Source organism: Reticulibacter mediterranei (assembly GCF_016587455.1).
Genome location: NZ_BNJK01000003.1, coordinates 113,704 through 229,046 on the forward strand (window position 1 = coordinate 113,704; position 115,343 = coordinate 229,046).

A 115,343-nucleotide genomic window follows, 5' to 3' on the forward strand; every position below is an offset into this window, starting at 1 on the left:
TTTTAGCGTAACTAATTATCTCTTTCAAGAGTAAATCCGTATTACGCTCAAATGTTTATAATACTAAGTATCTCTGCTTCTCGGTCACGATAAAACACTCTTTTCTAAAATTGCCGCCAGAGTGTCAAGAATAGATTATCTGAGAAGTGTTTCTGCAAAACTACGATCCCACCAATCTGCAAGCCTGGGGTATTTATGACAGACGGAGCAGCACCCGTCTTCTCTTGTCTTTCAGTACTGACTCCCCTGCTCTGGGTACTCGAAGCGCTGCACAACATGCCGGGGGGAGACACTGCATCACAAGAAACAAATCATATTGCCCCAGGTGAGTGATATGATCTGTCTCTCTAAAGGCTCCCTCTGGCTTCTTTCTCTCGTACTACTTTGTCTGTTTCTGGTGCTGCCAGATAGACAAAGCCTTCTCTGGGAAGATAGGTAAGCTATACGAATATGACTTATTCTCGTCATAGACTGCACAGTGATTTAACCTTCTAAAAGAAGGCACAATGAGGTCTCGCTCGTCCAATACGCTGCCATCTCGTTTCCGTGGGAAGCATGAACTACAAGTACGTTTCCATCTTCAAGTTTTAGCTTTTGACGCATCTTTTCTTCTCCAATGGACATCATCAATGATCTCGATGGTGTTTTCTCAATTCGCTTCTAAGAGGAATTGACGGCGTTGAAGAATTTGACGCATTAACGCGAACAGGAACCAGATTTCCAACTTCATTTTGATCCATCTGAGCAAGGTGTTCCTGGTTCTCCCATAACCCTTGGATTAGATGAAGGATGAAAATCTCATTATTTTCTTCCACGGCAGTTTCCAGACTCTTCGCAAGGAGGTTTGCCATAAACGACACAACCTGCCGCTTCTCCTTTTCTTGCGGATCTTGTGCCTCGCCTCTATTATGCCGCGCTGACCTAGTTGCTGGATCTTCGGTCAGACGTGGCTCCATCAGCAATCGCTGAATAGGTTCCAATATCTCTGTATCTTCCAGCGAAACGGTGTGAGACTCGATGATCAGAGATGACCGCTGCAACGATCCTATCGAACGATTCAGCAACAAAGATACCTGCCAGAATAGGAAAGATCCAGTAGAAACGTTTATTGCCCACTTGATTTCTGCCCAAAATTGGGGACTTGTGTTTGATTGGAAAACCAAATATCCTCGCCCGTCCGGCATCTCATCACGTTTATCTGCATAGAAAGCCGCAATATCTAATGTGTACCCCGGAATTTGGACGCCATACCCCATTCTGGTATCAGCCTGGCGGCGGCTTTGCATGGCTTCTGGACGAAACTCTCGGCGCTTATTGTCGCTGTTATATTTTGCCCTCAAAATGTAGAGCAAAAGCTGATCATGTTCCTCTTCTAAATTTTGATAGAGGTCGCGAAGCCATGCTGAAAAGATCTGCCGACCAGTTACAGCCAGAGCATCTGTTGTGGTTTCCTCCGTTTGCATCTCGACCGTATGAAGTGGAATGAGGCTTCCTATCTTGAGCAGAGTCCCTGAGATGACGATCTTTTGCTGATTACGCTCTATATCGACGTAAAACGTTATTGCTGGTTGCTTCTGCGTTTCAAAGCACAATGTAACTTTCCTTGGGTAATTCCAAAAGGCTGTCTCCTGTACGTATTTCATTCGCTTATCTCCTCTTATGCTATTTTGGAACCTGCCATGCTATAGACTGCACACAAATACAATGAACGACAACTGGTTTGCCATCAGCCATTGTCTGCGCTGCCAGATCAGCTTGGCGATCAGACTCTTTTGTACTTGTTTTTTACTACGATCAAACTCTTTTGGCGCGTGGTACGCAGGACTCGCAGACAAAGACTTTACCAATTTTTTATGATGATTCATCGCTATGGTTGAGAAATGACCCATAAAGTACTTGCAAGGATGGACAGAAGGACAAACAGGACCATGATCAGGACAGTGCGAACCTTCATGCAGGCAAAAGGTGCCACAGTTTGAAATACTGGCGAAGGAAAGTCTTCGAGAGGGAGAAGGTCCAAAAGTTTCTGATCACGTGGATCTTTTTCTTGCTTTTTCATAGGTAACTCACTTCATCGCTATTAACGGCCTCGCGCCAGCGACACTGGTTATTCCTGTAGAGGTCATGATCTGCGTTAGAACAACGTTCCACGGAGAAGCGCAACCAGCGAATCAATTTCGAGTTTGCTAGACAGTGGCAACATCCGATAATCTGTTCCTTTTCTAAGGTAAAAATGCGACCAAACATTTACGCAGCCAACGTTTGGTCGCATTTTTACCTGTGATACGGCACCCGTCCCCAGCTTCCATCGCTAATTGGCTCGATAATGCTTGAGTTGTTTCACATCTTCAGGGTCGTTATCAAAGGATATCGCCTGCTGTTCATCCCATACTTGTCTGTGAAGGTCCGTGAGTGGCCCATAGACAATGGGCGCAACGAACTCGCAGGCATCTACGAAACCGGTGAAGGTCTTACCCTTTTCATTCACTGCCTTTGTCACCGCGTGTTCTCGAACAGAAGGGCCGCCGTAGCCACCAGAGGTGTGGTAAAGCGCATACACAACACTATTGGCAAAGGCGGCATGTTTGAAGGCAGAAGCCTGGGGAAAATGTTCTTCCCCCCAGGCTCGCGCAGCTCTGAGCGTATCAGTTGTCATGCTAGTACCTCTGCTGGTTTTGCGCGTTTACCCACGCCTGCAATTGTGCAAAGCTCTGGAAGTTTCCCGGGATGGAGACTGGCTCATAATGATGGTTGGCTGGCAACCCCTGTCCCCAATACTCGCTTGCGGTAAGAATTTGAATAGCATCACAAGCAAAAGGGGGATACGCCAGGTAATAGGTCGTCTGGTTTTGGTTTTGCTGACTCATCGTTATTAATTCCTTTTTGAATAGCGTTCCTAACTGTTTATTGTCCAAGATCATTTGCGATCAAGAGAGCACTTGGACTTACTTCGCCTCAACAGGGATAGGAAACTCGAAGACGCTCCGCTCAAGGAAAAGCTTCACGCCTTCCTCGAATGAGATAACTGTTTCCTGGATGCCAGCAGCAGAATAGCCATAGGCGGCAGACCACTCTTCTCGCTTCACCCAACAGCGCTCTCCTTTGTGGAAGGCTGGGAAGATAAAGACAGTATCTTCTCCGTAGGTGCTTTGGTTAGCAGTGAATTGGAGGACAGAAGCTTCTCCGACCAACAGAGATCCCTCAACGGCCTCGTCATGTCCGGGATCGACAGCGCCGCGTGTTTGAAGAGTATGCCACTCCTCATACTTTACCATGTTTTCTTCCTTTCCAAGCAATCTATGCTGCTCTTGCTTCGATAAACGATCAAGAAGTTTTACAATGCTTTCATCGGTATCTGCACTTATCTTTCGCAAGCGCTTTAAAGTGTTTGTCCAGATCCTTGTTGTCTGGTATTCATTGTTTGTGTCCATGTAGTAAATTTACTACATGGACACAGAAATGTCAAGCGGTTTACCAACGAGTTTTGAAAAGCGCAAAAATCTGGGGTCAAAGAGAGTTCGAAGACCCCACGGTTCAAAATTGGGTATCCATTCTGCCGTGAGAGTACCAATTACCCGGTAATCGTGCATCACTGACCAGTCTTTCGTATGTCAGCGTGGAGAAGGATCGAGGAGCTGTTTCCATATTAGAAGATTGATCCAATCCTTTTTCAGGTGGGCCAGCCTGCATGGCTCTTTCACACTGTTGTAAGGCTGACCAGTTCCGCACAGCTTCGACTAGATGGGAGACGGTAATTGATGTTCCTTGAGTCGTGAGGAAAAGAGCGGCAAAGAGCGAGAGGGGAGCAGAACTCAACCACACCATCGCTCTTTTGGATAGGGTCGCGTCACAGAGGAGCGTCACCACTCAACATCTGTGAGTTCTCACACCTGCGCATAATGGGTACGATACCACCAGTCTGCACGGCTTTGTACACGCTGATGAAACGTCTCCAGGTCCTCGCCAGCATGGCGATTCACCCACTCTATCACTCCCCTGTAGGAGAGCCCATCACCTCTGGCAGCATCGTGCCAAGGACGTGGATCATCCCAATGCGGATCAACCTCTGGGATATATTCATAGAGCTGGTAAATCTCCAAAATCGCGATTGACTGAATGCGCTCACGCGCCTGCTGCGCTCTCTGCTCACGCAACCACTGACGCAAAACCGCTTTCCAATCCTGTCGTGCCATTGTTTTCCTCCATCGAAAAATATGCCACGGCGAACCGATCCCAGATCTGTGTCAATGGGTGCTCCCACGACACAGATCTGGGATCGTGCCATGGAAACAACCAGGCGTTCCTGTGAGGAACTGCTTATAGTATAACTTTGAGCGGGGCTCCCTTGCAAGTGGAGAAGAGAAAGAAGTTGCATTACAATGCATCTCATGCACAAAAACACCTTCTGAGCGAGGTCATTCTCTACTAACTTCAGAAATCCGACTCAACAGTGACAATACGCTCCATTTTGCCGTACGATTGTCGTCTTTCTGGCACGTTCTGGCGATGCCCACATTCGCCACGTCATTCCTTTTGTTCCGCAGAAGCAACGATAAGAGTCAGGCGCTAAGAAGAGAGTCAGCTCTCCCGAAATGATAGGCTGACTCTCTTCTTAGCGCCTGACAAGCCATTTTCTTTAGGAGGGAAACAATGTGGCAACAGTTTCTTCCAACTCTTGAAGGAGTGCTTGAACCGCAACCTTTTGTGGAGCATGTGGCACAATATACAGCTGATCTTTTACAGCTTGAACAAAAGCCGTATGAAACCACTTCTGCAATGCAATCTTCTGCGGAAGATCAGACACCTCTTTCAAGAGTTCATGCCAAGCCTCATCGCCTACGAGACGAACCTTCCGGCGCTGTTCTCGTGCACTCTGCAATTTATCAGGAACAATAATCCCCAACACTTCGAGGGTGTCATGCCCTATCCGCTCAAGATATGCTTCTTTTCGTTTCACCCAGGGACCTTTTTTTGCTCCTTCGGCTCCTGGCTCTGTGCATGCTTCAACCAGAGCTAGTACTTCTTCTCCGAAGTGTTCTCGAATGAGATCCCGGGTCTCGCTTCCCTGATCTTCGATGAGGTCGTGGAAAAGTGCCGCCACAACGACTGTTTCTGGGAATCCACAGGTCATCACCATACCAGCAACCTCCATCAGATGACTCAAATAGGGAATATCTGGCACGATGGAGGCTTTCCGTAGTTGTCCAGCATGTAATTGCGATGCCATCAAGAACCCTTTCTCTACTAAAGTGGTAGGATAAGGGGAAAATTGCTTTCTCATACTTCTCTGCTTTCTATTCTCATTCCTTTTTTTTCTCTCTCTTACATTGTCAGAGATTGTTCACCTTGTTCGCTTACGATACGTAATAATGCTGCTACGTCTACTATCATGCATCGTGGGGTTTTATGATAGATTGCTTGTCGCAAGTAACTGCTCAGGAATCGCAAACAAGCCTTGCTGCATGTAAAACTGGAGATCGGTGATCGTTGGAGTTATACGATACCGATCAAAGAGGATGGAGGACTCAAACTCGGCCCCCACCGTCATCGCCACATCTTCTGTGGCTACCTGATATCGACCGGCTTCCACTGACCAAGCGAGCGCCGCCAACGGTTGTTGCGATTAGATGAGCATCTTGGTTGTGCCTTTCATCTTGTAAAAAAGACACCGCCCCGCGCGCCGAGCTGTCTTTCAACTCCCCTGAACGGTGGCCAATCCATTCATCAAGCCAAAGTATAAGACGGAGAGCGTAAAAACTCGTCATGACGAGTGATGATTTCTCCTCATCGGGAGAGATGATTTCCAGCAAAGCACGCTTCTCATCATCAACTATTGCAATCGCCTGCTATTGATCCGCGACTGCAATGTTTCTAGTGACACTTCCTCTTCCTGGGCAGTATTGGTTTCGCTCATCTGCTCTTTCTCGTCAACGACTGATTGGAGTCCGAATACTGCAGCAACCTCTTCCCAAGAGGGGGCTGTATATTCTCTACCTTCCCAAGAGTAACTATTCCAGCACTCCCCAGTAATTCCATATTTATAAATGCCATTAGCATTCACGAAGCAGTAGGCATAGAGCTCCCGGTCTTTATATTCCGACCAGGCATAATACCAGTCTGGTTGCTCAACGAGGGCCAGGATATCACTGCTAGTACCTTTCCAACCATCAACTTCTTTCAAAATCTGCAACCCTCGTGGTTCCTCGATTTTCCACGAATAGCGCCTCCCGCCACCTGGGCCAGCATGCAGGAGGAACAACGCTTTCTCGCCGGGCATCAACGTCCCGGCTTCAATACCTGAGACTCCGCATTGCAACGGTTTCAGAGCCTCTGGAACAGCAATCTGAAATGTCTCCTCAAGAGAGAAGGCGAGATCCCCCGTAAAGAAATGTTGAACTCGTTTTTCTGAGGCAGAGAAGTCTTCTAGCCGCTCAGCAACTTGAAACGCATTCTGGATATCCTGGTGAAGGACCTCTTTGTATTGATATACAACCTCTACAATATCTGGCTTCTCGTCAGTTGCAATAAGTTGACAAAGTTCATCACGCTTCAACAGGTGGGTCGTACCAGATCTTGTGAGGACGCAATAATGAAGGCCATATCCCTTGTATGAACCTCCTGAGAGATACACCACCCACAGGGCCGTGAGACTCTCCACATGCCACAGCTCGTCGCTGCCGCCACCAAGACCACCAGCATCACCATAGGCATAGGAGCCTTCGGCGATCTTCGTGGCTTTTCCCCCTTTTAGTTTGGTATACCCGCTGGTTCCACGGGTATAGGTTCCTTCAGTGTTGATGTGTACAAGGATTCCTCCCTGCTCAGGTTTTAGCTGGGTCAGGAGAACGCCCCCACCTGGCACAACAGCATATCCGATGCTATCGGGACCAGCAGGTGGATTCCGCTTGTCCACATCTACAGGGACAAGTGTTCGCGCCCTCCCTTTCTTCCCAAGAGCAAAGGGGATCACTTGTAATTTACCAGTTCGGGCGTTTACCAGTTTCATATTTTTCACCTTTCTTTCACTTTTCTTCTGACAGATTATCGTTGAACATGTCTTAATGCTTGTAGGAGCGCATCTCCACTAGCAATGTTTTTTTCAATAGGTATTCCAGCTGCCATGACACGAGGAGCCTCATACCCTGAATAGGAACTCCGCCCATCATGGCTTAATAGCCAGAGAGGACGGTATCTTTTGAGGAGGATGCACAACCGCTCTGGATCGCGTAAATGCATATCCATTGCATCGCCCCAAAAGATGAGTCTCGCTCCTGGAGCGGGCTTTGCATACGCAAGAAACCCCTTGACAGAGCTGGTAAAGTCATGGACATAGGGCTGCGTCCATGCTTCCTTCCAGGGTAAATCCTCACAAAACTTTGATGGCTTGCGCTCAATAGTGTATTCTTTGTCGGGATGAGCCTCACTCCCGGCAAAGACTCTCACGACGCCCAAGGCACCAGCAATCAGCGATTTCATCTGATCAGCCAACCCCGCTCTCACTGAAGCACTTCCACTATCATCCACGATAAGGAAAATGTTGTCATGAGAGCACGGATAGGTGTATTTTGCCCTTAGAAGCGTGTGAGGCGCAAAGCGGGACTTTACGATCCTCCGTTGATCCCAATGCCGCTGACCGTTTTGTCGTCGCCATCGGTCAGGATGGTCAGCGAGTTGATACAGTACCTGGCGTATCGCCAGAAACATAGTGGACTCGCCTCGTACTTTCTCCAACTCGATGGGATCGGACATGCCATCACCTGCAAAAGAAACACCCTCTCCATTCTGCCCACTAGTTCCTACCTTCCCTTGAGGCTCCCCTCTCTCCTCTCTACTGCTTTCCACACTACCTTGCCCTCTTTGTTGTTTCATCCCATTGGCACCCTCATTTCCCACTCGACCATGTTCCTCTTCTCCACCGCTTTCCACACTACCTTGCCCTCTTTGTTGTTTCATCTCATTGGCACCCTCGTTTCCTACTTGATCACTTTGCTCCTCTCCACCATTCTGTCCACTCTGCTGCTGCCGCTGCTGCTCTCCATTTTGAGCAACTGAGGGGCTTCCCTCGATATCGGCAGCGGCTTCCTCCCCACCATGAACGGTCTCGTCGATAGAGAGAGACGCTTCAACAACTTCCTCGGCATGCCACTCCGAAGCAAAATTTTCCTCAGAGAAGGCATTTCGGAGGTGCGCCCATCTGGTGGCCCATCGCTGCCCCTGGCGTAACAGATCATCCTGAGTGACTTCTTCCTCCACGAGATCTTTGAGGTAGCGGCAGGACCGCCAATTGTCACCAGGATAGAGGCAAGTTTTTTGCCGTACGGGAGGCCATGTCAGCAAACTATTTTGTGCCTCCTGGAAGGTCGGAGCCTGCCAAAGGGCGGCCAAATCCTCCTGTACAGCAATACACCGCCATTCGCTCGGCCACCCCACTTGCACGGCGATTATTAGTTCGTGGGGAGAACTGGGATAAGAAGAGGACCCGCTAGTTTCTGTCTGTGGCTGCTTCTTTTTCCTGCTCATCGCCCGCTCGCATATTTGAATAGTCCAGCTAGCTCTGCCGTAGATTGCTTGAGCAGAGAGCGGTCCTGTGGGAAGGCAACGAGCCATTGCTCAACAACCGAACCTGCTACCTCGGCAGGAGCCACTAACAGGTCATTAGCGCATCGAATAAGTTCTGGAGTGCTGGGTACCTTGAGCGCTTTCTCTTTTTGCGCTCGAAGTTTATTTGCCAGGGAAATGAGCGTCCTGGCTTCCTGGAGCGGGAACGTAGGAATGTGCTTGAGCAGTAATGCACATTCCTGATCAGGATGCGGAAAGCCAAGATAGACGCGACGTGTTCGTCGCATCAGCGCATTGCTCAGTGTACGCTGGTCGTTTTTTGTGATAATGACCAGTAAGTTTGCCGGATCGCACGGCTGCGATCCGATGTGGGGATCATGGATTGCCTTATCCTGCAGGCAACCAAGCAGGAATGAATCCACTTCTGGAAGAGCTTTGTCGAACTCATCCAGAAGAAGGAGCGTTGGTCCATGCAGACTCTCCTGAAAAGCCTGCACAAGAATGCCAGAGCTAAATAAGTCCTGGGGAGATTTTGGAACATCCACTCCTGCCATCCCCTGTATGATTCGCAAGAAATGCAAATCATACAGGAGTTGCTCAGCACCCGCATTAGGCGTGAGCTGATAGCGCAAAAGCTTTGCTCCCAGCATCTTCGCCACACATTCGGCGAAGTAAGTTTTTCCTGCGCCAGGTTCTCCATCAAAGAGGAGAGTTGAGACCTGGGACGCATTTTCTTTGAGGTCCTGGAGAGCCAAATACCCTTGCAGGAATGGCTCTTGAGAAAGCGGCTCATAACCAGCCGCAATCAACTTTCGCCGGAACATCGCGTAATCATTATTTGTCTTCATGACGATGATACTCCTAAAAAACATCCTGCTACCACGATGGAAACGCCATACATTCCAGACAGGATGGGTGACCTTGCCCCACACGTTGTGCAACGAGATCTGGCGTGTCAGTCTTCAGGCACGTCTTTCGTAGCTAAGTCCATCACCCAAAGACCAGAGAGGAGCATTCTCTGGATTTTCTCCATCCGCAGAAGCAAAGCTCCTACGAACGGTCAGTGTGCTTCTGGCTAGCGCTATCCCGAACCTCTCCCCAACCGTCTGCTTGACGGGGACAGAGCAAGAGATAGGCTCCCTGCGCTAGCCGCACTAGACATTCTTAACGTTCATCACGTCTCCTCTCTTCAAATAATTATATACGTACTTATTTACTAATGTCAATATACTTTGACGGAATTTCTTGACTATCTAAATAAGTACGTATATAATTATTTTTATCAGGCAATTTTATTCAATCTTATAGGAGACTGTTATGTTTTCACATACCTTGCTGGCGCTCTTAGCCAATCTTCGTTGGCCTGAGCTTTCGTCACTATCCAATGAAGAGCTGAACGACCTGTTTGCTCAGGTTTGGTCAACTCTGAGACAACACCTTCCCACTCCAGAAGATCGTCTCCAAATTTTGGAAGCTGCCACAGATGTCGTGCTGTTTTCTGCCTTTCTCCAGGAGCGTGAACCTGCCGTCGCTCATTATGCTGCGGCGCTAAAATCGCTGCATATCTATGGACTTGAACGAATTTCTCTTGAGACCGCTGCCTATGGAAAGGTGCTTGCACAGGTCCGGCAAGCTGATACTCGTGAGACCATTACCTCTCTTCTTCAGCGACTCCCAGAGGTCCTGGAAAGGCGCCGGACACTGGGAAGACCAGCCAAAGGAAGCAACAAGCAAAGTATGCAGATTCGCAAAAGGCATCTTGACCTCAACGCTTCTCTTGTAGAGCGTGTTGAGGCGGCTTTCAAAAAAGAAGAGAAAGAACAACTGGAGGAGAATGCAGCATCTGGCAATTTTACCATTGCCACTGAGGAAGGACTCTTTCTCTGGTTATTGATCGGAACTGACGCTTAACCAAAGGAATATTGGACCTTCCGCGTTTTTGAGATGGAACTGAGGGAAGAATGCGATTTTGTGAAGATTAAAACACGGAAGATCTCTCTGCTATGCTTTTCTCTTCTAGAGGAAATCCGCTCGCACGAGTAACTACGATTTATGCCGTCATCTTTGCTGTATAGCACAAGTCAGAAGCGCCCTCAGCAGGCACTGTGGCGAGGGGCGAATTCTGGAGGCAAAAAGGCCCATCTACTGATAAAGTAGATAGGCTTGGATCTCATATCTAATCCCAAGCACACGAGGATTATGTGCATTCCAACAACTTACTCGTGGTGCTCGTGTACCCCTGCAAACTCTGCGATGACGCTTATATCTCGTACATTTTTTGCAACAATCTGTTCAGTAAGATCGTGCCATTTCCCTCCCTCTTCAAGGCCAGAAACGAGTTGATGATAGTACGATTTCCCAGTATTAGTAATAACCCCCAACATCAACGTCCCCTTGTGTTTATAATGGTAAATACCCATTTCCCCAAATTGCGTTTGCCACTCTTTCACAACCAAGGGAACCTCGTTGTTTGCGTAGAAACCATGCATAATTTCGTTTAATCGGCCCATCCTCCAGCTCCTTTCTTCTAGAGATGACATGCACCCTTTGGATATGTCTTTTTATCCAGGACAGATGGCATTTCTCTCGTTTTCTTCCTTTTCAAGGAAAAAAACTTATAGCTGGCTTTCTCCGAACATATCTACAAGTTTGTCGAACTTACTTTCATGAACATAGACTCCTGTACTGCTCCGTTCTCTTACTACAAACGTAAGTGTTTGATTAGCAATGGAACGCCTCCAATCTAATGGTACACCTGGAAGAGCATCTGTCTCAAAGTCCTCTACAAGTTGCTTAATCATCCCATCAGCCATCGGACCCATCTTTGTGGTCAAAAGAATATACCTGACATCTCCAATGACCATCACAATACAAGGTCGATCCTGCCTAGATGTTCCAAATTCGAAGGTGATTTGCGAAAATTTTTCGTCGGCCAGCAGTGTAATAGTTGAATTTGATGAACCTACAGCCCTCCCATTAGCAAGAAAATGCGCTCCATTTTCCAGTTCAATATGACCTTGTTCGGTTATCTGTTTCACCTGTTCTTTTGAGTCACCTGTCTTTGAATGTACTGAGACAAGACTTCCAGGCCGAAATTGATATAAATGTGCCATATTTTCCTTCCCTTTGTTTCTTCTAATAACACTCTATGTGATTCTAAGCCTTCACTGATCTCGACAAATCATGATTTATTTGCTAAAATTATACAAAATAATCATGAAGTTTGTCAATGTTTCTACTATATAATGAGCCGGTTACTCATATATGAAGGAGATATTCGTTAATGCAACCTTCCAATAGGCATCAGCCTTCACCAGCCTCTCTTCAAAAGCCTGGACGAATTTTCTCGCATTTGAAAGAGCTGTTGGATGCAAACGACTTGAGCATTCCGAGACTCGCTGGGCTCGTGGAGGAGGACGATCTACGTCCACTTTATGGCTTGCGCAACAATAGCAGCCGGTCGTTTGATTTTGATCTCCTCGCTCGGCTGTGCGCAATTTTCGATCAACTCGAATTAGCAGATCTGCTGGAGTATGTGCCAGAAGGAATCCAACCTTCTATCCACTACCAGAAACGCCCCATGCTCTCGAAACTGCCCCATCCTTACGGCGGCATCCGCTGTCTTCTTCTTGACCACCGGAACGGTTTGTCAGCAACCTCCTATTGTGAGCAAGTTGCCGACGAACTAGGTCTCCACTGGTCCACCCTTGCTAATCTTGCGACCTACCGTAGCAAGGCGGTGCGAACTTCCACGCTCGCTCAAATTTGCCAGTATATCGGCGGGGTTGCTCAACTCTATCAGTATGACCCCAGTTTTTCCTGGCCCTCAGAAGCAGAGCGGCAACCTTCACCGTAATTAAACCGATGGAAGCAAAATGCTACCCTCAACGCCTCTTTTACTAGATCAGGAATGCGTATGCTCGCCTAAATCACTCCTCATAGAACCTCTCCGTTGCTCTGTACCTGACCTGTCTCTTCACTGGTGAAACACAACCATGACTCAAGGAATTGGTGATTTTGTCGTACAATGACTGTTTCGAGAAGGCTGATCCAGCCTCTCGCAGTCGTTGAGAAAATCCGTGGCGAAGGGACACTGAGCCACACGACCAGCGAGATTTCCTTCAAACTCCAGTCAACCCATCAAGCTCTCTTTTCCTCCGGCAGGGAATCCATACGAGTGGTGCGCAGATCGATGATAATGGGGACACTACCAACCCCAAAGCTGGTCGCGATCCCCTCCTCCATTGTCGCCCCCACGATAGCCCACATTGAACGGGCATAGCTATCGATACGCACCAGAGCGAAGCGCACAAGAGGATAGAGGCGCTGGGTCGATAGCGAGACGATGGGGCGGTCCAAAAAGCAATAGTCCAGCGAAAGCTTCGAGTCTGGAAACTCCTGCGTCTCGGTCAGCATCTTGAAACTGTAGTGGGAGTGCTGGTGCTCTTTATCACGAGGGCCATTGTTTGTCGCCACGTAGCAGTAGGGGTCATCGGCATCAATGATCAGGACGACCTGACCAGAGACGCTCTTTTGTAAGGCCAGGTCCTTTATCTCCTGCTCTTTGCTGTTGCGGCAAGGCTCACTGCAATATTGCCCGTAGTATCCTATCGGGCGTCCCTCTGGCACTTGACGCCGGTCGAACACCTGCCTACATCCCGCGCACACCTCGCGACAGACAAGTGCCAGCCGCTCCTGCCTGATGCGCTCTGCCTCGGACTTCGTCACATGTGCTGCGACCACGAAGAGGCCCCCGCCTTCGACCCGCCTCCCGATCTCCAACACCTGGCAACACTCCTCTCGCCCACTCATAGTGCAACTATGTTTCCTGCGCGGAAGGCCAATGCTCGTCGAATGGTGCAGCGGATCACATTGCTCCTGTTCTTTCAGACTGCCGCAGGGTTCGATGGTATACGGCTCCAGCCGTACAAAAGCGTATCGCGAATCCGTCATTTGAATGCGTTCCTTTTTCCTGATGGCTTTTCGACATGTGTCATTGTTCGTCCATGCTCATGTTTCTGGGCCACTCTGTACTTCCCATCGTGTGTATTCAACAAGCTGCCTCGTCCACCCCTCGTTGATAGGAGGAGACGAGGTGCTGGCAGAATACAGGATACGACGGTTTCTTGATCTTGCTGGGAAACCGCCCATTCATCGCGCGAATAATAGCCCAGGCATATGCCTCTGCATGCCACCGCTTGTCATTGGGGTTCTCAATGAGGGTTGCATGCTCTTTCCCAAATTGGTACGCAAGATCAAGCAGGCTTTTTTGCTCCGGATCACACGCTGCCACGTCTTGTTCTGCTTGAAGCATCATGTGCAATCGTCGCGTCGCTATCTCATAGAGTGTTGCCGCTTCTTTTTGCTCACGCTCATTGAGGCTCGTGTTCAGAATATTTTTTGCCTCACTCGCCATTAACCGATAATCATAATGATCCCACGGAAGGTGAGGAGAAATTCTTGGACCATGTTCAAGCTCATCCCGCAAGCGTTGTAAGAGCGATTGCATAAAACTCCTCTTGGCCTCCTCATAAATGAAAGTTCTACAGAAGACACTTCTAGCTGATTCGCTACAGGGAAGGAGTGGAACCATTCCGTTTTTTCAGCACAATAAAACGAAGGGTTTCTCCAGGCCCCAGCTCCCATTCTCTGGCATCAAAGGCCATCTTCACATTGAGACCAGCACACAGGCACTTATAGACCGTGTTTGCCATTTGAGCCCACGAGACAACGATGAGTTTGCTCTCAAGCTCTGCCTCATAGTGGTTTCGTTCCTTGCTCCATCGGAAGACATATGCCGGAGCCACTTGCAATGACCATTCAGCGTGCACTTGCGCGAGAGCACCGCACTCATCTTCGTTCAAGATCATCTGATGACAAGCATGGCAGTGGCGAACAGAGACATTAAGCGCCTCCTCGTCACTTGCGAACACGGTAGAGATTCCTTTGCCATTCCATTCTTTACGCACACAATTCGCGTGTGAGGGAAAAACCCCGTAGAGATGCCCCTGAAAACGGAGAGCGATGACGGTATCATCAAAGAAGTGTTCAATTCTGTTGTTTTGCTCGCTAGTATCCATAAGAAAATATCTCCTCCTTTCATTGATCTGTATCAAACACATCACTGATGTATGAACTCGTCTGTAATCTGGTCCAAGCAGAGAGCATTACCTTTAGAAGAGGATGCTCGTAGTCGTATCTTGATGGTTGGCATCATGCTGGTGATCTCCTTTCAGTGGCGCATCTTTTGTGGGTGAGTGAGACAAGGGTGAGTTACTGGTAGCCAGGTTGCTCTAACGCTGGTTCTGATAAAAACGGAGGGGTCAACGTAAGACTGGGTGGACCCCGTGCATTTCATATTGCAGTACTTGACCCATATGCATGCATGAGGTATGCTCTTCCCATATGAGGGATACTTTCTGAAAGGTTGTAGAGTAATGACAGATCAACAGGACCAACAGTTTTTAGAGTTCTTTCGTCGAGTATTGAATAACCAGGATTTAGAGCTTCAACAAACCTTCCAAACGAAAAAAGGCATAGTTGGAATCCTCTCAGATGGAGAGGCAAGGGGTTTGCATGACGGAGAAGTCTATATCGGCATTCAACTCACAGATGGACGGTACTGGTCTCAACGCAATCCGGCGCAACCGGATCACCTGATTGATCTCCTTCAGGTGTGGGCAGGGTAGACGCGGTGATAAGAAAAAGCTCCCCAACTGGCGCGATTGCACCCTTTCTTTTTCTTTCGTGGTTTTCTTCGCTCTACGCTATTCTTCTCGTGCAAGTCGTGCATCAATACAGGCTGGACGGATGCACATGCCATTCTGTGTGGTATGGCAGAACTCACAGGTGATGAGCGGAGGGAAGAAGAGATAGGCCAGTTCCTAAAACATGAGTTAGGCTCCTTTCTATTCTGCCTTTCCTTTTTGGTTATTGAAACAATACCTTGATCAGCTCTCCAGCAAGGCTCTGCTCATCATGTGTGATCTGGAAAGCATGAGACTGTCCGGCAGAGTCAGTAAAGACTTTTACCAATCCGAGTTTCTCTGCTTCCTGCAAATATCCAAGGATCACCTTCTCGGATAGGTAGTAGCGCTGCGCCAAGTCAGTATTAATAGGAATGAGTTGATCTGGGAGACTCCAGAGTGCGGCTTCTTGAAGGAGGCGGTAGTTCTGCCAGCGTATGGCAAGCCACTCGATGATTGCCATACGCTGATTAACACGTTGCTCCCGGTTGTATTTGGCGAGCAGTTGCTCGCCAAAGGTTTGTTCCATGTTACCCCCTCCCTATTTCTGAAACCAGAATCTCGTGCCTGGCCCTGCTATTCAATACTGCTTGCAACTCTTCCTTACCCGGAGTGCGGTATTGCTCCTCATAGTATGTGCGAAGTAGCGTATAGAGGTCATTCCACCCTTCCTGGCTATCGCTCAAGCGAGCTGCGACTTCTGAAGCAATATCTCCTAAGCGATCCTCATCAAGCTCCCAATGCCATTCACCTGTGCTACGAAGGATTTCCGCAAGCTCATAGTCAAAGTAGTCTCTGGTAAGTTGAGCAAGTTTCTCGGAAGGAAGTTGCTGTAGTTCTGTTTTAGAAGGCCATTCATCATTCATCCAAACTGAGCGATATCCTACTGACCGTTCAAAGTCATTCATGCTATTTATCCTTGTCTTTTGTCAGGTGGAGATCTTGGCTTCGCCTCTCCAGATCGCTCGCGTAGTGAGCTGCTTTTCTGCAATTCCCGGTGTACATAAACAGCCCTATGCTGTTTTCGCTTTAAGTAGGAGGATGCAGTTTCTGACCGGTGGGGAGCCAATTTGTGCTAGATATAATCTAGATGTAATTAGGTAGCGCTTTCCATATGGAAACAGCGCGAGGCATAGGTACGAATTGGCTCTGGTGCCTTGCGCCAGTCAGGATAACTGATACAGGTATCGCACTGAGAACAACAGAAATCTACCTCATAGAGGAGATCCGGCTCAAGGTCTTCATTGTTTGCGACTGGTTTTCCTCCTTGCAGAGTATAGTCTGTCTGGTGCTTATCATAGAGTGAGAGGATGCCATTCTCGTGGGTACAAGTCGCCTTACGTTCTTCTCTTCTCCTGATGATCTCTGCGTCTAGCCTTCCTACAAGGACTCGTAAAGCTGTTGGATACGAGCGTTCTATATCCTCTATTGCCTGTTGTTTACCATGATCATATATCCCCATCAGATGCTTTTCATATTCGTTGGCAAGAAGGATGAAAGCTTTTACTCGGTCATGGGTGTAGATCTTTGGGATGGAACTAAACTCCAGCGCATAGTAAAATTGGTCAGTAGAGAGGGCTTGTGTGTCAACAGGTTGCTCCATGAATATTCCTCCTTTCAGTGATGCATCTCCTATGGGTAGAAAAGGAAAAGTTGCTGGTAGCGTGGTTCTTCTGACTCTGATGGAGGTGAAGGCGAGAGAATGGAACCATAAACGCCTGGTTCACGCCAACGAAAATGGGCGAGCCTGGATAGAGTGAACCAGGTATGGTGGAGGCGCTCCCGTTTCAGAGAAAGACACTTTTTGCAGTATAATTGCTGTCAGTGCTGCCTTCTGTTTGCTCACCAAGCGGATAGAGGATCGGTCAGCCGAGGGGACAACGGCACACGGAACAACCTCTTCTTTCAGCACTTTTTACCTGAAGATGCTCATAACGTTGTGCTGCTTTGCTCCTCCTCTGGTTGAGCTTCCTGCGTTTTCACTTCCTCAATCAGATCAGCAACCCCATCTTTCGCATAATTGTCAGGAAGGAAACCTATCTTGATGGTTTCTTCCAGAAAAAGCGCACCGCGAACCACGTCGCTAAAAATCATGCCACTTTCGGGATTTCGATGATCATCCACATCCGCAATATTCATCAACATGTAACTGATAGTATTCACCGCTTTTTGCAGCATTCGCGCTAGATCAGCAGCTCCAGAGGATTTTTCTGTCAGCATACCTGTGACATCTTGGGGAGGCACCATATCTTGGAGGGGAGCAATCTGTGTTCCCAGACTTCTTGCTACAGAAAAGATCTCTACTGGGTTGATAGACTTGATCTCTCCTTTATTATTTATTGCGTAGGTTATTTGCCAGGAAGTTGAGCAATGCTCCCGCTCTGTCACGCGTACATCGACAGCAATAGCGACATGCTCGTCTTGAAGATATCTTCCAAGCTCGCGAAGAAACACCTGTTCGTCAGAGGTGTCAACACGTATTTGAGGTATCCCAAGCCAGGGATGGAAACAACCTACCAAATTCCCCTCTCTGAATATTCGCAGTTTGTGCTTCTTACAGAAGGAGCGAAACGCTCCGTTATTTGTAACGGCGAAGGTGTTCGTATAAAACCAGCCCTGATCTTCTGACATAGGAGGTACTCCTTATATAAAAAGCTGGTTCTCCTGAGCTAACAAAGTACTCAGGAGAACCAGCCGTGACAACAGATTAAAAAAATCGAATTTACTGTCATAATGCTGCAATGTTAGAGGCTACTTAGCAGCTCCGGATCAGCCAGAAAATCGGTGGCGAGGGACAATCTCGATCAGTGAGTTTATAGCTTCTTCCATACAATTATCATCAGCGCATACAATGAGCTTCCAACTCAAGCGACTTCCACCGCTCTTCTAGATGCTCATAGACCAGTCGTTTCAACGTGAGATCGAAAACGCGTTGAGGGGTCGGACTCTCATCGTCTTCCAGGATCTCGTTGGGGTAAGATAAATTCCAGATATCTGGAATTACCTGCATAAGTGCCACATACTCTTGAAACTCGCCTGGTATCATTGCATTACTGATCGCATGACACACCTGTTGCTGAAGATCTTCATCGTCCTCGTAATCCTGGAGCGCCTCGACTCGCTCGCCCTCTGAGAGGCGGAGATACCAAAGTGCAGCCTGCTCGACCAAGCGCCAGAAACCGTGCTCAGTTACGATATCTGGCGTTGTGCCATTCGGAAGCTTCGGTCGATAGTGAGGAAAGATGCCATTTGTAGTGCGTGTTACCCTGCCTTTTTCAGTGTAGAGGAGTTGCCATGCTTGATTGCCAGAAGCCCAGCCTTCGACATAACTCCCTTCTTCGACAAACTGTTCTGCACATGCCAGGAAGGGATCATTCTCAAAATCGAGCAAATCGTCGTGATATCTCCCGAAGAGGCGTATATCTCCGTTCGGAAGGGCACCCACTCGCCAACCCATCATCCCAAGGAGCCATAAGAGCAGTTGATCAGGGGCCAACGTGCTCAGCAGTCCTTGATACTTCTCCTTCTGCGCCAAGTACGTCTCGTCCTGCTCAAACCGCGCGACGAGGAGAGGAGCCAATGCAGCAATACGCTCTCCTGGTACGATGATCCACACGCTGGTAACAGTAACGATTGTAGGCATGTCAATAACCCTCCTTCATAAGTCAGGCCAGGATCGCTGGGGTGATCCTGGCCTGACTTCATAAAAAAATGAAGAGCACCCAATAGAGTTTCATCAGGGGCCTTCATTCAGTTGCAATTATATACTGCCTATATAGGGAAATTACTTCTTATTTTATGTTTAACCAATGAATCAGGCCAGAACAACTCTACTGGCTGCTGAACCGTAGTTCTTGCGGATCAATCACCTGCACTTCGAGCCAGGAGGCCAGCGCGCCCTTTGCGTGTTCGTCATCCAGAAGCGTAACCCCGGTTTTGCCGAACCACCCTACCTGAAGCAACGCGCTGCGAGGAACAGCAGCGAAGGCACTGGTTGGATAGTCTGCTAGCAGGCGATCAGCAGCTTTTTTTGCACGGTCGGCATAGGTCACGACGCCCGCGTACCCGTGCAAATTGCCTTCATAATAGATAGTCACCTCTTCTTCACCGTCGTCGGCTTTCCCAACAATGGCAGAACAAGGTGCAATATGGGCCGTCATCCACTTTTCGTGTTGCGCAGGGACAAAGAGGGCGAGGCGGTTGGTCCTCCTCTGGTAAGCCATGCCTTCCCAAAACCCGTAGTGATAGAGCAAATGAACACTCTCTGTATGCTCACGCAGGAAAATGAAAAGAGAGCCAACCTCCTGGGAAAGTGGGTTGGAGGTATCTTCATAACACAACCACATGAACAACCTTTGAGCATACTGATACGTTTTACTTTGATCTGCAACCCCGCTCAGCAGGTAGGTCGCAAATTGTTGCCAGGCACGCTGGCGTTTTGCTTCTTGTTCAGCGGGGATCTTTCGTGCAGATTTTAAAAGCCGCACGATCTTTTGGGAATCAAACATAGAATGCTATTTCCTTTCAATGAATACACGATAGGCGCTGTAGCAAGTAATTCTCTTTTTTCATGCAGTATTCCTTGATATATTATCTCCAATTTATTCTTCATGTATTCATTCTTTCCTTTTTTACAACAATCTCTCCATAACGGAGAGGATCACTTCACGCGGGGACGCATTGGGGCCAGAGGAAGCGTCACTCAAGGCGTTGGAAGCATGTCTCAATTATAATGAGAGCCGCTTGTTTCGGCTTCATACGAAGCTGTTTGGAAAGAGCGTTCGCAGCATCTTCCAATGCATCTACGTGAGGGCCAATAATATCAGAATCAGTCGCGTTTACTTTTTCCCAGATAGTATCTGGAAAAAGCGTTAATTGTAGCGCTTCCCAGGTATAAGGAAATACTTGCGACAGACGGAGAGTCAGTTGCTCCGACGTTTCTAACACTTTTTTCTTCTTTGTCATGTTCTTTTATTTCTTTCTTGGTTTCTTCTGATTGTCGTGCTCGGCGATTCGTGCTTCGAGGATTGCTATCCCTCCCATCTGCTCAATCAGTTCGGCGGCAACCCTACGAACGGCCTCCACATCATCAGAGTGCAGAGCGCTCCGAAGATAGGTTAGAGTGTCCAGCCGAAAGACCGAGTCAGGAGCGATGGTTTCACTTGCTTCGATAAGAGCCCTTAGCCCGGCAATACGAACCAGGGGATGTCTTCGGGAACAAGCCCCTTGTAACGCAGGGAGAACGGCATCTCCTCCTACTTTTCCAAGCAGGGTGATAGCTGCCAGGCGCACGGGTAAATCTGCATGGTCAAGGATGGCCTCCAGAGCATTGATCGGCAATCGATTGCTGGCAGTACCAAGGAGCGTGACGGCGAGATGACGAACCTCGTCGGAAGTATCTCCCAGACAAGGAAAGATGCTGGCAAGAGGAAGAGCCAAAGGATCTATCAGGGCAAGGTGCGAAAGCGCTACAGTTCGTGTGGAAGCATCTCCTTGCTCAAGCGAAGCGCGCGCTTTCTTGATGAGCGCGCGCTCCTTTGGAGCTAGTGTGTTTAATCCTCGCGACGGCTCTGGCTCCTCGATCAGAAAGAGATCGGCGAGATCCATCTCACGCCTCTTCTGCGCACTAAGATGCTGTTCGCTTCTGGGAAGCAGCAGTTCCCACTGCTCTAGCGCTTCGCGACTCAGACATATCTCAACCGCCTCGCCCAGTTTGCCGTCTGGCAGTATCACCTGTCCGATATAACGGTAGCCTCCGTATAAGGCATACCGCTGCCGCGCCGTCTGTTGATCGTCGAAAGCTTCGATCAATAGAATGGGAGGTAAAAGATGAACAGAGCCTCCTTCTGACCAGGGATAGCTGATTATTCCGAGATCTACTCGTTCCCCGGCGTCAGGTGCATCGTCATCGGGGTCGGTCACTTCAACGTGAGGCGAGTAGATCTCGTGACTACGTAGAGAAACACGCGTGAGCAGCCTGGGAGGATTGTCTACTGCCGTGATGGTATAGAGTAAGCGCATCTTTTCACTTCTTTCCAAACGAAAAATTGCCGCAGAGTGTCAAACACTTTGCGGATATGTGTATATGCTTCTTCTTTGCCCTAGCAGGCTATAACCAGAACCAGGTTGTTCGTGGCACCCATCCAGGCAAAGGACACCTTTGATCCCCCGTATCGACATAGGTAAGGAGATTGCGCACGGGCGGATCGCAGGGCGTTGCGTTCCAGAATGTCTCCCCTTCGGTCGAGGAACTTCCATAGATATCTGGAATCGAATTTACTGCCATTATGCTGCAACATTGAAGGCGGTTTAGCAGTGCATAGCAGGACAATAAATTGGTGGCAAGGGCCAATCTCGGCCAGCCATCCAAAAGAATGCTATCGTTGTTCTCGCTCTTGTTTGCGCTCGCGCACCCATTGGGTAAACCATTGCTGATCTTTTGGCTCAATCAGCAATGGGCAAGACTCTTCTTCGCCATCCCAGGTCTGCCGGGCCAGAGATAGTCGGGCTTGACGCAGAGCGTCTGTGCGTGAGGTACAGCCCGAAACGTCTGCCTCCAAATAATGCACTCCATCACTGCCAAGCGCAAAAGAGGTAAAACCCCATTGGTGATTCGGATCTCGCCATACCAAAGCAATCCATCCACGAAAAGTCAGAACAAGGGGAACGTAGGAGCCATCGAGTGCTGGGATCATCCGTTCACACACATTTTTGACCGCATCCTCTTCACTATAGCGGGAATAGGCATCAAAACCTGTTCCTCGCAGAGTGGCACGGTAACGCCAGGCACTTGAAGCGCTTGTCGAGGTCAAGAAAAGATCACTCATGGTCAAAGCATTTTGTTCATGCTGCGTAGCACCATTGTCCTCCTGCCAAATATGAAGCTTTCCTTCTTGCCCTTCGCGCGAGACTGCGATGCGGACACTATCTTGGAGAATGAAGCCTTTTTGATAGCTCAACATACTGTCGCTGTCTACGTTATAAACAGTGGTGAGTAATTTTGTGCCGTTCTTCAAAACGACAAATTGCTGGTGCCAATCAATCATCATAATTTCTCCTACTTACTATTTCTTCATCTACATCGCTTTTTTCAAAAAATGCATCTAAAACACTGTATCGCTTATGGGATAAAATCGGCTTCAACAACATCAGCAGTACAGCGAAAAACGAACGGCTCCTCCTTTAGGATCGTTTGTTCGCACGCAATGCGCTGCCGATTGATTTTGTCTCCAATCCATCAAGCTATTTGCTCGATGAGAGTCACGTCTTCACAAATCCCTACATCCGCCGCAACCGGGCACAGATCCCAGACCGCCGTTGGATAGAGCGCCCCCTCTCTTGCGATGATTTCCCAGAAGGTGGCCCACTTGTAGGCATCCATCTCGTCGGGACGATAGGGAATATGCTGAATTTTTGGCGTGCAGCATCGCCATAGTTGATAGGTAGTGATCACACGCTTCCCTCCCTCACGAACCCAGGAGGCATAATAGCGCTTCGCAGCTTCCTCGCCGAGGTAGACAAAAAACAACGACTGTGCAACTGGAGGCTTTGTGGTAATATGGGGGATATATTCCACCTCCCATTGTTCCAATTCGTTGATAGAAACGAGCTTGTTCCCCTCAGCAAGCCGGACCACTTTATAGACAATTTCCTGATGCTGGGCTTGCAATTGCACCTCGGGAGGAATCGGAGCACGTATTAAAGGGGCTTTCTGTTCTACTTCGACGACAGATGGATTCTCAAGCAATTGTTCAATATTTTTAAGCGTAGCGACTAATCGAACGACTGTCACTGCATCACCAAGGGAAGGATTTATAAGGTTGAGCCGTTCTAATCGTTTTTGAAGTTGAGTTTGCTGTTGCCGTAGATTCTTCTCTTGCTGAGAACAACAACCATTATCCATTTTTTCTTCTCCCTATGAACAAACAAAGACACCTGATGCAAAATCATCAGGTGTCTTTGTTTCATTTACCGTCATTGTGATGTACTACCGAACATTACTGGGCTTGGAGTATGGGCTTGGCGGACTATTTCGGAGAGGATGAACTGGGAAGAGAGCAATTTTGTTGTTCAAATTCCACCGGACTGATGTAAGCGAGGGTGGAATGACGACGAACGCGGTTGTAAAAGCATTCGAGATACTCAAAGATGGTTTGCCTCGCCTCAAGCCTTGTGGAGAAACGTGTGCGATCCACACACTCACCTTTAAGTGTGCTGAAAAAGCTTTCCATAGCGGCATTGTCGTAGCAGTCCCCGACACGGCTCATGCTGACCACAATGCCTCGTTCAGCCAGTTTGCTTTGATATCCCTGGCTCGTGTAAGGGCTGCCCTGATCAGAATGCAGAAGCATTTCGGTAGGGGGATCGCGATGCAGCAAAGCCATCTCCAGCGCCAGGCTTACTAACTGCTCATCGTTGTGCTCGCCCATCGCCCAGCCCACAACCAAGCGTGAAAACAGATCCAGGATCACCGCCACATACAGCCATCCTTCGTTGGTCCAGACGAAGGTGGTATCACTCACCCACTTCGTGTTGGGAGCCTGGGCGGTGAACGAGCGACCCAGCAGGTTGGGAGCTGGGGTCACGCCCACTCGTCGTCGTGTACCGACAGGCTTGTTCCGTTTTGCTTTGGCACACAACTCCATCTCACGCATCAGGCGAGCCGTACGTTCCCGTGAACAGCGAATACCCCGACTGCGCAGTTCAGCATGAATCCTTGGACTCCCATACACACCTCGGAAGGCATGAAAGAGGCGAGAGATCTCTCTGGCCAATTCGCCATCTTCTTGCTCGTGAGCACTGGGCTCACGTCCTCGCCAGCTGTAGTAACCGCTCACGCTAACTTCTAGCACCCGACACATGGTACTCACTGGGTACTGGCTGGCATGCTCTGCAATGAACTGATACCTTAGAGCTGGCTGCGCGAGAAGATGGCTAAGGCTTTTTTTAAGACATCGCGCTCCTGACGTAAAAGTTCATTTTCCCGGCGTAAACGGCGCATCTCTTCCTCGGATGCAGGTGGATTTCCACTGCCGGGAAAGGCGCGTTCTCCGGCTTTGGAGAACTCCTTGCACCAATGATGCAAAGTGCTATCGGCAATGCCAAGATCTCGTGCAATTTGCGCTTGTGGTTTCCCGCTCTTTTGGGCGAGCTGAACCGCTTCCAGTTTGAATTCCTTCGTGAAGACTCGCTGATCCTTTGGCATCATAACCTCCCATCGGATACTCTCTTCTCAGTTTACCCACTCCGCGAGAGTCCGTCAAGCCCAGTAGCCATTCAGGAAAGCCGTGGCGAGGGACAAATCCGGGAAGCATAAAGCTCATTACTTTATGGAGGGAGGCCACTACAGTCTTCCTTCTATCATCGAGTCTGACGGTCTTTCCGAGACTATTCAGTACTACATTGTTCCATCCATGTTCAAGTATGGATAGCGGTTTGGAGGATACAACGTCTCAAGACTCACCCCTTGAGGAAGTTGTAGTTTGACTGCATGGATTTCATTCCAGTCCTCCTTCGTCACATCACTTGTCATCTCGCATGCTCGCTCTGCAGAAGGGGCAGCACAAATGTATTCAAGCACATCATATATATAGATCTTATATAGCATATTCATGCCCTCCATAACTTGTTGCCTTTTCCCCCTTGATTAGGCAACCGATGGGATACGCCTTTCTCGCCAATGGGAAAGAATGGTTCCTTGTGTCTCTTTGCTTGCGCTACCGCTCCTGGCATTCTCAGGAAAGGGAAACTACAATGAAACGACGAGGACACGGCGAAGGCACAGTCTATCAGCGCAAAGATGGACGATGGACGGCCAGCCTGATGGTAGCGCGACATCGCTACACTTGGTATGGCAAGTCTCGTAGGGAGGTCCAGCAAAAGCTCCAGGTAGCCATCATTGATCACCAACAGAAAAAAGTGCTGCCAGGTGGCCAGATGCGCGTTGAACATTTCTTGCAACAGTGGTTGGCAAGCCAGATGACGATGCTGCGGGCACGGACGCTGGAGCGATATACTCAACTGGTCAATCGGCATCTTCTTCCAGTGCTGGGCCAACTTTCGTTACAACAACTGACACCACAACATTTACTCACACTCTATACACAGAAGACCCAGGAGGGCCTCTCGCCTAGCACGGTCAATCTGCTGCATACCGTGCTTCACCGCGCGCTGAAAGATGCTGTTCGCTGGAACCTGTTGTCCACGAATGTCTGTGATACCGTTCCGCCACCAAAGCGAGCACGCCACGAAATTCGTCCGCTCACGATTGAGCAAATTCAGCAGTTTATCACTGCTATGCACGGGCATCCACTCGAACCGCTCTTTTTACTCGCAATAACCAGTGGCATGCGTCGGGGTGAGCTTCTTGCCCTCCACTGGAGCGATCTTGATCTGGCATCGGGCATGCTCCAGGTTAGACGCATTTTTTCGCGTGTACCTGGTAATCAATACTGCGAAGCCGAACCAAAGACAGCAAAGAGTCGGCGCAGCATTGTACTAACTACCGTTGCCAAAGAAGCGTTACAGCAACTTCGCTCTCACCAAGACACCTGGAAGCAAGTAGTGGGAAGTGCTTGGCAGGAGCAAGGTCTGGTTTTTTGTCGAAAGGATGGGAAGCCATTATCACCAACCTTCGTTATTGATCAGTTCAAAGCGCTGCTCAAACAGGCCGGGCTTCCAACAATACGCTTCCACGATCTCCGTCACTCTACGGCATCGATGTTATTGGCCCTGGGCGTGCATCCTAAAGTGGTGCAAGAACTACTGGGCCATACGACCATCTCGATCACAATGGACATTTATAGCCATGTCTTACCATCGATGCAACGAGATGCGATGACCCAGATGAATGCAGTATTGGGTAAATCATAACGAGAAATACTTGATGCGAATGAAGTGTACTATTCATTCGCATCAAGCAAGAGGGATTGGAGCGGGGCAGTGAAGGCCATTGAAGCATCTCATATATGAGCTTCTAAGCATTTAATCGCTCTATTCTACTTCTCACATTCAAACATAGAGAGAAGGGGCAACATATGCCCTAGCAAGCTGCATTAGCTTGCTTTCTGCTCAGGTAGAGGGACAGCAATCCCGAAGTGGATAAATGGAATCTCCAACGGCAACGATGCTGATCCCTGCAGCCAGGTCTGCACCTTTTTTTGGATTTCTACAAGTAAAGTAAGATCATGCCCTTCATAGTTGCACGTACCACACCGGAAATAGGGCACCTGTGTGATGTGATGACCTGCAACATCATACGATTTCTCTTGCGTCCCTAGTTCCAATACGCCACGATTACAAAATGGGCACGGAGTTCCAGGAGCCAGCAAGAGTGCTTTTTTTCTAAACAACATCAGGAAGCCTTCCTTCTTAAAGTTCATAGTCACTCGTTTCATCATATTGCTCAGGACGAGCATAACAAAAACAGACTCGTCTTGTAAAGTCTTCATTCCATTCTTCTGGATATAGCGATGGATCGTAGACGGTTCGCACTGTCAAGATCCATCGCTGTGATCCTGGCGATAAGGGAGGAAGACTACAAATCACATGCAGCGATTGGCCATAATCCCCTTCACCACAAAATGTAAAGATGTACCCTTTATCAACAAAATAGGGGTGGGGAATATATGCAAAGTCGATAGGGAATCCACACTCGATAACCCCATGTACCTCGCTTGGATGAATCGCACGCTCCTGCATACGATGAATAGCATGGGCAGATGCATAAATTGAATGTTTTGAATACAGCAGAAATTTTTCTTGCATTTTTTCTGCTTTATGAAGAGCAACCTTTAGACGTTCTTCTTCTTCTTCCGCTAGCTTTCGGCATCTCCGTTTGTTTTGGCAGTATTCCATAACAATCGCACCGTTTGAGCTCAAACGGTGCCTCCTTCCATATGAGTTGTTGAGGGATAAAAAATGCCGTCGGCTTCATTAGCCGACGGCATTCAGAGAGGCTGCGAAACTCTCTCTTAAACAAGGCAAAAAGAATTGGATACATGACGAGCCTGTATCCAGACGACATCATTCCTTTCATAGAGGAGTGTTGCAGCAGTTTTGAGTAGCATAGGCAGTGTTTGAGGCAAGGGGGACTTTATGAAGAGAGAAGAGCATCCTTGAGCGCCAACTGTAAGGAAGCGACATTGGGTATGATTTTAAGGAGATCTTTTGCAGCCAACAGATCTCCAAGAAAATCAGGGGCACACCCTTCTGCGATCGTCCCGCCTTGCAGTGCTGCGGCAAGGGTATCAGCTGCACGCCCTGTTCCCTGGCAGACCAGCACAGGCCGCCTGTTTTGAAGAGAAGCATATACCTCTCTCCAGGTAATTGCACCGCCGCTGAACAGCACAGCAACGGATCGATGAGTTTGCCCAGTGATGGCGTGGATCACTTCTTGCATCCAAGCCGTCTCTCCTCCAAAGGAGGTGCCAGGCGTCAGAATAACCTGGTCGTGATGTGGTTCTAACGAATATCGCTTCTTGCTGCTATCCGCATCAACTGTGTTCCAGAGTGCTTTCGCCTCAACGGTCACACCAATCAGAGGCACAACGCTTCCTGCCTGATGAACCGCCGATCCAAGCACATGCATAATGCCATCGTCCGTCGCTCCATCAACAAGACATGCCCCACATGCGGTAGCCGTAGGCACCACTGCTTGTTCACAGAGTTGTGCAGCATAATTACTAACCGCTGGTGGCAATCCGCCTCCTATGACATTCACCACCGGCCTATATTGGAAGGCAGATACTAACTCGCTAATATCTGCAAAATGTTCTACTGCGTTTATTTTCATAACAATCCTTTCTCTATGGAAACAGCAAGACTTGCGCTTCTGGCACGGAAAAACTGAGAGGATTAATACGAGGATGGGGACATACTAACCTTTGACATTTCAGATTTGACCAGAGGCCAACGCGGAGAGATTGTTTTTCAGCACAGTTCACCAGCTCCTCTGAGAGGGCTTCAATCTGCCAAGAGCTATTAATACTTGGCGTAGCTCACTTGCTATCTCAGCCCAGGCTGCATCCTGGTTTCTCCAAGCCTGTATTGGGCGCCCATTACGAGGAAGACCTTTAATTTTTCCGAGCAGAGGGTCTTTCTCGTAAACCTCTGTACTCACAGGTCGAACGAAGGTGGGGATAATACGATAGGGCAGCTGATTTTGCAGCCTCTCATCTCGTGCCGCTATGACAGCATCACTGGCATCAATCGTAAGTTGGTCTTCAACCAACGCATTGACAAAGTCTGAGGATACTAGGATAAGGCGTACACGGGCATGAGCCAACCTCGCGATGCTCTGTGCAGAACTTGCACCAGCGGCAATATCTAGTAAGAAGTTCTTTGTGCTGATTCCCTCTGTTCTGCGCATCCCTGCAAGGTGCTTCATAATTTCAGATGCAAAGCTGGCATCTGATTGAACATTCCAGATGATGACATCTGTTGGCTCTTCATTAACCATACTACTCACCATTCTGGTTGGGCTATCCAGGAAAGGAACCGCCTCCGAAGAGACCACCGCCTCTCTGCATCGCTTTCTCCTGAAGTTTTCCGCGACGAACAGCATCCATTTCTTGGAGCACCTTGGTCGCTTCAGTAATCGACATATTTTCGCCGATCATCAACTCTCGAACGCAAAGCGCGTCAACAAGAGGCACTAAGGCGATACCATCTTTTAAGCAAAACGTCTCGCCCACTCCTCCTTGCATTCCACATTTGACGCAGACGAGCGAGGATGCAACTGGCTTGCCGCAGCGCGAACAGAACTCAGCGCCCTGTTGCAGAACGTTGCCACACGCGGCACATCTGATGGTGCCAGGCATTTCAAGAGTGAAGGTAGGAGGCAGCGTTGACGCTGGCACAGAAGGCTTTGGTTCGGGTGGAAGGAGAGCACTCGCTGCTGCATGCAACTTTGTGGCCTCCTCTACGCTAATATCCAGGGCTCCTGTTAATGCGTATGAGTCGCGGGAGGTAATATCCTCAAAGTGTTCCCACCCTGCGTCATCACGCATTTCGGCGATGATGGTCAGGGCGCGGTCACGTTCAATTTTATTTATTCCCTTGCCCAGATACCGCAGAAACTTTTCCTGCTCGGATGTAATGAGTGTCATAGCTATTTTCCTTTCGTAATTGACAATTTCTCTCAATGTATATAAGAAAGAGGGGTTTGGAAGACTTGTATTGCTACCGTCTTGCTATCGCATTGCTCTCTCTTAGCCGAGAGAAGCAAACAAGATAGAGCGTGCCGACGAACAAGCGGAAGACAATAACGAGGTTGCACAGGGTGTGTTACCTATTTGCCCGAGAAAACGCTTCGGCTTCCTCCTCCGTCAAGAGAAACCCGTAATACTTGATTCTCCTGATAGTGGTCTCAATGAGTTGTCGTTGGCTCCCTTTCGGTTGCGTGCGTACGAGCCAACTGTGTTGCCTCCACAGGCCATCCTCGGAGAGCGCATAGCCTGTCGCAATAGAGAGTTCAGCGCGTTGCTCATTCCACAGACGGGCAGCATTCGAGTGACAGTGGCCAGGCTCGCCACGGACGAGCTTAGCCCTTCCCTCAAAGACTTCGCCGCGTTCGAGCAATTGGGCCAGATCTGGTTCATTCACATAGACCATCCGCGTTCCGCCATGAGCGAGCAATTTCTGCTCCAAAGCGAGTAGAACCATGGGAACACTATTTTTGATCGCCTTTGAGCGTTGCGGGTAGGGAGCAAGCAGCCCTTGTAGATCACCAGTACTTGCCTCCCACTGTTCATCTGGAGGGAGGTCTGGCAAGGGACCACGCGATTGCGATGCATAAAAACACGCACAGAGAAATTCTGTCACGCGTTCCCAATGCACAGCGGCAAGATCTATCCCAACCTGCTGGAGCCTCGCGCGTTGTCGCGGAGTATTGATGAGCCGCTCAAGCCACTGATCAATCTCTTCGCGCGAGGTACCTTGGTCTACTTCATGAAAAAAGCCAGAGAGCCACTGCGCTCGTACCTCAGAGGTATTCCAGAGCAGGTGCATCAAGCGGGCGGTATCCATTGCCATACAGAATCTCCTTTTCTTTGAAAAGAAAGAAGCAATAGCCGTTGTTGATGAGATTCCTATTTCATCAACAACGGCTATCTTGAAACAAGGCACAACAATGAAATTGAATAGGAAAGCGGAATAGGCCGTTATTTTTGCCGTCAGCTTGCTATCAAAACAACGCTCCTCCAGTTCACAAAGAGAGGTGAGGAACTGGCTTTCGAGGGACGAGTTCTCCACGTTGTCCTGGCTACCCCTAACGCCTCTTCTTCTTAGGGTGATGAAGCTGCATCAGGAACTCATCTTCTGGAAGAGCATCCAATGGCCTCTTCGCTCGGCTTTCGTGTCACTAGCAGGCTTCGTCCGCCGCTCCTGATGGATGAGATGTAACCGGGAATACAGCTTACGCAACTCCGCCGCCGCAAAGAGCCGTTCAATTTTGCCATCAGGTGTAACTCTCGTGCTTGGCTCTTCCCCTTTTGGAAAAGCCCATAAAAACGGATCGTCTTCGGCCAGCGTATAGAGCAACAGATAGCCGCCAGCTTTGAGGACACGCACAGTCTCCTGCCGACACACTGCAATTCCAGCCTCATAGCCGATACTCATCGAAGCGGTATTATCGACTATAAGATCAAAGGTAGCGTCAGCATAGGGCCACGCACAATCCATCACCCCGACAGATGAGTTAATGGAAAGTCCCGCTAACCGCGCCCGTGCCCGCAAAGTAGAAACGGCTTCCTTGACAAAATCAAAGGCAGTAACCTGAAGGCCGCGCCTCGCCAGCTCCAGGGCATCGCGGCCCTTTCCACAGCCAATATCCAAGGCTTGAGAACCTAAAGGAAGGGATTGCGCCTCCAACACCTCAAAGAGTTTGAGCAGCGCAAAAGACAGCTCCGTTCCGGCCATAGGCATGAGCGTAGGATTGTGATGTTCTTGCACCCAGGCAAAACGATTTTGTTCACGTCGGCCTCTATCATCCATAGTCACCTCTTTGCAAAGACAGAAAGAGCTAGCGAAAGGCACCGTTGAAGTGTTTTTCGCTAGCTCTTTCAAGAACAATAAAAAACGGCCTGCAAAGTATCATTCTCTCAGGTCGTCGCCTGCCAATGATTATTGACAGACATAATGATCTTTTCCTTCTATAGAGACCTAGTAATCCTTCATAGGTTTTCTGCCTCTAATTTAATGCCTTCTTTTCAAGGGGAACAGTAAAACCGTTGGTAAATGGGTTATTGCGTATCTCTTGGATACGTGCATCCAAAACTTCTTTTCTTCGATCAAGAAGAGTTAGTTGATGGTTCGCTCCGACTAGTGTTGCTGTATAATATCCATTTTCCTCTAGCAAACCTTCGCCTTCGATCCTGAAAAATTCATAGTTCATGATCAAGTAGCGATCATGGAGCCAGAAAATCGCCCTGAAAAAGAGGCACAATGCAACAACATCTCCGCATACATGTATACCTATACTTGCTAGAGCGCGGATGGACTGATTAGCAAACTCAAAGTAAGTTAGCAACGAGATGACAAAGCCCCCAAAGCCATAGCTTTCAATGATTTTGACACCTTTTCTAAACATGTTGATTCCTTTCTTACAATTCATGAGGCAACTTTCTCTACAATGCTCTTTACATCACCATCAGCCACATCTGCCTTTCGGCTTGTGCGCCAAAACGAATTGCATACCGATCCTGGGCAACCAGAAGGCCCGATGGAAAGCCTTCTGTGCGGATCACCAGAGCAGTCAGGGGATCTCTTTGCCGCCAGTGCTCATAGTCCAGAAGCATGCGCTGGAAGATAGTCCGCTCCTGCTTATACCTATTAAAAAAGGCAATGATGAGGGCATGAGCGCCTTTGTACACCTGTGAGGCATCACCAACCTGGGGATAGTCCAGCGCAACCTGTTGATAAAGAGGATTAGCAGAACTAGCAAGCTCTTCCGCATCTCCATATGTGCCAACCATTGCAACTCGCATGCGTTCGTAAAGCAGCATGGGGTCAGCATCCCCTATTTCAAGAGCTTTTGCACTCCTCTCCGTAAATTCCCAAATCTGTTTCTGGCATGTGTAATACTCAGATGTCAGATTCCTCTCTTGGGCTTCTCCTTCACCTTTAAGCGGAAGGCAATAACTCATGGAGATGAGGAGCACAAGCGAGAACATAACAACCAGAATATTAGGGAACCAATGCTCCCAAGGTTTGGAGAGAGGCCGCGGTTCTGCCAGCCTCATCTCTCGATTCACTACTTTCATAAGATCTACTTTCTATCTAACCACCTCATTGTTTGGAGGATGAACACAGCTTGAAAACGCGAAGGGCCATCTTCACTGATAAAGATGAGCCTTCGCGTTGACGCAATGATGTAACTACAAGTAGCCGATGTTTTAGTGGTGAGGAGTTGTTGGCGTAGGAGTTTCAAAAATTGGCTGTAATGTCCCCGTATTGATGGAATTGGCAGCCGAGTTATCTTGAATAACTTTCTCCATTTGTTTCAGAGCAGCATTCCCATGATAGGTTTGATTATTTACAGTTACTTCCAGGCGGTCTGAAGGAAAGCCCAGAAGAGATGCAACGATGCTATTAGGCACGCTGCCAATAAAGCTCCTGTACTCGCGGACGTGATCACGCAACAACTTTGTGGAATGCGAATAATCATCATAAGAAGAGATCAGGATGCTTTGTACTTTCTCGTACGCATTGGTAACATTGCCTACATTAGGATAAGCAGCCTGAATCTTCTGATAGATGACGTTATTGGGATTATGGAAATCCGCGTCCTTGCCTGATGACCCCATAGCTGCGTTGAAGATATCACGCAGCTTATCCGCATTACGATCGGCTACGCCAAGAGCATTTTTTGTCTTGGCAAAGTAGTCGGTCAGCGACTGCGACATATTCAAGTATTCTGTCGTTAACGCGTTTTCTTTGCCTTGCAAGGTATTGTAAGAACCTATAAAGATGGCTCCTATAGCACAACTACCGACACAAAGCAGAAGCGTCACGGTCAAGAGAGCAATGGCAAGCATTTTCTTTACTGAAATGGTACGCAACATAAGAATTTTTTCCTTTCTTACGGTTGAAATTTGATACTGGGACAGCAGCCAAAACATGCTGACTGTACGTAGGGTTGATAAGACTGCAGATGGTCTACTGGAGAATCGTGATCCAAGGGGACAGGCATGCATCCCAAAAGACGATCTTACCTGTTAGCGATTTTAAAGAGAGCTATCGCGCTCCCTCCACCCGCGATAAGGCCGATGGCCAAAACAATCAAGAAAATCTTGATGCAATCGTCAGTAGAGGGCAGGATCTCATCTTTGAGATACCGGAAGCTCGCCATAGGGACCCTCTGAAAATGATGAGGGCCAGTGATCAAGAGATACTCAAGCAATCCTATTCCTTGCGAGCCTGTTCGATACTTCACATCGTACCCCTCATCACTCACCTGACTTACAATGGGCTGAGGATCTCCTAGCAGCGTCTCAGGCTGCAAAGGCTGACCAGGAAGTTGATCTTGGATATCCTGAAACAGCAGGGTATTACTCACGCCATCGGCAGCAGGAGGCATCAAAGTAAACACCTCGGCACGTTTCACCACCTGTCCATCAGTAGCAAAGACGACGACCAGCGCGTTCTTAGGCAAAGGACTGTGCCCAAAGATGCTCGTATCTGACCAGTACCCACGTAAAGCAATGGCGTACTGGTGCAGATCGCCTACTGCGCTTTCTGGCAAGATCACCAGGTGAAGATCCATCTGGCGCAGCGCCCCAGCCTCTGCATTGAAATGAGCAACCGCGTTTTGCCATTGGAGGGCATTGGCTGGTGGCTTCATCCCAACGAAGTACACTTTGTTGACAGCGTGTTCCTCATCAGGAGTGATATGCAACTTTGGCAATAACCCCTTTTGTTGGTAAGGAACCAGTTCATCCTGGGACACGGTTGGGCGCATCGTCGTCTCAGGGTCCGATAATAAGTAGTTCTCGAACCCATGCTCAATGGAGATAGCAGGATAGCTACCAGTCCTGATGATTTGTTGATAGTGCTTACTGACTTCTGGGGCGCCGACGCCTGCGGAGTTGAGGATAGAAACGGGGATAGTACGATATTCACGCCAAAGATGCGCAGATGGATCATCGGGCAAATGATGTGATGCCTCTGTAATTGTGACGTTGGCGGAAGATGCATTGGTTGGGTCAGTCTTCAAAGAGGTGACCGTCTGCCACTCATCCTCCTCTAACGAGTAAGGGCAGCTGTGATATTTTGTCACTGTGCGATGTTTCGTCACAGTACGATATTTCGTGACCGTTTTCTTCCGTGTAGAATCATACGCTTGATATGACTCATTAGCCAGGTATGATTCCGTGACGATATATGGATGACATTGATAGGTCCATCTGCACGATCCATCCTCAATACATACAGTTGGAACCTTCTTCACCGCAATCACAACAGTATTTAAATTCTCATTGAACGTGAGGATCTCATGCCTGAAATGATCGTACACCAGTGGTGTGGCTATCAGAACAATCACTCCCCAGACCACGCTCCCCGTTAGCAATGGGCCACGCAATCTATCCTGACTGATCACAAAAACGCCGACAGTAACGAGGGTAGGACCGGCGAATCCAACGGCAATTAAAACAAGCAGTTGCCAAAGCATGCGCTACTCCCTTTTTGGCTAAGAGGAACAATAGGAAAAAGAGAGCTACTGACCATCATGAAGGGGTCAGTAGCTCCCAGACGAAGTGACATTGTGAGAAAATGCTTGAGATGTTGGAGGAACTAATCGGGCAGCGTTATTTCTCCATCCTGAAGCATCCGCCCCGCAGCAGCTACAGGTTGTTGCAGCTGCTATCAACCGTGAACTATCTTTTCACGGATACGATGAGCAAGCACCTGGCTCCGCCATCTGGTCTCTTCTCCAGTCCCATGGACCCCTTTCTGTGGCGGATCAGAGATCCATCTAGGTCGGAACGAAACGGCGCTGCCGCGATGATACGCCCGAACGACGCCAATCACATCCTCGCGATCAGCATAATTGGGAACAAATGAACTCTTCATTGTAACCTTCCTTTAGAAAGTGAAATAAGCAAGTGAAGCAGAACAAATGCATTACTTGCCAATGCATAAATGAAAGATTGAAGGGGATAAGTTATATAGTGGGCACATCCTCGTGCTTGTTTTTTGTTTTGCTCTCTGGAACAGATGTTTTGCTGTGGGTTTCCTGCAACGGCACCAGGGCCAGAGCAAGCAAGCTTGGTGAGAGGTAGCGTGGCGAGGGGCGATCTCGCATGAGAGGCTTAAAACATCTTGACTGGACAAGGTTTCTCGTCGAAGAGCGTATGCTGTATATTAATTCTGGCTATTTTGCTCTTTCAGGCGATGTTCCAACTTTTGTTGGACTTCTAGTATCATAATTTGATATGTTCGTTCCAGATCAATACCATAGTGATCAGCGATGCGCACGAGCATAAACAAGACATCGACGATATCATCTTCCAGATCCACATCCACCCCATCACGTGGCGGCCGATGTCCCTCGCGAATCATAATGCTGTCGGCTAACGTGCCGACTTCCCCCGCCATTTCCGTCATCATAACGGTGGGATCCCAGGGGCCAACAAGCTTATCAAAGAGACTCGTGACGTCACGAGTCCTCGCAACCATTTCTGAAATTTTCATGATGATCTCCTTATCGATTAGCACTATCAGATAGCGGTGAGATAGAAAACGCTGGTTCACACGTGTCCCGATCGAACATGTGAATCAGCGTTGAGATGGGTTATAGCTCTATACAGCGAAAAGACAACGAAAAGATTGCTGTATAGCGGCTTCATTAACCAGGGAGGAAGGTGGCTGTTGGATACCATAGCGCGATCAAGCCCAGGCCAATTAGCCCCCTTATCAGAGAATGCACCGACCAGAGCAGAAACAGCAAATCGTCATTGAGAAACTGCTAGGGAGCTTCATTGGCACGCAGGCAGGTCCTGACCTTAACGAGAAGATGACCAAGCGTATTCTTCCCGTTTCTTTTTCCGCTTGTGTCGGCTGGACCTAATCCCCAATAGGCGTCCTTAGGGGCATCTTCGTATAAGTTGTTACTACCTGTGCTATCGAGCACTTTCCAAAGCGCAGTATTCTGGGTGAATTTAGCCAATAAACCGATGAACATAATGGAATCTTTTATTTGTTCCCAGTCTGCCCTCAATAGAATGGATGGGCTCTTGCCTTTTCGAGCTATCTCAAAAGGATCTGATTCTCTATAAAGCCATGCCCATTTTTCGAGGTCCAATGTTTTTAGACACTGAAACCAATGTTCCACTGTCGGATACACAATACCCTCGATTGCATATGCTGGAAGCTCGAATTCGCATGTTTGACCCATACTAACAATACTGATTTTGTAAAAGCCTCCGTCACGCTCAACGCTTTGTATGGAGCGCATCGTTTGGTCGAAGCTCTGGGAATCTAGTAGCAGGGCAATATTAATAGGGCTGGGATAAAGATTAGACAATTCCCCGAATGGTTTGTCTAATTGGTAAAAGTAAATCCCTTGATCGTTAGTGTTCAAGGTATCCTCCTTATTATACTCTGAATGAAAATTTGCGATAAACAAAATGACCCGCCACCCGGTTAGGTGACGGGTCGTTAGCGCAATGAAATAAGATCTCCTCATACGAGGTCTGTAGCCTTGTTCTGTTACCTATAGCAATTACAAAAACGCAAAGAGTTCGCTGAAATTCTAATGTGGCTGTTGCAGCGGAGTAAACACCAGGCGACGATATCCAGTGGATATCCAATAATAGCACTGAACTTCCTTATCTAAGACATCGGCAAGAGCCTGCGCAAGTTGTGGAGCTTGCTTCAAATAATCGGAGGAAGAGACGCTGACCGCTATCTCTCCCAATGAATCAAAACCATCTCCGCCTAAACAGGCTTGCATATCCAGAAGGGAAGCACACTTTACCAGATCGTAAATGCACATACATCCCGTAGGAAGAGAAAAGTGAGCAATGATATCGACCTGCTCAGGCGTAAGGGAGAACCCCCCGTGAAAAATGAAATTGTGATTCATCATGAAACCTTTCTTTTTACAAAGAGCCGATTGCAACCACTACCACTATGGTTACAACAAGCTTTACAAAAAACACCAAATATTTTGCTGCCAGGAATATAGCGATTGCATACGATAATGCGGCGACGTGTCTCGCATGGATCGTCAGGAATTTGGTGGTGGGGGACAAATGCGGTAAGAACCCTTGCAGAGGACATTATTGAAGAGCAAACCACATCTGCTGATAGCAGGAGAAAGTAAGCAGTTCTCGATATGCAGGTGGAAGCAAAAACGAGACGCCAACAATCCAGCAATCATGCTTGTTGATACGGACAAGCATGATTGCTGGGGACGGGAAACTGCGGCCTTATCCCGAGGATTGAGGCCGCAGCTTTACATGATGAGGATTTATTGATTGCAGATCCGCCTCCTCATCCGAGCTATAGATCTGCACATTAATAGTAGGTTTGATTTCGATGATATCAAACCCGTAAAGATGATCTGATATCATCGAAATCCTTGTATATTCCCTGAGTAGCTCGTTTCCTGGCTGGTTGAACTTAAATAGCTCGACCAGAAATACAGTTATATCGATCTGTCGAGCAGGAGGGATTTCCTGCTTCCAATCGATGGACAACGAAAAATTTCCCTGGCTCCAAGCTAGGGACGCAACCCCAATATGGATCAAATTATGCAGGCTCATTTTTTGTCTCCTTTTCCCGTAAAAATTTAATGACGTAATAAATAATGAATAACGAGAAGAAAGCCAGTGAAAATCACGATGAGAGTGATTTTCACTGGCTTTCTTTAACGAAAATGCAATCGCGTCCGATGAAATCAGAAAAGTGAGATCACTATCCGCTTCGCCAAGCAGCCTGGGATTCCCCTCTTCGTGATTTGCCGGACCAACTCATAGGTCCCGGCACGTAGATGCGCCGGAATCTCTACAGAGCGTTGATACGTCCTCCCGCTGGTAGCATCGCCCTGGAGCGTATCCAGAATAATTGCGCCTGGATATGCTCCACAGGCGCTTATTTTGAAATTCGTATCGCTGACCAGCAGCATGGTCAGCGTAATTGTTGCGCTCCTCATATTAGGAGGCGTGTTGTCTGGAGAGGGTTGCCAGATGATGGGAACCTTCTCTCCCGGCGCAAGATGTGCTGGTGGCCATGAGGTGACATCCTCATAGCTATAGTACTGTACCTGTGACAACTCTATGCTTCGTAGGACAAAAGCCATCACAAGAATAGCTACTATGAGCAACAGCATACTAAGAAGAAAGAGGTGCTTTCTAACGCTGAATCTATTTTTCATGTCCTACCTTATCTTCTATAGAACACATGACAACACCAGCATCTAAATCATTGCTATCAAAGCTGCTGCCTCATCCACAGCAACCTGGCTTCCCCAGTCAGAAACCAAAGCTGCGTGGCGAGGGCGAACGTCGGCAGGTTATTTGGGTACCTTCTCCTCGCTTTCTTCTCTAGAGCCACCTTTCAATAACTCCTCACGCACAATCGATACATCTGGAGGGGCGCTGATCCCTATCTTGACGCGCTCACCTTCAACAGCCAATACTGTAATATTGATCACTCCAGCAAGCACGATACTTTCACCGACTTTTCGTCGCAAAACTAACATCTGAGTCCTTTCTATTGCACGCAGCCGAGAAAACCCTGCAATGCGCATCCGATATACATATCTGTCAACACGACAGCTCATCCCTTCATCACGTTCCACAGCCAGATAAGCAGGCTTGATTGCTTCTTCTGTCGCTTTCCATGAGCAGAATCGTGCAGTAATAACCCATGTTTCACATCTGCTGTGCCTCTTCCAGCACAGTAGTGACGCTGCAAGTCTTGCCAATTGCGAAACTCTACTCCACACTGCAGACATATTCCATAGATCACTGCACATCCTCCTTCTGTTTGGAATGAGGCAGCACTTCTCGTGTTGAAGAAGCACAAAAATATTCCATATCGTGTGAATACCTGAGCGCCCCCGCACCATTCGTGCAACCATCACTCCCCATCTCTGCTTCAGGGGAGCGCCATCGTCCATCTGGTAACAAGAGATGCGAAGATCTGTCTCGCTCAAGAAGAACAGATAGGCAGATATCCTCCACTGATTGGTTCCCAATCAGTGGAAGCTTCTCGGATCTCACTGCACCTTCATCTTCGGGCAACATCTCATCACGCTCCGCCAGGTTCAACCACTCGTCATAGCTCATCGAATCTGCTGCGAGGGTGAGTGGAAATTCTTCTGCTGGATAGTAGACCAAGAGAAGGTGAGATAGAACCTCCCCCACCTCAGCGTACGCGCCGGCTCTTCCTCTTGCCAGCGCAATGAACCGGCGCTGAGCGCTCACCTCTCGCCGCTGCTGATGCTTTCCATACTTTGGCTTTGCATCGTCTTCCTCATCGTCAGCGTTGGCTCGTAGACACATCATCGCGTCAGTCACATTGGTTGCCAGATCAATCAACATGAATGAGTTGGCAGCAATTTTCTCCAACCACCTCGCCACGTTCCTTAACGCTTCAGCGCGGCCACGCGCTCTGTATCCAGCACGTCTGGCGCGCACACGAACTGCTAGCTTCATTGCCTCACGCTCGCACTCCTGAGCAAGGACGCGAAGATCGGTGCGAAGATTATTACCACGACACTTACTTGGATCGAACATCTACCTATCCTTACTATGAAAAAGGCATCTTGCGACGCCAGAAGTCTGCACAACACACATATACGGCCTATCTCTCCCAACTGACATCGCGCATTCCTGAGCTGCTCGACCTTTTTTGAGGAGTGGGGCCGAACACAGAGACAAGATCAACCATGCCAGAAGGGAGATCGCCAGAATCAAGTGCCACATCCCTCGTCTTGCTCAGTAACACCCCTTCCTGGTGTATCCCATCGCGGCCAGTGCCCGCGATGCCTCTTTAAAGTCACCGCTCCAATGCCAATAGGCGTAGAACTCAAAGCGGGTGTAATAGCGGCCCACCGGAAGACCTACTGAAGGGGAAAACACATACAGCCGATTCGTTCCATCGGCATTGAGGGTACAACTCGGACCGGGACCAACCTTCCCTGGATGACGCAGATAGCGCTCTAAGTGCCCATCTCCGTTTTGTATTGGTTCTGAGATGTCCCAACCAACCAGAAGCGATTCCCATGTCACGGTGGGGTCGTTCATAAAAAGATCGCCGGGACGTTCTCCAATGGAAGACTGGGTCAGACTTCTCGGATGGAATACAGGTGATGGCGTCTCTTGAGAACGCAAGGTTTTTGGCATCTCGTCAAACGCGCGCACCGACTCGTACAGACGATCGCGCTGATCAGCGCTGATCGTCTTGATCTCGGCCACACTCCCTCTGAGCAAGTAGTACGCCTTCCCCGAGGGGTGGACGCTCCCATGTGAAGGGTAGGCGATAATAAGTCCCCCTTCCTCTCGGGTTTCGGCAAGCGTGTCACATCTTCTGGGAGGTGGTACAGGCCGAAGAGCGAGCTTCTGGCTCCCCGGTTTGCGTCCAGTCTGAAAGGCTTCTGGACAACGAAACAAGAGATGCCGTCCGTTTTTGGGGGTGCGCTCCTCATATCCCTCAGCAATAGCTCGATAGAGCCCGCTCATTGCACGCTCTGCTCGAACCCGCTCACGCCAGGCATCAAAAACGCCTGGATCATCGAAATCTAACGCAATAAGTCCGCCAGATATCGATCCAGTGACCAATGCCAGCCCCCGGTGTGGATGGGTAAACCACTCTTTCACCTCCTCGGGTTCAGGCAACCTCTGCTGATATTCTCTCCAAGCAGGAAGAGCTGGCTGTTTCGACCCGTCTGGCCGAATAGGAACAACACTGATACCCACACTCAGTGCTGCCAGAGCAACTTTATAGGAGGGATTTTCCACTGGTGCGTAGATGACCATGCCTTCTCCCTCCTTACATGGAAACCACCATTGTCTCGGTACAACTGGGAGTCGGAGGCCACATCATCGTCTCGCACTCGGCAACATCCACCTCCATTTTCACGACAACGATTCCTATATTGTCATGCCCGCCTCCTGTATTGTGTGGCCCTCCACCAGAGAGCGCCAACCGAACCAGGTTCTCTGCCATCTCTTCCGCCGAAAGATTCCTCTTGAGGATCGCTGCCATATCATCCCCTCTCGGGTCACGAACCATCTCCCACAGTCCATCAGAACACAGCAACAGAACATCGCCTTTCTGCAGTTGGAACTGTATGGGTTCGTCAATTTCTAGTCCCCGCCCTCCTAAAGCGCGAAGGATCACATTGCGCTCAGGGTGATAATAGGCCTCACGAGGCGTGATTACCTGCAATTTCACCAGTTCCGCAACCTTCGAGTGATCTTGCGTCAATCGCATAAGACCCGTGCCTTCACGATAGACATAGGCGCGGCTGTCGCCAATGCTACTCACATACGCATCACACCCCACACTCACCACCGCGGTAAAGGTTGTGCCCATCGTGCTTCCCAGCAGCATGGGATCCTGGTTGCGCTGGTACACGGCCTGGTTGGCTGCCTGTATTCCTGCAACGAGCAGATCACGCAGGGCTTCCCTACGTAGCGGTTCCTCTAGCAACTGAGGAAGAACTTCATTCACAAACGCGTGAACGGCACGTCGGGAAGCCTCCTGGCCATCGATCGCACCGCCTACCCCATCTGCGACAAGAAAAAGGCCAACGCGCTCCTGGACGCGATTAAGCATGGAAACAGCAAACACATAATCTTCGTTTACCGACTTCCTCGGATTGGTCCCTGCATCAAGGCCAACGCCTACGTTTAATTGCAGGGAGTCATTGGTCTGCTCATCTTCTTTATCACATTGCTCAAGCCAACTCATAGCAGCATTGAACAAATGCCTGGCGTGCTCAGGCTGTTCATTCTGCTGAGCAGCGCGCATATTTCTGAGATAGGCAAGAACCATGCCTTCTGATGTAGACATGTGATCACCGCTTTCAATCAACAAAAGCGCCAAGAGTTGCCAGGCATGCGGAAAGGGAGAGTATGTGATGAAGAAGAAGCGTGTCTATGCATGCACATCATGGCACCCCGGCCAAAAAAGCAACAATCCGCCCTGCATGCACACGAGACGCCCAGATTGAACCACCATGCATTCCAGATCCAGGTTCTTTCTCTCAAAAATGTCTCTTCTCTCATTAGAAAAGAAGAGCGTGACATCACTACAGCCATCCACAAACCTACGCATACCTCCTACAAGCGCTTGCTAATAACCAACAGGCAACACTTTACAAAAACGGCAGATCAATGATCACTTCCAGGAGAGTCTGTGCGACCCATGAGCGATCCACTGTTTGGACGGCTTCCAATGGGTATGCTCTTTCCACTCAATCCTGATGGACCAAACACATCACTCGATCATCTCCCAAGCGTCGGATGATCGTGATGGTCGTGCTGGCGAACAGGCGACACAGCACGGCGGCTCACAGCCTTGGATGCAGAGAGATGTACTAACCCTCACGGGTTGTAGCATCATTGAACACTTTGACTATACCCAATGAAGGTGGGAAGAACGTGGGAACAAGACGGGCAAACATGGGAAAAACATGGGAGTATTTTGCCCCCGAAAAATTACTCATCTGCGGAATCATCCGAATGATGCTCAAGCAGACAATTATCCCCAAAAACAGGCAAGATTGGCATTGCGGAAAATCACTGTTGCCTATTCTGATACACCAGCCTTAGATGCGGCATGAGCTATCTTCTCTGCTCTTGTCACTCGCCTCTTTTTGGCACCACCTCTGCATCATTCCCATGTTTTTGGCTGCTCTCCATCGTGAACGCGGAAAGCAAATGGTCAGTATTCATCATGTACGGTTGACGACTTCAAAAATAGGGTTAGAGAGTAAGGGAGGTGCTTTGCGGCACATCTTACTTCTCTATTTTTCACCATCGCACGCAGTCGATCTGGGGAGCGAATACATGTATGATCACTCAATTCAAGATGATTGGAGCGCAAGCGCTTCTTTCATCGAAGAGCGTACCATACCTCACTCAACCGTCAGCTTCTGCGGAGTACGGAGCTTTTGGATAGGCGAACCCATCCTCCCGGCTCAGGGGAGAGCGGTAGCAACGCCTCACGGCGTGCCGCCTCTCGCTCCAGAGGGAAGTGTTATGTGAGCGGCACTCCCGCTCCACCGGGCACTTCAGCAGGTGTTGCTCGCAGCCGATGCAGGCCTTGTGCAAAGAGGACCATTGAGATTTCCCCTCACTCGGCCAAGATGAAGGGTCTTGAGCAGGAGCGTCCTGCGTGCCGTTGGAGTATTTGCCCCTGCTCCAAATAGGGGACTAGTGCAGCACCACGTGCTGCATCAGAAGATACACACCGTAAAAGACGCCTCCACCAAAAAGCAGAATAAGCAATCCTAAGCAGCCACGGGACAAACACCCCACACCACATCCCTTCACCTGGCCCCAGAACTGGGACTTTTCTTTCTCTCTGGGGAGATTCTGCTCAATCGACTTTGTCACCTCTTTCTGAGCTTTCAAACCCTCTTGCATACTTTTTTGTACTTCAGCCTGCATTGCAACAATGCGTTCGCCCAGCCAATTTACATTCTGCCCTGCATTCTGCAGAATCTGCTTTGATTCACCCATCATCCATTGCACGCTTTGCTGCGCCTGGTCAATAGCTCGTATGGTTGAATCCGCAAGCTGTTGATTGCACTGTTGGACGTTATGTAGAGCTTTACCTTGCTCTTGGATAATTTGAGTGTAGAGCCGTCCGTTACGCTGCATATAGACGCTCATCTGATCAGCGTTTCTCTGGCGTTCTCCCTCGCTCCACGTATTTTGTAGTTCAGTCGCCCAAGAAATTAGCTTTCCTTGGATCGTCCTGTCAAAAGCCAAAGACAACGCTGGATCATGGGGATCTATATACACCCCTCTTGCTTGAAGCAAGTCCTGAATTGCCTTGTAGATTCCCCATTCGAGGACAATGGATACCAATTGAGCGATTGCCGTTGACAGATCTGCCCAATAAGCAGCCTCATGGGCAGCCTCACGAGCCTGATCCAGGTTATTAAGCCGTCTCTCCAGTTCAGCGTTGAAAAAGCTCTCAGAGCGACCACCATTCCTCTGCATCTGCACAAGGGTATCCACATAGTAAACGCGTGCCTGACGGCAAGCACTATCAACATCTGCGATCAGAAAAGGGTTTGCCATTGGTGATTCCTTTCTTACTGAAAGAACCACCACGAAACAGCTCTGCACGATTACTCGTACAGGAAACCGCCTCATGGTGGTACCTGTACGAATATTTTTTACACAGATCAAAGGAGGCTTAACATCCTCACACAGGCAAATTTAACCCAGCTAGTACCTCTTCCAAGCGAGGATAACTCCTCTCACACCAAACACACTCACTATCATCACAGTATGTACACCTCTTTCCTCGCCCATTGTATTCAAAGGCTACAATGAGGTGTACTTGCTGTTTAGCAAGTGCTGCCACAAACACCCTTTGCTCTTCTGCCGGAAGTTTGTCCTCATCGACCAATTGTTCCACAAAATGGAACAATCCTTCGAACCGCTGGTACAACACAACTGCTTGCGCTTGATAATATCCTCCAACCTCCTCGTGGAGATCAGCAATTTCTTGCAACCAGCGCTTCACCGTGCAACGCTGAAGACCATTATCTCGACTGAACTTTCGGAAGCGCGAACGCAATTCCTTGAACCAGTAGGAAAACTGCTCCAGGTCCTCGTGATCGGCTCGTGCGCTGTCGATCTGACGTCCGAGCAAGAGTAATGCGTGTCCAATCGCATCCAATTCAATCAGAAACACACGATTGTATTCAGGCAAGACCAACTTCGGTGCTGGAATTCCGTATATCCGGCACACTGCCAGAACATCTTCTTCGATTTCCCGGCTTGTCCCGTGAAGCTCGTAGTATAAACGATCTACGTCACTCCATAATACATGCAAAGCCAATCGTTGCCGGAATAGAGCCTCGACTTCATGATCTCTCCGCATCACCAATAGCTCATAAAGAACCACTGCGATAAAAGAGAGAATAATGCATCCGTTGAACATATTTTGAATAGACATGGTAAGAACTCCTTTTTATATTTACCTCCACAGGCACCTATCAATGAGCCCATCCATGTCATGGCTTACGCCAGGCACAGAGATGAGCGTTCTGCAGGTACTCTCATCTCTGTGCAGGCAAGTTCATAATCGTTATCCGTCTTTCGGACGCTTGTACTGTAGCAAAGTGTTAGGGGAAAAACGTTAGTCGAAGACGATACCATCATGGGGAAAAGATAGGAAAACTGCCCTACAGATGATGGCAACAAGAAGAAATGGTCACACCAAAATACGTCAGTGACCGCCTTGTTACCAACGGTCAATCCCCTTTCCAGGCGGCATGACGAGAAAGGAACGTTCCAAAGTGCGCAATGCCAATCTTATGTATTTTTGGTTTCTTTTTCTGATAAGCACGTGAAATGCGTCTCTCCCCGCCAGGTATGAGAGCCACTCCAACACGACAGAGAAAAACCAGTTCCCTGCTGGCAACATCGAGAGGAATATGCGGTTATTGAAGATTTCTATTCTTCCCTTTATATAAGGAACGGATTCTAGGCCGAAACCATGCAGATCGGCTTCACTGGCTCCTCCATCTCTCGTAGGATTGCTGCATTGGTGTTACTCTATCCTGCCACCTCAGAGCGAAAGCTCATCTATGCCATCTTGTTCCTATGTTTGCCCGTCTTTTTCCCATGTTGTTCCTATCTTTCTCCGCGTCTGAGACCACCTCGCCCCCAGGTCAGATAACTATGCTTCTTGGCGAAAGGTGCATACGAGCACAGTTCAGAAAGAGGAAACACGATGCTACACGTTACAGCTGACCTGGTTGGAGATATCACCAAAGGCATCAGTCAATTCTTCAGTAATGCCATCGGCACCACGCTGAATGACTTGATGCATGCCATTACGCCATTCCTTGCCATGATTGGCAACACTCCTACCGCGTTCACGACTGGGAATCCGGTTGTTCACGGGGCATGGTTGACGATGGTCGGGGTGGCAGATGCCTTCTTGGGTCTGTATGTGACCATGAAGATCATTCAAATGATGCATGGAGAGGCGACTGGCACCACGCATATGCCGCTGTCGCAGTTCGTCCCAAAGGTCATTTTGACCGTCTTGCTGATTCACGCCTCGGCGTTTTTGGGCGAGCAGCTGATTGCTATTGTCAATGCGCTCTGTGAATTGGTGCGTACCAACGTCACCGACTTTCTCAAACAGGTGAATGGCGGCAAACTATTCGATGCCAATCAAAACACAGGACTCTCGGTGGTCCTGGCGATTGTCTTCGGGATCAGTCTGGTGCGGGTCGTCTTCCAGGCGATCAAGCGCATCGTCTTCTTCAACGTCCTCTTTGTGTTTTCTGGACCAGCCTTCCTGATGAGCCTGGATCTGCAAACCGCACCCTGGTTCCAATTTTGGTTCCGCACCTACTTAGTCACGATTTTGGAGCAGTTCATTCAATTTTTGACCTTTAGTTTGGGCTTCCAGTTTCTGCTGGCAATCAAGCAGACAGGCTTTACCGGCTTTATTCTCGCCATCGCCATGCTCAATCTCACAGCAGAGATCCCGTCCATCATGGCACGCTTCGCCTCTTCAACAGGGGGCAGTGCCCCGGGACTCGGCTCACTGGTGCGCGGCGCGGTGACGGCAGCGGCACTATTGTTCTAATCACTTCAAGAAAGGAATACAGACCATGCAAACACTCAACAATCTTGACAACATTATTCGACAACTCCAGACACATGCCGCCGCAATCGGCATTACCCTCGGTGGCTTGATGATCGGGATTTACGCTATGTTGATCATGCTCTCGCATGACTCCTCGGCAATGGCCAACCGCAACCGCTGGGAGCACCTGCAAAAAGTGTTGATTTGCGCTGGAATCATCGCCGGTACCGGTGCTTTCATGCAATTCGCGCAAGGCCTGGGAAAAATGTTGTGAGCCAGGAGAGCAACCGGGTGATGCTCTATTCGGAGTATTGCTCGCGCGATGAGGAGCGATGAATGCAAGATGATACCAATCCACTCGTGAAACAGGTACCCGGCCAGCTCTTTTCCTTTGAGGAAAAAGTGTTTGGCGTGATGTCACTCACCCAGCTCTTGAGTGACATCGGAGCTGGGGTGGGCATCCTTGAAGTGACGTCAGGACTTCCCTTTGTCCTACGCCTCGTGGTCGCCGGAATACTTGCGCTCCTGGCTCTTCTCCTTATCCATGGGAAGGCAGGTGAGCAGACCCTTGTTCGCTGGCTCTCCCTGTACATTCGCGCACTCTTCATCGCCAAACATACGACCTGGCAGGAGCTTTCGGAAGAACAGCCACACCGCGCGAAACGCACCACCAAGCACACGCGGGGCGCGCCGATTCAAACGACCTGGATCGCGCTCGACCACCTGGAGCGAGGCATTGCCGGCTATACTGAGCCGGGCACAAAAGGGCCAGCAGGGCGCTACTGGGCCATCCTCGAATGTGAAGGACGCAACATTCGCTTTCTGCCCGAGGACGAACGACTCAAACACTTTCGCCGGTTCGAGACCTTTTTGTGTGGCCTGGAATTTCGGCTGCAATTCCTCAGCCATGTTGAACAGGTTGCGCCTTCGCAGTACCCTCCGCTCCGCAAGCAGCGCGAGGCGCTTGCGCTGCTTGCAAAAACCCCGCGTCTGGCCGCGCTGCAACAGGCGAGTATCGACTATCAGGAAAAGCACCTCCAGCACTGCACGCTTGTCCGACACTTTGTGGTCGTCGAGGCCACGGCCCAGGAGGAAGCAGCACGCGAACGCGATGGTGAAAAACAGGGGATCCTTGCTTTTCTCTTCCGGCTGGTTTCCCGGCCAAAGCAGGTGGAGATTCCACGCGAGCAAGTCATCAACCAGCTGCGCATTCGTCTCTCTGTCCTCAAACAGATCCTGCAACAGCTTGATGTACGCAGTCATCTGCTTGATGATCCCGACCTGCTGCGGGAATTTGCCACGAGCCTGGCTCTGGGAGCAGAGATTCCCCCGTTTCTGCCGCAATTGGTCGAGGACCCTGACATTTCCGCGCTGCATCAGCTCACAGAAGAGCTGAATCAACGCACACAGGAAGGCAACGGGGTAACGCAGGGCACCAATCCGCGCTCGCTCCACTCGAACAAGGTACGTCGTCGCACCTATAAAAAGTCCATCAAGGGACTCCATGGCAGCTTTCTCTATCAAAGTATGAGTCCACAAGCACGCTTTGAAGCAGGAAGCATACGACTGGCGGATCTCGTCGCCCCCTCGCAGATCGATATCTCCCCTGATATCATCGAAGTCACGGTTCGAGGAAAAAAGCGCTTCCAACGCTACTTCCACGTGGTCGGCTACGGTCACCAACTCAGCTGTGGATGGGTGAGCGATCTGACTGAGTTGGGATTGCCAATGGTCATTGCCACCTCGTGTGACCCCCTCGATTCACAATACCTGATCAACAGACTGGAGATGCAATTGGTCCGTCTGGAGTCCAGGCGCATTGCAGACCAGAAAGCGATCCGCATTGGTCGGGCCAGTCGAAATATCGAGGCCGACCAGATCCGCGCCGTCACCCACGCCCTGGCGGCCCGGCGCATGAAGGTGTTTGCCGTCCAGATGACCATCGGCATCCATGCCGGGAGCCGGGAACGGCTGGAGCAGCGTACCCGATATCTGCTCTCGCATCTGCGGCAGAAACAACTCAAGGTCCGTCTCGCCACTCGTCAGCAGGAGCAGGCCTGGCAGGCAACGCTTCCCACCTGTCCCATGACCGCACTGGACACCTCCGTCAATCTTCCATCTGATGTGCTCTCCAGTTTCTTGCATCTGAGTTCAGGGAGCATTGGCACTCCTACTGGCGTTTTTTTGGGCTTCACGGGGACAGGCACGAGCCGCCGAGCGGTGTTTTATAACCCGTGGGACGAGGAGAAACGCGTTCCCAATCCCCATGCTGTCTTTGTAGGGGAAAGCGGCATGGGCAAGTCGTTCGCAGGCAAAGTCTTCGTGACCGGCATCATGGGGATGGGGATCGCTGATGTCGTCGTCTTGGACCGCGACGATGATTATCTCCCACTCCATATCTACCTGGATGGCGAGAGCCAGCGCTATAACCTGGCGCGAGGGTGTCCAATCAACTTCTTCGATCTCCCTTACGCTCCATCGGACGTAGATGCAGACGACCCGGCGGATCTGCTCTCCGAGTTCATCGACAATTCGCTGCTGGCTGGACTCACGCTGCTGCTCTGCGATGCCGAAACGCGCCTCTCGAAGATTGAAGAGGCCTACCTGATGCATGTCGCGCGTCTGGCCTACGCAGAGGCAGGCATTACCTCTGAGGCGATCAGAAGCCATCCCGAGACGCTGCTGCGACCGATGCCGACGCTTGCTGCCTTTACCCAGATGATGAAGCAGACTCCTGCCTCATCGCCGTCCATGCAGGCATCCCTCATCGAGCGCCTGGAAAAAGCCGCGTACCTGTTCTCAGGCCAGACGTCCGTCGCCATCGATAAGCCGCTGACCATCTTCAGCATTCGTGAACTGGACGAGAAATGGTATGCGTTCATGACGTTCGTCATTCAAAATTTCCTGATGCGGCATCGAGCGCTGCGCCAGGATGAACGCTACCTGGCGTATGTTGTCGAGGAAGCAAGTTACATGCTCAAGCATCCTGCCGGGCGCAAGTCTCTCGAAATCGGATCACGAGGTGGGCGGAAGTTGGGAATCGCCCAGATTACCCTTTCGCAACACCCGCGCGAGTTCCTGACGGATGGGGCGGTCATTATGAACAACTGTGGCGCCGCCTTTTTTCTCGGCATGCAGCAGTATGCGGCACAGGAGTTGCATCTACCAGAGGAGTTAGAGCGAACGATCACTGCGACGATCCCAGGGCACATTGTCATGCGGGTCGGCAACGAATACGCTGCCGTCTCCATCGCCGCCAGTCCACTGCACTGGTCCTTGTTCACGACCGCCCCACAAGACCGGAAGCGCTTCCGGAAACAGACACGCACCTACTCCCTTGCCTCGATGGGGCAGGACGAAAGGAGAGATCCATGATGCTCGCAACAAACACAAAAGCGGCCGCTGGGCCATGGTGGTCGTTCATCCGCCGGACCTTGTTCCGGCTGCTCAGACGCCTGAAACAGCCAATTGTCCAGCGACTGCTCCTGCTGATCCTGTCCACCCTGGTCGCAATCAGCATCGGATGCGTTGCACTGCTGCGCGGTCCAGTCGCCTACGCAGCCACTCGGGATGGAAGCCAAGACACCTGCTGGAGTACTCCTGTGGCAGCGTATTGTCACCGGCAAGATCCTATGGCACAGGGCTGCACAGCCGATGCCCAGACGGACCTTGTTGTTCCCATCAAGCGTCAGGGGATGCAGATTGGTCTACTGGAACTGCGTCACTCCCTGCACTGCAACACATGGTGGGGCCGCTGCACAAGCACAAGCCAGGGATATGCCAACATCTATCTGCTCAGTCCCTACACCGATGGTGTTGCCGGCCCATTTCAAGGCAACGCTCAGTCGGCCTACACGAATATGGTGTTTGGCAAGACACCTCCGCTGCTCCAGGGAATCATTGCCTTTAGTCCAGCAGAGCAGTATCGAGAAACGGTCGCGTAAGGAGGAAGAACAGCACCTATGGCACAGATCAGCACACCTACTAGCCAGCATAATACGCCGACAGCCCCCACGCTGCCTCTTCCGGCAATGCGCCTGGACACGCAGATGGGAAGTCAGCACCTGGCGATGATCATTCCATCCGACGAAGGCGAACTGCAGGCATCAGCGATGGAGAACTGGTTTCAAGCCTGCTCCAGCGATGAGCCTTTTTGTCTGGAGTTAGTTGGCACCCGTCGAGAACAGGGCTTTGTCCTTCGCACCAGTTCGCAGGCGCAACTGACCCTCCTGTGCAAGCAATTCGAGGCACAGTATCCACAAGCGGAGATCACACGGATTGCACCAAGCGCTGATCCGCTGCTGCTTCGCCCTGGTGAGCATGCACTCATCGGCGAGTTCACCCTGGCTAAAGCCGCCTGGATGCCCATCAAAACATTTCCGGCCAAAGCACTGACTGAGGCGGGAGGCGATCCGCTGGCAAATCTCCTGGCCGCAATGGAAACTGTCGGCGCTGGCGAACGCATCATCAGCCAACTCGCGCTCGTCCGCGCCCCAGACGACTGGATCGCCCCGGCCCTGCGCAAAGCCGTAGAGCATCCGTTACAACAGGAGCGAGACCGGTTTGCCGCTTCGCTCAAGGGAGGCGATGGTGCTGACCTCGCGCGGGGCTGGCGGATCTTCTTCGGCTTTTTCGGTGTGCTGGCCGCACTGTGGGGATACCGCTGGTACCGAGAGGGAGCCTTCCTTCCCCTGGCGCTGCTGGTCGTGGTCGCGGCCCTCGCCATCATCGGGGGATCATCGGGGGGATCAAGCAGGGGCGACCCGAGATCTACGATATGCAGCTCGTCTCGGAGAAGCTCATGCGCGCTGCATTTTATCTGCACCTGCGGGTCATCGTCGTAGGGCGGGAAGGAACCTCCTGTCAAGAGGGACTCCGTGAGCGCCTTCTGGCAATGGAGGTCGCGTATCGGCAATTCTCACTGGCCTCCGCCAATAGCCTGGTGCTGCAATCAGTCACCCCCGTCAATGCATCCGCGAAACAGGCAAGCACGCTGTGCAATCCAAAGCACGCTTTTTCCCGGCCCCATTCGCTTCTCCGCCTCTTTCGTCCAGGGTGGAGCCGTGACATTTGCAACAGTCTGGAGTTATCCGGGCTGTTTCACCTGCCGCAACAGTTGACGGATCTCCCGTTGGTCCGACGCATCAGCGTCAAACATTTGCTCTTCTCACCCGAAGTGGCGTATGCCATTTCCAAGAGCCAGGACCCGTTGCCACCGGTGACTATTGGCACGTCCTGCCACCGGAGCTACGCAGTCCCAGTGCTTCTCCCCCATCTGACGCAACTTTCGCACAAGTTCCTGGTCGGTCGCTCAAGATATGGCAAATCGGTTTTGCTGCAACTCCTGGTCTCCGGGATGTTGCAAAACGTGCGGGATGGCTCACTGCAACCAGGAATTTTCTGTATTGACCCTCATAGAGATCTCGTCTTTGATCTTTTGAAGCTCATCCCCAAACATCGAGCCAACGATGTATTGTTGCTCGATTTTACTGACGATAAGTATATTGTCGGCCTCAACCCACTTGATGCAACTCAAGGCTTATCACGGGATCAAATGATTTCTTCGATCATGGGCGCATTTGAGAAGATTTGGGAGAAATATTGGGGGCCGAGGATGGCATTCTTCTTGAAAAACATCCTGTTGTGCTTAATTACATTGAATTTCAAGTTGTGCGCCGAGGGCCGTGCCAGTGAGCAATATACGCTTCTCGACATTAACCCGGTTCTCCAGTACAAAGATTATGCCACACTGGTCCTCAATCAACTAGATCGCAGCGAGACCTGGCATCAGGAGTTGATGGCGTGGTTTCAGCATACCTACTGGTCGCTTCCTTCGAACTCCAGCTTCCGCCAGGAAATCATCTTACCGATCTTGTCCAAGATGAGCGTGTTCAATGACAATATGCAACTCCGGCGCATTTTCAGTCAGTCGGTCACAACTGCACCGGTCCACGAGGCCATCACCGATGGCAAGATCGTCCTCTGCGCGCTCAGTTCGCGTGATATGGATGAGTCAGCGGTGAACATCTTGGGGTCTACGCTCATCAATACCTTGCATTATGCGTTCACACGGCAGCAGGATACCCCACTCATGCAGCGGCGCAAGTGCGCGGTGTTCATCGACGAGTTGCAAAACTTTAGCGGAAGTACCTTCGACAAGCTGCTCTCCGAAGATGCAAAATGGGGGTGCTCAGCGTTGTTCACCACACAAAGCCTCAAACGGCTGAACCAAATCAAAGAAGGCCTGCAAGAGATGCTCTTTAGCAACTGTGATAACCTCTTCGCATTCAATGTCAGTGCGGCGGATGCGAAACTCCTGGAGGCAGAACTCCAGGAGCGGGTCACGCAAAAGCATATCATCAGTCAGCCCAGGCTGCATTGTTATGCACGCATTGCGATTCCAGATTATCCGCAGCAGTTTACATCGATCACCCTCGCTCAACCTGCGAGCTGGAACGCATCGGAAGCGCAGCTCACGCAGGGAAAAACCATCCAACAACAGAACCAGGCTCGCTTTCTGCTGGCGGCAACCTGCGACAGCTTACACGAAGCACATCTGAAAAAATTCCTAGATGTCTCATTGTTCGCCGACCGCATCGAAAAAGAGGCCGAGTCCATCGAAACACGCCGCAAGCAACGCGAAGAGGAGCGTGAGCGTGAAGAGGAGGTCACACAGACCACGGGTGAAGAGGCGGCAGGGGGAAGATACGAATCGACGGGAACCCCTGGAAAGCACGGGCAAACCGGCGGCGAACAGGGGAAGGAGACCAAGCAAGGAACCTCCACCGGGACGCAGTCGTCCGAAGCTCCCAAAAACAGCGGTCACAAGCGAACTCGCAGCCGTCGCATGGGCAAGTTCAAGAAGCACCCGGCAGGCACTCCCCCCCCTGGTCTTCAGGATCGGGAAGGCGGCGACGAAGCATCCGAGTTCCGCCCCTTACCAGCGTCGCTGCCTCCATCCACCAGCTGGGGGGGTGAGGGTCGGGAACGAGAGCGCGGGGCATGAGCGAGACGCTGCGACGAGAAGAGATCGAGGCGTGTTGCGATCCTCACCTGCACATTCGAGATCACCTCGATCTTTTGTGGTGGCTCGTCTGGCTTCCGCTGCTTTCGCGTGAGGAGCTGGCACGGGTTACTGGGCGCAATGTCAGCACGCTGTGGAACCACCTCACGAAGCTTTCCACATTGGGCATCGTCGCACACGTCTCGTTCGAGGAGGTCGGTCAGGTGACGTGTCACCGCTACTACCTGACCGACCTTGGCCTCTATGTACTCGCTTCCCTCGATCCTCATCCCATTTCCGTGTACAAGCTGGCCGTGGCCTATCCCATCACGCGTGCCGATCTCCTCGAACGGCTGGCGCGGCCCTGCGTGCATCTCGCGCTCTCCGCGTGGATCACCCGCTTGCTTGCGGATCAGCCACCTGGCTCCCGGGTGAGCAGCTACCAGCAACCGTTCAAGGAAACCTATGCAGACCGAGCAGGGAAAAACCACACACTCCACTTTGATGCGGCCTTGCTCCTTCAGACCCCCACAGGCACGCAACACGCATTTTATGTGCGTGTGGATCAACCTGAACACATGCTTTCACAGCCAGAGGTCAAGACCTTTACTCAAAGCCTGCTTGACCTTCGACAGGCCAGGCATCTCACCCAGGAGATCATGCCCCATGTCCTCCTGCTCTCCAGTCAGGAGCGATTTGCTTTCTGGGCTGAGCAGGTCAACCGGGTGACGCTTGCGCAAGGGATCGCGCTCCTTGACGTGCGTGCGCCGGAACCAGCCCGTGAGCATATGGATCTTTCCTGCGTCATCGCTGATATCCATGATCTTGACCAAGGAGCCTACCAGCCGATCTGGACGCCATTTCACGCCCTGATCCAACAAGATGGCGCGGTGCGTCAGCACACCAGCACTTCTCTCGCCTCGTTCCTGGATCGAGAGGCGTCTCCCCGTCTCGTCGAGCGATTTTCCCAGTACTTCTCCTTTCAGCGGGCACTCGCCGCTGATCCGCGTGCCCGTCGCCGCGACTCGCTTTCACGGTATGTCCAGATCGATCTGCAACAGGAAGCTGCTCCGTTTGTCACTGTGGCCGCCCCAAGCACCGCGAAGCGTTCGACAGGGGAACAGGTGGCACAACGTAGCGCGGACCTCTTCACAGCCTTCTACGGGGGGCCAACCGATCGCATGGCCATGAGCGCCGTGCTCACGCTGGCCCTCTCCGATCTACAAAAAGAGATGATCGCCCACCTCGCCCGCCACCCCTATTTGTCGCATTCCGATCTTCTCTCGTTGCTCAGCCAGCGTGACGAGCGTCTCCTCTCGCGCCAGATCATGCCGCTGCTTCATCTCCAACTGGTTCGCATTGCCTTCTGGCGCGATGCGCCGAGCGGCCCAGAACACGCCAGATATCGTCTCTGTGAAGCGGCCCTCCGCTGGCTAGCGTGCCGCCACGGCCTTTCTCCGGCCTACTATCTCGAATTGTCCTACCTTGATCAGCAGCGTCGGAAACAGCAAGAGGCAGCACCCTTTGAAGAGAAACAACGGCAAACACCCATCTCTCCCTTTTCGACTGAGGTCACCTGGGTGCAAAATAGCATACGGGGCCTCTGGGGAAAAGATGCAAATCAGATGTTCCATACCTCTGGCATCTACCGCTGTATACGAAGCATCCTGGAGGCATCGTATCGAACCCAGACCTATCACATCGCTTACTGGAAAAGCGCGCGTGAATCATCACGGTCTTATCATGACCTGTTGGAACCGGAGCGTAAGCGGGACATTCGACCCGATGCAGAACTGCTCTACACGACCCCTAACTCCTCACTTGCTCGCTCACTGCTTATCGAGTATGACCGCGATACCACCACCCTCCCCCAGTTACGCCGCAAGTTCCGCTGCTACACAGAATACCAACAAGATACCCGTTCGACCCTGCCACCGATCCTAGTGATCACGCAAAACCCGCAGGCGATGGCGAATATTGAAGCGGCCAGAGCCAGGGCTGGCGCGTTTGATGTGTCCATCATGATCGCGCTCGAAGCACACATCCTCCAGCACGGTCTCACTCACATTCTCGACCATCTTCGCTAGTGCTGTATTCGTTCTCCAATGACCTTCTCTCATCCACAGAGTACCATTGAGGAACGTAGCACGAGAGTGACCCTCGTGGTTCGAGAAGAAGAACAAGGAATAGTGAGTGCTACAGATATTCCTCATCCTCGTCCGGCTGATCTATCAGTTTACCCTTTTACGGATGTCGAGTGCCATCAGGCATAATTGTTCCTTGCAAATGGGTCGTATCTCGCTCCAGTTCATCACGGGTAATATATAGAATTCCTTGCAGGTTGGCTCCTTCCAATTCGGCATTTTCCAAGTTAGCCTTTTTTAGTTGACCTTTGCGAGCCATTGCTCTAACGAGAAAAGGGTTGCCTTCTGGGCCAACTTCTTGCAGCCGTGCATCACTCAAGTTGGCACTTTTCAGATGGGCTAATACCAAGCTAGCTCCACCCAACTTGGCTCCTTGCAAGTTCGCTCCTTCCAGGTCGGCATCTTCCAAGTAAGCTCCCCCCAACTTGGCTCCTTCCAGGTTCGCTCCTCGCAAGTTCGCTCCTTGCACATTCACCCCCTTTAGAAAAGCACCTTTGAGGGTGACTCCCTGCAAATCGGCTCTTGTGAGATGAATAATGGGATTGGGGTGATTTATTAAACGCGCCTCATACAAAAACTGAAGTACATTCGATTTACGGTCTGTATCTAACAGAGGAAGGAGGGAGATAGTATAGGTTCGAGCAATAGTACGGGCATTTTCGGCCTCTGGTGTTGGTTTATCATCTGGTGTTTTCTCTGCGAGGTATCCTTTAAGGAGCAGATCTGATATCGCGGCAATGTAATCTTGTAAGGCTTTTGCACGTTGATTATCCTGCGCAAGTGCTTGCTCCTTCAGTGTACGTTGCTCTGCGGTTTTTCCTCTCTCTCTTTTTGTATTTTGTTCAACCAATACCCTCCGACGGCAAGGATAACAGGAAGAATCAACAATTGTAAGACATCCCAGAATGTCTTAGGTGCCGGCCGTTGAACATCTGTAGTAACTCCATGACTCGTCTCATGCGTCGTTATAACACCATATCCTCCGGTAAAGCCCGTCCAGGTCTAACCAAAGATGATAACACTGAGGGTAAAAATAAGAAGGAGGGCAACAACAAGTGCAAGGAGAACACGAACTCTTTTTTCTTGCCAAACTTCTATTACTGCTATTATATGATCAAAGATAATACCTAGTACGATATTCACTAGCCGTCCAAATAACCGCCGCATTGGCTTCTCCTTCTGTATTCCATTCTTACTCATCATAATAGAAGAGAGGGAAACGAATTGGGAGGAGGAAATCATTGCCTGAGAACACCAACTTCCGTAACCCATCTGCCGCCTATTGCGATAGGTTCCTCATTGCTACATAGATTCGCATTACGTTCTTTGGTGACTGTGCTTATACTGATCAGTTATCTTAGGGCAGCAGCTGTTATTCACCCTACATACAATGTATACTCCCTATCGAATAGATATATTTCAACCTCCATCTCTAAACACGTTGAGAGTATCCATTCGCTCCTAACACCTGGGAGACGTTCTCGCCTCTCCATGCAAAATAAGGACAACCTTATAATAGACAGGTACTTCCTACGCTGTTCCTCAAAAGTGACACGAAAAGAGACGGTGCAGGTGCTGTCACTGCTTGGGAAGACCTCTCCACATCCAAAGCTTGACCCGATGATGATGTTGAGACACTTCCAATCTTTCTTATCAGATGCGCATACCTTGATGATGAATGAACATGTGCAGAAAGCATGGATGCCCTCCCATCTTACCAAGATGCTATGAGCGCAGAGATGATGTCTGTCGGAATAGTAATGAGTAGTGAGCAAGCAAGCTACCGTTCACTTTGACAACCTCTCTAAGCATAGGTAATACTTACTGTAGAAAGGGGGAGAACATATGCTTCAGATTGCTCAGAGTTTTGGGAGAGTTCCTCGCCCTCCAGGCGTCTCTAGCACGTATTCCTCGCTGCCAGTTGATGGGGAAGGAACACCACATCTACCCTTGATGAGGTTGTACAAGAAGATGACCCGATGGTATGCTGATAGCACAGCATGCATCTATTTACATGCGCTCCTATCATCCTTCCATTCCCTTGTGACCGATGAGTGGCGTCAACATCAGGGGGATCAATGGAACTCCGAACCAGGAGCGGTCCAGGGGGCCGTCCGCGATTCCCTCATGAAGCGGTTAGGCTGCAAGGTCCGTTTACAAGCGATCCATGCTCCGCTCATCTTGACGGTACAGCGTCCAAATACAGTGCATATTTTTCTGGCTGCCTGCAAGCAATGTTCCTTCGTGATGGCACAAGAAGGAACCTCCTTCTATACGAATCCGTTGCTGGATACGGGCTTTTCAGCTTTATCGAGAATTGTCATTTTTTTGCGGCATGCCAGCAATGTCCAGGCAAATGATGCTGTGATCAAGGAAACACAGGCTTCACCTGGCAGGTACGGATTTGTTTCGGTGCAGGTGTATCAATTGAACAAGAAGGAAGATCGCTGACCGAAAAGCGTCATGAAGGAGGAGAGAAATGGAACTTGTTCTACTGCTCTTTGGCCTGGCCGTCGCTCTTATTGGATTGGCAACCCTATGGATAAGCAACCACAAGTTCCCTCGTGTCAGCTTTCAATGGACCGCTGCTATCTTCATTACGTTCCTCCTTATCCTTTCTGGTTACAATAGTATCAGTAATTCACCTATAATAAGTATCCCTAGACCTCCTCCACTCTCCTATGAAGATGCTTCGGGATTAATGACGCAGATTCTATTGCCAGATCATGTAGTAAAAAGTCACTCCTTTGGTCTTACTGTTACCATTATTCGGACACTACCATCAGCAGCAACTGCCACGAGTGAATCAGGTCAGATCCAGATACCAAGTCAATTCAATCCCGTTGGTACTCCAGATGTGCCTATTTCAGCAGCATTTGGTCCGAATTTTGATCCTTTTGTTGTTGCACAGCTCACGTCAAGTGCTTTCGATATTGCTCCTCCTTCGCAAGATATACAGTCGCTTGACCAACAGTCGATCCAATTCACGTGGAGTGTTACCCCTAAGCTTCCTGATACTCAGGTTCTCAATGTATCGGTGACTGGGATCTGGAGACCATTCAACGGGAGTAATCAGATACAACGTCTCCTTGCGGAGCATCGACTAGACGTAAATGTAGCTGACACTTCAACTCCTTTCATCACTCCAGGCCAGTTTACACTCAGCGAATTGGTCACGGCTCTCATTAGTTCAGCAATGAACGTTCCCTGGATAGTTGAGTTTGTGAAGAAGAGGCAAGAGAAAAAAAAGAAGCAGTCAGATACCACTTCGACACCACGCTCACGGACAGAGCGCCGCTCGCGACGCAGAAGATAGCAGAGAAACAGGGAACACTAGCTTCATGAGCACCTCTTCATTCGGTAGCGCTGGTCCAATATACGTGTGTGAGCGGATAGATAAGTCCAACGTGAAGACGAAAAAGCAAGAAGCCTCTTCATCAGCGTATGTTTTATTGAGGCGTTGCTTGTGAAGACGCTGGATGGCGTCAACGGGACTAATACCTAAAAGTCACCACCTGCAATCTGAACACTATCAGAGAAAAATAACAGAAGTCATGGCATTTCTCACTCCTGCCATCTTGTTCCTAGCTTGCTCCCATGTTTGCCCGTCTTGATCCCAGCTTTTGCCCACCTCCGACCCGACTTTGCCTTCTACACTCCAGGCTATGGAACGCGGCACCTCCCTGAGAGGTCGTTCGCCAGTCGTTCCCGCTCCTCGGGGCATCTCGGGGAGAAAGAGACAGTCACGCAACGAGAAAGGATCATTGTTTTGTCTTCTTCGACACTAGGGATTCGGGAGCCATCTGTGTGGCGTCCCGCGACTCCTTCGCCGTCTCTCTTGAAAGGGACTCCACCGGATTGGGCCTTTGGGCAGCAGATTCTCCCCCTGTGGAGACGATTGTGGGGGCCACAGCACTACCAGCTCGATCTTGCCACTCATTCAGGCCTGATTGTGGGGCAGACTGAGAAAGGAATCACTATGAGCCTGCTCCAACTTGGAAACCTTGCGATCAGACATGGGTGGAAAGTGGTGCTGCTCGACCCACAGACGAACCGCTATCAGGCCAACCTCTTCGAGGCAGCGATGCGGTCCTCGGGCTGCAAACAGGTCTATCAACTTGCATCAGGGCAGTCGCACCGCCTGCCTCCTCCACGCGCGATGCATGCGTTCCTGGAAGACGTGTTTGCGCAAGAGGAGACGGTGGCGCTCTCCATTGGAGTCAACATCTGGTCGCAGCCAGCCGCAGCGCGTCTGGAAGCCCGTAAGCTGCTGAGGTACGTCACCAGAGCAATCAGCGAGCGGGAGCCTGACGAACCTCGTCTCTTACTGCTGCTCAAGCATCCTGAACTGCTGTTAGCGCATGAAGAGTTACCACCGCTGTTTGCACTGCTGGATCAGGCGCAAGGGAGTCTGTTTGCCGCTGCACGCTCTGTTGCAGATTTTGCAGGCGTTGGTGAGGATATCGTCGAACAGGTGTCCACCCTCATTATGCACAGAGGTTCTCCGATGAGCGACGTTCCAATACGTCATTGCTTCAAGCAACAGGTCTTCACCATGCCTGATGACGAGTGCATTGTGCTCCATGCAGGGAGGGCTGCTCATGTCCGTGTCAATCCAGTTGAGCTTGATCTGCCTTCGTTGCTCGTCAAACCGATCCTTCCTCTGCCACCGGAGTGTCCAGAGGAAGACGAGCAAGAGAGCGATCTTGACGATTTGGAAGAGATGCTCGCCGAGGTGTTCGGGCCAGGGGCGTCCCATACCGAGGAGACGTCGGCACCACAATCATCCTCAACACATCATGTGGTGACCCTCTCTGTTGGCGGGAATACTGACCAGGCGTTTCTCCGTAGTGCGTTCTCCCTGCTTGGCCGTTTCGGCTCTTGATCACGGTTGAGATCAGCGTGACCTTCGAGCATCAGTCCTGATGCTCGAAGGAAAGGAGAGCATAGATATGATGCACAACACTTCCTGGAGAGGGGCGATGATGGGACTGAGCCTTTGCTTTCTGCTCGTCCTTGCTGCTGTGATCGTTACAGCCACACCGGCAAAAGCAGCAGGCCCTCTCATGATTGAAGCGCACAGCTGCGTTGACAGTCCCAATCACGAGAACTGTAACAACCAGGACCCCGTCCGTACCCGGTGTGACCACGATGCACAGACCGTCCGCAGCCAACCTGCCTGGCACAACGGGGTGCAGGTGGGCTACGTTGACCTCCGCCAGTCTCCCACGTGCCAGGGCTATTGGGTTCGAGGCATTGGCTACGCACACAGCGGCATTATGACCATACACGCCGTTATTCAGACGGCAAGCGACCAACCCTCTTTGCCGGGAACACGGGATATCGCCAACAATAGTCTTGCGCAGCCAGATGGCAGCGTGCAGGCCTATACCGATATGTCCTACCAGCAGCAACAGCCACCCACCATGACGTACGTGGTCTTCGACTTTACCGACGGCACCTCACTCACGGTGCAGATCTAGGAGTGGTGCATGATGAACGATGGATCGATCAAGGCGCTTCGCATCAGCCTCGCCTCGCCAAAGCAGATTCTGGCGCACAGCTACGGAGAGGTGACACGGGCGGAAACCATCAACTATCTCACCCAGAAGCCGGAACCCGGCGGCCTCTTCTGTGAGCGCATTTTCGGTCCGATCAAAGACTGGTGCTGTGCCTGCGGGAAGTATAAGCGCGAGCGCACGCCAGGACTGCGCTGTGAGAAGTGTGGCGTCGAGGTGACGCGCTCTTCTACCAGACGCGAGCGCCTGGGCCATATCACTCTTGCGGCTCCCGTTGCCCATTCCTGGTTTGCGCGCTCCGCTCCCAGTATCATCGCCCTGCTGCTCGACCTCTCAACGCGCTCGCTCGGCACACTTCTCTCCTACAGTGCCTATCTCGTGCTTGACATCGCAGAAGAGGAGAGAACAACGCTGCTGGCCCACCTTGACGCCAAAGACGCGAGACGAGATGATCTGGCCGCACTAGCAGTTGGCGACCTCCTGGATGTGGCGCAGTATCGCACGCTCTGTGCACTTGCAGGCACAGTCTTCACCGCAGCCAGTGGAGCGGAGGCCGTGCGTGCGCGTCTAGAAGCGCTCGACCTGGATAGCCTCGCCGCCGACCTGCGTGCGATGATCCTGAGCGATCCAGCGCACGCGAAGAAAGCCATGAAACAGTTGCACCTTGTCGAAGCGTTCCGTGCCAGCGGTATTGCCCCCGCCTGGATGATCTTTGAGGTGCTTCCCGTGCTCCCGCCAGAACTGCGTCCGTTGGTGCCCCTCGGAGGCGGCCGGTATGCCACTTCCGATGTCAATGCGCTCTACGAGCGGGTGATCCACCGCAATAACCGCATCAAGAAGTTCATATCCAAGGATGCTCCCGACCTCATCCTCAACCAGGAAAAGCGCCTCTTACAAGATGCCTGCGATGCGCTCTTCGACAATGCCCGGCGGAAACACCCCGTCATCGGCTCCCACAAGCAACCGTTGAAAAGCCTGACGGATATCCTGAAAGGCAAGGAAGGCCGCTTTCGTCGCAACTTGCTCGGCAAACGAGTCGATTATTCAGGCAGATCAGTGATCGTTGGAGATACCTCACTCAAGCTCCATCAGTGCGGCCTGCCGACAAAAATATGCCTGGAGTTGTTCAAGCCCTTCCTCATTCGGATGCTGGTCGAACGCCATCATGCTCCCAATGCGCATGTTGCCAAACGCATGATTGAACGCACACGCAAGCCCGATCCGGTCATCTGGGATGTGCTGGCGGAGGTCCTCATCGGCAAAGTCGTCTTACTCAATCGCGCGCCAACGCTGCACCGCCTATCTATTCAAGCGTTTGAAGTCGTCTGGATGAGCGATTCCAACGCGATCCGATTACACCCGTGCGTCTGCTCCGCGTTTAACGCGGACTTCGACGGCGACCAGATGGCGGTCCATCTGCCTCTTTCTGACGCGTCGCAAGCGGAAGCCAGGGCGCTGATGCTCTCCACACGCAACCTGCGCTCCCCCGCCTCTGGCGAACCAGCGGTCAGCATCAGCCAGGAAATGGTGCTGGGTTTGTTTTATCTGACCCAGGCTCGTCCCAGCTCAAAGGGCAGCGGTCGCCTCTTTGCCGATGCTGATGATGCGCTGTGCGCCCTGGATCATGGCATCATTGACCTACATACCAGCATCGTTGTCCGGCTGGGAACACACACGCTCTACGAAGCACCAGACACAAGGAGTGTGCTGCCGCCCAACAAAAGAGTGCCCACCACAGCAGGTCGCCTCATCTTCAATCAATTGCTCCCAGAGGCCCTCCAATACAAAAACTACGAGATGACCAAGGAGCGTCTCAAACTTCTGGTAGCAGAGAGCCTGCGGGTCTGTGGAGAACAGGCAACCGCGCGGATGGTCGATGCGCTCAAACGTGCCGGATTTACCTACGCTACCCGCAGCGGGATCAGCTTTTCCGTTCTCTCGGATATCGCTGTCCCACCAGCAAAGCACGAACTGCTTGCTCAGGCAGATACGCACATCCTTGAGATCGCCGAGCAAGCGCAGCTGGGCATGATCTCAGCAGAGGAAGCGGATCAGCAACGCATCGCCGTCTGGCAAGCGACAACCGACGCCATTAGCAGCCGTCTCGAAGCGGCGCTCGATCAATGGGGCGCGCTCGCCACCATTATCAAAAGCGGGGCCACGAAAGCCAAATTCCAACAGATCCGCCAGCTCTCCGGCATGCGCGGCCTCATGGCCCGGCCATCAGGAGAAATTATTGTCATCCCGATTCGAGGCAATTATCTAGAAGGCCTCACTGTCCGCGAAACGTTTATCGCGGCCTCTGCCGCCCGCAATGGCTTTATGGGTCGCTCACTGAACACGGCCACGACTGGCTATCTCACCCGCAAATTGGTGGAGGCCGGTATGGAGGTCTGGATCACGATGCCTGATTGCGGCACGAGTGAATCCGTGTGCATCACGCAGGAGGACAGCCTCGCACTCGGCCTACCTAACATGCAGAGCCGGATCGTCGGCCGTATGCTGGCAGAAGACGTGGCGGGACTGCGAGCAGGAACGCTTCTCGACGATACACAGGCGGCACATCTAGTGGCCCAAGCGATCCCAGCCGTACGCGTGCGCTCTGTGCTCGCCTGCCAAGCCACCTATGGGGTGTGTCAACACTGTTATGGCAGCGACCTGGCGAGGGGCACCCTCGTTCGTCTGGGAACAGCAGTCGGAATCATTGCAGGCCAATCCATCGGCGAACCGGGAACGCAACTGTCGATGCGGGCCTTTCATAGTGGAGGCATTGCCAATGCGGCAGGCGACATCCGCGCCGGTCTCCCGCGCGTCATAGAACTCTTTGAAGGGCGTACCCCTCCGCAACCCGCCCCACTGGCACCCTTTGCTGGGATCATGCATGTGGAAAAGGACACAGGCGAGGTGACGCTGCGCCTCTCCGCACCAACTGAGACCTGGAGCGTGACGCTACCAGCTGGCCAACAGGTGCTCGTCCACGATGGCGAGAGCGTCGAGATGGGCACGCAACTCGCACATGGGGCGTGCGATCCCCAAACGCTGATCGCCACCCGTGGACGCGCAGGAGCAGCACGGTATCTGATCGACGAGGTACAGCGCGTCTTCCGAGGAACCGGCGTCTACATCAGTGAGAAGCACATCGAATGTATCGTTCGCCAGATGCTCCGGTATGTGCTGGTGCGCGATCCCGGCGACACCACGCTGCTTCCCGGCGACATTGCCGACCGCTTCACCACCCTGGAGATGAACGCGCAGGTGCTCGCGCAAGGGGGAACGCCAGCCGTCGCACAACCAATCCTGCTCGGCCTGACCAGGACCGTGTTGCAAACCAGGAGCTTTCTGGCAGCGGCCTCGTTCCAGGAGACCAGCCGCGTCCTCATGCGGGCCGCAATCGGTGGGAGAGAGGATCCTATACGAGGGTATAAGGAACAACTTGTCATTGGAGGGCGTATTCCGACGCCTCGCGATGGAGAACGCACAGCGAGGCGTGTTGCCTGAGCACCTGCTGTTTTCTTCGTCGTCTCTGCGTTGTATACTAGTGATGCACAAGGACGTTCAGATTAGAACCTTTCTGAACATCTTCAGAACGATGGAAAGTGCGTGACCTGGGTTCCAGGGAGATCTCACGCGTGCGTATTCTTGCAAACGAGAAGGAGAGTGCAATGCGACATGACAAACGTTCTTCCCGCGAGGACAGGAAGGGGCAACCAACACTCATAGTTGGAGGGGCGTTTTGCCTTGGGCTGTTGGTGATGAGTCTACGCTACGGCCCCCAACTCGGACTGATTCTCAGCCAGTTCCCGGCGCTTTGGAGTATCGAACAAAATAGGCCTGTTATTCTTGGGCTGTTTGCTCGCATGTTCCTCACCGCGTTCGTCTTCGCGGCATTTGCGCTCGCTGGGGTCCTCGTGTGGTACGCGATGAAATCCTCCAGGCATGAGGTGAAGACCCCAATAGCTCATCTTCCACAGCAGTATCAGAGATCCCAACAGCACGTTCCTCCGTTCACAGACACTTCTCTTCCACAACAACCTCATGAGGTCATTCTCCCATCCCTGGCACCTGCGCTCATGCAGGCGGCGACCCAGGAACAGACGATGCAGTCGCTCCCGATCCTCCCCCTTCCACCATCAGCTCAGACACCCATCATGTCACACACTCACGTGCATACCAAAGAGAGCAACGGCGACGCCGTTCAAGAAGCACACCATCTCGACCAGCAAGCCGAACACGCACTTCCAGACAAGCATGACAGTGGAGCGCAAGGAGAACCGACTATCGAGATCCACTTGCTGAGACAGGTGAAGATGGATCTCTGCATTCAGGAAAAGCGCTACCCGATCATCATCGACGACCTCAACGTACGCGCCAGGCATCTCATCGCCTACATTGCCTGGCACAAGGGTGAGCATGTCCAACTCGGCGAGATGCGCACAGACGTCTTTGGATCGGAAGAGGCGGACACAGAACAAGTACAGAGCGCCTTCTCAACAGCCAAGCGGGATATTCGCCGTCGCATCGATGAAGCAGTTGAACGTGCCAGGAAAGAGCTTGGTGAATCCGTCCTCCCAAAGGATCTGGATCTGGACCTTTTTACGCTCCTCAAGGGGCGCAAATATACTCTTGCTTCGTATTGCCAGATCGTAGACCTGTCGTTCATCGAAAGTCAGCACCAGATCATCGAAGGGGCAGAGAGTGCCATTGAACAGACAAAAACGGTTCCACAGCACGTCAAAGACGCCTGTGATGCCTTGATCAAGGCATACAAAGGCGATTTCATCGAAGACTTGCTCGATGAGGATGCCGATGCGCTTGATCCCTGGCCTCAGTCCTGGGCGCGTGAGCCGTTTACGCGGCTACGCGACTACTACCTCACGGCCCTGCTCTATGCAGGAGAATACGAACGGAAGGCAACCAATTACGCCAATGCGGCAGAACTCTTTGCCAGGGGCGCTATGGCAGCCTGCAATAACCGGATCAAGGATGGACGTTTTGATACGACGGTCTACTTTTCTAAGGCAGGGAGCAAACGTTTCGGCCCACATGTCGTTTTGAGCGAGCAGCTGATCCGCCGAGCACTTGCTTGTTACGGCATGATCGGGAGTACAACGGCGGCCAGCCGAGCGTATGCGCTCTACGAGAAACAAATGCTCCTTGTTTGGGGACACTGGACGCCCCAACCCGAAACGACAAAGGTCAAGGATGCCGTTCGCGACCAGACAGGAGCATACGAGTTCCCCGATACCATCGCGACCCCCTATGGAATGGAAGATGAGCAACTGCTGCGTACCGAGAGCGCATGATGGTTCTCCCCCTCCTGCTACGACGGAAGGGGGAGAGCGGGTAGAACTGGTTCAAACGATGGCATGGGTGTGGTGCCCCAATCACAGCAGAGCTTCAGACCCACCGTCGCTTATCATCCAGCATACGAAAAAGATCTGAAAGAACAGTTGAACAAAGCCTATTGCGATCAGGTCCGAGGTTCGCGCAAGAGGACACGGTTCGTACTCATGCCCATAGCCTGCATGTCGTCAGCCCCAGGCTCACAGACACTCCCGGTAATTCCCTCTTCTCTCAAGAGAGCCTGCGGAGAGCAAATTGCTTCTCCAGCCTTCTCAGTTCATCCTTCCCATCTTCCCCCTCCCTTTGCCCGTCTTGTTCCCAGCTTCTTCCCAGGTTGTTCCCCTGTTCATACGTTACCCTTCGCTTGTTGATGGCGCAGACAGGCATCGCTCATCTCCCTTTTTGACGCGAGGCGCTCGCCTGGAGCATGCCGATGTCATCTGATCGCCAGCATGCCTCGCGCCATCAATAGATCATGGAAGGAAGGCGAAAACCCAATGAAACGACGTTATCTCTTTTTCCTGCTTGCGGCTTGCCTGGCACTCCTGCTTGGAAGTGGACTGCTCCTGAAGATAGTTTTGGAGAGGCCATCAGCATCTTCGTTGAAGCATGCTCCCCCCACTCCCCACAGCAGGACAGAAGATGTGCTCCGTTGTTATAACGACCCAAAGAGAGAGCATCTCAGCTCAAAGGTCGTCAAGACAGAGAATGGGACGGATCTCTCCCTGATGCTTGACTACTGTCCCAGCCAGGATGCCTTCTTTGGCAGATTTACCTTGCTGAATACAGATCAAGCATTACTCCATGGTGGCTGCTACACCATTCAAAACGACCTGGCGGCACAGAAGCAACACCATGGAGCATCGCAAGGCGAGTGTTCCTCAATGATCACTCCTGGTCCCTTCGAGACGGCCCCCAATCGTAATGATGGGCATCGTTGGCAGGCATGCTGGATGGCTCATGCGACCAAACCGGTCTGCACAGCCTTCGGACAAGTGGCAGGCGATGGAAAGGGCAATCTTGATCCTAGTGAAGAGCAAAAAGATTCATCGCGTCAGTGAGAAGAAAGGAGATTTCGACCGAAGATGCAATACCCTACGACCAAACACTGGATAGCTGCACTCCCTTTGCTGATTGTTCTCTTGAGCGCGTGTAGCGGCACAACAACCGCTCCCGCGCCGCCACAAGGAGCACCAACAGGAACGGATGGAACAGTGCTCCTCCTGACAAAAACCGTGCAGGCCATGCAGCAGGTCAAAACGGCCCACGTTGCTGCAACCAGTCAGGGAACACTCCAAACCAACGGGATCACACTCCCTGCGTTGCCACAGCACCAGGCTATCCCCTACACGCTGAAACTGAACAGTGATATCAGCATCCCATCCCAACAGGAGCAAGGTCAACTCCAGTTGATCCTCACTCCATCAGCACAACAGCCAATCACTCTCCAGGTGACAGAGGTGGTCTCAGGCCAAAAGCTGTACGTGACCGTTCCAGGGAATCAGCCCGCGCCCCAATGGCTGGTCGTTGATCTGGCGAGAATATTCAGCCAACAGCAGGTCACGGCAGGTACAATGCACGCCCTCAATCTGCTCATGCTTGCTGCGCAACACGTCGCGGTGACTGATCACGGTATCACTCAAACACAAGAGGGCGCGGTTCATCACCTCACGGTCACCTTGACGGAGCAGGAGCTGGTGAAGATCGCAGCGACCACCACAGAACCAAAGCTGGGGCAGTTGCTCTCACGTGTCCAACTTCAGACGCCTCTGCAGCTGGATCTCTTCATTCACGAAGACACCTCCAGGCTTCAGCAGGTCATCCTCAAGGGGAAAGCCACCATCGCTCTCGACCCGGCTCCAAGCCTCGGACAGCAGGGAGGTGCGGTAGTGCGCACGGTGCAAGTAGATACGACCACAACGATTCAGTTCAGGAACTATAATCAACCGCTCCAGATTACTATCCCCACATCTTCAAGCGCACAACAATGATGCTCACTGAGCGCGTGCAATTGTTTTGGGAATAGGAACAGTAAGCATGACAGACAACACCAAGCAAAAGCGCCGCCTACTCGAAAAATGAGGAGTAATGGAGGGATGATGGGGGACACTGAGCGTCATTTCCCTCATTACTTCAAGAACTCCCAGTAGGCGGCGCTTGGAGTAGGCGGCGAAACACACCAGCAACGAGAGTGATACATCCTCTTGTTGTTAGCCTCCGCCTTGATGGAGTGCTTGCATTTTATCCACATCTTGACGTTTAAACAGCGACATGAAAAAAGCGAGAACGAGAACGCTATCAGTGATGTGACAAGAAGAGGCAGGCTTGGGACGTGAGCTACCTTCATCCTTCTGGCACATGATGAGGGCACTGGGCACAGCGCCGAAAATCCTTTTGCTGGGAAAAGAGTTGAAAGAAGATCGCCTGGCCGTCTTCATCCAGCGCTAACGTCAGAGGGCGCTTTCCCTCACGCTCCCAATACACGTTCAGCACGGGAAGATCTTTTTTTCTCTGCATGTGATAATAGGAATTGGGATGGGGGACGTGATGGAGCCTTTCAAAATCCGACAGTGCCACAAGACTCCCAACCTGGTAGACATCCTCAATCCTATTGATCTCCAAAGATTCCTGTTGCACATTCGACGGGGCATGCGCTGCCGCAGAAACACGACGAGGGGGTGAAAGTGGTGAAGTCGCCTCCTCACCTCCCTGGCTTGGTTGCCCTCCTGTGGCACTGACGCGGGCAAGAATCTGCGGCATGATCTGATCGAGCTGTGATTGCAAGGCGGCGGTAAGGGTCTGTGGAATATGGTCCAGGGTGGTTTGCAGCGTTTCCACCGCCTGGCGAAGTCCCTCAATCTCGATGGTCAAGGCGCTGAGCGATTTCGCTTGCTCAATATCTTCCCGCATGGTCTCATCTGCTGGAAGGGTGATAGCACGTACCTCCGCCAACGCTTCGAGTTGCACACGGGTGATTCTCCATTCCCGCTTATCATGCGGATTTTGCTGCGGTGCAATGTTGGCTTCCCTCATCCACCTACTCAAAATTTTGCCATCTACCAACTTCCCTCCGCCTCCCCCAAGGAGTAGGCGGACCTGACGAATTGTATAGTAGGCGCGTGTTCCCATAACACCCTCCAGTCAACCGCGGGAAATAGAAAGAAATACAAGCTCACCTATTTCCAGATAGAACTCTTTCCTACTCATGATACGATATTCTCCGTGATAGGAGAGACGGTAGGAAGTTCACAGGTGTGAATACCGCCTACTTCCTCCTATTTCCTACGGTTTTTTTCTCAAGATATAACGCCACCTCCTCAAACTAGTACTTTCTCTTCCTTACGAGGACATTTCGTTCCCTATGAAACAGAGAACACTCGCTTGATCCATTTTCCGAAAAACAAACCACAAGAGTATACTTACGATACGAATTTTTTATTTTTAGATACTTTTTCCTTAAAAAAATATAGACACTTAGATAAAAATATGATATAAAAGTATACAAAGATAAATTTTCTTGTATCAAAGTGTACTCTCATGAGGGGACAATCTCCCCAAAAACCGAAGGAGAAAGAGCGATGAATCCCTTACCTCACCTGCAACCTGGCAAAAAAGCGGAAAGTGCGGGTCTTCCGCCGGACTCCATGTTAGGTCTTGCTTATGAGCGTCGTTCCTGGAAAAAGGATGGATTAGTGGTCCCAACCAGTTACTATTACGATATTCTTGCCCCCGATGGAAAGACAGTTCTGGATACTGTTCAGAATATCGAAGTTATTATTGACATTGGCAATAACGAAGCAAAGATTGCACTCTGGGACCGGAATGGTGTCCTCATCACGCGCGGAACCACTACCACGCTCCAGACGTTAAAGTCGGCTATCTACTCTACATCAGATGCGCCAGTTTGGCAACAGCGGTTTTATGATGACTATCAAGCTGAACAATACCGACGAGAACAGTTGGACGGAAAACGTGGAGAGCTGCCAATACAATATTCTGATGATGTGTATATCGGCGACAACGCCACCGAAGCCCTGGTCACCGGTCCAACCGATGCACGATTCAGCCAAGCAGAGTACCTGCTCTTCCTTCGGATCTGCATTGCTGAGGCTCTCGAAGTTGCTGGCTATTATCAGGAAAATCCTTTTGAAGAAAAGAACGTCGGCCTTTGCATTGGTGTTAGGAACGAAGAAACGGCTCAGGGGCAGGGGTTGAAACCTGAAGTGAAATTAGCTCTGGATGAACTTCTTGGCCCGGTCACACTGATCAAAACAGTGGGGGAGCGCCCTGTGGAGAGAAAACTCCACATTCGCGAATATTCCCACCTTCCTCAATCGTGGGGGGCCATCTATGCATTAGACACGGATATTATGGGGAATGCTGGTCTTGTTGAGACGGATGCGATCACCGGCTTCGACGGAGGCTGGTTCGACATTCATCTGCTCGAAGGGGTTCGGGTAGGAAAGGGTAAAGGCATGCGCGTGAAAGGGGAAAAGATCGAAAATATTGGTGGAGTGTTTCTCGCACGCGAATTAGCCAACGAGTTGCGTAAGACAAAGAATTTCCCCCAATTGGGTGTGATGTCTGACGCGGAAGCGCGTGAAGCACTCCGCACAGGAACGTTCAAATTAGGAGGAAGAAAACTCAAGGATGGCGATGCGGAAAAGGCACAGCGAATCATCACTCATTTTAAAGATACCAATGGAACCAAGCTCATTGCAGGATTGGCATCGCGCCATCCCAGGCTTGATAGCCTGTTTCTGTTTTATGGCGGTCTGTTTATTAATCTCCACGATCAGATTGTGGGGAAGATGACTGATCTTCTACGTCCCCAGGATTTTTACATGACGCTACCCTATGACGACGAGACGCAACTTCCCAAATTTGCAAATGTCATTGGTCTCGCCGGTCTGTACAATTTGAAGAACAGGAAGAAGGCGCTGAGGTAATACGATGGCTCCAGCGAGAAAGTCCCCAAAAGGAGGAGGGGAGACACACTCTTCCTCCTCCAATATAGCGGCCCAAGCGACTCAAAAGCAAGTGCCTGGTTCATCATCAGGCACTGTACCCAAGCGTCGGCGCGTCAGGGGCCAGGAACAACAAGCAACTGGAGCATCTCCCACCACGAAAAAGCCTACCGATGAGGACAGCCTCTCAGATGATCGTATTAAGCTCGTGCATACCCGCTTTCTCATCAAAAATCTTACAAATGTGGAGAAGCTTGCACAGCAACTCCTGGAATATGCGCCAGATGTCTACCGTCGCGTCTTCAATCGCGGGAGTCGAGTAGAAACGGCCCTCTCCCCGGCAGACGACAATGATGCCCGGGGAATATATGGAGATGGAAACCGGCTTGCCAGGGAACTACGCGATGATCTCAACGGGCTTATTGAGTTCTCAATAGCATATGGACAAGTGCCTATTCGGATTCAGATGCTCCAAGAGCAGATAGCAGCGCTTGAGGATATTCGTTCCCTGCTACGCATAGAGCTGCGTACGATCATTCAACCAATTATTCAGGCAGAAATTCGTGCTGCTCTTCAGGAAGAATTCCTTCCGCTGCTCCAATCTCTTCCAGTTGGAACGGCTCCGGCTCCTACGGGCGAACCAGAGCCTGCACCAAGAGGTCTTCTGACAGATGTAGCCCCTGGTGCAGAGGATATGATTAGCTCATTGTTTGATGAATAAAAAGCACTGAGAGGAACAAGACAGCATGTGCGCTCTTGAGCGGGATTTTGCACCGCGCCATAGAGCGCACATGCAAGTATACTACCAACACGGTTTCCGAGAGGAGGTGTGGTAGCCAAAACGAAAGGCAGGTTCTCCTATGCGATCCACTCTTTTCCGCCCTTCACTTCCCCATATGATACGTACATCACTCCTGAGTTTTCTTTTCATCGGATGTATCCTGTTAGGAATGTCTTTCCTCCTCCTGGGTGTCCTCTTGCAGTTCGGGGCGCTGATCGCTCCCTGGCTCATTCATACTGGAATGTCTTTTTTTGAAGGCGGCGTCCTTTTCCTCCTCAGCTTCCGTATGGTCGTCTGGATGATTCGCTTCTGCCAACGAGGACATCATATCCTCAAGCAGCATGCACGCTATCGCGAAGGGGTATTACTTTTGAAGGGAACATCGCTCTGGCTTCTCCAGTGGATCTGCAAAGGCATCTTCTGGCTCTTGTTCCGGTGAACAAAGAGACACACTATTTGACCTATTGAGCTATGTCTCTCATCGCTCTACACTGGCGGAACTCCTCACGCTCTCGACGAAAAAGCACGCTACATCGAAAGCAGCCATTGGAGATACCTGTCAACAGAACAAACAAACCGGAAAAATGTTTGCCCTTCAAGCAGCATATCCTTTTGTTCGCCTTTACAACGATCACATCGCACTGCATGATCTCGTCTCGCTTCACATCAGTTTACACAGCCAGCCTGGGCTCCAGTTGCTCTCAAAAGACACTCAAATGCTGCTCATTACAGCCCTCAAGAAATTCATCCCTTATTATCCTCTCTGGTATCTGTGGCAATGGGCATCTCCCACGGGCACATCCGCCTCCTGAGCTTGCTGCGCTCAGAATCAACCGTTCCAGACCCATCTCTCAGGGTAGCTTCTCCTGCTACGCTGCGGAGAGGGTGATACGTATGTGTTTGTTCGCTCAGTGGTATCCCCAGCACCACCAGAGCAAAAGGCCTGTCTGAACACCGTAATACAATTTTGCCTCTCTCTGTGACAGATGCCTCTGCCTCGCCTCTCTTCTCAGACACAGGAGAAAACAACGACATCAAACACAGTTACCTGACAAAGCTGGAGAGGACGAAAAAGAGGATGCACTTGTCTTTCTTCAATTGTTGGGATACAATCAGCAAACAATTGGAGAGGTAAGCATATCCTCTCTTCTGACATGATGCTATGTGACCATTTCACTCCTCACAATGGGGGAACATGACGCAAAAGAAGAGGCACATGTGAACGGGCGATTGCTCTATCATAAAACAAAAAGCGCTACATCTCGTAACGGCCTGGTCAAAACAACAGTACTGCGTAATGAGAAAGAAATCAACGCCTACTCCGATGACTTTTCTGGCAACCAGGATCCTTATATCTGGCAGAAGGTGTTTCTGCATACCTATTGTCATATGGGACAGATGCGCGACGGCTTTCAATGTAAACCGAAAGGTCATCCAGAGGTGGATAGAGGAGATATCCTCTTCTGGATCACGTCCGACGTGAGGGGGAATTATACGCAGCTAAAGTGCGATCTCGTCTTCGTTGTCGCAGAAAAGCAGTACTGGTCCCTGCCAAACCAGATTAACCGTCATGATTCACCAGCAAACACAGATTCAGAGGATGCCTTTAAAGAGCATTACGCCTGGGTGGAACAACATAAGTTGAGTGACAAGATGGTTGCACAAGGTTTCCGACGTTTCACCTTGAAGGCTGATCCTGCCCAAAGTTTTCAACCACAAGATGCCAATGGGAACTTACTTGATATCCGACCACTCCTGAAGCGGCTGAATGTCAACTTGACAGCGCTCAACAAAGATCTTGGCCCAAGCGAGCCTGGAAGATTTGCACGTCCCTTCTTACTAGAGGAGCAAAAAGCGCGTGCTCTCTACACGATGATACGAAAGAGTACGTTTGCACCTATTCAACTCACAGGTGATGATTTTGCGCAACCAGACTTCGAGCGGGAGCGCAAGAGAGGCCGCAAAAAAAGCACGCCGTGACCAAGGTCGTCTTCTTTCTCTACCAGAAAGCCGACAGTTCCAGGCTCTTACTCCTACAACTCTAGGTATGCAACAATGATGCTCGCAAAATATCCCTGGTAGAAACTGAGAGACAGCACAAGCCCCTCTTCAGAGCAATAATTTCTGAAGAGGGGATTCCCTTGTTCCTCGCCAGAACTGGAAGAACATGCCTGAAGATCGTGACATTTAAATACGATCATGGTAGAGTATATCGAAATGAGATTACCGCTGGGAGCAGCTGCTCTGAGAACGATGCCAATTCACTACGTGGAGGACGCATTGCTGTGGGTAAAGGAGATCGTCCTGCTCTCCCAGAAGAGGAGGAACAAAACAGCATGATGGCAGACGAATACAACGACCAACCCGTCGCAAATGGTGGAACCGAGGAGAACCAGTCAGAACTATTATCGTTTACTCTCGATGCTATCCCAGATCAGGAACACGATTCATCCAATGACCTCGAACAGTCCTATTTGCAGTTTGCACGCAATACATTATCTTGTATGAGGCAATGGTGTTCTACAGAAGGCGTCTCTACTTTTGGCTACCTTGCACACTCCTTTGACGAAAACGGCTACCAGCGTTGGTCTGCGCTTACCATTGATTATGCGATGCTCCTCCAAAAGCATGTGCAAGATCTTCTTGCTCTGAAGGAAACACAGCAATGCGTACAAAGACACCTACAAGCTGGCATAATAGTTCCCTCTTTGCAAAAAAATAAAAAGGCAGGGACAACGGAACAGGTGCCACAAGATGGGTCACTTTCTCCCCAACAACACGTTGTCTTAGATCTCGTTGTTCCTTTGATCGAAAGTTGCAGACAGGCGTATGGTCAAGGTGGCGATTTTGAGGCCTCTCTTGAAGCCTCGTTACGCGTCAATGATGAGCAACTTCTTGCAGACTATCATCGGCTTCTCATTCTATGGAGTGACGAGCTTGAGCGCACTGATATCACGTTTCCTCTGGTCAACTTTACCTGTGATGCCACAGGAGAACAAGCATTTGGTCCACATCTCTTCCTTCGCCCTCTAACACCAATAGACAAAACAGCATTATGGAATGATGATGCACAGCATTTCCCCTTTTCAGAGCCACCTTTGGATGCACATACCCTCATGAGCTTGTCGTGGAAACTTTCTGGAACCTATACATTTCTTAAAGATGACAATCTTACCCTGACCACCGCGAAACAAGAGGCCCTTCTCGAACTGGGAGATATTGTGACAGCTCTACGTCTCCTCAAAAAAGGAGACGTTGGAGCACCAGCAATCTATGAGAAGTATCATACGCCTGTTTTGTGGCAAGGAGTACGTCTGGCGAATGTACTGAAAGGTCCCCAACAGGCTCGACAATTTCCATTCTCTCCTTTTCTGTCATACGTACTTACTGAACAAGACATTGCCGAGATGAAGGAACTAAGTAACGCGTTGTATCGATTACGATCAGGAAAAACTTCAGCCTTGCTTTATGGAGAGATGTCGGTGGCTCTGAGGCACTTCAACCAATCCTACCATCGGGATTTGCCCGAAGAGCAAATCATTGACCTGACGATTGCCCTTGAAAGTTCGTTGCTGGCAGATCTACGAGATGAATTGAACTACAGACTCTCTCTTCGGGGCACTGCCCTCCTTGCCCCAACGAGAAAGTGGGAACCAAGCCAAAGCCAGGGGTTACTTAAAGCGATGTATGACATCCGAAGTGGCATTGTCCACAATGGGCGACTCCTCACTGATCTTGAAAAAGATCTCAAAAAATTGCACCTGCGCATTGGGATCGACCCTCATAATTTTGTTCAATGGTGTCAAGATATCGTCCGCAATGTGTTGAAGGAATATGTTCTGCGCGAGGCCAGAGGACAGACACTCAAAGAGATCAACGCAGAGTTAGATACCTATATCGTGGAAAGCCTGAGAGTTTCATATCATCCAAGATTTGAGTCTGATGAGGCAACGCAGTGAGCCAAACGTGCCTTTTCTCTCCAATACATTTTGAGAATGGTATACTAGAGATAAAACCGAAAGTGGAGTGTGTTGCTATCGATGGAAAACTCTCTAAGCTCGACTTTGTACATTTCCAACTAAAAACAGGCCGCATCGAGAAGCCGATCAAGCACAGAAGGAGAGAGGAGTCCAACATCAGGTGCGCAAGGGGATGTCAGACTGCTCTGCTGTTTCCAGATCAGCCGTCGCACACTGGCAAGAACATCATGAAAGGTGGCAGCAGATTTGTGATACCAAGCGGCCTGCTCGACGACGATCTGCGCGTGAGCAGCCAGATGGGTTCCCATCAACGTCACCAAACTGTAGGTACACGAGCCTCAGTGGAGTGGTGCGCTCGATGGCAAGATCAGACCACTGTCGCTGGGTTTGGATGCCCAAATGCGCACGCGCTTCCTCAAAGGTGCCTTCCAGACTCCAGCGCTTCATGTAGGTGGCAATGATGAGAAGCGCCTGCCAGTTGGGATTGCTACACACCAGCACGTTGGGCTCGTACTTGCCGCTGGGATCACGGACGAGCACCCAGCGGATAGGCAATGGGGGGAGTTTGGCACGATGCCACCATGCGGTTCCGCTGCACCACTGGATCACCCGGATACCTTGCCCATACCATTGGACCTCGTTCTCTTGCCACTGGGTGCTTGGATCAACTAGGACCTGATCCAGGTTGGGCTGGCGTTTGCCTACGATTCTGGGCTTGCCTCCTTTGGGACGGTGCTCAGCGGGAAGAAGCGGGTCGTGAAAGGCGTGATCCAACTGACCAGGTGTAATCAAGGTCACGGAGCGCTTCGTTGCCTGCAAGCCCAATGCCAGACAATTGTAAGCCCCATCCCCCAGCACGACAATGTCGCGATCCGGAAGCCAGCGATGCATCAGGCTGATCATCTGGCTGGCCCACATGGCAATGGTTTTGTGTCGTTTGCCTTTGAGTACGCTGAAGGCGGGAGCCGTGGAAAGCACAACCAGAAAGGGCAGCGACCAGGGCTGCTTGCTCCACGCAGGCGTCACGACCACCGCCATCACGATCCAACGTAATCCGGTGCTACCCGACTTCCCGCTTGCGGCTGGAGAGTGCACTATCGCGATAATTGCCTCGCTTGCTGATCTGAGGACCCCATCGTCGTTCCAAGGTCTCATCAATGACGATCTGGATGCAAGCGCCCGGGGGAAGCAGTGTTTCTATGATGAGCAGCAGCAAACACTGGCTTGCTGCCAGTGGAGACCAGCGAGCACGGTTGAGCACTTGATGGTACAGACTCCAGTGCTCGTTGTTCTGTTCTCCGCTGAAGCGCAAAGCCCTACAGACCGTCCGTCGTCCGTGAGCCAAAAGCGTTCCAGTCAATAGGGTCATCAATTTTCTCCAGGTCGGAGCCGTAAACAGTGGCCGAAAGGGGGCCACAACCGTTAGAATAGTTTCTGGAAGGGGCATGAGCTTCTCCTTGTGGAAGATTTTGCTTTGGTAAGCTTCTATCTTACTTCAAGGGTAGGCTTTTGCCTTCCTCTCTAGCAAATTTGTACAAAGTCGAGCTAAGATAGTGTCGCACTCCCATCAAATCGGGAAGGAGGATGAGTCGTAGTCGAGCTTTGAGTAAAGGGCAAGAGAAAAAAACAGGGCGCAAGATGCCAGGAGAGCTTTCTCAGCAAGAGCTGATGAAAGAGAGATAGTTCACGTTGACAGCAAGCCACCTTCTGGGACAGGCTGGTGGAAGGAAAAACGATGGTATTGTTTTTTCTGAAGAGAAAGAGACAGAGCCATGTTTCACGGGCCAATCCAGCGCGCCTACCCTTCTGATCTGACCGATGCACAGTGGGAATGCTTAGAGCCGCTCATTCCAGCAATCAAAGCAGATGCAGCGTTTTATCTGCACGAACGAAGAGCAATCGTTAATGGCATTCTTTACGTGTTACGCACCGGATGTCCATGGAGAGCAATGCCACATGACTTGCCCAATGGTAAGACCGCCCATCACTATTTCCGCAAGTGGCAACGCGAAGGGGTCTGGGATCGCGTCTTAGAGACCCTACGGATGCAGATGCGGATGCAAGAAGGCCGAGACCCTCACCCCAGCGCCGCCGTCATCGATAGCCAATCGATCAAAACCAGCGCCGTTCGTGGCCCAGAGAAGGGCTTTGACATGGGGAAAAAAAATCTGGGGGCGCAAGCGGCACCTGCTAGTTGACACGCAGGGCCACGTTCTGGCGGTGAAAGTCACAGGGGCGCATCGCTCCGATCAGGAGGGAGCGCGTGCCTTGCTCTCCCCACTCGCAGACAGCTTCCCTCGCATGGCTCTCGTGTGAGGCGATAGCCATTATGGTGGACAGTTTGTCACGTGGATGAAGGTGAACCTGGGCTGGAGGATGCAAACCGTCAAAGCGCTCACGGTCCCCAAACGGGGGATCTTGGTGTCCGAAGGTGAGGAGGTGAACTGGGGCAAGCTCTTCCCATCGGGGTTTCGTCCCCTGCCCAGAAGATGGGTCGTCGAGCGCACCTTCAGCTTGCTCGTGCGCTTCCGTCGGCTCTGTCGCGATCATGAGGGCTTGCCCCAAAGCTCCGAGGCCTTCATTATGCTCGCTGCCAGCGCTCGCATGTTGACCCGGCTCACACCACCGCTCCCGTCGTGATGGGAGTACGACACTATCTAAGAGCTTTCTTTCTTCTCTTCTTAACAAGAAGACCTACAAACTCTCTGGATAGTGGGATAGCAATTGCCAGACGGCACACTCCTCCACCTCTTATTGTTCAAGACGAGCACACTCCCACCTCTGCTCCATAGCTTTTTCTTTGCAAGCTCCCTGATCTTCCGTAATCTCCTTCCCACGGTTGAAAGTCTCGCTCGCTACTTTGGGCAGGCAAAGGATTGCCAGGGAAATGTTTACTGAATCCTAATCCAATGTTTGTACCAGCGGGAATATTGAACGTTTCATTCGTTGTAACATTGGCGGCAATGATACGCCAGCACTCTGGATTGCAATTTTACGCATACCATACTTTTTCCAAAAATGGCGCGCACGCGCCATTAACTCATCAATATTGTCGGACGACCGTTGTTTTTTTTAAAATGGCGCGCACGCGCCATTTTAAAAAAAGTATGGTATGATGCATCAAAATGGCGCGTGCGCGCCATTAACTCATCAATATTGTCGTTATGCAACCCTGGAGGTTAACTTCAAGGGTAAATGAGCGCAAACAGCGCTCGTCACTTGTTACCGGAAGTGCGAGAGTTTTCCTCGTGCCAAGACTCGAAGAAAGGAGCGCGTGGGTTTCACCACTTGATGGTCCCATGCATAGTACCATGACCACTGTACAAAATTTGCAAGCAATTATCACGGCTCTAGCGAACGAGAAGGGAGGTGTTGGCAAGACCACCCTCACCGCCATATTTATTGCAATGCTTGCAAGGTTGGGGTATCGAGTGTTGGGGATCGATTTGGATCCGCAGGGACATCTCGGGTTGTTATATGGGTATCACCGCATCACCATCGGTGAAAGTGTCTATTCGATTCTGTTGAAGTATAAGCCAGATGTGCTCTCTGGCCCACGTGCTCCCATGAAACGCGTGCTAAAAAAAACACTCGTTGATTCATCAGGACGCATCTTCGACCCACGCCAACCCACAGGAGACGGATTAGACATCGTTCTGCGAAAGGTGTCTTCCCAGGAGCAAATCGAAACAATTGTCCGCGCTGTTGCTCCAGATCTGCTTGACAATGCAGCAGCAGGACCGTTTCCAGCCTCAACCATCTGGTATAGCATTCAACAAAAAATAACCGCAGCACTGCACTATTGCGATGAACAGGCTTTTGAGGCTGATGAGACCGAAACATATATCAATGATCTCATTGTAAAGGAGACTACAGGCCGTTATACTGCTGAGACCTGGCAACAGGCGCAAGAACGCATTGACGCAGAAGTATGGACACTGTTACAGCAGCGCATCGCAGAGTCAACTCCTGGACCGGATCTTCTTCCAATTAATGCAGGCGCAGGTGAAGCTGATACCGACCTCAAAAAAGCACATGAATATTGGGGAGGGCAACTCCGACATGCCCTTCATCGTCTGCAATCTGACTATGATTACATCTTTATCGATTGCCCGCCGAGCATTCAATCATTAACGATCAACGCCTTGAATGCCGCACAATTTGTCTGCATTCCGCTCACGCCTGAGACACTCGATTTAGAAGGTATGGTTGGACTCCTCGATGTCATCGAGCAAGCCCAAAGGCAAACCAATCCAGATCTCAAACTTGCGGGCATCATCCTCAATAAGGTGCAATCTACCTGGAAATTACACCAGGATGGCGCACGAGATTTACGTTCCTGGGAAGGAGCTGTGCGCGTGTTCAATACAGAGATCAAGCGAAATTCTCCCGTTGTCACCTCTATTAGCAACCAGTCGTTAATCGTACTCGATCAACAAGAGAGCGATTATGCGCGTGCTTACTGGTTACTCCTCGAAGAACTGTTGGCAGTGATCGGCGGACCGGCACAAGAAGTTGTCAGCCAGATCGCAGATACTATACGGAAAGAAGCACAGATACGGAAAGAAAAGAAACAAGCCAAACAACAAGTAAAGAAAATCGAAGAGGTCACAGCTTCTCGCAAGCGCGCCTAATTTGCCTTTCGTCAGACATAGATAGAAGGAAACGCTATGGCTAAACCAGTCAGAACAGCAAGCTACCTCCAGGGGAAAAGTGGTGTTGGTAGTCGTGGAGGAACACTGAACCTTGCTGCAACCATCGTCAAGGACACTGAATCTCTCTCTTTTGATGCAGTTCCTTTAACCCCGCTAGAACAGATTCATTCCAATCCGTTTCAATATCGCAAAAATATGAGCGGTGCAAAATTTGAAGAACTCGAAAATAGCATGCGTCGAGAGGGCATTACTTCCGTTATCCTTGGACGTCCCCACCCAGAAAAACCAGGACACGTTCAGATAGTCTATGGACACCGACGTATCGCGATCACGCGCAAACTCCATCAAGAGGGAATAGAAGGGTTCTCTGGCTATCCCATTCTTATTCGGGATGATCTCACTGACGAGCAGATGAGAAAATTGCCAATTAGCGAGAATAAGGATCGAGAAGATACCTCCATTCTCGATGATGCTTACGCCTACAAAGCCATGATGGAAGCAAAGGTTTTCCGGACCCAAGAGGAGGCAGCAGATTACTTTGGAATCTCTCGCAGAACATTCGGAGAAATTCTTCAACTTGCTGATGATCCACCAGACATCCAAAACTTGATTGAAACCAAGAAAGACACCAGGCGAGCGGCACGAGATCTGCGAAATGTTCCCGAGGCCGATATTCGAGCGCAAGTGATTCAAGACTTGCTAGCTGACGCAATAACTGTTTCGCAAGTGCCTGCACATATTGAAACCTTGCGGCAGCATAAAGCACAGCAATCAGTTATCAAGGAGAACAAACAAGCAGAAGAAGGCGCTCAACTGGAAGGTGCGGTTGGCTCAGGACTCGAGGACATTTCCTCAAAAGCACGGCGCGATGACGTTTCTGGATCACTTGCTCAAACCACACAAGAAAAAAACAAGGCTCTGCATGAACAAAGCAAGTTGGGCACCTGGAAGAACCAGGGAGAAAAGTATGCTCAACGCTTGCAGAAACGCTTGCAAAATGGTGATCCTATCCCGACCGAGGAAATTCAACAGGTGAAAGAACTCAGTCAACTTTTTCATACATTAACACGGCTGCTGGAGAGCAAACAGCCTCCTACAGAAACCCTCTGATAGGCCCAACATGGTGTCCGTCGAGCAGTGATTGACAAGCTATTACAAGTACCCTTTATCACTGCTCGACAGGCATCACTGCCTTTCAAGAAGCCTCTCAGCAGGCATGCCTCTCTTCCACGCTCCCTTGAAAGAATCTTTACGCAAAAACGGCTGTTTCTACACAGATGATGAACATCATAGTGCGTACGGCTGACGTTGGTGAAAAGTCCTCTCTTCCTGATAAGTCCTTCGTGCTAACATATGAGGAACAATCCGTTCGACTCTATTATCTTGTGTGTCACAGCACCTTCAACTGGGAAGGTCTTGCTGAGCGTGTTGACGCTGAGGTGTATTCCAGGTATGATATCTAAACAATTCCACATAGATACGAAAAGCATCCCTTTCTGTGTACATAGGAAAGCAGAAGAGCATATGAGTATAGACGGTGGTTTGACAGCATTAGGTGGCTTTTTATATCAAACCGTGGTCGCTTTAAGCCTCAAAGCTGATACCTTTCAAGCATACGACGATGCACCTCATCTACAAGATGATCTTGAGACGCTTCTCGGTTTTGCCACAGACGGAACTGTGCGCTATGAAGACGTGGATCAGGATATCACTATCAAGAACGTACTACATGACGGACAGCCAGGGTATATTCTCGTTCAAGTCAAATATTCCAGCCGCTTCCCCCGTCCGTCGCTCAACAAATCTGATATGACAGAGATCATGGCACGCCTCCAAGCAAGTGAGGAGAAAGTGCGAGCCAGGGAACAGCACGTGACGGCGTATTCGCTCTTGACAAACCGACCACTCACCACTGGAGCAGAAGACGTCAAAAGGACCTCTCACTTGCCCTTCTATACTACCTCATCGCTTCCAGAGCGCTATGGAGAAGAACGCCTGCGACAATTTGCACGGCGATTTGGGTGCATCAATGCTGAAATTGAAGATGGCATTCTTCGCGGCATCGGAGACCTCTTGCAGAGAACAACCCATCCTCGGTACAATGGTGAACCTGTCATCACGAGGGAAATGCTCATCGAACTCTTCACAGGCACGCAACAGGCACATATGCTCTCACCTGAGATCGTCTTAGAGAAGAGCCAACAACAGTTGAGTAACCTTTTTCACATGCCATAATTGTCGTGAGTGGTACTGGAGGTAACGGGAAGACGGCAGCACTCTGGCAATGGATGTCTGACGCTTTGCACTCCGAATCACCACAACAAAGCTATTATAGCTTGTCCTGTGCAGAGTTCGCACAGGAGCATTTCCTTGCTCACCAGTTTTGCCTCTGGGCAAATGTACCAGCCAGTCATCGCTGGCAGCATCTAGAATCTGAACAGATCCTTGACCGCCTAGAGATCGCTCGCACAGCAAGCATAATACCTCCAGCAGCCAGTCACCCTATTATGGTGCTCGGCCTCGACGCGGTCGATGAGGCTTTGCATGAAAGTGGGAAGCAAAATGCGCTGAGAAAGCTGCTCCTGTGGTCCTGGGAGCAAGAAGGACATCTGCGCCAACAACCACGTGCAACCCTCATTGTCACCTGCCGTAACACGAACGAATTAGCGCACTGGCTGGGTATCTCCTCGCCCTATGAATATGAGCTGAAACCGTTTCACGAGGTAGAGGTGGTAGTCGATGAGTTTTCCAAGCAGGAACTGATACTAGCAGTTTCTCTTCACCTCCCCATATTTGCGGAACGCTTTACACAAACATATGAAGCTTTATCACCTCATGGCATGTCTCTTTCTGATATATTTGATCACCCAGATAAAATGCGTCTATTTCTCAATGAAACTGGACTGAGGCAGGTTGAAGCGTGGCAGAACGTCCAGCCTGAAAGTCTATTTTTGCCTGCAGTACATGCGGAAGTCTTCGAGGCACTTCGCCATCCAACACTCTGGCATTGTCTGTTAAAGCTCGATGGCGCAATGCAATCGCGTGTGTTAGATGGTGACGCCGAGGCCTTAGCACATCTGGCCTCCCGTTTTTTATTCTGGTTTTGCACGAAAGTGCAAGCAAGAGGAAAACGCATGCGCCACGAGGAGATGATCGAGGTATTAAAAGTCATAGCGCGCCACTGCGATCCGCATCAATCGCCTCTCCATCAGCAGAAAGAGTGGATGACACATGCCAGCAGAACAGCATATATGAACCATAACCAAGCTAAAAATTTTTTTGAAGAAGCGCTCTCTGCTGGACTTATCGTTCCTGATAAAGCTGGATGGTGGCGCTGGCGACATGCATTTATCGGCGAGTATCTGGCGAGGCAGCCATTTCACCTGGAGGAGGACGACGGCTAATGCCTGACATAATAGAGACTCTCAAACAGCGAATCGATGAGGCAGAGCACAGTGATGATGTTGTTGTTGTACTCACACAGCTTGCTCCTCTCCTTGTTGAAGATCCTTCGTCCAAAGATCGCTATGATCTACTCGTTGACGCTTTTCATGCATTGCAAACTTTGACGTCTGAATGGGTACTAGAGGGAGAACACGTCATTCTGACGTATCTCCTCGACTATCTTGAACAGGACAGTTATGGAACATCGGTCCAACAAAGTACAACTAGACAACTACGTGAATGTCTGGAAGCATGGATTGCGCAATATGCTGATCGCGAGTCTGTTGCCCTGCGTGAGCGCATCCTCTCTGATCTCCTGCTCCGCTTCCAGGCCCGACCCTCTCTTGCATTGTGCTGGACCTTCGCTCATATAGGCTACCGTGAGGAGCAGGTCGTGACCACGCTCTGGAATTACAGCTCGCTTCACGCGGATGATACTGGAGAAGCCGCTCTTGTCACATTGACGGCTCTGGGTGTTCCTCTGGCCGAACGGCCAAGATTGCTTGAGGCTCTCCACGCGAAAATGCGACGTCAGGTGACACACCCACTGCTTATTGCCCTGCATCGCCTGGCCGATCCCACAAGTTTCGATGTCTTGCGTGAGACCTGTTTTTCCCCGCATCATCCGGGACAGATCAACATCGCCAAGGGAACAAGCTGGTTCGCGCTTCATGTACTCACGCACATCACGGACATAAACACCGATGACGAGGATCTTCAAAATCGTGTCTGGACATTCATCGCAGAACGCTATACGCTGGATCCTCAGAGCATGCTTCACCCGCTGAATCTTGGGAGTGGTATCGCTCCGCACTGCGATAGTAGGCAGGTCATACCAACCGTGTTAACTTGGATTGGGCAAGCGACGGATAAAGAGAAGTTACAGCACGCCCTTCCCACGTTGCCCTATCTTTTAGAGGAATGTGTTTGTCCACGTCAGTTGACCAGCTGGCAACAAGAGCAGATGGAGGGTGCCATCCCCGTCTTACGAGAAGTAGCTTGCCAGGATACCCACTCCACAGGCCGATATGCAACGCGCGAAATGCACATGAAGGAGGCCGCATGGGGAACGCTCTTATGTATGGGACACGAAGAAGCACTTGGTTGGTTTGAAGAAGCAGTGAGCAAAGAGACCAATCCGTATATGCGCGGTAAACTTTGTGATTTGTTCGCTTGCTTCTCTCTCAATCCTCTTCCACCTGGAGTCCTTACAAGCATTCTCGAACACTATGATGCACCATTGTCAGATACGACGGGAGAGGTTGCAGGTTCGATCAGCGTCCGGCTTGGAGCGGTGAAAGTAGCACAGAGCGCAGCTTCCAAAGAAGCTTTCGAGGCACTGCTTGCGTGCGGATTGACGATGAATGGAAATGCTCTGCTCGCCTCGGTCAATGCACTCTCCGAGGTAGCCCGCTCGCTCGCAAGACGTGGGGAACTGACCTGGGTGACAGAGCAACTGGTAAGAACTATCATGCAACATTCCAGGCCCACAAGTCGTCTTGCAGCGGCACGAGCGCTCGACACTCTGGCCGGGGAGCAGGAGTTGCCAGCAGCACTCCTCTTACCCCTGGTCGATATCTTGCTCTCGCACAACAACCGCGATCCCTTTGAACGCAGCATTCTTCTCTCAACATTTGCCTTGCCCCAGGTCCTTCCCGATGCTTTGCTACCACAGGTGAAGCAATGGGCACAGGAACGAGATGACGCGTTGGCGCTGCACTCGTTCTCACTACTTGCAGAACGGGGATTGCTGCTCACAGAACAGGCGCTCTTGAGCCGCCTGGAACTCCCGTCCGACATACCAGAGGGAACAGCGACGCCGATCCTTCCGCGTCCTGACTGGCGCGCACACGTCGTTGGGCTGCTCTATCTCAGCCATCCAGAGATGTTCACTTCCCGAGTTGCAGATTTGATCAAGACACTGCCCTTGTCTTCAGCGGCGCAGCTTTTTGGCAAGCTGCGGGTCATCACTGATGCGCGTCGTCACCAGCCACTTCCGACGCCTTTGGCAGACGCACTCATCGAGCGCGTGGGGCAACGACAGACGCGTGCGGGGGCAGAGCTTGATCTTATTCGCATGGCTGCCTCTCTTATCCCAGAAGATCTTGCGCTCCAGCGGTGGGATCGTTCCTGGCAGGACTGGCTCCCCGAGGCTCGTGCAACGATGGCTGACGCCTTGGGGACACTACAAGACATTTCGGGTCCTGCCGCGACCAATCGGGTACAACTCCTGCAATTCCTCATCAGTGATGGACACTACGGCGTCCGTCGTGCAGCCTACCGAGGATTACAGAAGTGTGCGTCCCCTCTGCTACAAGAGTGGTGCTGGACCTGGGCCACAAGCCCTCAGAGAATGCTTCGGCTGCGGGCGGCAGAGGCCTGGGCCTGGCTCTTGCCTGAAGGAGAACAGGGAAAAATCTCTACAATGCTCTTTCACCTGCTTGCAACTGATCCAGAACCAGAGGTCCGCGAGGCAGCGATGCGAACACACCAAGAGCGGCGTAAACGATGGTGGGCACAATGGTATCTTCCCCGCATGATGCAGGTGCTACAACAACAGACCGCCTCCTCTGCTGAGGTACTCGCCGCCTGGCCCTATGCGAAGGCTCTGGAACGGGTGGGAGATGACACGACGATTCGCACGCTGCGTACCGCTCTCTTGGATCAAGAACTCCCGACACATCTGCGTCATTGGTGCCAGCTCACCCTCAAGACCATGAGTGAGGGATGGGAACAAGCGATGAAGCACTGGCCACAGCCTGCAACTCAGTGGACGGGTTCACTCGAGAAGGGTCATGGTTTTCTAGTATTCATCTCTGCCAAACGCAAGATCTCTGTCGAGTATGCGGTGTGGCGAGATGATCCAGAGAGTCCTGCTGGCGTGGCATCCTGGGGAGGAACGTTCCAGACGGAAAACGCCCTCGACTTGTCTCTTGATACCCCTCTCCTCCGGATGGAAGATGGAAGGCAAGGCAAGATCTTTATCGAAACAACAAATGGGCCAGGCGGGAGCAATCGGTTTGTGGGTCAAGGGACATTTCCTCATTGAGCTGCTTTTTTGGTGAGACACCTCCCTTTCATCGCGTGAAAAAGGTCTCTTCAAGGGAGAAAAGGATACTACCAATTTGCACAAGAAGTATGCTATAATAGGCGGCGATCCCCCAGAGGGAGCAGTATCTTCTGGTCACCTATTCCCACATATGCTTGAAATCATTCCATTAAAGAAGGCAGAGATGGAAGAAGAAGAGATCGAAACATACTTGAAGGCTCTAGGAGAAGAATTGGAGCGTCAAGGCATCACCCAACCGATACGGATCCTGGTAGTAGGTGGCGTCTTCATGGTCTGCGCGATGAAAAGCCGCGATGCGACGGAAGATATTGACGCGATTCTTCTGGACCTCCCCGAACTCACAGACAAGCCGCCAATAGAGATAATAAAAAAATTCATCCGGGCGAAAAATGCCGTTGCGAAACGCTTCGAGATTCCGCGAAAATGGTTCAATGACAGCGTCAAGGAGTTCCTCCTGGATTATGCGCCCAACCCTCCCTTTTCTCTCTGGAAAACATTTCAGATGCTCCATGTGTTCTTTCCTCCCAAGGAATATGTTCTTGCCTCAAAGCTGATGACCTTCCGACTCAAGGATTACGATGATGTTGAAGCACTACTACAGGATGTAGGCATTGAGACACGGGAGCAAGCTCAAGCACTCGTAGACCGTTTTGTTCCAGACAAACGGTGGCAGGAGCATTATGAGCTTTCCAAAAACCTGGACACGCTCTTCTAACATGTAACGTACCTGATAAAATGGTTCTCCCGCAGAAATGGTGCTCAGCCATATTACGAGACCTCGCTGAGCATCCGTTGGCGTAATAACTCGAAGCTGCCGCGTCCATACATAGAACGCTTGAGGAGTTTGAGGCGATTGATGAACCCCTCTGTTGGGCCGTTACTGTAAGGAAACTGGAAGGCCGCCTTCACCGCATCAATATCTCGCCAGACTCCTTGAGAAAAGGCTTCAATCTCTGGAATGCCACATTCTGCGCAAATTTTTAACCAGGCTTCTACCTGCTCGGCTTGGCGTTCCTTGAGCAAGAGCAAAAACTGTTGCGTGAGGACAGAGATAGTTTCAACTGAAGGGTCCTGTTGAATGAAGGCAAGCGTCCGTTGTTCGTTTCCTTTCAAGTGAGTTGGCCCTTTCACCAGAAGCCAGGAAAGCGTTCGAGCAGACGGCAGTGGCTCTGAAAAAGGAAGCGGTTTCGCAGGTTCAGTGGATGATGAGGAACGCATCATTTCAGAGCAGGGCAGCCCATCATCAGCGTCTTGTTCTTCATCCAGCTTCACATCCAGTCCGAGCTGATGACGGGGGAGGAGTCCTTGCGCTTGTAGCCAACGCATAACCGTTTTGTAGGTCCCCGTGTACCCTTGATCTCTCACTTCGCGGTACAATTGTTGCCCATTCGCGCATCCCTGCTCTGTTCGCTCTCTCAAGTAAGAGGTATAGGGATCGAGAATGCTCCTGGTCGAACGGCTTTTCGAGCGGGGGGCACGTTCGGGAAAGGCTTCTGCTGCGATATATTTGTAGACGGTCGTTCGCGTGAGGTGCAATTGACGTGCGATCTGCAGAATGGGAAGTCCTTGTTGGAACAAATCATTGACCTCTTCATATCGGGCTTTCCGACGTGCTCGAGAGAGAGCACGAGCGTGACGCTCATTCGCGCTTTGTTCACGAGGGAGACGGGGATAAGGCGTTGAAACATCTTGAGGAGATCGGGCTTTCAATCGAGCATACAGACGATGAAGAGCGCGTTCCACCATCTCGCGCCAGTTTTTGATCAAATGCCATCGATCAACGACTTGACGCGCTGAAGGAGCTCCTTCTGAGGCTCCACGTGCATATTCGCCGGAACGATCCCGACTGATCCACTCAATGCCAGGGTGGGCGCGTAACCATTGAGCGAATGTTTCTGCCGTGCGGTCAGGTAAGAGATCAATCGGTTGACGCCGCTCCCAGTCGATGAGCAATGTCCCGTAACGACGCCCACGCCGAAACGCAAAGTCATCGACTCCAAGGATAGACGGGGTCGGAAAAACCTCGATGGGCGGAGTTTTCGCTCGCCGCAGGAGGTGATCTGGACTGATTTGAGTCCCCATATGTGCAAGAAGACGAGATCCGGGTTCTCCACCTACCAGGAGGGCAAATACCTTGAGAAGCGTACTGAGCCTGGTTGTTTGTCGAGAAGCGAAAGGCATCACCTGCGGCAACCGCTCAGCAAACGTGGTTTTCTGACACTGTGGATTGAGGCAACGAAACCGCCGCACGCGAAGCCTCAAGTGAACGGTTCGGCCACTGATGGGAAGATCTTGAGGAGAACGATGGTAAAAACTGTGTATGCGTGACGACACGTGATGGCAGACTGGACAATCGGCAGAAGGACAGCAAGATTCAGCTGAGATCAGCAGATAATCCTCGTCAAAGTTGATATCGATGATGTGAACGCCAGGCAAGGAAAAAGGGAATGTGACCACTGAAAAACTTCCTTGAGAGAAAACATTACTTCTACTTGTTTTACGAATGAAGGTTGCATTCTCTGATATGGCTGAGCACTATTTTCGCGGGAGAGCCGATAAAATAGACAGTGGTCAAAGAGAGGGTACGAATCCATGACAAGTAAGCGTAAGCAATACACACCAGAGTTTAAGTTCAAGGTGGTGCTGGAGAGCTTCCAGCGGGACACCACCATAGAGGCCGTTTGCCGCAAGTTCGATGTTCCCAGCTCAGTGATGAGCCGGTGGAGACAGGAATTCCAGCAATATGGTCCCGCCGCTTTTGAAGGCAAACGCCGTGAGCAGGAAAAACCAGCTCCAGGAGAATCGCCGGAAGAACTGAAAAAGATTATCGGCGAGTTAGCCGTGCAGAACGAACTGCTAAAAAAATCTCGCGGACTGTTGGGCAACTGAGTACGCACCAGAAGGTGGAACTGGCACGCCAGATGTGTGCTTCCGGCAGTCCAATCAATAAAAGCCAGCTTGCCCGAACGCTGGGCATTGCTCGCAGCAGTCTTTATGTGCAGACCAAACGTCCCAAGATGGATAAGGAGTTGGCTGTACATATTGAAGAGCTGCATGAACAAGATGATACCATGGGGCACCGCAAGCTCGCCGTGCTACTTGGGACCGGGAAAAATCGCGTCAAGCGGGTGATGCACAAGTATGGGATTGCTGCCCGACGCAAACGCAAAAAGTATGTCTATCCAGGGAAAGCAGCGCAGGTGGCTCCCAACTTGTTGAGAAAACCCGAGGCAGTAGAGGGCAAGGAGATTGTGTTCTCCGATATTCTGGAAGTACGTCTGTGCGATGGCTCGCGAGTGAGAGGCTGCTTTGCTTTGCACAAGCAGACACGTGCGATCCTGGGAATGGCTTTTGATTACCATATGCGAGCAGATTTGGTGATGGGCACTATCCAGACCATGACCTTTCAGGCACCAGGCGCAATCTTTCACAGCGATCAAGGCAAACAGTTCGGAGCTGAGCAAACTCGCCATTTGCTCTTGCAGAAAGGATTTGTCCTCTCTATGAGCCGGGCTGGGACGCCAACAGACAATCCCTATGCAGAGCGATTTGTTGGCACTTTTAAACTGGCAGTGGCTGAACGCTATCGCTATCACTGTCTGGGAGCCTTTCTCCGCACTGCTGAAGCTTGGGTGAATTTTTACAATCACCAGCGTCCTCATGAAAGTTTAGGCAATCTTTCTCCTCAGCAGTTTGCTGCGCAATCGGCTTTGGAGAAGGTTCCTGTGATTACCTTGATGTAGTGTCTATACAAACAGGTACTTTACAACACTCTGATATATGACCCTTGCTCTATCTTTTTGCTTTTTCTCATGATACAATGAAATAAGGAAAGGATCTGAACAAGGACATAGCATGAAGACAACGCTTGAATTACAAACAATGCAGGCAACCTACCAGGAAATCCTTGAGGGCAAGCGTCCCTGGACGGCGCTCGGGAACTTTTTGAATGCCTGGTATGCCTACCACATCGGGGATCGAGCATTGTTGATTCAACATCCAGTGCAGCCTCCAGCAGAGGCGACCCCTGAGCAACAGCGATGGGCTGCTTTTTGCGCAGCCAGCGTTGACTACTTATGTCAGATAGCTGGACTGTCCTGTCCAACGTGGGTGCATGATCCTGCTTATTGTCTAGCGGAACCCTGGTACTACTCCCTCGGCGCACAGAAACCAGACATTCGCAAACGCCTGGAACAAGAGACGCCCGAACCGTTCACCAAACGGAACATTTTCTGCGGGAACCGTATCTTTATGAATAAATACGAAGAAGCGCCACAACGCCGATCCGCATAACCTACTGCTGGTTCCACGCAACATACATGCCTCTTGTATGCTCAAGCAAGATGATGGAGAAGGGTCTTTTGCAAGAGATCCCTCTCCGTGTCCAAACCACCAGTACTCACCTTTCATCTTTTCTCATCTCATCCTGTTCTGCCTTCGACGCCTCCGCTGTCACCTCTGTAATGCCTTTAGGATCATGGCGCATAGGGACCCGTTCTTTGATGCGACCGCACTGTCACCTGGTTCGTGCCATGTTTCTCATACTGGAGAAATCTATTGTTTTTTCGATCCCCAGAGAAAACATTGATACGTGTCTGACCTGCCCTCACTCGCCATCCGCTTCTCACTGTCACTTCCCAATGATATCGTGACAATCCTGAAAAGTAGTAGGGGAGGTATCCGGCAAGGCGCTGCTAAACAGTCCTTTTTCCGAATACCTCCTCGACTCCTCTTTAGAAACGCCACTTGCTCTTGAGGCGACGTTTGTTGGTCAAGCAGATATAAAAATTAGTACTTTATAGGTTCTTACCAAGGCTCATGGAAATCTCACATTACCTCCATCTCGCTATAGCATTTTTTCCCTTTTCCGATTATGCTTACGATGGATTTCCTCAATTTCTTAACCATGTAGGTCTTCTCCGTACCCTGTTCATGGATGGTGTTCTCTTCATCGTGATCTTCACCACCCTCTTAGAGCCAGGCAAGAGAAGTAGCCGTAGGTATTCTCATCCAGTCGAACCTACGTATCATTGTTTTGGGTCCAGAACAAAGAGCCATTCGCTTGCCATCGCAACGCAATGCATAGAGATAACAGAGTTACTCTTCTTGCTTCCATATCTCTATTATGACGTGACGACATGATGATCTACAGTCAGGTCTTATTTTCCTCTAGCATCCTGACTAGTGTTGGAAAGGGTTCCGCATGAGGACGAGAGCAGTCTCTCAGCATCGAGCCGTTCTGAGTTTTGGGCGTGGGTATCATATTGACTTCATGCTCTTCACACGCCTGTTGCGTGCTGTGCAGGAAGGTCTTTCTCGTTCCTGCCTCGCCGGACAACTTGGTATCTCGAAATCCAGGCTCACAGCCTGCATCGCTCTTGCACGTGGCTTTGATCTCTTGACGCGGAACCGCTCCTTGCGGCTGACCCCTTTAGGGAACGTGATTCTCGGATATGACGCTTTTTTTCAAGATCCTGGCACCTTGTGGTTCCTGCACTATGTTGTCGCCTCTGAAGAGCGCCAATTGGTCTGGAATCACTTTGCCACTACGTTTCTCCCTGGCCGTCAGCGGTTCACACTCAAAGACTTTCGAGCATGGTTGATGTCTCTGCAAAAGAGTAACTCCAAGGCCGCCAAACGGTCTCTCTATCAGGAAACCTATCTGGTGCTTGATACCTATGTCAAGAGGAGCTTCGTGCAACTGGAGTATCTCTCCCACGAGAAGAGGAAACCGTACCAGCGGGGCAATAGCCATTCGCTCCCCCCTCTGGTGTTGGGTGCATGTCTTGCGCGCTACCGAGATCGTCACCAATCGGACGCGACTGCCCTGCTCGTTGCCGATGTCCTGACTGCTCCCAATAGCCCTGGCGTGATTTTACACTTACACGAGGACGATCTGCGCACACTCTTGGAACAGATCAAAACGGTGCAAGGGATTGAGCTTGAGAGTCGAGCCGATCTTGACCAGGTCCGCCTCAACGAAACGATGACTGATGTGAAATGGATGGAGCTCTACTATGACTGTCGTTAAGACTGTGGATCACCCACCCTACCAAGATATGTTGCAGTTTCTCCAGGTGCTCTCGCATGAGCGCTACCAAGCCTTTGTCCTGCATGCACCTGCCTTTGAGGGCAAGACCCCATTTGCCCGGAAACTGTGTGCAGCCACTCCAGGAGGGGTCTACCTCGACCTGTTACAAACAGTCGTCAACCAGCCAGAGTTGGCCCATCACCTTGATGTGATGGATGTGCCAGCGACCCGTGACTTCGTTCTTTCGTATGCTCACCAAACTCAAGCGCGGCTGCTCATTGTTGACGAACTGGATTTTCTCGTTCACACCTGGTCTGCTGACCTGGTGCCATTCAAGCGGATGATCGAGTGGCTCCACTGCACACATCCTCTTACGTGCCTTGGGTTTGTCCTGCAAACCCGACCCGCCCTGGAAGAGTGGCAGGTGCTGACGACCACTGGACACAGTCGCATCCTTCGCCTGGCAGATCTTTGCCAGCTCTAAGCATCATGATGCCCGACTTTCTTCCTTCCAGGAAAGTCGGGCATGGAGGAACGGATCATGGCTGAACCGATGATCTCTGAAGTGGTCGATGTGCGCAGCGGCTATACAGAGTATGTGGATTTACGCACAGAATTGTTTACCGAGAATAAAAACTGGGCGAGGATGGCTTCCTACCGACCAATCACTGCCCATCGCCAGGTCTTTCAAAAGGTGTTCAAATCCCATACCCTCAAGGACAAACGGTGCTATCTCATCACCAGCGTCTATGGAACAGGCAAGTCGCACCTCTGCTTGACGCTTGCCAACTACTTGCAGACTCCTGCTGATGAGCCACTGATGCGCACCTTCCTTGAGCAGTACGCAGCGGTCGATCCTGAAGGCGCTGAAAAACTCCGGGCAGCACGCACGGAAGGGCGCTATCTGATCGCGCTCTGTGACTGGGGGTATAAAGGAGAATTTGATGAAATTGTCCTGCGTGCGGTCAATACCGCACTCAAACGGGATGGATTTACTGACGATCTCCAAACCCCCTATCTGCAAGCCTTAAAAAAATTGCAGGAGTGGCAACAGTTGGCGGAAAGCGGAGATGCGCGAGGAACTTTCTGGCAGGCCTTTGAACAACGCCTGGTGGAGCATTCCCCAGAGCGAACCCTCGCCTCCTTCACGAAGGAACTCCTCTCCTTTGAGCGAGCTGCCCTGGAAACGTTCAAACGCATTCATCAAGAAATTACTACAGCTCCTTTTGCCTATGATAAAGCGGATCTCATCGACGTACTCACCGCAACGCTCGCCAGTCCGGCCTTTAAGGAGCGGTTCCTGGGTATGCTCGTTCTCTTCGATGAGTTTGGCGATACGATGGCACAAGGTGAGATGAGTCCCAAAGCTTTCCAGCAATTCGCCCAACTGTGTGCCGACCCGCCGCGCGACTGTGCGAAGCTAATGTTTGTCGGAACCTCCCATAAAGATTTAAAGCACTACGCCAAATCCTATAATGCGACGGAATTTCGCCTCGCCAGTGACCGGATTGAGACGATTTCGCTGGAACGAACAGGCGTTGAAGACATCATCACCGCCATTATCACCCCCAAAAAAACGGAGAGCCTGTGGCAAGAAAAGGTGGCTCCTCACGCCGAGACGTGGGACGTTCTTTTGGATGAGTGCCAGCGGTTGAAAGTCTTTAGCGAACTGCCAGCCGTGAAAATTCGGGAGACGATCATTGAAGATTTTTATCCGATGCACCCGATGGCGACCTCGGTTCTCCTCAGTTTGGTGGGCGATGTCGCTTCCAATAATCGTTCCGTTTTTACCTTCTTTTCTGAAGAAGTGAGTCCAGAGGCCGCGCTCGGTTCCTATGGACACTATCTCGCCACGTCCCCCATCGGAACGAGCAAAAAGCTCAATCTCTACACGGCTGATCGCCTCTTTGACTACTTCGCGGCCAATCTGAAGGCCGATAATCATGAACTGCGTCCCACCATTCGGACCTACCTGAAAGACTATGAAAACGCTTTGCGTGAACTCCGGTTGCTCCCTGAGCCGGAATATCAGGATGACCCCCTGGTATCGCGCATTCTGCGACTGATGGTTCTCTATCAGATTGTGGGCTTTCCCTGTACCCTGGATACGCTGCAATTTGGTCTGTATGCTAATACATCAGCCGAGCGTAGTGCCCTCGACAATCGCCTGCGCGGCCTGGCCAATAAGCGGATTATCTATCTGGTCAAAGACACCGGGGCCTATGAATTCAAGCAAAGCAGCAGCGCTGATCTGGAACGTCGCATTGATGATTATATGCGTGATCCGATGAATCCCCCGATCAACAGTGCTCTCGAACTGACCCAACTCCTTCCGCTGGAGAAGAAAAAAGATCTCTACCTGGAAGCCAATGAATACAATGCGCCCTATGGTGAAGACAAGCGGCTGGAACGACGGTTTGTCCGGGCCATCGATCTCGGGGAAGAAGAATTGACGCCCTATGGGCCACATTCCTACTTTGAGAAGCTCGACGAAGAGATTGAACAGGAGATCACCAAGAAGGGCGAGTTTGAGGGCATCGCGTTGCATGTCGTGTGTGAAACCACGGAAGAACTGCAACATGCCAGAGATCTGTGTACGCATAACCACTCCGATCGTATTGTCGTTGCGCTTCCCAAACAACCCATGAACTTCCGCGATCTTATCCTCGAAATTCAGGCCATCCAGGCGGTCAAGGACAGTAAAGAGGCCGAGACCTTTAGCCTGCAAGATCGGGCCGCTCTGGAAGAACGCTTACATGGCGACGGGAAACGGCAGGGCGTCCTTGGACTCCTACGCACCCGGCGCAACAAGCTGCTGGTTGGCAAAGAGATCGCCTGGTATGGTCGCTATGGGCAAGCGATCTCCCTTCACGAGAATACAACCAGCGATCCAGCTGACTGGGTAATGGAACGACTGTATGCAGGAGGGCACAATGCCTTTCAACATGAAGACATCAATAAAGTTCACGGCAAGGGAGACCGTGGTCGTAATAGCGCCCTGAAGGAAGCTATCGAGAAGCTTCTTGACCCCTTTACCCCACTCACGATTGATCGTGGGTTTCAGGTGGGACGTGGCGAGATCCGCTACCTGGACAGATGTTTCTTACAGCAAAACGCACTGGTCCACGTCAAAACGGAAGGGACGAAACTCTGCTGCGAATTGGAGGCTGATCCATCCAAATATGCCTCGAAACTGCCCGCTCTGGCGGCTATGGTCAGCGACATCCGTGCCTTACCTGCCGATGAACCCTTCCGGCTCACCGACTGGTTCAACAAGTATCGCAAACCGCCCTATGGACAGGGAACAGTGGCACTGAATCTCTTGCTGGCCTATCTCTGTCGCCTTTTTGGGGAGAGCATCTATGTGAAGCAAGATGACGCCGCGATTGGCGATCTGCCCATCCGTTCCCTGGAAGCGATTACTAGCCTGGTCGATGGACATGCCCCCCAGGCAGTCTTAGGCTATCGTCGCCTCCGCCGAGAAGAGCGTGAATGGTTCAATCAAGTAGCGATGATCTTTGGTTCTCCTGACTCGGCAGCCCGGCATGGATATACGGCAATGGAGGCCCATACCCTGCTCAAAGAATGGTGGAATGCGCTCCCTTCGGTCGCCAGCATCCCGACAATGTATCCACGCGAACACTATCCTTTGACCGCCTCCTTCATTGAGGTTCTGCAAAAGAGTGGAGCCAGGGATGCCCACACGTTCCTGCTCACCGAACTGCCTCCTGCTCTGGGGGCGACGGACAAGATCACGCTCAGCAGCCTTGACCAGCTCGCGGCACAGCTCGCACAGGAGAAGCAAACCCTGGGATCGGCGATGGCAATCATGGAAGGAGCCATTACGGATGCGCTCTCTCCCTGCTTCGATCTCCCTCCCAGGAGCACCTCCAGCGAACTGATTGCCGCTGCAACCGCCTGGTATAAACATCTGGAACCCGATCAGCAAGATGCCCATGCCATCTGGCCTAGAGATGCCAAATCCCTCCTGCTCGCCCTCAGATCCATCGACACCTTTCAAGAGACGTTTTTGATTCGCCTCCCGATGGACTATGGTCTGAAGGCTGTAGACCAGTGGCGTGCTGATCGTACGCTCGAATACACCGAGCGGATCAAGCAGGCAAAAATGCATATTGATGCGCAACGGGTTCGGATCGAGATGGCGGATGTTCACTATGACGGCCAGTACGACCAGGAACACGACGGCCTGATCTATTTCCCGGAGACGCTGCGCCTCACCTTCTCCCATCCGAACTCCCAGACCAACATTTGGGTCGCAGAGGATGCAGCCGATCCCAGAGAATTCACGGCGATCCGTACCCAGGTCGATGGCACCTCACCACTGGAGATCCATAGTACCAAAACACTCCAGGTCGCCGTACAGGACTCCGAAGAAAATTGGAGCAAGGTGAAGACAATCCGCTTGATCAAGCAGCAGGCAGCACCTTCACAAGGAGTGATGCTCATAGAGACAGCGCGGCTTGTCCCAGCAAGCGAGGAGGTCGTCCACTCTGATCCCGTAGAACACGAGGAGTCCTTTGCGTTGCGGCTGCGGTCACTGATCCGGTCAGGCCTGGCACAACACCGTATTACGGTTGAGGAGGTTGTTACGCTAGCACAACAACTCCTTGATGAGTTTACAGGAGAGGGCGATGGCACTCATCACACTGCTGATTGATCTGGGTCATCTGCTACCTAGCACCACGACCGCATGGCAAATAGAGCAGCCGAGCGAGTATCCCGCGCTCTCTCTCGCCTTACGAGAAGCGTTACACAAAGGCGAAGCGCTGACCGTGTGTGTGCGACACCCAACCGTTGCCATCTGGCTCGAACGCTGCGCTGCCTGTTATGGCTCTACCTATGTGACCGTCCGGCAATATAGCGTGCGGGATGCCCTACGTGAACGATGGCAGGTAGAAGTGCCAGATTCCATTCCAGATGAACTGCTGACACTCCAGGACTTGTGCGATCTTCCTATGCTCGCGCGCCACGGGCAACCGTTCTGGGATATGCTTCTGGAGCATTTTTTTGGCAGTCTCCTCACCGCCGCCACCTTCCCGCGTGGAAATCTTGCACTCCTCTTGAACACAGTGCGCGAACCACGGTGGCAGGAAGGACTCCGCCATCCTCTCGCCGTCAAAGCGTTACACATGCAGTTGGCCTCCTGGCAACAGCTGGCCCGACGAGACATTGAACAAACGCTGGTCTCATGGTTGCTTTCAGACCCGGAGCACCTCCGCCAGACCTTTGTCCAGTACAAGCTGCTGCGCAACTACCCGGCCCACCTGGGGCAACAGATACTTGGAGACGCCTGGCAGACCGTCAGCCAGGCTCAGGAGGAAACAGAGAGTCTCCTCCTCTTTCCAGACGATCCAGTGCCAGTGGTCCCAGTGATTGAGTACTACCTCACAGGAATGCGCGCCCGGATGAGCAGCAGTGAAGATCTTGCAGTGCTCCTCGCACAGATGAGTGGCTGGCTTCAGGAGGAATTTCGCTTTCTCGAAACCGTGCTGCATCAGCATCCTCTGTGGCTTACTCCTGCACTCCTGCACGTGATAGAGCAGCGTTTTCGCCCGCTACGTCAGACACTGGACCAACAGGTGGCCGCCTTGCGTCGCCTCATGGCTCCTCGCTTCCCGCGAGCACCAGACCAGCTCAGGACTATTGAAGAATGGCTGAGCTGGATACAAGAGGACTACATGCCCTATTACGCTTGGCTCGACGCCAACAACAAACACAATGTGCAGGTGGTCACGTATAGTGGTCAGTTCGATGATTGGTACTATCAGCACTTTGTGCAGCTCTTACATGGGTCCCCAACCCACTTTGCCGTCAATGCGCTCTATCAGGAACGCGAGACGATCATGGCCGAAGGAGCAGTGGCGCTCATCCTGATGATAGATAACCTGAACCTCGCTTTTATGCAAGATCTCGTCTCCATCTTCAGTCTGCACGATTTTGCTTTGCAGGGCGGTGGGGTCAGGCCGATGCTCTCCCATATTCCGACGACGACTGAGATCGGAAAAGCCCGCGTCATGGCAGGGCAAGGTGATCTCGACAGCCTGGAGTCAGAGCACTATCCTGATCTCGTGGTCAAAGCGTGGAGCGATCTCGCTCATGGAAAGCGGATTACCTACTTGAGCAATCTTGGGGCCTTCACGAGCCTACGTGAACGCACCGATGATATCTACTTTTTGAATTATCTGGGCATTGATCACGCTTTGCATGAAGACCTCCACGAAAGTGGGCTGATTCCCCACGAAGTGGTGTATGAGCGCCTGGTTGCACTGGTGAAGGCCATCGAGGCCTTTGCCCACCGGTTTCGTATTGAACACCGTCTCGCGATCTACGTCCTCTCTGATCATGGATCAACGCGCTTGCCAGGCGAACCAGTGACGGTGGTAGACAAAGAGTTCGTGAAACGAGCAACGACCAATGCTCATCCCCGTTTTCTCGCCCTCTCAGATGACGCCTTCACCACCTTGTCACCGGATGTGAAAGCCCAATGCCATGCGATCAGCCGCCAGCGCTTTCAGACGCGGACCAACTATCTGGTGGCTCGCCACTATTATCGTTTCATCGAGACCAAAGGCTTCTGTTATGTGCATGGAGGACTGACCCCCGAAGAGGTCGTGGTTCCCTTCGCCCACTTTGCTCATCGGGAAGTTCGGCCACAAGCACCATCCCTGCATCTCCTGACTACCCAGTTCCGCTACGAAATCCGCTCGCACGTCCGACTGATGCTGGGCAATCCCAATGCCTTCCCCCTGGAAGCAGTCCAACTCTTCCTGGTCCACACAGGAGCGGAAGAACACCTGTTGGAGCACCTTGCGCCCAAGCAAGAACAGGAGGTAGACCTGGAGACGGTCTTTCGGAAAATGCCTGGAACCAGCAACCAGCAGACACTCACTATCCGCCTCCGTTACGAGTGTCAGGGACATACCTTTGGACCACTTGATTACTCCTTTGACATCATCATGAAGCCGATCATGGAGGTGATAGATGACATCATTGAACTCTAAGCAGAAAGGAGCACTCCCTTTTGAGGAAAAAGCGCTGGAGTACTTCGCCGAAGTGCTCATCAACAAATCGCTTATCCTGGATGCAGGTTTTGGGGCACGGACGATTCCAACCTATGTCGGTGAATGGATTCTCTCACGGTATGTCGAACATGGCGAATTAAGCGACCGGTCACGGACCCAGGTGACCCAATTCATCGGCAAGTACCTGCCGCCCAAGGGATGGAGAGATGCGGTCAAGGAGACGCTCCTCAAGCAACAAACCATTCGCTTGCTGGATGATTATAGTGTGTCGGTCAATCTGAAAACGGGGATGAGATCCCTGCGTATTCCCTTTCTCGATATTGCCGATGCCTCGCTCGATGATAGTCTCGTCGAGAAGCATCCCTTGCTACTCACCAGTGGCGTGTGGGGAATCGGAGAGCTGACCTATCTCCCCCCTGAAGGCAAAGAGCACAAAACGGGTGAGGTCTGGATGCACAGTTTCCAACCTTTTCAAGTCGGAGTGCTCGACCTGGAGTACTATCTGGAGTGCCGCCAGTACTTTACTCTGGAGGAGTGGCGCGACCTGCTCATTTCCAGTATGGGCTTCAACCCAAGCTTATATGGAGGGCGACAAAAAACCCTCTTGCTCGCCAGGATTCTCCCCTTTGTAGAACCCAGAGTCAACCTGATCGAAGTTGCTCCCAAAGGAACTGGGAAATCGTTCATCTATGATAATTTGTCCCGCTATGCGCGTGTGGTGAGCGGAGGCAAAGTCAGCCCAGCCGTGTTGTTTCACAACCTGGTCACTAATGTCAACGGCCTGGTCACCCATTATGATGTGATCGTCTTCGATGAGATCCAATCGATTAGCGGTGATAGCACGGGTGATCTTATTGCCGGTCTCAAGGTCTATCTGGAGTCCGGAAAATTTAGTCGGGGCAATACAGAGGCCACTGCCGATGCGGGCTTTGTAATGCTGGGCAATCTTCCAGCAGACACACAGACGGCCTACACCCCCGGGAGGAAAAGCCTCTTTGATGAGATTCCGAACTTTCTCCAAGAAACCGCCTTCATTGACCGAATGCATGGGATTATTCCGGGATGGGAATTGCCACGGGTGTCCAGGGAAACGCCATCCCATCAATTTGGCTTTAAAGGAGATTTTTTTGCTGAGGTTCTGCATCGCCTGCGTGGAAACATGCGCTATCTGGATTTTGTCCAGGCCAACATGCGCTTGAACCATTGTAATGATCTGCGGGATCGAAAGGCCATTACCAGGCTTGCCTCGGCTTATCTCAAACTCCTGTTTCCCGACCTACGGCTGGGGAAGCGCGAGTTTCACCTCTATTGTGTCGAGCCTGCCGTGGAAATGCGGCAACGCGTACGCTATGAACTTCAGAAGCTGGATGCCGAATATAGTGCAGTGGACATTACCGTCAGTGACGAATACGCATAAACAAGAGGGCCAGTCATAAACGAAAAGCCCTGTACATTTGACAAGTCTACTCTACTTCCATTGGAGGATGGTATGAGACAGGTTATCAGGATCAATTGGCTCGGGGAATCCAACGACGGACCAGGGCTAAAGCTCTATTCCACCTACTTCCACCCCGAATGTGTAGCAGACAACTACCCGAATGCAGTAGTACGTGCTCTTATGGGCGAACAGGTAGACATGTGTCACCTCGGTTCGGAGCTGAGAACTTTGGAGGCTCTGCCAGCCTCGCCTGTCCTCGATTTTATCGACTGCGACCAGTGTCGTGAACCAGTACCACAGGCCCCATCGTATAACGCGCGCCCAGACGCGGGCTGGTTTCCATCTTCAGCAGATCAGAGGCCTGCTGCAACCTGAAAAGTATTCTCGTAGGCTGTAAAGCGGTATCACGAGCAGGAGGTGCGGGATCTCATATGCTCAATTCAACGATGGTCAACCATTGATCATCCGCTCCTACCCCTTCCAGAGTAATCAAATCGGGCTGGAGGGAAGAGGATACCTGGCCGACAGCGTAGGAAAAGGTTTTTCGGAAAGCTTCTCTTTTGAGAGAATGATGGGCTGTCTTGCTTCGCCACGAGCCAGGGTCCAATGGAGCAGCAGGTATTCTGGTCCATTTGTAGGTGGAAGTGCCTGCTGCCACTCCGCGCCACCTTCCTCTCCCTCTGTGATCGCCGCTCTCCCTCGCATCACCTCATGTGCTCCTTCTCGCACGTTTCGCTCACTTTTCCGTTCCATTGTCACCGGTCGCTTCATCCTGTTCTTGCTCTGGCTTCGAGGTCTCCGCAGTGACCTCAGTGATGCGTTTAGGATCACTACGCATGGGAACCGTTCTGTGGTGTGGCCGAACCTTCACCTGATTGGTTCCATGCTCAGCGATATACTTCGCAAAGCGAGGATCGTGAAGGGTTCGTGTTCGCTCAGGAACCTCACGCTCATCAAAGTCTACAAGCGCAGGATCGATAGCGGTGAGGGCATCTATCCATGAACCACGATGCGTTTCCGTTTGTTTTGAGTGGATCTTCGGTGGAGCTGCGATATCGATGTGGCGAACGATACGATACTGATGTTCGAGGGCCAGCGTACGGCGCAGGGAAGCTTCATCAATCCCCGGACGAATGCTCGTCGTCGTTTCGTGGTGCATCTCACCGATGCTGCCCAATTGTTCGAGAACATTCCCAGGCGTTCGATGCACCCCTAAGAGTCCTTTCCAGGCCGAGACCATCCAAGTTGAGAAAAAGTCATACGCTCTCATGCAAGCGGCACATGGTAGCCTTCTTTCTTGCGCCGTGGGGGACCAGATCGGTTCTCGATGAAACTGGCAAGAAACAGACGCACAACCAAACCAGTCCGGTGTTGAAAGGCTCATCTCGGCCTCAACATGCTTTTCCCGTCTGCTCCCTTCAGGAAGCTTCATGGCCCAGACAATCTCTCCGTCATGATTGATCACATTCAACGCAAGGAAGTGTCGTGCTGGCCGATAATAGGTTCGTTGCACAAAATTGAGAGCATATGCTGAAAGTGCTGTTTGTCGCGCAAATCTTTTCATGAGTTCTGGATCATCGGCTGCAAAGAGAAAGATTGCTGCTGTATCCGCCGCGACACAGGTCTCTATGGGAGTTGCAAACTCGAACCAGAGATGCACATCGGGAAAGCGAGGCATGCGCACCGATACCTTTCCTTCATCCAGATGTTGCCGCTGCTCCTCGGTGAGGGCAACCGCCTCGGGCCTCCAGATAAATTTGCGCGATTGCTCCAAAGCCAGGGGTAACAGCATGCGCCAGAAGGCGAGCTGAGAGGGAGGATAGCTTTTTTGATACTCCTCACGTGCAAGGAGGCGCTGTCGAAGGATACACCGCTCGACTAATGGCAGATCCTGGATGTTCCGCAGGAGCTTTTTATGCGTCTCAGAGAGCGAGGCAGATGTGGCCGGTTTCGACACAGCAGCTACCGGTTTTGGCGAGGCCCTAGAGGGTGACGGTTCCTTTACAGAAGGAGGGGTCGCTGTCGGCTTCTGATGAGGCGGGGGTGGTGATGGAACAACCAGAGGAAGATTCTTATAGCTTCTTGGCTCCTCGGTTTGAAAGATGGCAACTTGAGGACACAGACGATAATGCTCTTGCACCAGAAGGTTCCAGCGACCCGAATGCTTCACCTGGCGAACAACGGTCCAGATGTGCCTGGCGCGTTCCTGTAATGATGCCGACCACGTCCACTGCATCGCTCCGAGGATCGACAGGTGTTTCGTATCGGCAACAGCCAGCAGTTCCATACTGCCGGGCAGTGTGAGCATTTTCAGTTTCTTGCGATCAGTGACCGGATCGAACAATACATCCATGGGCATCCAGCCTCGGGTCGCGTCTCTGAGCAGCAGGTGCAAACAGACCAGCATACTCCCCTCATAAGAATAGACATTGAAGGCTGAAGCGGTAAGAGAAAGATTCTCGACCTGTGTCCCTTCTGGCACACGCAGCAGCACACGGGGAAGGAGAGTGTTTCCTTTGTGTCGCACGACGAGCGTGCGGCTCTCTGTTCCCCGCATTTGCTGTTTCCAGGACGATGGGAGGTGCCATTCCTGTTGCTCTGCCTTCTCAACCTGTCCGTGCTGAGCGTGTTGCAGCTGCTCTCGCAAAAAGCGCTCCTTGGCCTCTGGCCAGCGTGTTTGTGCCGATGTGGTCTGTGCCAACAAGATGTGAACCGCCTGGCGTTTTTGTCCGTTCCAGGAGAGTTCTTTACAGCCGAGCGGTACAAGGGCGGTCGTGCTCTCCGCGCATCCAACAAGTTCTATCTTTTTTGCCTTCGCCAACGTCGAGAGGAGCGCTCGATCCACCGGATCGACCGGGTTCCACAAGCACTGTCCGCGAATGGTTGGGTCCTTGCGTCGGGTCGGAATCATAAAGGGAAGAACAACCAGTGGCCCTTCAGGAGCATAGGAGAGCAGAGAGGGTGTCTGCAACTCCAATGTCACCTGTTCAAAAGAGAGATTGGCCGGGACTTTAACATAACAACGCAGTGGCTCACGGTGCCACACCACCTGTTCCAATGGGCGGGTACTCTGCAACTGCTCCCGAACTGAGGCCGGAAGAGGAGATGATGGCTGCTTCACACGCGGTGGTGTCCTGGCCTGCTGAGTGGAAGGAGCAGCTACCGCGAGAGGAGTAGACAGGCTATGAGGAAGAGGCTTGCGTCCCTGCTGTGCAAAGTTTCGTTCCCACCGTTCAACCAGCACATTCCACGATCCCTTTTGTGCAGGACGTTCCCCTAAGAGCGTCTTGAGTGTTTGTCGATACAGTTCCGGCCACACCATCCGTCGCCAGCCGATACACCACAGATCAGGCGCGTAGATCCCAATCTCAATCGTCGTCGCGTTGACAAGGGCACGACAACAGGGCTGATGGATTGGGAGTCCTGGTGCAAGTAAGAGAGAAAAAGGGAGCACAAGATCCCTATTCGGCACCACCTCGAAAGAAACCTCCAAGAGCATCCCTTCTGGGTACGCATAGTCCTGGAGAGCACGAATACGGAAATGCAAGCGTGCAAAGTTTACGCCTTCAGGTAACCGGACCACAAAGAGAGGGATCTGCTCGTGGTGTTCAGAGGGATGATCATCCACCCAGGGCAGTCCGACTCCAATGGGGAGACGTTTGAGGTCGTGTTCAAGTCGCTCGGGTAAACTGGTCATAGTTGCATTTCCCTCCCATGTGCGTGGTGTATCACGCACCAGAAACGTTCTTGCTCGTTCCTTGTTGACTCATCAATTACTCATTCCTTTTTGGGGTACGAACAAAACAGTATTTGCATCCTGTTCAAGTGGTCCTCCCCAGATCAACTGTTCTCTTCTCCCACGAGAGAAAAGCGTTAGAGGCAGAAATACTCTTCTATTATCGCATAGAAACGTTGATCCAAGTCTTTTGAGCAGCTGGGTGATATTCCATACAGTCTGATGGGCCTCCTGATTAAGTGACCGTCAACACTTCCTGCCAGTTGGTCGTATAGCGAGGGGAGCGCCGGCGTGCCCGCTGTTGCCAGGACCGTTGTGTCCCCTGTGCAGCAAAAAAGAGGGTATCTCGTCCATAGCGCCTATTGATCTCATCCAATAGCGCCATCTGGGCGGCTTGTCGCACTTCATGCTCCCAAGAAAACGCCCCGAAAAGATCCGGTTGAATCACCTCTTCAGGCTGAAGTGCCGAGACCAGCACCCCTGCTTTCTTGTAGAGATAGCCAGGCCGATAGATCTGCGTGACCAACGCCTTTGCAGCTCGGATCAGATCGGGAGTATAGCTGGTTGGCAGCGCAAAGGTCATCTGAGCACTCCTGGCGTACTGTGCCGTCCGTTTGTCAAACGGATTGGTACGGATGAAGACTTCCAGGCATGTAGTTTGCTGATGGTGCTGCCGCAACTTGACACCCACCTGCCCGCTGTAATGGCTGATCGCCTCCAGCAGTTCTTCCAGATGCTCGATAGGACGACCGAACGCAAGGGAGACCGTGAGCGCCTTACGAGGTTTGGGAGTGGTATGCAGTGGCATGCAGCAGATCCCCCGCAACTCCAGAGCGACTCGTTGCACCCCCACGCCAAATCGATGGCGCAGCCAGGCATGATCCGCATATTTGAGCCTACGCGCCGTGATGATCCCTTCTCTATTGAGTTGCACAGCAAGCTTGTCACCAATCCCCAGGAGATCCTCGACCAGGATCTGTGAGAGGATCTCATCGATCTGCTCGGCAGACAACCCAACAAAACTGAAGACCCCTGTTTGGAGACGCTGCCGCTTCACGACTTCTGACCCCAGTTTCGCAAGAACTTTACTGGGCGCAATCCCAAGCGAAAGGGAGATGCCCGTACGTTGGTAGATCTCCCGACATACATGTTGTCCAGAAGAGATGAGTTGTTCCTTGCTCAGATGAGAAAAATCGAGATATGCCTCATCAATTGAAAATACTTCTAATCTAGGAGTATAGTGAGCGAGCAAACTCATGACTCTATCCGACATCTCTTGATATAGCGGGTAATTCGAGCTATACACCGCTATATTGTAGCGTTCAATAAGCGGACGGCACAGGAAATGAGGCATGCCTCTTTTTACGCCAAAGCTTTTCGCTTCGCGGCTGGTCGCCACGACACATCCATCGCCATTTCCCAGGACAATCACTGGTCGTTTCCTGATCGTCAGATCGAACGCCCGTTCGCACTCTACATAGAAATTATTTCCGTCTGCCAATGCAAAAATATGCGATGGTGGTGCCTGAATCGGTACAGAAGGAACCTGCCAGAGAGGAAGTTGTCTCATAGATCCGGGTCCGATGATGGCTTTGGTGCAGGGAGCGTTTCCTTCAAACGTTGCTTGCTCCAGGGAGTAGTCGCGTGAAGCACATAAATAACTACTCCCCAGATGGCAACAGACGGCTCCACCTCGATAGGGGGATAACTTGGATGTGCCGAGAGCAGCCTCATGCGCGCCCCTTCGAGGGATAACCGCCTCACCACAAAGGTGGTTTCTACTTGCGCGACAACAAAGCTGCCATTTCTCGCTGGCACACTGCGATCAACGACCAGCAGATCATGATCACTGATACCGGCTTTGCGCATCGCATGTCCACGCACACAGACAAAATAGGTCGCCTCGGGACACAACAACACGTCATTGAGTGAGAGGACGCGTTCCCTCCACAGGTGTGCAGGCGAAGGAAATCCCGTCGTCTCTCCTCCAGGCTGCCACTCCGAAGAAGGGGGCAGAGCATCTGACATCCCTTGCTCCTCCTCGTTGAAATAATGTTCTATTTCAGTATAAGAAGAGAGCAAATAGCCTGTCAACAGCGATGAGTTGTGTTGACGTATGACGCCGCTCCAGCCTGTACATCCGTTTGCCCTTTAGTCAATATGGGAGCGTATGCGCCTCGCTACAGAGGTGTGCAATCCGTACGTCATAAGCCCCTATTTTCTTAGCAGGAAGCCGATAGGCACAGGGGTTCGTGCGCTCGCCATCGCCCTGCGACTCACTGATTGCTTCTTGCTCAAAAACAAGAGCAACACATTGCTTCATCTCTGCTGAGAAGATGATCGCTTGAGAAGACGGTCAACCTTCATTCAACGACCTCTGCTGAGAGGATGGCGACTGACCCTGGATACCCTGGGAAGCAAGGTGCTCTTGGATGAGGGGATGGACAAAACGATACCCTCCTCCCACACGTTGCAAGAGATGATGCACAGTAACTTCTTCCAGAAAACGCACAGCGCCAAGCGGCAATGCTCCACTTCTCCACAAGAGCAATCGCACAAGGTAATGGCTCAGAAAGTCATTTCCACCAAAGCTGAACCCAAAGAAGAGCGCGAGGCAGAGTCCACCCAGGAGGCCAAATCCTATGCCCGAGGCCAGCCCAAAGAAGAAGGCAAATGCAGTTCCGAACAGGAATCCGAAGGCCAACCAGATCACCAAGCCTACTCGCAAGGCATTCCCTCCTGATCGGCGTATCCCCTGATTCGGTGCCATGCGGTGTTCTTCCTTGATCTGCTGACTGGAAAGACCACCCACCAGTCCCACCGCAAGGGCACTGAGCACCCCAACGAAAAGTCCAGCATAGACCCCATGCAATGGCCAAATCAGTAGCACTCCCCCCCATCCAGCAAGCAGTCCCGGAAAAATGCCTTTCCGAGACCAGCTCAACAACTCGTGAGGAAGAATAGGACGCCGCACAGATCGTCGAGCAGTGGAGAACTCTTGGATCAGCCAACGCAGAAATCTGTCGAATAGACCCAGGACGAGCGCAAAGGCCAGCATATCGAGGACGCCAAATCCTAGACCCGAGACCACTCCAAAGAAGAGGGCAAAAAGTCCTCCTGCCACCAGGCCGCTCCCGATGATTGCCAGCACGACAAGCACTCGCATGGATGTTCCCATCCTCCAGATCCCTTTCCATGTGAAGCAGTCGTCAAGAGGTCTTGGTATCCACCCCACAAGACCCCCTGCGGAACATCCCACGACCAGCATGCTTACTCCTCCCCAGAGCATTCCGATACTCGGTCCTAGAAAGAGCCAGGAGCACAGCCCTAAGCATATTCCAGCTCGCAGTCCCAACGACCATCCAGCAAGCCAGCCCGCACAGACACGATCGAGCAGCTGCGCCCACGTTGTTGGAAGCCAGGAGTATTGGAGCCATTCCAGATAAAATTCTGTGAGGTGTTGCTGTTGCATGTGCTGTGCGAGCCAGATCAACCAGGTTCGCACCTGTTCCTCTGCATATCGGTGGCTCAGGGGGCGAAGCGCACGCTGGATGTAGCGTTCAAATATGTGCTGTTGGATCGCCTTCTGGTCCCGTTGGAGAAGATCACTGAGCGGAGCATCCTGATACGTTTGGAGGATGACGCTGACTATCAAAGGTGTTGTGAGAAGGTTTCGCAACAACGCATTAGTCGCCAGAGCTGCTCGTACCGTCTTCATCGAATCCCCAAGCTGTTCAAATACATCCAACACCTGCTCCGGTTGTAGAGGCTGAAGCACCACAGCACTCGGCAGGGAGAGCCGTTCTTCTTGTATCACATACTCCTGGCTCCGAGAGGAGACGACCAGCGACAGAAAGTGTTCCTTGCGGAAAGCCACAATGGCTTGGATACACGCGGTTCGTGCTGATGCGTCAACTTCGTCTAGACCATCAAGCAATGGAAGCCACAACCCATGATACAACAGCGTCTGGCCTATGTGTGTTGGAATGCTGTAGACAAGACTCATCTGCTCGACGAGCCAGGAAGCAAGCGCTTGCTTCCTAGACCAGGAGGAGAGATTGAGCAGCACCGGAATGGGGTGCTCCAGATCCTGACCAGCCCGCGTAAGCAATGTTCGTGCGAGATCAAGCAAAAGCGTGGTTTTGCCCGATCCAGGCGCTCCCAGAATCAGCAAGCCGTGGCCTGCCTCATCATACACCTCAATAAGTGTAGTACCAGGTGGCAGTGGTCTCGCATGAGCCAGATCCATCCGTTGAAACACCTGCTGGGCGGAAGATTGGACCAGATCTGTCCACTCATGCAATGCAACGCTCAGAAGCGGAATGCCTGGGAGTGCTTGTGCAAAGCGTCTCTCATATTCTTTCTGAAGGCCTCGTATCAACATGGTGCGTTGTCGTGGCGAGAGTGGAAATGAAGAAGCAGGGGCTTGCTCTCGCTCGCGATAGCCGAGCAGGCCGCACATGACTGTGAGCGAGAGCAAGCAGGCACCGACGATGAGAACAAGGACAAGGTGCTCAAGCAACCAGCCCACCGGAGCTGAAGCAGGAAAATCGGTCTGAGAGGTAAGCCGAGTGGAGACAATATTGGTGCCCAGATTCAAGAGGATCGCCACCCAGACGAAACAGAGGCCACGCCAGAGCAATCGACAAAGACGCACCCAACCAGAACGTCCAGATGCCTTCGGTTGTTGCCGTGGGTCTGCCATCTCCTGTTCCTTCAGTTACGTTGTTTTTGCATGCTGACATTCGCCTGTGCTTGTACTATACCATAGAAGAGGGACTCTTTCAGGAAGCCCGACCACGTCTCTCTGCATTCCTTGGTTTTGTCCTCGCTCCAGGCGTCAGCAGGAGAGGCAGTACGTGCTTCTTGCCTCTCCTTTCCTCTGTTCAGAAGCAAGCGTTTTGAAGTGGAGACGCTCGCCAGAGCAACTACGACATTTCAGAGGGAGAGGCGCTGGATTGCACGATCCAACGCTCTTGATAAGAAGTTTTCCTGTTCAAAAGAGATGGCCGAATACGCTGATGCAAGGAGGACGAAATCCTGTCGGTGAAGAAGGGACCGCTTTGGATCGCTGACCAGATGCTTCTTCGTCGGATCAATAAAGTGGACCATAGGCGGTCTGGAAAAGGGAAGATGCTCTTTCCAGGATGGCTCCTGGAGCAATGTACAAAATTCAGGCTGGTTCGCACTGCCGCCAAAAATGTGTATCTCAGGAGGTAATGTGCCCTCTCCTGCCATGTTCAGCAGGCAGCGAGCAATCTGTTCCAACCACTGTTGATATGCCTTCTGGATACATGCGAGGAGACGAGGAGAGTGATGAGCTGCTCGCTTCTGTTCTTCCGCTCGTAGCATGTCTATCCCTTCCTGCCGAGCAAGCTGTTGTGTGATACGCTTTCCTCCAAAGGGGATGCAGGAGAGTTTGGTAATCACCCCTGCTTGTGTCCAGGCAAGTTGTGTTGTTCCTCCACCAACGTCGATGAGCAGAGCCTCATGCTCGTCCTCCTCGTATCGGAAGAGGTACGAGGCCACAGCATGAATAGGTGCTGAAATACTCCGTAATGTGAGATCGAGTCCCTGTGCAACGCTTTCAATAGCTCCTAATGCGAGCCGAGGCGCAAATGTTGCCGTCAAGGTGAAGGTGACATACTGACCACAAAATCCCAATGGATTCGACACCTGTTGCCCATCCACTCGCACATCAAGGGCCGCCAGGTGCATCACATATAGCTCTCCGAGTGCAACCCTTGTTGCTCTATCGAACCGTTCGAGGGCTTGCTCATGCGCTTTACTGAGGGTAGTGGAGAGTAACACGTCAAATTCTTCGGCAGTAATCAACTTTCCTGGATACCGCCGTTTGCTGGCTACCGGAAGGGAAACGCATTGTATGGCTGGATGCGACACACCAATGCTTGCCTGTGGTGCGATGGCCCCACCAGCATGTTTTTCTGCGAGGAGCAAAGCATTGTTGCTCGTCTCGATGACACTTGGGATATTACAAATACGCCCTGCGTCCATAGCACCACGCTGCTGCTCACACGATCCGTAGCCCAAAATTTCGACCTGCTCCTCTCCGCTTACCTCGACAAGCACAGCTCGTACGACCGTCGTTCCTAGATCAAGAATGGTATACCGTTGTGGCTCTTGGTGCTTCCTGCTCGCATCACGAGATGCAACGAGAGGGGTGGATGATGAAGAGACGGGAAGCGTGGATTGCAGCGAGACAGGATGAGGCAAACAGACCTGTTCCAGGACGTTCACAAACGCTTGTATATGCTCAAATCGTGCGTGTGGGTCTTTTGCGAGCGCCTGGCTGACAACCCGTTCAATGGCAGGATCAATCCCTTTTTCTTGTAATGAAGGGAGGGGAGTATGCACATGTTGATGCAGTAACTGGAGGACATCTCCCTGGAAAGGGGGAGCGCCGCACAACCACTCATACACCATCACCGCCAGGGCATATTGATCAGAAGCAGGGCGTGGTTTCCCTTCAAACATCTCAGGAGCCATATACACTGGCGTTCCAACCGGGTCGAGCGTGTGGAGTGAGGCGGTGGAATGTGCAAGAGCGGCAATGCCAAAGTCGCTCAGCAATAACTCATTCTCTTTCCCCAAAAGGATATTCTCTGGTTTGACATCCCGATGCACAAGTTTCGCCTCATGCGCATAATACAAAGCAGAGGCGATCTGCTTCGCGTAGGATACAATAGCTGGAAGTGGAAGGATACTACCGCGTGGATGCAGCTGACGCAGAGATCCATAGGGCGCATATTCCATCACAAAATAGGGAGCCTGTGTTGTCTCATCCACCCCAAAATCAAAGACGCGAATAATATGACGGTGATGTAATTTGGCTACCGTTTGAGCTTCAGTGAGAAAGGTGTCAGATGTTCCAGAACACTCCGAAAGTATTTTTACCGCAGCCGCCATCTGGAGATAGGTATGGTAGCCTAAGTAGACGGTCGCAAAATGTCCTCGACCAAGCAAATGGTCTAAATAATAACTCCCAAGCTGTCGTCCACGATACTCCATAGCAGACTCTTCCTCCTTGCTCTTGAGCTATCACCTGAAAAATGTTTCTCCGTTTTTGGCAATTCCTCTTTCTTATTATCGAATCTTTGAAAAGATGCGGCAAGGTATTTATGTATCAAAATGAATGCAGGCGTGGGCTATCTGGGATGGGCTGTTTTTCCTACAAAACAGAAAGGGGAGGAAGAATGCAGGCAAGAGCAAACAATGTATCACTCACGCCGCTTGTTCTTGCCTGGTGCAGCAGTGCTATTGACCAAATTTCTTCATCAAGCGATTCCACCAGGAGCCTTTTTCTTGAGGCGGCAAGGAAGCCGCAGGAGTGGCTTGACTCGAAGCGGGATGCACAGAAGGCGTCGCTTGTGGAGCTTCAGATAGTGCAGCAGAGGTAGTTTGCTCATCAGGAAGCGATGGAGGGGCGTGGGACGAGAGAGGGCTGCTTGCCGCAAGAGGAGCCCCAGATGACTGGGGGTTCTCTTGAGAGAGCGGAGCTGGCGGCAGGCTCAGGTGAGGAGAAGCGGAAGAAACATTAGCAGGCTGAACTGAAGCACTCATCGGAGGTTTGGCTTGTGGAGAACTACTCTCGGAGAAGGATCGACGCAGATTGATCATTCTCTGGGCGAGGCTTTTGATGCTCAGCGCGTCTGCGTCTTTGTCATCGGCAGCCAGTGCAATCTCCGCTGTTTCAAGAGCATCTTCATATCGTTGCAGTTGCAATAGTGCCTGGGCTTTGTGTGTATAGAAGGAGGAGAGGCGAGGGTATTTTTTGATGAGGTTCTCTAACGTCGAGAGGACTTTCTCCGCCGTGGGAGCATCCATTTGACGAATAACGTTGAGCAGTTGCGTCTGGATCGTCTTCTCTTGTTGGAGGTGAAAGGCCTTTATGTAGGTAGTGAAAGCTTCGAGAAGACGCTTCTCTTGCAGATAGATGTTCCCCTTTTCTCTCAAGAGATCTGCCCGATGTGGATCAAGGACAAGGCTGCGCTCGTAGGCCTCCAGCGCTTCTTCATAGCGATGCAAGTCAGCCAGGCATCGCGCTTTGCCAACAATCGCTTTCGGGTCATACGATCTCAGCTCGATCGCCTGATTGTATGCGTCCAGAGCCTCTGGGTAGTGTTGCAATTGTTTGAGCGTTTCTCCTTTGATGTACCAGCCATCAGCATACTGTTCATGGAACGAAAGCAGACGGATAGCAGCTTTCAGACAATCTTCATATTGTTTGACGTTAAAAAATACCACCGCAATATTATATAATGATTCCTGATGTTTCTTCTTAAAGTCAAGAACCCTCGTGAAATTGTTATACGCCTCCTGATATTTCTCCAGTTCAAAGCAGATTAATCCTTTCAAGAAGAAAAATGACCAGTCTTGCCCCATGGTTCGACACTTTGTGATGGTGGTGTAGGCTTCAGCATACTTTTCGAGTTCAAACTGCGCCTTAGCCTTCCCAGAAAGACACTCATCCTTCTGTATTCCTGAGAGAGAGGGGGTCTTCAACAACTTTTCATACAAAGCAAGAGCATCTTTATACTTTTCAAGAACAAGAAGCGTTTTTGCTTTTTTCCATCGATAAGCAAAAGATTTCGGGCTTCCTACAAGTGCCTTATCGTAGGCCTGTAATGCATCGCTATAGTTTTCAAGCGAGAAATAGACATCGCCAAGAGACGCTAAATAGTCTGTCGTGACAATCTCTTTCTTCAAAGCGCTGGCACGCTCGTACGCCTGGAGCGCTTCCTGAAAACGATTGAGCGCGTAGAGCTGTTTTCCCCGCACCATATGGACGTCTGCGTTCTGAGGGTCAAAACGCAGGACTTCATCATAGCACTCCAATGCTTTTTTTGAGGACCGTTGTTGTGCCAGGAGATGTCCTTTATACAACAGCGCTTCACACTGATGGGGCTCTCCTGAGAGGACATGCTCAAAGGCTTCTGCTGCTTTTTTCGTGTGTTGCAGTTGATAGTGAGCTTTTCCTTTTCCGATCCAGGCGGCCAGGTTGTCAGCATCAAGGGTGAGCGCTTGGGTAAAGGCATCAAGTGCTTTCTTGGGGTGCTGTGCAGA

At 51.2% G+C, this 115,343-nt stretch carries 105 protein-coding genes (1 of these 105 running past the window's edge); 43 read left to right on the top strand and 62 right to left on the bottom strand.

Going from position 1 to position 115,343, the window contains the following annotated elements; genetic code table 11:
* Nucleotides 1-626 precede the first annotated feature (626 nt).
* From K3T83_RS53355 to K3T83_RS53405, 11 genes are all read right to left on the bottom strand, one after another.
* Nucleotides 627-1,643: a hypothetical protein gene (locus K3T83_RS53355; protein ID WP_220211291.1), complete on the bottom strand. Its 1,017-nt coding sequence runs from the start codon at nucleotides 1,641-1,643 to the stop codon at nucleotides 627-629.
* A 668-nt stretch (nucleotides 1,644-2,311) separates the two neighbouring features.
* Nucleotides 2,312-2,656: a hypothetical protein gene (locus K3T83_RS53360; RefSeq protein WP_220211292.1), complete on the bottom strand. Its 345-nt coding sequence runs from the start codon at nucleotides 2,654-2,656 to the stop codon at nucleotides 2,312-2,314.
* Nucleotide 2,657: 1 nt separating this feature from the next.
* Nucleotides 2,658-2,867, bottom strand: a complete 210-nt coding sequence (locus K3T83_RS53365; protein ID WP_220211293.1) for a hypothetical protein — start codon at nucleotides 2,865-2,867, stop codon at nucleotides 2,658-2,660.
* A 78-nt stretch (nucleotides 2,868-2,945) separates the two neighbouring features.
* Nucleotides 2,946-3,275 (bottom strand): hypothetical protein, encoded by a 330-nt coding sequence (locus K3T83_RS53370; protein WP_220211294.1) that lies wholly within the window; start codon nucleotides 3,273-3,275, stop codon nucleotides 2,946-2,948.
* Between the two features lie 259 nt (nucleotides 3,276-3,534).
* Nucleotides 3,535-3,816, bottom strand: coding sequence for a hypothetical protein (locus K3T83_RS53375; RefSeq protein ID WP_220211295.1), 282 nt, complete (start codon nucleotides 3,814-3,816; stop codon nucleotides 3,535-3,537).
* 68 nt (nucleotides 3,817-3,884) lie between these two features.
* Entirely contained in the window at nucleotides 3,885-4,193 is a 309-nt protein-coding gene (locus K3T83_RS53380) for a hypothetical protein (protein WP_220211296.1), read from the bottom strand.
* Nucleotides 4,194-4,636: 443 nt separating this feature from the next.
* On the bottom strand, nucleotides 4,637-5,281 hold the full coding sequence (locus K3T83_RS53385) for an HD domain-containing protein (RefSeq protein ID WP_220211297.1): 645 nt from the start codon (nucleotides 5,279-5,281) through the stop codon (nucleotides 4,637-4,639).
* A 123-nt stretch (nucleotides 5,282-5,404) separates the two neighbouring features.
* Complete coding sequence (locus K3T83_RS53390) at nucleotides 5,405-5,590, bottom strand: hypothetical protein (protein ID WP_220211298.1); 186 nt, start codon at nucleotides 5,588-5,590, stop codon at nucleotides 5,405-5,407.
* Nucleotides 5,591-5,830: 240 nt separating this feature from the next.
* Entirely contained in the window at nucleotides 5,831-7,006 is a 1,176-nt protein-coding gene (locus K3T83_RS53395; RefSeq protein ID WP_220211299.1) for a hypothetical protein, read from the bottom strand.
* Nucleotides 7,007-7,041: 35 nt separating this feature from the next.
* Nucleotides 7,042-8,520, bottom strand: a complete 1,479-nt coding sequence (locus K3T83_RS53400; RefSeq protein ID WP_220211300.1) for a hypothetical protein — start codon at nucleotides 8,518-8,520, stop codon at nucleotides 7,042-7,044.
* Nucleotides 8,517-9,407 carry an AAA family ATPase gene (locus K3T83_RS53405; protein ID WP_220211301.1) on the bottom strand — a complete coding sequence of 297 codons (891 nt, stop codon included), beginning with the start codon at nucleotides 9,405-9,407 and terminating at the stop codon, nucleotides 8,517-8,519. Before K3T83_RS53405 ends, K3T83_RS53400 begins: the two co-directional genes overlap by 4 nt.
* A gap of 469 nt (nucleotides 9,408-9,876) precedes the next feature.
* Here K3T83_RS53405 and K3T83_RS53410 point away from each other — a divergent pair, with 469 nt between their 5' ends.
* Nucleotides 9,877-10,470 carry a hypothetical protein gene (locus K3T83_RS53410; RefSeq protein ID WP_220211302.1) on the top strand — a complete coding sequence of 198 codons (594 nt, stop codon included), beginning with the start codon at nucleotides 9,877-9,879 and terminating at the stop codon, nucleotides 10,468-10,470.
* Between the two features lie 305 nt (nucleotides 10,471-10,775).
* Here the strand turns inward: K3T83_RS53410 and K3T83_RS53415 are convergent, their stop codons facing one another.
* Nucleotides 10,776-11,069, bottom strand: coding sequence for a hypothetical protein (locus tag K3T83_RS53415; RefSeq protein ID WP_220211303.1), 294 nt, complete (start codon nucleotides 11,067-11,069; stop codon nucleotides 10,776-10,778).
* A gap of 105 nt (nucleotides 11,070-11,174) precedes the next feature.
* Nucleotides 11,175-11,672, bottom strand: a complete 498-nt coding sequence (locus tag K3T83_RS53420; protein ID WP_220211304.1) for a hypothetical protein — start codon at nucleotides 11,670-11,672, stop codon at nucleotides 11,175-11,177.
* 170 nt (nucleotides 11,673-11,842) lie between these two features.
* On the opposite strand from K3T83_RS53420, the gene K3T83_RS53425 reads away from it, so the two are divergent.
* A complete protein-coding gene (locus K3T83_RS53425; RefSeq protein ID WP_220211305.1) occupies nucleotides 11,843-12,415 on the top strand; it encodes a helix-turn-helix domain-containing protein in 573 nt (190 codons plus the stop codon).
* Nucleotides 12,416-12,699: 284 nt separating this feature from the next.
* On the opposite strand, the gene K3T83_RS53430 is transcribed toward K3T83_RS53425, so the two are convergent.
* The 3 genes from K3T83_RS53430 to K3T83_RS53440 form a co-directional block, all read right to left on the bottom strand.
* A complete protein-coding gene (locus K3T83_RS53430) occupies nucleotides 12,700-13,512 on the bottom strand; it encodes a hypothetical protein (protein ID WP_220211306.1) in 813 nt (270 codons plus the stop codon).
* Nucleotides 13,513-13,609: 97 nt separating this feature from the next.
* Nucleotides 13,610-14,068, bottom strand: coding sequence for a hypothetical protein (locus K3T83_RS53435; RefSeq protein WP_220211307.1), 459 nt, complete (start codon nucleotides 14,066-14,068; stop codon nucleotides 13,610-13,612).
* 61 nt (nucleotides 14,069-14,129) lie between these two features.
* Nucleotides 14,130-14,639: a hypothetical protein gene (locus K3T83_RS53440; protein WP_220211308.1), complete on the bottom strand. Its 510-nt coding sequence runs from the start codon at nucleotides 14,637-14,639 to the stop codon at nucleotides 14,130-14,132.
* Nucleotides 14,640-14,996: 357 nt separating this feature from the next.
* Between K3T83_RS53440 and K3T83_RS53445 the strand changes: the two genes are divergently transcribed.
* Nucleotides 14,997-15,248 carry a hypothetical protein gene (locus K3T83_RS53445; RefSeq protein ID WP_220211309.1) on the top strand — a complete coding sequence of 84 codons (252 nt, stop codon included), beginning with the start codon at nucleotides 14,997-14,999 and terminating at the stop codon, nucleotides 15,246-15,248.
* A 241-nt stretch (nucleotides 15,249-15,489) separates the two neighbouring features.
* Here the strand turns inward: K3T83_RS53445 and K3T83_RS53450 are convergent, their stop codons facing one another.
* The 11 genes from K3T83_RS53450 to K3T83_RS53500 form a co-directional block, all read right to left on the bottom strand.
* The gene (locus tag K3T83_RS53450; protein WP_220211310.1) at nucleotides 15,490-15,834 is read right to left on the bottom strand and encodes a hypothetical protein; all 345 of its coding nucleotides are present in this window, start codon (nucleotides 15,832-15,834) and stop codon (nucleotides 15,490-15,492) included.
* A 1-nt stretch (nucleotide 15,835) separates the two neighbouring features.
* On the bottom strand, nucleotides 15,836-16,213 hold the full coding sequence (locus K3T83_RS53455) for a hypothetical protein (RefSeq protein ID WP_220211311.1): 378 nt from the start codon (nucleotides 16,211-16,213) through the stop codon (nucleotides 15,836-15,838).
* 188 nt (nucleotides 16,214-16,401) lie between these two features.
* Entirely contained in the window at nucleotides 16,402-16,908 is a 507-nt protein-coding gene (locus tag K3T83_RS53460) for a hypothetical protein (protein WP_220211312.1), read from the bottom strand.
* 326 nt (nucleotides 16,909-17,234) lie between these two features.
* Nucleotides 17,235-17,936, bottom strand: a complete 702-nt coding sequence (locus K3T83_RS53465) for a hypothetical protein (protein ID WP_220211313.1) — start codon at nucleotides 17,934-17,936, stop codon at nucleotides 17,235-17,237.
* Between the two features lie 208 nt (nucleotides 17,937-18,144).
* Nucleotides 18,145-18,948: a hypothetical protein gene (locus tag K3T83_RS53470; protein ID WP_220211314.1), complete on the bottom strand. Its 804-nt coding sequence runs from the start codon at nucleotides 18,946-18,948 to the stop codon at nucleotides 18,145-18,147.
* Between the two features lie 187 nt (nucleotides 18,949-19,135).
* Nucleotides 19,136-19,813, bottom strand: a complete 678-nt coding sequence (locus K3T83_RS53475; protein WP_220211315.1) for a hypothetical protein — start codon at nucleotides 19,811-19,813, stop codon at nucleotides 19,136-19,138.
* Between the two features lie 190 nt (nucleotides 19,814-20,003).
* On the bottom strand, nucleotides 20,004-20,270 hold the full coding sequence (locus K3T83_RS53480) for a hypothetical protein (protein WP_220211316.1): 267 nt from the start codon (nucleotides 20,268-20,270) through the stop codon (nucleotides 20,004-20,006).
* A gap of 6 nt (nucleotides 20,271-20,276) precedes the next feature.
* Nucleotides 20,277-21,326 carry a HEAT repeat domain-containing protein gene (locus K3T83_RS53485; RefSeq protein WP_220211317.1) on the bottom strand — a complete coding sequence of 350 codons (1,050 nt, stop codon included), beginning with the start codon at nucleotides 21,324-21,326 and terminating at the stop codon, nucleotides 20,277-20,279.
* 356 nt (nucleotides 21,327-21,682) lie between these two features.
* Nucleotides 21,683-22,354, bottom strand: a complete 672-nt coding sequence (locus K3T83_RS53490; RefSeq protein ID WP_220211318.1) for a hypothetical protein — start codon at nucleotides 22,352-22,354, stop codon at nucleotides 21,683-21,685.
* Nucleotides 22,355-22,542: 188 nt separating this feature from the next.
* On the bottom strand, nucleotides 22,543-23,208 hold the full coding sequence (locus tag K3T83_RS53495; RefSeq protein ID WP_220211319.1) for a hypothetical protein: 666 nt from the start codon (nucleotides 23,206-23,208) through the stop codon (nucleotides 22,543-22,545).
* Between the two features lie 124 nt (nucleotides 23,209-23,332).
* Nucleotides 23,333-24,513 (bottom strand): IS3 family transposase gene (locus tag K3T83_RS53500; protein WP_220211320.1). Its coding sequence is split into 2 segments (ribosomal slippage): nucleotides 23,333-24,241 and nucleotides 24,244-24,513, totalling 1,179 coding nucleotides; the frame shifts between segments, so codons are not numbered across the junction.
* 545 nt (nucleotides 24,514-25,058) lie between these two features.
* On the opposite strand from K3T83_RS53500, the gene K3T83_RS53505 reads away from it, so the two are divergent.
* Nucleotides 25,059-26,177, top strand: a complete 1,119-nt coding sequence (locus K3T83_RS53505) for a site-specific integrase (RefSeq protein WP_220211321.1) — start codon at nucleotides 25,059-25,061, stop codon at nucleotides 26,175-26,177.
* A gap of 182 nt (nucleotides 26,178-26,359) precedes the next feature.
* Here K3T83_RS53505 and K3T83_RS53510 read toward each other — a convergent pair whose 3' ends face one another.
* The 21 genes from K3T83_RS53510 to K3T83_RS53610 all read right to left on the bottom strand — a co-directional run bounded on the left by K3T83_RS53510 (nucleotide 26,360) and on the right by K3T83_RS53610 (nucleotide 42,329).
* Complete coding sequence (locus K3T83_RS53510; RefSeq protein WP_220211322.1) at nucleotides 26,360-26,659, bottom strand: hypothetical protein; 300 nt, start codon at nucleotides 26,657-26,659, stop codon at nucleotides 26,360-26,362.
* A 16-nt stretch (nucleotides 26,660-26,675) separates the two neighbouring features.
* Complete coding sequence (locus K3T83_RS53515) at nucleotides 26,676-27,185, bottom strand: DUF4258 domain-containing protein (RefSeq protein WP_220211323.1); 510 nt, start codon at nucleotides 27,183-27,185, stop codon at nucleotides 26,676-26,678.
* A gap of 214 nt (nucleotides 27,186-27,399) precedes the next feature.
* Nucleotides 27,400-28,098 (bottom strand): TRP family putative cation channel, encoded by a 699-nt coding sequence (locus K3T83_RS53520; protein ID WP_220211324.1) that lies wholly within the window; start codon nucleotides 28,096-28,098, stop codon nucleotides 27,400-27,402.
* A 147-nt stretch (nucleotides 28,099-28,245) separates the two neighbouring features.
* Nucleotides 28,246-28,764, bottom strand: a complete 519-nt coding sequence (locus K3T83_RS53525) for a hypothetical protein (RefSeq protein WP_220211325.1) — start codon at nucleotides 28,762-28,764, stop codon at nucleotides 28,246-28,248.
* Between the two features lie 22 nt (nucleotides 28,765-28,786).
* A complete protein-coding gene (locus tag K3T83_RS53530; protein ID WP_220211326.1) occupies nucleotides 28,787-29,413 on the bottom strand; it encodes a zinc ribbon domain-containing protein in 627 nt (208 codons plus the stop codon).
* Nucleotides 29,414-29,591: 178 nt separating this feature from the next.
* The gene (locus K3T83_RS53535) at nucleotides 29,592-30,338 is read right to left on the bottom strand and encodes a hypothetical protein (protein WP_220211327.1); all 747 of its coding nucleotides are present in this window, start codon (nucleotides 30,336-30,338) and stop codon (nucleotides 29,592-29,594) included.
* 270 nt (nucleotides 30,339-30,608) lie between these two features.
* On the bottom strand, nucleotides 30,609-31,298 hold the full coding sequence (locus K3T83_RS53540) for a class I SAM-dependent methyltransferase (protein WP_220211328.1): 690 nt from the start codon (nucleotides 31,296-31,298) through the stop codon (nucleotides 30,609-30,611).
* Nucleotides 31,299-31,494: 196 nt separating this feature from the next.
* On the bottom strand, nucleotides 31,495-31,893 hold the full coding sequence (locus K3T83_RS53545) for a hypothetical protein (protein WP_220211329.1): 399 nt from the start codon (nucleotides 31,891-31,893) through the stop codon (nucleotides 31,495-31,497).
* Between the two features lie 49 nt (nucleotides 31,894-31,942).
* A complete protein-coding gene (locus tag K3T83_RS53550) occupies nucleotides 31,943-32,308 on the bottom strand; it encodes a hypothetical protein (RefSeq protein ID WP_220211330.1) in 366 nt (121 codons plus the stop codon).
* 390 nt (nucleotides 32,309-32,698) lie between these two features.
* Nucleotides 32,699-33,367 (bottom strand): hypothetical protein, encoded by a 669-nt coding sequence (locus tag K3T83_RS53555; protein WP_220211331.1) that lies wholly within the window; start codon nucleotides 33,365-33,367, stop codon nucleotides 32,699-32,701.
* 146 nt (nucleotides 33,368-33,513) lie between these two features.
* A complete protein-coding gene (locus K3T83_RS53560; RefSeq protein ID WP_220211332.1) occupies nucleotides 33,514-34,974 on the bottom strand; it encodes a hypothetical protein in 1,461 nt (486 codons plus the stop codon).
* A 194-nt stretch (nucleotides 34,975-35,168) separates the two neighbouring features.
* Nucleotides 35,169-35,375: a hypothetical protein gene (locus K3T83_RS53565; RefSeq protein ID WP_220211333.1), complete on the bottom strand. Its 207-nt coding sequence runs from the start codon at nucleotides 35,373-35,375 to the stop codon at nucleotides 35,169-35,171.
* Nucleotides 35,376-35,666: 291 nt separating this feature from the next.
* Complete coding sequence (locus tag K3T83_RS53570) at nucleotides 35,667-35,996, bottom strand: nucleoside triphosphate pyrophosphohydrolase family protein (protein WP_220211334.1); 330 nt, start codon at nucleotides 35,994-35,996, stop codon at nucleotides 35,667-35,669.
* 274 nt (nucleotides 35,997-36,270) lie between these two features.
* Nucleotides 36,271-36,885 (bottom strand): riboflavin biosynthesis intermediates N-glycosidase, encoded by a 615-nt coding sequence (ybiA, locus tag K3T83_RS53575; RefSeq protein ID WP_220211335.1) that lies wholly within the window; start codon nucleotides 36,883-36,885, stop codon nucleotides 36,271-36,273.
* A gap of 171 nt (nucleotides 36,886-37,056) precedes the next feature.
* Nucleotides 37,057-37,392, bottom strand: coding sequence for a hypothetical protein (locus K3T83_RS53580; RefSeq protein WP_220211336.1), 336 nt, complete (start codon nucleotides 37,390-37,392; stop codon nucleotides 37,057-37,059).
* A gap of 343 nt (nucleotides 37,393-37,735) precedes the next feature.
* A complete protein-coding gene (locus K3T83_RS53585) occupies nucleotides 37,736-38,071 on the bottom strand; it encodes a hypothetical protein (protein WP_220211337.1) in 336 nt (111 codons plus the stop codon).
* 134 nt (nucleotides 38,072-38,205) lie between these two features.
* Nucleotides 38,206-38,682, bottom strand: coding sequence for a hypothetical protein (locus K3T83_RS53590; protein ID WP_220211338.1), 477 nt, complete (start codon nucleotides 38,680-38,682; stop codon nucleotides 38,206-38,208).
* A gap of 138 nt (nucleotides 38,683-38,820) precedes the next feature.
* Nucleotides 38,821-39,234 carry a carbon storage regulator gene (locus tag K3T83_RS56970; protein ID WP_236065347.1) on the bottom strand — a complete coding sequence of 138 codons (414 nt, stop codon included), beginning with the start codon at nucleotides 39,232-39,234 and terminating at the stop codon, nucleotides 38,821-38,823.
* A 40-nt stretch (nucleotides 39,235-39,274) separates the two neighbouring features.
* A complete protein-coding gene (locus K3T83_RS53600; protein ID WP_220211339.1) occupies nucleotides 39,275-40,048 on the bottom strand; it encodes a hypothetical protein in 774 nt (257 codons plus the stop codon).
* Between the two features lie 201 nt (nucleotides 40,049-40,249).
* The gene (locus K3T83_RS53605) at nucleotides 40,250-41,290 is read right to left on the bottom strand and encodes a bifunctional DNA primase/polymerase (RefSeq protein ID WP_220211340.1); all 1,041 of its coding nucleotides are present in this window, start codon (nucleotides 41,288-41,290) and stop codon (nucleotides 40,250-40,252) included.
* Between the two features lie 13 nt (nucleotides 41,291-41,303).
* Nucleotides 41,304-42,329 carry a PP2C family protein-serine/threonine phosphatase gene (locus K3T83_RS53610; protein ID WP_220211341.1) on the bottom strand — a complete coding sequence of 342 codons (1,026 nt, stop codon included), beginning with the start codon at nucleotides 42,327-42,329 and terminating at the stop codon, nucleotides 41,304-41,306.
* A 998-nt stretch (nucleotides 42,330-43,327) separates the two neighbouring features.
* Here K3T83_RS53610 and K3T83_RS53615 point away from each other — a divergent pair.
* Nucleotides 43,328-43,525, top strand: coding sequence for a hypothetical protein (locus K3T83_RS53615; RefSeq protein WP_220211342.1), 198 nt, complete (start codon nucleotides 43,328-43,330; stop codon nucleotides 43,523-43,525).
* Between the two features lie 168 nt (nucleotides 43,526-43,693).
* Here the strand turns inward: K3T83_RS53615 and K3T83_RS53620 are convergent, their stop codons facing one another.
* Nucleotides 43,694-44,680 carry a hypothetical protein gene (locus K3T83_RS53620; protein WP_220211343.1) on the bottom strand — a complete coding sequence of 329 codons (987 nt, stop codon included), beginning with the start codon at nucleotides 44,678-44,680 and terminating at the stop codon, nucleotides 43,694-43,696.
* Between the two features lie 16 nt (nucleotides 44,681-44,696).
* Complete coding sequence (locus K3T83_RS53625; protein ID WP_220211344.1) at nucleotides 44,697-45,455, bottom strand: hypothetical protein; 759 nt, start codon at nucleotides 45,453-45,455, stop codon at nucleotides 44,697-44,699.
* A 780-nt stretch (nucleotides 45,456-46,235) separates the two neighbouring features.
* On the opposite strand from K3T83_RS53625, the gene K3T83_RS53630 reads away from it, so the two are divergent.
* From K3T83_RS53630 to K3T83_RS53660, 7 genes are all read left to right on the top strand, one after another.
* Entirely contained in the window at nucleotides 46,236-47,105 is an 870-nt protein-coding gene (locus tag K3T83_RS53630; protein ID WP_220211345.1) for a conjugal transfer protein TrbL family protein, read from the top strand.
* A 25-nt stretch (nucleotides 47,106-47,130) separates the two neighbouring features.
* On the top strand, nucleotides 47,131-47,379 hold the full coding sequence (locus K3T83_RS53635) for a hypothetical protein (RefSeq protein WP_220211346.1): 249 nt from the start codon (nucleotides 47,131-47,133) through the stop codon (nucleotides 47,377-47,379).
* Between the two features lie 62 nt (nucleotides 47,380-47,441).
* Nucleotides 47,442-50,480 (top strand): VirB4 family type IV secretion system protein, encoded by a 3,039-nt coding sequence (locus tag K3T83_RS53640; protein ID WP_220211347.1) that lies wholly within the window; start codon nucleotides 47,442-47,444, stop codon nucleotides 50,478-50,480.
* Nucleotides 50,477-51,049 (top strand): DUF2690 domain-containing protein, encoded by a 573-nt coding sequence (locus K3T83_RS53645; protein ID WP_220211348.1) that lies wholly within the window; start codon nucleotides 50,477-50,479, stop codon nucleotides 51,047-51,049. The genes K3T83_RS53640 and K3T83_RS53645 overlap by 4 nt, the downstream gene beginning before the upstream one ends.
* A gap of 18 nt (nucleotides 51,050-51,067) precedes the next feature.
* On the top strand, nucleotides 51,068-51,949 hold the full coding sequence (locus K3T83_RS53650; RefSeq protein WP_220211349.1) for a hypothetical protein: 882 nt from the start codon (nucleotides 51,068-51,070) through the stop codon (nucleotides 51,947-51,949).
* On the top strand, nucleotides 51,907-54,111 hold the full coding sequence (locus tag K3T83_RS53655; protein ID WP_220211350.1) for a type IV secretory system conjugative DNA transfer family protein: 2,205 nt from the start codon (nucleotides 51,907-51,909) through the stop codon (nucleotides 54,109-54,111). Before K3T83_RS53650 ends, K3T83_RS53655 begins: the two co-directional genes overlap by 43 nt.
* A complete protein-coding gene (locus tag K3T83_RS53660) occupies nucleotides 54,108-56,195 on the top strand; it encodes a replication-relaxation family protein (protein ID WP_220211351.1) in 2,088 nt (695 codons plus the stop codon). Before K3T83_RS53655 ends, K3T83_RS53660 begins: the two co-directional genes overlap by 4 nt.
* 157 nt (nucleotides 56,196-56,352) lie before the next feature.
* On the opposite strand, the gene K3T83_RS53665 is transcribed toward K3T83_RS53660, so the two are convergent.
* Nucleotides 56,353-57,102, bottom strand: coding sequence for a pentapeptide repeat-containing protein (locus K3T83_RS53665; protein WP_220211352.1), 750 nt, complete (start codon nucleotides 57,100-57,102; stop codon nucleotides 56,353-56,355).
* 995 nt (nucleotides 57,103-58,097) lie between these two features.
* Here K3T83_RS53665 and K3T83_RS53670 point away from each other — a divergent pair.
* The 8 genes from K3T83_RS53670 to K3T83_RS53705 all read left to right on the top strand — a co-directional run bounded on the left by K3T83_RS53670 (nucleotide 58,098) and on the right by K3T83_RS53705 (nucleotide 69,105).
* On the top strand, nucleotides 58,098-58,703 hold the full coding sequence (locus tag K3T83_RS53670) for a hypothetical protein (RefSeq protein WP_220211353.1): 606 nt from the start codon (nucleotides 58,098-58,100) through the stop codon (nucleotides 58,701-58,703).
* 28 nt (nucleotides 58,704-58,731) lie between these two features.
* Nucleotides 58,732-59,568, top strand: coding sequence for a hypothetical protein (locus tag K3T83_RS53675; RefSeq protein WP_220211354.1), 837 nt, complete (start codon nucleotides 58,732-58,734; stop codon nucleotides 59,566-59,568).
* A gap of 453 nt (nucleotides 59,569-60,021) precedes the next feature.
* Nucleotides 60,022-61,137, top strand: a complete 1,116-nt coding sequence (locus tag K3T83_RS53680) for a hypothetical protein (RefSeq protein WP_220211355.1) — start codon at nucleotides 60,022-60,024, stop codon at nucleotides 61,135-61,137.
* A 67-nt stretch (nucleotides 61,138-61,204) separates the two neighbouring features.
* Entirely contained in the window at nucleotides 61,205-61,735 is a 531-nt protein-coding gene (locus K3T83_RS53685) for a hypothetical protein (RefSeq protein ID WP_220211356.1), read from the top strand.
* A gap of 9 nt (nucleotides 61,736-61,744) precedes the next feature.
* The gene (rpoC, locus tag K3T83_RS53690; protein ID WP_220211357.1) at nucleotides 61,745-65,269 is read left to right on the top strand and encodes a DNA-directed RNA polymerase subunit beta'; all 3,525 of its coding nucleotides are present in this window, start codon (nucleotides 61,745-61,747) and stop codon (nucleotides 65,267-65,269) included.
* Between the two features lie 164 nt (nucleotides 65,270-65,433).
* A complete protein-coding gene (locus K3T83_RS53695) occupies nucleotides 65,434-67,074 on the top strand; it encodes a hypothetical protein (protein ID WP_220211358.1) in 1,641 nt (546 codons plus the stop codon).
* Nucleotides 67,075-67,611: 537 nt separating this feature from the next.
* On the top strand, nucleotides 67,612-68,175 hold the full coding sequence (locus K3T83_RS53700; protein WP_220211359.1) for a hypothetical protein: 564 nt from the start codon (nucleotides 67,612-67,614) through the stop codon (nucleotides 68,173-68,175).
* A gap of 24 nt (nucleotides 68,176-68,199) precedes the next feature.
* Nucleotides 68,200-69,105, top strand: a complete 906-nt coding sequence (locus K3T83_RS53705) for a hypothetical protein (RefSeq protein ID WP_220211360.1) — start codon at nucleotides 68,200-68,202, stop codon at nucleotides 69,103-69,105.
* 352 nt (nucleotides 69,106-69,457) lie between these two features.
* On the opposite strand, the gene K3T83_RS53710 is transcribed toward K3T83_RS53705, so the two are convergent.
* On the bottom strand, nucleotides 69,458-70,243 hold the full coding sequence (locus K3T83_RS53710) for a hypothetical protein (RefSeq protein ID WP_220211361.1): 786 nt from the start codon (nucleotides 70,241-70,243) through the stop codon (nucleotides 69,458-69,460).
* Between the two features lie 449 nt (nucleotides 70,244-70,692).
* On the opposite strand from K3T83_RS53710, the gene K3T83_RS53715 reads away from it, so the two are divergent.
* From K3T83_RS53715 to K3T83_RS53735, 5 genes are all read left to right on the top strand, one after another.
* On the top strand, nucleotides 70,693-72,063 hold the full coding sequence (locus tag K3T83_RS53715; RefSeq protein ID WP_220211362.1) for a hypothetical protein: 1,371 nt from the start codon (nucleotides 70,693-70,695) through the stop codon (nucleotides 72,061-72,063).
* A 4-nt stretch (nucleotides 72,064-72,067) separates the two neighbouring features.
* Complete coding sequence (locus K3T83_RS53720; RefSeq protein WP_220211363.1) at nucleotides 72,068-72,802, top strand: hypothetical protein; 735 nt, start codon at nucleotides 72,068-72,070, stop codon at nucleotides 72,800-72,802.
* A gap of 139 nt (nucleotides 72,803-72,941) precedes the next feature.
* Nucleotides 72,942-73,301 (top strand): hypothetical protein, encoded by a 360-nt coding sequence (locus K3T83_RS53725; RefSeq protein WP_220211364.1) that lies wholly within the window; start codon nucleotides 72,942-72,944, stop codon nucleotides 73,299-73,301.
* A 779-nt stretch (nucleotides 73,302-74,080) separates the two neighbouring features.
* Nucleotides 74,081-74,842, top strand: coding sequence for a hypothetical protein (locus K3T83_RS53730; RefSeq protein WP_220211365.1), 762 nt, complete (start codon nucleotides 74,081-74,083; stop codon nucleotides 74,840-74,842).
* A 356-nt stretch (nucleotides 74,843-75,198) separates the two neighbouring features.
* Complete coding sequence (locus K3T83_RS53735) at nucleotides 75,199-76,821, top strand: HEPN domain-containing protein (protein ID WP_220211366.1); 1,623 nt, start codon at nucleotides 75,199-75,201, stop codon at nucleotides 76,819-76,821.
* A gap of 246 nt (nucleotides 76,822-77,067) precedes the next feature.
* Here K3T83_RS53735 and K3T83_RS53740 read toward each other — a convergent pair whose 3' ends face one another.
* Both K3T83_RS53740 and K3T83_RS57555 read right to left on the bottom strand, forming a co-directional pair.
* On the bottom strand, nucleotides 77,068-77,937 hold the full coding sequence (locus tag K3T83_RS53740; protein ID WP_220211367.1) for a transposase: 870 nt from the start codon (nucleotides 77,935-77,937) through the stop codon (nucleotides 77,068-77,070).
* The gene (locus K3T83_RS57555; RefSeq protein WP_220211368.1) at nucleotides 77,903-78,289 is read right to left on the bottom strand and encodes a transposase; all 387 of its coding nucleotides are present in this window, start codon (nucleotides 78,287-78,289) and stop codon (nucleotides 77,903-77,905) included. Before K3T83_RS57555 ends, K3T83_RS53740 begins: the two co-directional genes overlap by 35 nt.
* Nucleotides 78,290-78,614: 325 nt before the next feature.
* Between K3T83_RS57555 and K3T83_RS53750 the strand changes: the two genes are divergently transcribed.
* From K3T83_RS53750 to K3T83_RS53790, 9 genes are all read left to right on the top strand, one after another.
* Nucleotides 78,615-79,040 carry an IS5 family transposase gene (locus tag K3T83_RS53750; RefSeq protein WP_220211369.1) on the top strand — a complete coding sequence of 142 codons (426 nt, stop codon included), beginning with the start codon at nucleotides 78,615-78,617 and terminating at the stop codon, nucleotides 79,038-79,040.
* Entirely contained in the window at nucleotides 78,973-79,158 is a 186-nt protein-coding gene (locus K3T83_RS58500) for a transposase (protein ID WP_373324772.1), read from the top strand. The genes K3T83_RS53750 and K3T83_RS58500 overlap by 68 nt, the downstream gene beginning before the upstream one ends.
* A gap of 36 nt (nucleotides 79,159-79,194) precedes the next feature.
* A complete protein-coding gene (locus tag K3T83_RS58505) occupies nucleotides 79,195-79,482 on the top strand; it encodes a transposase (RefSeq protein ID WP_220211371.1) in 288 nt (95 codons plus the stop codon).
* 671 nt (nucleotides 79,483-80,153) lie between these two features.
* A complete protein-coding gene (locus tag K3T83_RS53765) occupies nucleotides 80,154-81,476 on the top strand; it encodes a ParA family protein (protein ID WP_220211372.1) in 1,323 nt (440 codons plus the stop codon).
* Nucleotides 81,477-81,512: 36 nt separating this feature from the next.
* Nucleotides 81,513-82,607 carry a ParB/RepB/Spo0J family partition protein gene (locus tag K3T83_RS53770; protein ID WP_220211373.1) on the top strand — a complete coding sequence of 365 codons (1,095 nt, stop codon included), beginning with the start codon at nucleotides 81,513-81,515 and terminating at the stop codon, nucleotides 82,605-82,607.
* 414 nt (nucleotides 82,608-83,021) lie between these two features.
* On the top strand, nucleotides 83,022-83,732 hold the full coding sequence (locus tag K3T83_RS53775) for a hypothetical protein (protein ID WP_220211374.1): 711 nt from the start codon (nucleotides 83,022-83,024) through the stop codon (nucleotides 83,730-83,732).
* Nucleotides 83,733-83,737: 5 nt separating this feature from the next.
* Nucleotides 83,738-84,901 (top strand): hypothetical protein, encoded by a 1,164-nt coding sequence (locus tag K3T83_RS53780; protein ID WP_220211375.1) that lies wholly within the window; start codon nucleotides 83,738-83,740, stop codon nucleotides 84,899-84,901.
* Entirely contained in the window at nucleotides 84,901-87,990 is a 3,090-nt protein-coding gene (locus K3T83_RS53785; protein WP_220211376.1) for a HEAT repeat domain-containing protein, read from the top strand. Before K3T83_RS53780 ends, K3T83_RS53785 begins: the two co-directional genes overlap by 1 nt.
* A 184-nt stretch (nucleotides 87,991-88,174) precedes the next feature.
* Complete coding sequence (locus K3T83_RS53790; RefSeq protein ID WP_220211377.1) at nucleotides 88,175-88,726, top strand: hypothetical protein; 552 nt, start codon at nucleotides 88,175-88,177, stop codon at nucleotides 88,724-88,726.
* Between the two features lie 53 nt (nucleotides 88,727-88,779).
* On the opposite strand, the gene K3T83_RS53795 is transcribed toward K3T83_RS53790, so the two are convergent.
* On the bottom strand, nucleotides 88,780-90,468 hold the full coding sequence (locus K3T83_RS53795; RefSeq protein ID WP_220211378.1) for an ISL3 family transposase: 1,689 nt from the start codon (nucleotides 90,466-90,468) through the stop codon (nucleotides 88,780-88,782).
* A 135-nt stretch (nucleotides 90,469-90,603) separates the two neighbouring features.
* On the opposite strand from K3T83_RS53795, the gene K3T83_RS53800 reads away from it, so the two are divergent.
* The 9 genes from K3T83_RS53800 (at nucleotide 90,604) to K3T83_RS53840 (ending at nucleotide 102,898) form a co-directional block, all read left to right on the top strand.
* Nucleotides 90,604-90,900: a transposase gene (locus K3T83_RS53800; RefSeq protein WP_220211379.1), complete on the top strand. Its 297-nt coding sequence runs from the start codon at nucleotides 90,604-90,606 to the stop codon at nucleotides 90,898-90,900.
* Nucleotides 90,876-91,754 (top strand): IS3 family transposase, encoded by an 879-nt coding sequence (locus tag K3T83_RS53805; RefSeq protein ID WP_236065355.1) that lies wholly within the window; start codon nucleotides 90,876-90,878, stop codon nucleotides 91,752-91,754. Before K3T83_RS53800 ends, K3T83_RS53805 begins: the two co-directional genes overlap by 25 nt.
* 112 nt (nucleotides 91,755-91,866) lie before the next feature.
* Nucleotides 91,867-92,304: a hypothetical protein gene (locus K3T83_RS53810; protein ID WP_220211380.1), complete on the top strand. Its 438-nt coding sequence runs from the start codon at nucleotides 91,867-91,869 to the stop codon at nucleotides 92,302-92,304.
* 910 nt (nucleotides 92,305-93,214) lie between these two features.
* On the top strand, nucleotides 93,215-94,042 hold the full coding sequence (locus K3T83_RS53815; protein ID WP_220211381.1) for a DUF4007 family protein: 828 nt from the start codon (nucleotides 93,215-93,217) through the stop codon (nucleotides 94,040-94,042).
* On the top strand, nucleotides 94,029-94,526 hold the full coding sequence (locus K3T83_RS53820; protein ID WP_220211382.1) for a TniB family NTP-binding protein: 498 nt from the start codon (nucleotides 94,029-94,031) through the stop codon (nucleotides 94,524-94,526). The genes K3T83_RS53815 and K3T83_RS53820 overlap by 14 nt, the downstream gene beginning before the upstream one ends.
* 57 nt (nucleotides 94,527-94,583) lie before the next feature.
* Nucleotides 94,584-98,720 carry a hypothetical protein gene (locus tag K3T83_RS53825; RefSeq protein ID WP_220211383.1) on the top strand — a complete coding sequence of 1,379 codons (4,137 nt, stop codon included), beginning with the start codon at nucleotides 94,584-94,586 and terminating at the stop codon, nucleotides 98,718-98,720.
* The gene (locus tag K3T83_RS53830; RefSeq protein WP_220211384.1) at nucleotides 98,695-101,064 is read left to right on the top strand and encodes an alkaline phosphatase family protein; all 2,370 of its coding nucleotides are present in this window, start codon (nucleotides 98,695-98,697) and stop codon (nucleotides 101,062-101,064) included. The genes K3T83_RS53825 and K3T83_RS53830 overlap by 26 nt, the downstream gene beginning before the upstream one ends.
* Entirely contained in the window at nucleotides 101,045-102,502 is a 1,458-nt protein-coding gene (gene brxL / locus K3T83_RS53835) for a BREX system Lon protease-like protein BrxL (RefSeq protein WP_220211385.1), read from the top strand. Before K3T83_RS53830 ends, brxL begins: the two co-directional genes overlap by 20 nt.
* Nucleotides 102,503-102,574: 72 nt before the next feature.
* Nucleotides 102,575-102,898, top strand: coding sequence for a hypothetical protein (locus K3T83_RS53840; RefSeq protein WP_220211386.1), 324 nt, complete (start codon nucleotides 102,575-102,577; stop codon nucleotides 102,896-102,898).
* Between the two features lie 114 nt (nucleotides 102,899-103,012).
* Here K3T83_RS53840 and K3T83_RS53845 read toward each other — a convergent pair whose 3' ends face one another.
* The 7 genes from K3T83_RS53845 to K3T83_RS53875 all read right to left on the bottom strand — a co-directional run.
* Nucleotides 103,013-103,231, bottom strand: a complete 219-nt coding sequence (locus K3T83_RS53845; RefSeq protein WP_220211387.1) for a hypothetical protein — start codon at nucleotides 103,229-103,231, stop codon at nucleotides 103,013-103,015.
* Nucleotides 103,232-103,259: 28 nt separating this feature from the next.
* Nucleotides 103,260-106,220: a hypothetical protein gene (locus K3T83_RS53850; RefSeq protein ID WP_220211388.1), complete on the bottom strand. Its 2,961-nt coding sequence runs from the start codon at nucleotides 106,218-106,220 to the stop codon at nucleotides 103,260-103,262.
* Between the two features lie 274 nt (nucleotides 106,221-106,494).
* On the bottom strand, nucleotides 106,495-107,829 hold the full coding sequence (locus tag K3T83_RS53855; RefSeq protein ID WP_220211389.1) for a Y-family DNA polymerase: 1,335 nt from the start codon (nucleotides 107,827-107,829) through the stop codon (nucleotides 106,495-106,497).
* Entirely contained in the window at nucleotides 107,826-108,287 is a 462-nt protein-coding gene (locus tag K3T83_RS53860) for a LexA family protein (RefSeq protein ID WP_220211390.1), read from the bottom strand. The genes K3T83_RS53855 and K3T83_RS53860 overlap by 4 nt, the downstream gene beginning before the upstream one ends.
* A 328-nt stretch (nucleotides 108,288-108,615) precedes the next feature.
* Nucleotides 108,616-110,964 (bottom strand): NACHT domain-containing protein, encoded by a 2,349-nt coding sequence (locus K3T83_RS53865; protein ID WP_220211391.1) that lies wholly within the window; start codon nucleotides 110,962-110,964, stop codon nucleotides 108,616-108,618.
* Nucleotides 110,965-111,197: 233 nt separating this feature from the next.
* Complete coding sequence (locus K3T83_RS53870) at nucleotides 111,198-113,288, bottom strand: protein kinase domain-containing protein (protein WP_220211392.1); 2,091 nt, start codon at nucleotides 113,286-113,288, stop codon at nucleotides 111,198-111,200.
* A gap of 246 nt (nucleotides 113,289-113,534) precedes the next feature.
* Nucleotides 113,535-115,343: the 3' portion of a serine/threonine-protein kinase gene (locus tag K3T83_RS53875; protein ID WP_220211393.1), read on the bottom strand. Its footprint extends 891 nt past the window's final position; only the last 1,809 of its 2,700 coding nucleotides appear in the window; the start codon falls outside the window, past its right edge; the stop codon is at nucleotides 113,535-113,537.

Bases quoted from the DNA above. Each gene is read 5' to 3' on its own strand.
- K3T83_RS53355 (WP_220211291.1), bottom strand. From the start codon at position 1,643: ATGAAATACGTACAGGAGACAGCCTTTTGGAATTACCCAAGGAAAGTT.
- K3T83_RS53360 (WP_220211292.1), bottom strand. From the start codon at position 2,656: ATGACAACTGATACGCTCAGAGCTGCGCGAGCCTGGGGGGAAGAACAT.
- K3T83_RS53365 (WP_220211293.1), bottom strand. From the start codon at position 2,867: ATGAGTCAGCAAAACCAAAACCAGACGACCTATTACCTGGCGTATCCC.
- K3T83_RS53370 (WP_220211294.1), bottom strand. From the start codon at position 3,275: ATGGTAAAGTATGAGGAGTGGCATACTCTTCAAACACGCGGCGCTGTC.
- K3T83_RS53380 (WP_220211296.1), bottom strand. From the start codon at position 4,193: ATGGCACGACAGGATTGGAAAGCGGTTTTGCGTCAGTGGTTGCGTGAG.
- K3T83_RS53385 (WP_220211297.1), bottom strand. From the start codon at position 5,281: ATGAGAAAGCAATTTTCCCCTTATCCTACCACTTTAGTAGAGAAAGGG.
- K3T83_RS53395 (WP_220211299.1), bottom strand. From the start codon at position 7,006: ATGAAACTGGTAAACGCCCGAACTGGTAAATTACAAGTGATCCCCTTT.
- K3T83_RS53400 (WP_220211300.1), bottom strand. From the start codon at position 8,520: ATGAGCAGGAAAAAGAAGCAGCCACAGACAGAAACTAGCGGGTCCTCT.
- K3T83_RS53405 (WP_220211301.1), bottom strand. From the start codon at position 9,407: ATGAAGACAAATAATGATTACGCGATGTTCCGGCGAAAGTTGATTGCG.
- K3T83_RS53410 (WP_220211302.1), top strand. From the start codon at position 9,877: ATGTTTTCACATACCTTGCTGGCGCTCTTAGCCAATCTTCGTTGGCCT.
- K3T83_RS53415 (WP_220211303.1), bottom strand. From the start codon at position 11,069: ATGGGCCGATTAAACGAAATTATGCATGGTTTCTACGCAAACAACGAG.
- K3T83_RS53420 (WP_220211304.1), bottom strand. From the start codon at position 11,672: ATGGCACATTTATATCAATTTCGGCCTGGAAGTCTTGTCTCAGTACAT.
- K3T83_RS53425 (WP_220211305.1), top strand. From the start codon at position 11,843: ATGCAACCTTCCAATAGGCATCAGCCTTCACCAGCCTCTCTTCAAAAG.
- K3T83_RS53430 (WP_220211306.1), bottom strand. From the start codon at position 13,512: ATGACGGATTCGCGATACGCTTTTGTACGGCTGGAGCCGTATACCATC.
- K3T83_RS53435 (WP_220211307.1), bottom strand. From the start codon at position 14,068: ATGCAATCGCTCTTACAACGCTTGCGGGATGAGCTTGAACATGGTCCA.
- K3T83_RS53440 (WP_220211308.1), bottom strand. From the start codon at position 14,639: ATGGATACTAGCGAGCAAAACAACAGAATTGAACACTTCTTTGATGAT.
- K3T83_RS53445 (WP_220211309.1), top strand. From the start codon at position 14,997: ATGACAGATCAACAGGACCAACAGTTTTTAGAGTTCTTTCGTCGAGTA.
- K3T83_RS53450 (WP_220211310.1), bottom strand. From the start codon at position 15,834: ATGGAACAAACCTTTGGCGAGCAACTGCTCGCCAAATACAACCGGGAG.
- K3T83_RS53455 (WP_220211311.1), bottom strand. From the start codon at position 16,213: ATGAATGACTTTGAACGGTCAGTAGGATATCGCTCAGTTTGGATGAAT.
- K3T83_RS53460 (WP_220211312.1), bottom strand. From the start codon at position 16,908: ATGGAGCAACCTGTTGACACACAAGCCCTCTCTACTGACCAATTTTAC.
- K3T83_RS53465 (WP_220211313.1), bottom strand. From the start codon at position 17,936: ATGTCAGAAGATCAGGGCTGGTTTTATACGAACACCTTCGCCGTTACA.
- K3T83_RS53470 (WP_220211314.1), bottom strand. From the start codon at position 18,948: ATGCCTACAATCGTTACTGTTACCAGCGTGTGGATCATCGTACCAGGA.
- K3T83_RS53475 (WP_220211315.1), bottom strand. From the start codon at position 19,813: ATGTTTGATTCCCAAAAGATCGTGCGGCTTTTAAAATCTGCACGAAAG.
- K3T83_RS53480 (WP_220211316.1), bottom strand. From the start codon at position 20,270: ATGACAAAGAAGAAAAAAGTGTTAGAAACGTCGGAGCAACTGACTCTC.
- K3T83_RS53485 (WP_220211317.1), bottom strand. From the start codon at position 21,326: ATGCGCTTACTCTATACCATCACGGCAGTAGACAATCCTCCCAGGCTG.
- K3T83_RS53490 (WP_220211318.1), bottom strand. From the start codon at position 22,354: ATGATGATTGATTGGCACCAGCAATTTGTCGTTTTGAAGAACGGCACA.
- K3T83_RS53495 (WP_220211319.1), bottom strand. From the start codon at position 23,208: ATGGATAATGGTTGTTGTTCTCAGCAAGAGAAGAATCTACGGCAACAG.
- K3T83_RS53505 (WP_220211321.1), top strand. From the start codon at position 25,059: ATGAAACGACGAGGACACGGCGAAGGCACAGTCTATCAGCGCAAAGAT.
- K3T83_RS53510 (WP_220211322.1), bottom strand. From the start codon at position 26,659: ATGTTGTTTAGAAAAAAAGCACTCTTGCTGGCTCCTGGAACTCCGTGC.
- K3T83_RS53520 (WP_220211324.1), bottom strand. From the start codon at position 28,098: ATGAAAATAAACGCAGTAGAACATTTTGCAGATATTAGCGAGTTAGTA.
- K3T83_RS53525 (WP_220211325.1), bottom strand. From the start codon at position 28,764: ATGGTTAATGAAGAGCCAACAGATGTCATCATCTGGAATGTTCAATCA.
- K3T83_RS53530 (WP_220211326.1), bottom strand. From the start codon at position 29,413: ATGACACTCATTACATCCGAGCAGGAAAAGTTTCTGCGGTATCTGGGC.
- K3T83_RS53535 (WP_220211327.1), bottom strand. From the start codon at position 30,338: ATGGCAATGGATACCGCCCGCTTGATGCACCTGCTCTGGAATACCTCT.
- K3T83_RS53540 (WP_220211328.1), bottom strand. From the start codon at position 31,298: ATGGATGATAGAGGCCGACGTGAACAAAATCGTTTTGCCTGGGTGCAA.
- K3T83_RS53545 (WP_220211329.1), bottom strand. From the start codon at position 31,893: ATGTTTAGAAAAGGTGTCAAAATCATTGAAAGCTATGGCTTTGGGGGC.
- K3T83_RS53550 (WP_220211330.1), bottom strand. From the start codon at position 32,308: ATGCTGCTTTACGAACGCATGCGAGTTGCAATGGTTGGCACATATGGA.
- K3T83_RS53555 (WP_220211331.1), bottom strand. From the start codon at position 33,367: ATGTTGCGTACCATTTCAGTAAAGAAAATGCTTGCCATTGCTCTCTTG.
- K3T83_RS53560 (WP_220211332.1), bottom strand. From the start codon at position 34,974: ATGCTTTGGCAACTGCTTGTTTTAATTGCCGTTGGATTCGCCGGTCCT.
- K3T83_RS53565 (WP_220211333.1), bottom strand. From the start codon at position 35,375: ATGAAGAGTTCATTTGTTCCCAATTATGCTGATCGCGAGGATGTGATT.
- K3T83_RS53570 (WP_220211334.1), bottom strand. From the start codon at position 35,996: ATGAAAATTTCAGAAATGGTTGCGAGGACTCGTGACGTCACGAGTCTC.
- K3T83_RS53580 (WP_220211336.1), bottom strand. From the start codon at position 37,392: ATGATGAATCACAATTTCATTTTTCACGGGGGGTTCTCCCTTACGCCT.
- K3T83_RS53585 (WP_220211337.1), bottom strand. From the start codon at position 38,071: ATGAGCCTGCATAATTTGATCCATATTGGGGTTGCGTCCCTAGCTTGG.
- K3T83_RS53590 (WP_220211338.1), bottom strand. From the start codon at position 38,682: ATGAAAAATAGATTCAGCGTTAGAAAGCACCTCTTTCTTCTTAGTATG.
- K3T83_RS53600 (WP_220211339.1), bottom strand. From the start codon at position 40,048: ATGTTCGATCCAAGTAAGTGTCGTGGTAATAATCTTCGCACCGATCTT.
- K3T83_RS53605 (WP_220211340.1), bottom strand. From the start codon at position 41,290: ATGGTCATCTACGCACCAGTGGAAAATCCCTCCTATAAAGTTGCTCTG.
- K3T83_RS53610 (WP_220211341.1), bottom strand. From the start codon at position 42,329: ATGTCTACATCAGAAGGCATGGTTCTTGCCTATCTCAGAAATATGCGC.
- K3T83_RS53615 (WP_220211342.1), top strand. From the start codon at position 43,328: ATGTATGATCACTCAATTCAAGATGATTGGAGCGCAAGCGCTTCTTTC.
- K3T83_RS53625 (WP_220211344.1), bottom strand. From the start codon at position 45,455: ATGTCTATTCAAAATATGTTCAACGGATGCATTATTCTCTCTTTTATC.
- K3T83_RS53630 (WP_220211345.1), top strand. From the start codon at position 46,236: ATGCTACACGTTACAGCTGACCTGGTTGGAGATATCACCAAAGGCATC.
- K3T83_RS53635 (WP_220211346.1), top strand. From the start codon at position 47,131: ATGCAAACACTCAACAATCTTGACAACATTATTCGACAACTCCAGACA.
- K3T83_RS53640 (WP_220211347.1), top strand. From the start codon at position 47,442: ATGCAAGATGATACCAATCCACTCGTGAAACAGGTACCCGGCCAGCTC.
- K3T83_RS53645 (WP_220211348.1), top strand. From the start codon at position 50,477: ATGATGCTCGCAACAAACACAAAAGCGGCCGCTGGGCCATGGTGGTCG.
- K3T83_RS53650 (WP_220211349.1), top strand. From the start codon at position 51,068: ATGGCACAGATCAGCACACCTACTAGCCAGCATAATACGCCGACAGCC.
- K3T83_RS53655 (WP_220211350.1), top strand. From the start codon at position 51,907: ATGCGCGCTGCATTTTATCTGCACCTGCGGGTCATCGTCGTAGGGCGG.
- K3T83_RS53660 (WP_220211351.1), top strand. From the start codon at position 54,108: ATGAGCGAGACGCTGCGACGAGAAGAGATCGAGGCGTGTTGCGATCCT.
- K3T83_RS53670 (WP_220211353.1), top strand. From the start codon at position 58,098: ATGCTTCAGATTGCTCAGAGTTTTGGGAGAGTTCCTCGCCCTCCAGGC.
- K3T83_RS53675 (WP_220211354.1), top strand. From the start codon at position 58,732: ATGGAACTTGTTCTACTGCTCTTTGGCCTGGCCGTCGCTCTTATTGGA.
- K3T83_RS53685 (WP_220211356.1), top strand. From the start codon at position 61,205: ATGATGCACAACACTTCCTGGAGAGGGGCGATGATGGGACTGAGCCTT.
- rpoC (WP_220211357.1), top strand. From the start codon at position 61,745: ATGATGAACGATGGATCGATCAAGGCGCTTCGCATCAGCCTCGCCTCG.
- K3T83_RS53695 (WP_220211358.1), top strand. From the start codon at position 65,434: ATGCGACATGACAAACGTTCTTCCCGCGAGGACAGGAAGGGGCAACCA.
- K3T83_RS53700 (WP_220211359.1), top strand. From the start codon at position 67,612: ATGAAACGACGTTATCTCTTTTTCCTGCTTGCGGCTTGCCTGGCACTC.
- K3T83_RS53705 (WP_220211360.1), top strand. From the start codon at position 68,200: ATGCAATACCCTACGACCAAACACTGGATAGCTGCACTCCCTTTGCTG.
- K3T83_RS53710 (WP_220211361.1), bottom strand. From the start codon at position 70,243: ATGGGAACACGCGCCTACTATACAATTCGTCAGGTCCGCCTACTCCTT.
- K3T83_RS53715 (WP_220211362.1), top strand. From the start codon at position 70,693: ATGAATCCCTTACCTCACCTGCAACCTGGCAAAAAAGCGGAAAGTGCG.
- K3T83_RS53720 (WP_220211363.1), top strand. From the start codon at position 72,068: ATGGCTCCAGCGAGAAAGTCCCCAAAAGGAGGAGGGGAGACACACTCT.
- K3T83_RS53725 (WP_220211364.1), top strand. From the start codon at position 72,942: ATGCGATCCACTCTTTTCCGCCCTTCACTTCCCCATATGATACGTACA.
- K3T83_RS53735 (WP_220211366.1), top strand. From the start codon at position 75,199: ATGATGGCAGACGAATACAACGACCAACCCGTCGCAAATGGTGGAACC.
- K3T83_RS57555 (WP_220211368.1), bottom strand. From the start codon at position 78,289: ATGCCCCTTCCAGAAACTATTCTAACGGTTGTGGCCCCCTTTCGGCCA.
- K3T83_RS53750 (WP_220211369.1), top strand. From the start codon at position 78,615: ATGTTTCACGGGCCAATCCAGCGCGCCTACCCTTCTGATCTGACCGAT.
- K3T83_RS58505 (WP_220211371.1), top strand. From the start codon at position 79,195: ATGAAGGTGAACCTGGGCTGGAGGATGCAAACCGTCAAAGCGCTCACG.
- K3T83_RS53765 (WP_220211372.1), top strand. From the start codon at position 80,154: ATGACCACTGTACAAAATTTGCAAGCAATTATCACGGCTCTAGCGAAC.
- K3T83_RS53770 (WP_220211373.1), top strand. From the start codon at position 81,513: ATGGCTAAACCAGTCAGAACAGCAAGCTACCTCCAGGGGAAAAGTGGT.
- K3T83_RS53775 (WP_220211374.1), top strand. From the start codon at position 83,022: ATGAGTATAGACGGTGGTTTGACAGCATTAGGTGGCTTTTTATATCAA.
- K3T83_RS53785 (WP_220211376.1), top strand. From the start codon at position 84,901: ATGCCTGACATAATAGAGACTCTCAAACAGCGAATCGATGAGGCAGAG.
- K3T83_RS53790 (WP_220211377.1), top strand. From the start codon at position 88,175: ATGGAAGAAGAAGAGATCGAAACATACTTGAAGGCTCTAGGAGAAGAA.
- K3T83_RS53800 (WP_220211379.1), top strand. From the start codon at position 90,604: ATGACAAGTAAGCGTAAGCAATACACACCAGAGTTTAAGTTCAAGGTG.
- K3T83_RS53810 (WP_220211380.1), top strand. From the start codon at position 91,867: ATGAAGACAACGCTTGAATTACAAACAATGCAGGCAACCTACCAGGAA.
- K3T83_RS53815 (WP_220211381.1), top strand. From the start codon at position 93,215: ATGAGGACGAGAGCAGTCTCTCAGCATCGAGCCGTTCTGAGTTTTGGG.
- K3T83_RS53820 (WP_220211382.1), top strand. From the start codon at position 94,029: ATGACTGTCGTTAAGACTGTGGATCACCCACCCTACCAAGATATGTTG.
- K3T83_RS53825 (WP_220211383.1), top strand. From the start codon at position 94,584: ATGGCTGAACCGATGATCTCTGAAGTGGTCGATGTGCGCAGCGGCTAT.
- K3T83_RS53830 (WP_220211384.1), top strand. From the start codon at position 98,695: ATGGCACTCATCACACTGCTGATTGATCTGGGTCATCTGCTACCTAGC.
- brxL (WP_220211385.1), top strand. From the start codon at position 101,045: ATGACATCATTGAACTCTAAGCAGAAAGGAGCACTCCCTTTTGAGGAA.
- K3T83_RS53840 (WP_220211386.1), top strand. From the start codon at position 102,575: ATGAGACAGGTTATCAGGATCAATTGGCTCGGGGAATCCAACGACGGA.
- K3T83_RS53850 (WP_220211388.1), bottom strand. From the start codon at position 106,220: ATGACCAGTTTACCCGAGCGACTTGAACACGACCTCAAACGTCTCCCC.
- K3T83_RS53855 (WP_220211389.1), bottom strand. From the start codon at position 107,829: ATGAGACAACTTCCTCTCTGGCAGGTTCCTTCTGTACCGATTCAGGCA.
- K3T83_RS53860 (WP_220211390.1), bottom strand. From the start codon at position 108,287: ATGTCAGATGCTCTGCCCCCTTCTTCGGAGTGGCAGCCTGGAGGAGAG.
- K3T83_RS53865 (WP_220211391.1), bottom strand. From the start codon at position 110,964: ATGGCAGACCCACGGCAACAACCGAAGGCATCTGGACGTTCTGGTTGG.
- K3T83_RS53870 (WP_220211392.1), bottom strand. From the start codon at position 113,288: ATGGAGTATCGTGGACGACAGCTTGGGAGTTATTATTTAGACCATTTG.